Source organism: Nonomuraea sp. NPDC050733, from assembly GCF_040654215.1.
GTDB lineage: Bacteria > Actinomycetota > Actinomycetes > Streptosporangiales > Streptosporangiaceae > Nonomuraea.
The window spans coordinates 171,698-283,526 of record NZ_JBFAHO010000005.1 but is presented as its reverse complement, the minus strand read 5'-3'; the positions used below and the strand labels follow the sequence as shown (position 1 = coordinate 283,526).

The window sequence follows — 111,829 nt, the reverse complement described above, 5'->3', positions numbered from 1 at the left end:
TGCTGGTCGTCGGGGCGCTCCGCCGAGTCCACGCAGGTGATCGCCGGGAAGCTGGCCATCTGCGTCGAGTAGTGACCGCGCTCGTCACGCCCGGTGTAGGAGTCGGCCAGGAACATCAGCGCCTCGCCCCGGCCCTTGATTCCCGCGGCGATCGCCTTCTCCAGGAACGGCCACGACAGCTCCGAGTACAGGGCCGCGGCGACCCCGGTCGAGGCCAGGCCCTGGGTGAGCTGCCGGCCGTTCACGGTGAGCGGCCTGGTCACGAGGCGGTTCATGAGCCGGTTGACGTTGGCGTTCGCCGCCTTGACGGTCTTTCCGAAGTCGCAGCCGCTCTTCACGCAGTCCTTCAGGAACGTCTCGTACTCCCGCTGGAAGCCGCTGGTCTGCGCGAGCGTGCGCTCCCCGAAGGTGATCGCCGGGTCGAGGGGGGCGTCGAGCACCATCCGGCCGACGTTCTTCGGGTACAGGGTGGCGTAGACGGCGCCGAGCTGCGTGCCGTACGACATGCCGAAGTAGTTGAGCTTGGGCTCCTTGAGCGCGGTCCGCAGCCGGTCCATGTCGCGGGCGGCGTTCACCGTGCCCACGTACGGCAGGACCGAGCCCGAGTCGCGCTGGCAGAGCCGGGCGAACTCCCGGTTGGCGGCCTGGCTGGCCAGGCGGGTCCGCTCGTCGATCGGGAGCGTGTTGATCGCCACCCACCGGTCCAGGTCGGCGTCGCTGCCGCAGCGCACGCCCGCGCTGCGCTCGACGCCGCGCGGGTCGAAGCTGATCAGGTCGTAACGGGCGCGCAGCGTGTCGAACGACTTGGCGGCCTGGTCGAGCGTGTCGACGCCGGAGCCGCCGGGGCCGCCGAAGTTGAAGACCAGCGAGCCGAGGCGGCTCTTCTGGCTGGTGGCCGCGACCTTGATCAGGGCGAGCTGGATCGTGTCGCCGCTCGGATTCTCGTAGTCGAGCGGGACGGCCAGCTTGGCGCACCTGACGGAGGGGTCCTGCTGAGCGGGGGTCTGCCCGCCCGGCCGCTTGATGTCCGTGCACGGGCCCCAGGAGATGGGCGGGACCACTCCCTTGGGGTCGGTGTCGGGCTTCGCCGTGCCCGCGCAGGCACTGGTGGACACGGCCAGCGCGGCGGCGACGGCCAGGACATGACGCATGAAACTTCCCCCTCGGCTCTCCGGGGGAAGTAGTGCCCACAATACGTGAGACTCCACCAGGAACGGAGTGAGGCGCCGCGCCCTCGGGACGCGTCGCCTCACTCTCACCTGTGGCCGCCGGGCATGGACGTCGCGGTCAGACGCCCATCGACTGCGTGTCGTTGCTCTCCGCGCCGCCGGCCTCGGTCACGCCGTTCTTGAGGTGGTAGCGGGCGATCGCCTCGCTCAGCACCTCGTCGTCGAGCTCGCCGCGCTTGACCAGGCTCGTGAGCACGGCCAGCGTGATCGACGCCGCGTCGACGTGGAAGTGGCGGCGCAGCGCCGAGCGGGTGTCGGACAGGCCGAACCCGTCGGTGCCGAGCGACGACCAGTCACCCGGGACCCACTGGGCGATCTGGTCCTGGACCGCCTTCATGTAGTCGCTGACGCCCACGAACGGCCCCTGGGCCTGCGACAGCGCCTGCGTCACGTACGGCACGCGCGGCTCGGCCTCCGGGTTGAGCAGGTTGTGCTCCTCGCAGGCGAGCGCGTCGCGGCGCAGCTCGGTCCACGACGTGGCCGACCAGACGTCGGCCGACACGCCCCAGTCCTCGGCCAGCAGCCGCTGCGCCTCAACGGCCCACGGGCCCGCCACGCCGGAGACCAGGATGTTGGCCTTCGGACCCTGCACCTGCGGGCCGTCGGAGAACTTGTACAGGCCCTTGAGCAGGCCGTCCACGTCGAGCCCGGCGGGCTCGGCCGGCTGGAGGTAGGGCTCGTTGTAGACGGTCAGGTAGTAGAAGACGTCCTCGGGCTGGTCGCCGTACATGCGGCGCAGGCCGTCCTTGACGATGTGCGCCACCTCGAACGCCCACGACGGGTCGTAGGAGATCGCGGCCGGGTTGGTCGAGGCGATGAGCGGCGTGTGGCCGTCCTCGTGCTGGAGGCCCTCGCCGTTCAGCGTGGTGCGGCCCGCGGTGGCGCCGAGCAGGAAGCCGCGGCCCATCTGGTCGCCCATCTGCCACATCTGGTCGCCGGTGCGCTGCCACCCGAACATCGAGTAGAAGATGTAGATCGGGATCATGTGCTCGCCGTGCGTGGCGTACGCGGTGCCGGCGGCGATCGCCGAGGCCATCGAGCCCGACTCGCTGATGCCCTCGTGCAGGATCTGGCCCTGCACGGCCTCCTTGTACGACAGCAGCAGCTCCCTGTCGACGGCCTCGTACGTCTGGCCGTGCGGCGAGTAGATCTTCGCCGTGGGGAACATCGCGTCGAGGCCGAACGTGCGCGCCTCGTCGGGGATGATCGGCACGAACCGGTGACCGATCTCCTTGTCGCGCATGAGGTCCTTCAGCAGGCGCACGAACGCCATGGTGGTGGCCACCTGCTGCTTGCCGGAGCCCTTGCCGAACGTCTTGTAGACGTCGTCGCCGGGCAGCTTGACCGGCTTGGCGCGCAGCACGCGCTTGGGCAGCACGCCGCCCAGCGCCGCGCGGCGCTCCTTCATGTACTCGATCTCGGGGTCGTTCTCGCCCGGGTGGAAGTACGGGGGCAGCTCACCCTCCAGGGCCGAGTCCGGGATCGGCAGGTAGAGCCGGTCGCGGAACTCCTTCAGCTCGGCCTTGGTGAGCTTCTTCATCTGGTGGGTGGCGTTGCGCGCCTCGAAGTCCTTGCCCAGGGTCCAGCCCTTGATGGTCTGGGCGAGGATGACGGTCGGCTGGCCGACGTGCTCACGCGCCGCCTTGAACGCCGCGTAGACCTTGCGGTAGTCGTGGCCGCCGCGCGACAGCTTGCGGATGTCGTCGTCGGTCAGGTGCTCGACCATCTTGCGCAGGCGCGGGTCGCCGCCGAAGAAGTTGTCGCGGATGTAGCCGCCCGACTCGACCGAGTAGGTCTGGAACTGGCCGTCGGGGGTGGTGTTCATCTGGTTGACGAGCACGCCGTCGACGTCGGCCGCCAGCAGCGGGTCCCAGTCGCGGCCCCAGACGACCTTGATGACGTTCCAGCCGGCGCCGCGGAAGTAGGACTCCAGCTCCTGGATGATCTTGCCGTTGCCGCGTACGGGGCCGTCGAGGCGCTGCAGGTTGCAGTTGATGACGAACGTGAGGTTGTCGAGCTCCTCGCGGGCCGCCAGGCCGATCGCGCCGAGGGACTCGGGCTCGTCCATCTCGCCGTCGCCGAGGAACGCCCAGACGTGGCTGCGGCTGGTGTCCTTGATCTGGCGGTTCAGCAGGTAGCGGTTGAACCGCGCCTGGTAGATCGCGCCGATCGGGCCCAGACCCATCGACACCGTGGGGAACTCCCAGAAGTCCGGCATCAGGCGCGGGTGGGGGTAGGAGGGCAGGCCGTGGAAGCCGTGCGACAGCTCCTGCCGGAACGCGTCGAGCTGCGCCTCGTTGAGGCGGCCCTCCAGGAAGGCGCGGGCGTAGATGCCGGGGGCGGCGTGGCCCTGGAAGAAGACCTGGTCGCCGGACTCGCCGTGGTCCTTGCCGCGGAAGAAGTGGTTGAAGCCCACCTCGTAGAGGGACGCGGCGGAGGCGTAGGTCGCGATGTGGCCGCCGACGTTGGTGCGGGCGTTGGCCCGGGTGACCATGATCGCGGCGTTCCAGCGGATGTAGGCGCGGATGCGGCGCTCGACGTGCTCGTCACCCGGGAACCAGGGCTCGCGCTCCGGCGGGATCGTGTTGATGTAGTCGGTGCTGCGCAGGCCCGGCACGCCGACCTGGTGCTCGCGGGCCCGCTCCAGCATGCGGAGCATCAGATAGCGGGCCCTGGTGCGGCCCTCGGTCTTGACGACGTTGTCGAGGGACTCGAGCCACTCGTTGGTCTCGCTGGGGTCGACATCAGGCAACTGGCTGGGTAGGCCGTCGCTGATGATCGAGAAACGCTGGCGTCCGGAAGCCACTGGGTCTCGCCTTCCGAGGATGACGGATGTCTGGTCTGGGTCGCCTTCCATCCTGGTCGTTCGCCGTAGAAAGTGCATCTCTACTGGTCGGTAACCAGGACGTCCCTGCTGGCAGGGCGGCTAGTGGTGGCCTAGACCACCGATGGTAGGACGAATCAAGGGCCAAGGTTACATTGGGCGGCCAATTTAACAAGTCGGGAAAAGCTGTGAAATTTCCCCCTCATGTGTGGAGTATCCCCCGCAGGGTGGACACCGTCACCCGCCGGGGCGCGCACGCCGCGCGAGTCTAGCCGGGGGGCCTGGGTACGGCGGCCGGTGGGGCTGACTCGGACGCAGGTCCGGGCTTGTCCTCCGGGTTGTCGGGCGGGCCGTTCAGCGGGCTGGGAGCGGGGCCGGTGGAAGGTTTCCGGTCGGGGCGCGGGTGGGATTCCGGGCGTGTCGCCGTACGTCTTGGTAGCGCGGGGCGGGCGGTCGTACGCGGTCGACGGTGAACCCCGGGGCGGGGTCGTAGGAGGACGACCGCCGGGGGTCGTGGGAGGACGACGGCCGGGGTCCGGAAGGGGCTGCCGTGCGAGGGCTTTCACTTGGACGGTCAGGGCCCGGGACAGGACTCCGTGCGGGCTCGTACGCGGACGGGTGGTGTCGGACGGCGCCGTCGCGGCGTTGGGGCAGCGTAACGGTTCGGTCATGATTTTTCCTGACCCGGTGGCAGGAGACGGACATTCCTCTTCCCGTTTGGACCCCGCCGTACGAACCTGGAGATATGAACGCGACGACAGGCGACCGGCTCCTTGTGCACGGGAACACCGTCGGTGAAAGGGATCGCGCCGGAATCATCATCGAGGTTCAGGGGCCGAACGGCGGGCCCCCGTACATCGTGCGGTTCGACGACGGACACACCGGCCTGGTCTTTCCGGGCCCGGATGCGGTCGTCGTGCCTCAGTAGAATTCTCGTGTGAGATCCCAGATCATCTCCGTGGCCACGGGTTCGAGAGAGACGGTGCACGACATCACCTCCGTCTGCGCGGACTTCGTACGGGAGCAGGGCGAGGACGGTCTGCTGCACGTCTTCGTCCCGCACGCGACCGCGGGCGTGGTCCTGATGGAGCTGGGTTCGGGCAGCGACGACGACCTGATCGCCGCGCTGCGTGACCTGCTGCCGGCCGACGACCGGTGGCGCCACGCCCACGGCTCACGCGGGCACGGCAGGTCTCACGTGATGCCGGCGCTCATCCCGCCGTACGCGACCGTCCCGGTGGTCGGCGGACGGCTGGCGCTCGGCACCTGGCAGTCGATCGCACTCGTCGACCTCAATGTCGACAACCCGCAACGCCAGGTTCGGCTGTCATTTTTGTCCGATTAATTCTGGCCGCCTACGGCCGTACCCGTGGCGACCGTTGACGACTGAGGGTCACAGCGTGTGGACTGTCCCGAAGCGATAACCGCACAAGCGGGGCCACTCAAGCAGGAGGGATAAACGTGAGCGCGACCGCGGGTCAGGCGCAGGGCGAACGCGGCCTGGCCGAACGACTCGGTCTCAAGCCGGGTCAGGTGGTGCAGGAGATCGGTTGGGACGAGGACGTCGACGAGCAGCTTCGCGAGTCCATCGAGAACCTGACCGGCAACGAGCTGCTGGACGAGGACACCGACGACGTCGTCGACGTGGTGCTGCTGTGGTGGCGTGACGGAGACGGAGACCTCTTCGACGTCCTGAGCGACGCCATGCGAGGCCTCGCCGAAGGCGGCCAGATCTGGCTGCTGACTCCCAAGGCCGGACGCGACGGCCACGTGGAGCCGAGCGACATCGGGGAGGATGCCACGACCGCGGGTCTCTCGCAGACCAGCAGCATCTCCGCGGCCTCCGACTGGTCGGGGACCAGGCTCGTCTCGCCCAAGGGCCGACGCTAGGGAGCTCCAGCGCCGGCCGGATACGGCAGGATGAGCTCTGTGACGCAACATCCTGCCGCGGTGGGCGCCGTGGCTCCGGACTTCGAGCTTCAGGACCAGCACGGCACGCCCGTGAGGCTGTCCGATTTCCGGGGCAGGAAGGTCGTGCTGGTCTTCTACCCGCTTGCCTTCAGCGGGATCTGCCAGAGCGAGCTGGCCGCGCTGCGTGACCTCACCGCCGACGCACAGATCCTCACCGTCTCGGTCGACTCCCTGTTCACGCATCGTGCCTGGGCGGACCAGGAGGGTTACGGTTTTCCCCTGCTCTCCGACTTCTGGCCACATGGACAGGTCGCCCGGGCGTACGGTGTGTTCGACGACGCGAAGGGCATCGCGCGGCGCGGCACCTTCGTGATCGACGGCGAGGGCGTGATCCGGTGGTCGGTGGTCAACCCGGCCGGCACCGCGCGCGACGTCGCCGCCTACGTCAAGGCGCTCGCCGACATCTCGTAACGCTCATAAGGCTGGAACGCTCGTAACGGAGGACACGATGCCCTGCTATCGCTGCGGGGCCCGGCAGACGGACCCCGTCCGGGGCGCGAGCCCATGGAAGCGCGGGGTACGCCGGGAGTCCCAGGTGCTCATCTGCCCTGACTGTCAACGGCTGCACGACCTCGACCTCGACTCCTGCCGTACGTGCGGGTCCACGGCGCTGATCTGCCGGTTGGGAGAGGTGGAGTGCCGGGGCTGCGGGGCGGTACGGATGGCACGGGCCAAGGCCTTCATGGGGTCGGGAGCGCCGCCGGGACTGTCGGCCGAGGTGGAGGCGGCACTGAACCGGGTCCTGGGACGGGCCTGAACCGCCTGAGACGGGACTGTGTGCCCCGGCCTGGGCTTGCTCTGTGTCAGGCGTGGCGCGGGACGTGTACCGGCCGCCGGGGGCGAGTCCGAGCGGTTCGCCCGCATGGGAGGCACGTGCGGACGGGCCCTCCGCTGATACGTCCGAGTGCGTCGCCCGCACACGAGGAACGTGCGTCCGGGGACTGTCCGCACACGCGAGGAACGTGCGTCGGGGGACTGTCCGCACACGAGAGGCAGCGCATGCTCAGGTCACTCCGCCTCGTACGAGGCACGTGCGTGTGGGCGCTCTGCGGTGGAGTCGGCGACTCGGCGAGACCACATTCCAGACATTTACTGAGCTGCGCTATCGTCTCCTACCGTGTCCGCATCTAGTAGTTCGTTCGTCGTCGCACTGGACGTCGGCGGCACGTCCATGAAGGGCGGCCTGGTCAGCGAGTCCGGCGCGGTGCTGCTGAGCGAGCGACGCCCGACTCCGGTCGCGGACGGCCCGGAGGCGGTCGTGGGCGCCATCCGCGACTTCATCGGCCACCTGGCGGCCTCGGGCGACGGGAACCCGGCGGGCGTAGGCCTGGCCGTTCCAGGACTGGTGTCGGCGGACACCGCCCTCTACGCCGCGAACCTCGGTTGGAGCGACGTCCCGGCCACCGACTTCACGCCGCTGGACGTACCGATCATGCTCGGTCACGACGTCCGCACGGGCGGCCTCGCGGAGAGCGTCCTTGGCGCGGGGCGTGGCGTCTCCGACTTCCTGTTCCTGCCGATCGGCACCGGTATCGCCGGCGCCATGATCCTGCACGGTGAGCCGTACGGGGGAGCGTCGGGCTGGGGCGGCGAGATCGGGCACATCCCGGTGTTCCCGGACGGGGAGCAGTGCGCGTGCGGCCAGTTCGGCTGCCTGGAGACGTATGCCTCGGCGGCCTCGGTGGGCAGGCGTTACAGCCTGCGCTCGGGCCAGGAGGGGATACGCGCGGAGCAGGTGGTCTCCTCGGACGACCCGGTGGCCATCGAGGTGTGGGACGAGGCGGTCGAGGCCCTGTCGCTCGCCCTGGCCACGTACACGCTGCTGCTGGACCCCTCCATGATCGTCCTCGGCGGCGGCCTCGCCGAGGCGGGCCCGGCCCTCTTCGACCCGGTCCGCACCCGCCTCGTCAAGCGCCTGGCCTTCCGCGCCGCGCCGCCGCTCCACCCGGCCGCCCTGGGAGTGGACGCCGGCATGCTCGGAGCCGCCCTCCTGGGCTGGCGCGCCGCCGGCCGCCCCGAACTGGGACCGGGCTGGGTCATGGATGTGCGATCGCAGCCGCTGGTGTCGTAAGGTGTAGTGCCGATCAGGGGCGGTTAGCTCAGCGGTAGAGCACTCGCCTTACAAGCGAGGGGTCACTGGTTCGAACCCAGTACCGCCCACATTCCCGAGAAGCGCCCACCCGTTGCCCGCTTCCCGGGTGGGCCGTCTGATGCCCGCCCGAGGTCCACGGCCCTCGCTCCGCTCGGACGTCTTTCCCTGGGCCGGGCTTCGCCCGACCGCTCTCGCCCACGGGGACCATCGACGACTCCGGCTTAGTCCTCGACGGGTTCGACCTCGCACGCGTACGCGGTCACCAGGTCGGCCTTACCAGATGCCTCCGGCCGGGGGAGCTCCGTCTCCGGGCGTCCACGATCGTTCCCTGTCCACCTGAGTGGGCTGCCATGGCAGCCTGTTCGCTCCCGTCTGCCACGTCTCATGCGGAGCCCGGCGGGTCAAGGGCCGTTCTTCCAGTGGGGAGCTCCCATCCTTGGCCCGCTGTCTTCCAGGTGGGCGAGGCAGACGGGAAGGTCGTGCGGGTCCGTAGAACAGCTGTCGCCGCAAAGGTGATGTGGGATGCTCATGATCGTGACTGAGCCGGAGGAGCCCGTTTTACGTGCGGGGAAGACCGAACAGCAACGAGATGACGTCGCGTCTGTTCGAGCCTGGGGAACCGGCGCTTTGCTGGCGGGCGGAATGCTTTCCGTCGCAGCTTTCGTCTTCTCGGGAGGCGAGCCGTCATGGCAGGTGCTGGTGTTCTTCATGACGGTGGCGCTGATCGGCCTCGGCCTGCGCTTGGAGTCGGCAATCCGCGAACGCAGCCGATCATGAAGGGTGTTGTGCCAATCGCGTGCCATTCGACGGCCCCGGCGCAATGAGGACGGCCTGATCAGTCAACATGGCGACGTGGGGAAGAGCATGATCGTCGTGCCATTAGCGTGCCATTAGGTCCGGCGCGAGCCTGACGGGTGGGCCATGATCACGTTGCGTCGGCCCAGGTCCGGCGGCGGGAAGGGCCGACCTGACTCCTTGCAACCGAGGGGTCACTGAGTCCAACTCGGTACCGCCCACCAGTGAAAAAGCCCTGTTTCCGATCATGGAAACGGGACTTCATGCCATTAGCTGATGCCGGACTCCTCTGCTGGAGGTGACTAGGTATCTCTGGTGATCTTGGTGTTCACGCGTCGGCGATGCTCCCGTCGGCTTTCGGCCGGGCTGTACAAATAGATCAGCGGAAAGCGTGCGGAGTCGCCTGCCTCACGAATCGGCGGTTGATCGCTCGTGAGCAGCGAGTTCGTCAGGTGTGCCCACGAAGGCAGGGCCACAATCAGGCGGAAGACGTTCCACCACCATCGCGACGGCCTGTGCCGGCGTTGCCGCAGGCCCCACGGTCTCCCCACGGCGAGGGCCCAACACCATGTAGCCGTCTCCCGCGGCCGGTGCGATGTATGGGATATCCCATGTCCATCGAGGACTCGTGCAGCGGCTGAAGTGGAGTTCTCCCATGCCCGTCCAGGGAAACAACTGCCTCAAGCATGGCTCGGCATAGGCTTCGTCCAACAGCTCGGGGCGTAAACGTCCATCAGCGCGAACATCACGCCAACCGGATTCGACGATGTCCGTGCTAGATCGAGGAGCGTTCATGGTCACATGATGCATGTCGCTGTGCCATTAGCCGCGCCGGAGGGGCCACCCGAAGACCCATCGACGATGTGCTGTGCGATCTTGGAGTTCATGACGTCGCAGATATTCCGGTCGGCCTCCGCCGTGCTGTGCTGATAGATCAGGGTGGCACGGACCGAATCATGTCCCATGCGGTCGCGTCGTTGGACCAGCCACAGACGGGCAGCGGGTGTACCTCCTGCCCGCACAGACTCTGCTCGGTGCCCGCTGGAACCGCATGCTGCATCGCCTCGCGGCCTGAGTCCGACAGACCGAGGCGATAGTCGGTGTCGGCGGCGTTTGCGCTGTCTGCCGAGCAGATGAGCAGGTCGTCCCATCGGACTGGCCAACGCCGCACCCCACCCGGCAGATCGGCCCGGTCGGCTTCCAACTCCACCAGCGCCAGCGTGCCGTTGCGCAGGAGCTCCGTCCCCATTCCACGCTGTCCCAGCAGCAGATCGCCAACGGCCCGAGTACGAGCGGGGCCGTTCAGCATGGCCACGATCTCGACCCGACATTCCAGCTTCTCGCGAGCTTCCTTCGCTGAAAGCTCGCTTCCGTGGTCTCCGGGCGCAGATCGCGGATCGTCTCCGAGAGGGGGTGTCGTCGCTGAAGGTCCGCGTAGCGGAAGGCGACTCGTCGCGCCGCTCTCGACGGCTCGATGGCCGGATGGCGGGCGTACAGCACCCGCTTGCACGGTTGTCCCAGCCGGCCCGCCACCAGTACCAATCGCCGTCGCACCAGACGACAAGCCCGACCCACACGGACACCAGGCTCAGACCGTAGCCGTTATGCACGTCTGCGGATACGCCGTGAGCGGCGAGGGCGTCGGCCAGGGCATCGGCGGCGTGCTTCTCTGGTGTGGGGTGTCGGTTCGGCGGTTGCATGAGTGGCCTCCCATCACGTACGGCAGTGACGTAGCGTGACGGTATGTGTCTGCTGAGCTGCGCGAGGAATGACCAGCAATCTGTCCATCGGCCACCGCGTAGCCTGGTGCCGGCGACGGCGTGGGATGTCTCAAGACGTACTGGCCGGGCCTCACACCGACTATCGGCAACTCTCGCCAATGGCCGAGCTCGTGGAGAGTGCGGACCCCTCCGGTCAGGCCGATCTGCGACGGGCTCTTGCCGAGGTGTGGCGGGCGTACCAGGGAGCCCGATACAGCTACGTGATACGGACTCTGCCGACTCCTGGGGGAGGCGCGTCATGCTGCACGCGCTGCGGACGGTGACGCGCGCATGGCGGCATCGGGAATTCTCGGGCAGGTCTACCACGCCGCTGCCAGCATCCTGACCAAGGTGGGTGAGGCTGATCTCGCGTGGATCGCCGCTGAGCGGGGGCTGTCCTTCGCGCGGCAATCCGGTGATCAGCTCGTGACAGCCTCATTGCTTCGCTCCGTGACTCACGCCCTTCTGTCCAACGGCCGTTACGTGGCCGCCAAGCAGCTCACGATGGACGCCGCCGACCTGCTGTCTCCTGACCTCCCGCATGCCACAGCTGAGCTGATATCTGTGTACGGCACGCTGTACCTTGCCGGGTCGATGGCGGCGGCGAGAGATGATGATCGCAGCACGACACGCGCATTCATCGCCGAGCCACAGGAAGCGGCGGTGCGGCTCGGCAGTGACGCCAACCATGTCTGGACCGCGTTCGGGCCGACGAACGTCCGCATCCATCAGGTGGCCACGGCAATCGAGCTGGGAGACATCCAGGTGGCTGTGGAGCTCGGGCCGAAGCTGGATACCAGCGGGCTTCCGATCGAACGTCGCGCCCGTCATGGCCTGGCCGTGGCGCATGCCTTGAGCCTGTGGAACCGTACCGACGACGCGATGGCCGCGCTGTTGGAGGCCGAGACCATCGCTCCCGAGCAGGTACGCCATCACTACCTCAGCCGCCAGCTCACGATGTCGTGGATCAGAAGGCAGAAGGGCAAGCCCAGTTTCCAGCTCGCAGCTCTCGCCCGGCGACTGCACATCGTGTGAAGGCAGTCCTCGTGGCGTAAGGTCGGGGCTGTGAACGATCAGGAGGCTCCGCCGTTCGCCCAGGCCCGTGCCGCCGCTGGCGCGCTGTTCTTTGATGACAGGTCGTGTGCTACTCGTCCGTCCTACGTACAAGCCCTCTATGGACATCCCGGGCGGGTACTGGGCTTCCCCTTCTAGCGTGGAGATCTGACCTAAGGAGAAGGTTGGGTCGTGGGAGAGACCAGACGCAGGTTCGATCCGGAGTTCCGCGCGGGCGCGGTGCGCATCGTGCGGGAGACAGGAAAACCAATCGCGCAGGTCGCCAAGGATCTGGGCATCAATGCGGGCACGCTGGCCAACTGGGTGCAGATGGACCGGCTGGCCCGCGAGCAGGACACCAACGGTGGTGAGCTGGCCGAGTCCGAGCGGGAGGAACTCGCCAGGCTGCGCAGGCAGCGGGCTGAGTGGGCCAAGGAACGCGCCGAGCTGGAGATGGAGCGCGATGTCCTCAAACGCTCGGTGGTCTTGTGGGTTCGAGAGGCGATGGGCCGGTAGGCGTGGCGGCCTTCATCAGCTCCCAGAAGACCGATCATGGCGTGCCCCACGCGTTGACCTGCCGGGCCTTGGGCGTCTCTCCGTCCTGGTACTACAAGTGGCGCGACCGGGCGCCGACGGCCCGCCAGCGGCGACGCGCGGACCTGGACGCGCATATCGAGGCCAGGTTCTCTGCCTCGGGCGGCACCTTCGGCAGCCCGCGCATCACCCGTGACCTGCATGAGGCGGGATGGCGGGTATCGGAGAACACCGTCGCCGGCCGCATGGCCGAGCTCGGGTTAGCCGGCCGTGCGGCCAGCAGACGCCGGTCGCTGACCCGTCAGGGCAAACGGCCCGCTGCGCCCGACCTGGTCCGGCGCACGTTCACCGCGGTCGCGCCGGACGTGTTGTGGTGCGGCGACGTCACCGAGATCGTCACCGGCGAGGGCAAGCTCTACCTCGCCACCGTGGAAGATCTGTTCTCCCGCCGGTTGCTCGGCTATGCCATGTCCGAGCATCACGACGCGGCGCTGACCATCGCCTCGCTGCAGATGGCCGCTGTCACCCGCGGCGGCACCGTCGACGGGGTGATCTTCCACACCGACCGCGGTAGTGAATACACCGCCGCCCGCTTCCAGGCCGCTTGCCGGCACTGGGGCGTCGTCCAGTCGATGGGCCGGGTCGGCTGCGCCCTGGACAATGCCGCCGCCGAATCGTTCAACTCCATCCTCAAAGTCGAATACGTCCACCGGCACCGCTTCGCAACGCGGGCCGAAGCCCGCCTGAGGATCGCCACCTGGATCGCCGACTTCTACAACACCCGCCGCCGACACAGCGCCGCTGACGGGCTGCCCCCGATCGTCTACGAGCGGCAGATCACGACCGCCCGAACAGCCACCAAGGCGAAGTCTCAGGAGACCATCGCCGCATAACCGAGTCTCCACGCTTTCAGGGGATGGACAGTACGTCGAGCCGGGGGAGACCCCGTACGAGGCGTGCATTCGAGAGGTGCAAGAGGAGCTGGGCATTCAGCCGGCCATCGGTCGCCTCCTCGTGGTCGATTGGGCGCCTCTCCCGAAGGAGGGCGACAAGGTCCTGTTCGTGTTCGACGGCGGCACCTTGGACGGCGAGTTGCTCAAGCAGATCAGGTTCGTGGACAACGAGCTGAGCGCCTACGAGTTTCATCCCGTCGAGGAACTGGCCGGGCTGTTGATCGAGCGGCTTGCTCGTCGCGTCAAGGCCGCCGCCACTGCACGCGAGCTTGGCAAGACCGTCTATCTGGAGCACGGCCAGGCCATTCCCAAGAGTGACTATCTGCGTGACAACGGCCCAAGACGGGCGTGGACGGGCGAGGGCCAGGGCGGAACGTTCGCCGAGGTGGGAACCGAATCACCCGAGGGCCCACCTTCTTGCGGCGAGCCTTACAAGCGAGGGGCCACTGGTTCGAACCCAGTACCGCCCACATTCCCGAGAAGCGCCCACCCGTTGCCCGATTCTCGGGTGGGCCGTCTGATGCCCGCCCGAGGTCCACGGCCCTCGCTCCGCTCGGACGTCTTTCCCTGGGCCGGGCTTCGCCCGACCGCTGTCGCCCACGGGGACCATCGACGACCCCGGCTCTACGTCAAAGTGCGATAGGACGGTAGGCCAACGCCTCATCAACGACTTGTTCCGCGGTGAGCTCGGCTTCGTCGGGCCAGAAGATCAGGTCGGAGACATACCCCGACGGACACACGAGCGAGCGGTCCATTGCCTCAAGCCAGCCCTCGAGTTCCCCGCTCGTCTGCGTACTCCCCGTCCATGATCCGCTGTACCAAGGAGATGGCTTCCGCACGATTCAGATGCACGCTCATCAGTACCCTTCCTCCTGGTTCATTACGGTCGGCCACGAGCGGTCCCGCCTGGGTGTGGGCTCGCCCGATGCGCAGAGCGCTGCGCTCGATTTGAACCGATCACCACATGCGATCATCGAATGGGTATGGGCAAGCTGACATGGTTTCCACTGCCGTTTGGGCTCGTCGTGGTCGTCGTCAACTTCTTCGCGGTCCGCGAAGTGAACGTGCGCCTTCCCACCGCCCCCATCGAGATGAACGAGCAGGTGGCGCCCCAGGCGATCGATGCGTTTATCCCCTTCGCCCAGGAACGCATCGCCCTGCTCGGGGCCTTCTTTATCGCCGCCGCCCTCCTGTTCGGCGTCGTCGAGCTCGGACTGAGCCGCCGGCCCGCGGGCCTCGTGCTCGGGACGGGCTTCCTGAGCGCCACCTACGTAGCCGCGATGCCGGTCGTCTACGTCCTGAACCCGGTCACCGGCTACGACGAGCGGTTTCCTCACTCGCCGGGCGGATACCTCACGGTGCCCTTCGACATGGGCACGCTTTCGCCGCCGTGGTATCTGCCGTTGCTTGGCTGGATCCTCGCCACCGCCGCGATCGCCCAGCTCTTCGCGGTGCGGGGCGTCGTGCGCCGGGACGCTGTCCTTCCGCCTTCCTCTGGACGCGCGTGGCTCCTCCTGCTCCCGTTGGCATTCCTCCTGGCCTTCGCCGCGACCAATTTCGTGTCCGACCGGATCGCCCGCGCCACAGCCCCTCCCGGGTCCTTCTGGGAGGCCGACTACGCGCTAGAGCTCATGGTGCAGGTGTGCGCCTTCGCCGCCGTGCCCGCCGCCGCTCTGGCCCTGTACGGGATCCTCCTGCGCAGGAGCGGAGTTCGCGCGCGCTCTCTTCTGCTCGTCGGCGTCCTCACGGTCATCTACCTGTTGACGCTGCTGCTCGTGGCTGGGGGCAACCTGCTGATGTACGCGGACGAGCAGTCAGGCTTCTCCGAGCACCTGCCCGGCTGGCGGGATCAGGTCACCACCGGCATCCTCGGCGGCGCCGCCCTCATGCAACTCGCCGCCCTCCCCCTGCTGGCCCGGTGCGGGAAGATCCAGAGGACCAGCGCCGAGCCCGGCGGGTAGAGCCTGCAGGGCCGGACGGTGTGATCGAGTTGGACCTGCCCGGCTGTGAACTGACGTGCGGATCAGGCCGCCATCGAGATCAGATTCGCGGTGTCTGGTCACGGTAGGACTCGGTGCCGGTCTCGATGATGTTGCCGCCGTAGGTTGCCTCGGCTCCGGGATGATCACGCCTGCCAGGCTGGAGGGCTGTGGGTGACTGGCGTGGGCCCGATCTTCCCGTCTGTCTCGTCCCAAGGGGCTTAAGGCATGTGGGTCACGTCAGAGGCACTTGATCAGTACTACCGAGCTGAGCGGGCAGTGGCCGCCGCCGTGGGGAGTGTGAAATGGCACTTTTAGTCTTTATCATCAAGACCGCCGAAACCGAGGAGACCGTGACCTACGGGTATGGCGAAGGCCCCGACGACCTCGTGGGCGTGGTGAGCATTCATAAGGCGACCGGCGCCCCAGTGAATGCATATGCCCTGCCGGGGCAGGCCCAGATCGCTCTGCGGGCCATCTTCAGGGGAAAGTCGAAGACCGGCGATTGGCCACACCACTACACCTACGCGGCCTGACCACCGCGAATGACAAAGTGAGTGATATCCGGGATGCCCGCGACTGCCGCGCTAGCAACCGGCGATCCGTTCCAGTGCCGCAATGAGCTCATCCGCGGACGAGACCCGAACTCCTTCCTGGGCGAGTGACAAGTCGTCCCAGTTGACCCGGGTCACGTTCAGAATGCCGTCCCGGAAGACGGCGAAGTCGATCTCCATCGGCGGCTGCTCCAACCGGATGATGTAGACGGGGTCCATACCGGGTGCCTCGAACGGTCCTTCCACCGTCAGGGTTGTGTCTGCCGCTTCCAGCGCCCCAGCACGATCATGCCGCCACCGCTCTACCGCAGCGATGATCGACTCGTTGTCGTCATGAGGATGAAGACCACCCATGATCCGCCATCCTGGCATCTCTCGGCATAACCATGCCTCCGGCGGGGGCCTCGGCTCCGGGTTGATCGTGACAAGCGCTCAGGTGGTCAGTGGCCCCGGGGCCGATCTTCCCGTCCGCCTGCGACGAGGCGGACGAGACGATCGGGTGGGGGAGGTGTGTGCGTCCGTACGAGGTCGTGCCATAAGCGTGCCATTCGCTGGCCCCGACGTGACGGGGAAGACCTGATCAGGCGGCATGGTGACGTGGGGAGCCGCATGATCGTCGTGTTCTTCGCGTGCATCACCGTCACCATCACCGACGCCGGACGCGCGCTGCTCGCCGAGGTGCTGCCCAGTCACATCGAAGTCGTCAGCGGCCTGCTGTTCGAGCCGCTCTCGCGGGACGACGTCCAGGCTCTCGCCGGCCTGCTGGCGCCGGTGCGCGACCACATGCGCTCGACGCCGCCCCGCTCCGCCGCGCCGCCGCAAAGGCGGTGCATGAGGACTCGGCTCAGCCGACGCAGAGAGGCAGACGGGACGTACGAACTCGGTCACTCTGGTGCCGACGGTCGGCTCGCTGCCGCTGCGTTCTCCGGCCGCCCTCCCGCACCTTGCGTGACGCCTTCGCGATCTCATCCCCCGGCGAGGGCCTGTCCAGGCAGGTAACGGTGTAAGTCGATTTGCCCAAGATCGCTCGGATCTGCTGTGACATCGGTGCGGTATCACAGTGGCAGGTCAGAGCCGCGAGGCCGTTCGGATCAGCCCGGCCAGCGCGCGGGAGCGGCTGTGCGCGGGCCAGGCGATGTGGGTGGCGACCAGGGGGCGTCGCTCAGGGGGACGGCGGCGTGCTCGTCCCACAGCCACGTGCGGGCTGACTCGGGAAGACCGTCATGGTGCGGCCGAGGGCGATCAGCTGGGCCAGCTGCGTCTGGTCGTGGACCTCGGGGCCTGGGCCGGGCGGGTGGGTGCCGTGGCGGGGCCAGCGGGCGAGCGGAAGGTCGGGGATGTCCGAGATCTCGGCCAGGGACAACGTCTTGCGCGCGGCCAAGGGGTGCCTCGCGGACAGGATCGCCACCTGCCCTTCCGTCATCAGTTCGACGCTGTCGAACCCGGCGAGGGAGTTGAACGGCGAGTGCATGAGCGCCACGTCGGCGCGGCCGTCGCGCAGCATCCCTTCCTGTTCGCACGTTGGGTCGCGGGCGCGGGAATCCGGCTCTCCGATGACGACCTGGCGGCCGAGCTGGACAAGATCGGCCCAACGCATGGCGCTGCCGGGTGACCTGCGGCAACCATTCCGGTTCGCGGGAGGGTGGCCGGAAAACCCGCTGAGTTCAGCCGAACAGTGGGCTACGCTGACGCTGGCTCAGGTGCGAAAGCTCCGGTTCCTTCATCTGCAGAATGAAACCGACCCGGCGCTGTCGCCGACCTCTGAGCCCGCACAACTGGATATGCACCTTCCCGGTGCGAAGGCAACGGTTACTTCCTCTCTCAAAGGAGCAACGCGGGTTCGAATCCCGCCGCCCATCTCGATGGGTGTCGTCCAGTGGCCCAGGACGCTTACGTCTCCGTCGCCGACCTTGATCTCGGGAGGGGTACAACTTCAGAGCGCGCGCCCGGTGCGCAGGTGTGGGTTACTTCCTTTGGGAGGGTGATGTCGCAGGTTCGAGTCCTGCCACCCCGGTCCTGCCGGGGTGTAGCTCAGTTGGTAGAGCGCACGAACAGTCACCTACGCCGACTCTGATCTCGGGCGCGACCTCGTGAACGAGGCCCCCTCTCGACAACCACGAGCAGGGGGTCTCGTCGCGTCATGGCGAAGTTCAACAGCACGGCCACCAAGGCCGCCGTGTCCAGCCCGGTCAAGTCGGAGGAGACGCCGTCCGGCCGTACCCACGAGGGCGCTCCCGGATATGCGCGGGACGCCAAGAGCGAGCTGTTCCTTCTCGCGATCGCCAACATGGTGCGGGAGAACACCTTCTACGAGAAGGCCGGCGACAGGGACAACAGGTTCCGGGCGTTGGTTCACCAGGTGGCGGTCGAGGATGGCGAATGGCTGGCCCGTTTCCTGCCGTGGCTGCGCTCCGAGGCGAACCTGCGGTCGGTTCCGGTCGTCGCTGCGCTGGAGGCGGTCAAGGCGCGGCTCGGCGCAGGCCTGCAGGGTCTGAACCGTCAACTCGTCGCCTCGGTGCTCCAGCGCCCGGACGAGCCGGGCGAGGCACTCGCCTACTGGACGTCCACCTACGGCCGGGCCATCCCCAAGCCGGTGAAGCGGGGCATCGCCGACGCCGTGCGGCGGCTGTACACCGAGCGGAGCCTGCTCAAGTACGACACCGACTCCAAGGGCTACCGGTTCGGCGATGTGATCGACGTCGTCCACCCGAGCCCCGATCCGGCTCGGTGTTGGCAGGGCGACCTGTTCCGGCACGCCCTCGACCGCCGCCACAAGCGGGACAACGACATCCCCGCGTCGTTGAGCACGCTGATCGAGCGGGAGAAGCTGATGGCGCTCCCGGTCGAGCAGCGGAAGGAGGTCCTGTCGCGGCCGGACGTACGGGAGCGGCTCACCATGGCGGGGATGACGTGGGAGGCGCTCGCCGGCTGGCTCCAGGGCCCGATGGACGCCGCGGCGTGGGAGGCGGTCATCCCCTCGATGGGGCTGATGGCGCTCACCCGCAACCTGCGAAACTTCGACCAGGTCGGCGTCTCCGACAAGGTGGCCGCAACCGTGGCTGCGCGGCTGGCTGACGCCGATGAGGTGCGCCGGTCCAAGCAGTTCCCGTTCCGGTTCCTCGCCGCGTACAAGCACGCCCCGTCGTTGCGGTGGGCTTACCCGCTGGAGCAGGCTCTCGGTCACTCGCTGGCCAGCGTGCCCGCTCTGGAGGGACGCACACTGGTCCTGGTGGACCGGTCGGGGTCGATGTTCGGCACGATCTCGGAGAGGTCCGGGCTCAACCGTGCAGACTCGGCGGCCGTGTTCGGCTCCGCGCTGGCGATGCGTGCCGAGTCGGCGGACCTGGTCGAGTTCGGCACCAGTTCGCACTTGGTCGCCTTCGGCGCCGGCGAGTCGGTGCTGAGGGTCGTGGACCGGTTCGGCAACCTCGGAGGCACCAACACCGCCGAGGCGGTACGCGCCCACTACCGCGGCCACGACCGGATCGTCATCGTCACCGACGAGCAGGCATGGGGCGGCCACCACGGCGAGGATCCGACCGGTCAGGTGCCGGCCGACGTCCCGGTCTACACGTGGAACCTCGCCGGCTACCAGTACGGTCACGGCCCGTCGGGTGAGCGGGCCCGTCACACCTTCGGCGGACTCTCCGACGCCGCGTTCCGGATGATCCCTCTGCTCGAAGCCGGCAAGAACGCCGACTGGCCGTTCTGACGCCCGCCCGAAGGCTCAGGGCCGCAGGTCACCGAGGCCGGTGGCCCTTCTTCTTGCGGCCGGCCGGCACGGCCCGGCGGCCGGAGCCGGCCTGTGCGGGTTTCGGTGCCTGCCGCTGTGCCTGCCCCTGTGCCTGCCGCTGTGCCGGTTTCTTGGCAGGGGAGGCAGGGGTACGGCCCCGCGAGCTGTTCACTGTCCGGCCGCGGACGATGCCGATGAAATCTTCCACCAGGTCAGTGGTCGCTTCCGTGAGCCAGGCCAGCGCGACCTGGGACTGCGGCGCGTCCGACACCGGTCGGTAGGTGAGATCCCTGCGGTGGTGGAAGCGTGCCAGCGACTGCGGAACCAGGAGAAGCCCTGTGCCGGCCGCGACCATCTCGACCGCGTTCGCCGTTGTGGCCGGGCGGGTGAACGCGGGCAGCCCGGGCCGGACCGTCCACTCGATGGTGTCGTCCAGAGGATGGAACACCTCGTCGTCGGCCAGGTCGGCGATGGCCACCTCGTCGGCGGCGGCCACCGCGTGATCCTTGGGCACCACGACCACCGTGGTCTCCACGTAGAGAGGAATCACGCTGAGCCCGTCCCGATCGACCGGCAGCCTGACGAATCCGGCGTCGGCCCCGCCATCCCGCAGAAGCCCCACCACCTCGTCGGCGGGAGCCGCGACCAGGGCAACCGGCACGCCGGGCATCCTCTCGGTCCAGACGTTGACCCATTTCGCGGGTGTCACCCCGGGCGCGTACGCCAGCCGGAACACCTTGCCGGTCTCCCCATCAGTCACTTCCTCAGGGTACCGATGTCCGGGGAACCCGTTCCGACTGACTACGCTTGGCGCCATGACCTCGTCCAAACCGAAGACCATCCAGACGATGAAGCCCGAGACCGCGGCCAAGAAGCTGGGTGTCCTCCTCTCGGCCACTCCCGCCGAGTTCCAGGCGGGTGTCGTTTCCAGGGACGAGCTGAACGAGTTGCAGTCGAAGCCCCCAGCCTGGCTCGCTGACCTGCGCCGCAACGGCCCGCACCCCAAGCAGGTCGTCGCCGCGAAGCTCGGGGTCTCCATTTCCGGCCTGACGAGAGGCGGGATCACCGGCCCGCTCACCACCGCTGAGATCGACGAGCTGAAGGCGGAGAACCCAGCGTGGCTGGAGCGCGAGCGGTCCATCCAGGCCGAGGCCCGCAAGGAAGCGCTCCGCCTCAAGCAACGCTAGACAGCTGAACCTCTGCACCTCTCCGACCCGAGACGAGCCGTCGAAAAGCGCCCACACGTTGCCAGATTCGCGGGTGGGCCGTCTGATTCCCGCCCGGAATGCACGGCCCTCGCTACGCTCGGACGTTCTCCTCGGGGTCGGGCTGCGCCCGACGCTGTCGCCCACGGGATACGCTTTCGCGCATCGAGCTCGACCGGAGGCGACACCTTGGTGCAGATCCCCTTGGGGGCACCCGACGAGATGCGGCACCGCCACGAATCCGTAACCTGACGCGCTTTCGGCGCTGTGCGCGTCAAATGTAACCACGGCGCGGTTACATTTGCTCGACTTGCGTTCATATTTCATTTCTGCTGCCCGTGCTGACTTTATCGCCAACGCGTTAGTGATCTTGCCCTTGCCTTCGCGCGCTCTCTTGGCGGGTCACTGTGGTCCGTGCGGGGTCGCGCCTCGGTCGCAGGCACGCCAATTGCGCGAAGGCGTCCGCATCGTTCTTTTATGAATCAGGCGGCGCTCCGTCCAGCCTGCGCGCGGCCGCATGCCGCCTGGAGTCCGTCCTCGCTCGGGCTACACCGGGCATGGGTGTTCCGGCTGATTCTCGCAGCAGGTAGCTTCGCAGGGTGGACGATGATCTCTCAGTCTCGCCGTTGACCGACGTGGAGGTCGCTCTTGGAGTTGGGCTCATGGTGCTGCTGCTTCTCCTGCCCACCATCATCTGGCTTGCCATGGTGTTGTCGCGCCACCGCAGATAGAGCTTCCGGCGGGGGCATGGGCTCCAGATGATCGTGACAGGCGCCCAGGAGGCCAGCGCCTGCCGTTGGCTGATCCTCCCGTCTCTGCCTCGTCCCAGGCCGGAGCCTGGCAGCCCAGAGGAACGGGTCCGGAGGCCGTTCCTCAGGGCTTCACCCTTGACCTTTGGCCCTTGCCCCGCCAGATCGGGTCGAAAGACGTCCGTACGGGGTGCGTGTCATTCATGTGCCAATCGCCGCCCTGTACGACGAGGAAGCACTGATCTGGCCGCATGGTGACATGGGTCCGGCATGACCGCCGTCCCATTCGCGGCCACCGATAATGGCGCTGCTGACCGATTCACTCTCGTGGTCGAGCACTGTTGTCACTGATATCGGCGCTCTAAGATCAGCAGGCGTGAATCCATTGAAGATCCGTCCTGTAGGTGGCGTCATCGTCTTCTGCTTCAGCCTCATCTACATGGTGACGACGCTTCCCGGCCCGACGGCATCCACAGCGGCAGCAATCCGCTGGGCAGGCCTCGGACTGGCATTCATGCTCGGAGGCATCCTTGTGATGCTGTCCGGCATCCTGGCTGTGCTCATCGAGCGCTCCAGCAATGCAACCCCTGTCTCCGGAGGGGATACCCGACTCCAGGAAGACCGACGGCACGAGGTGATAGAGCCGTAAGCGGGCCGTCATGATGTCCCAACAGGGGACGTGAGGGCGCTACATGTTCGCGAACAACGAGAACATCACGTACGCGACTGTTCCGAGAAGCAGGCACACGGTACCGAGGGCCGCGCCGGTCGAGACCGCGAAAGCCCGCACGTCACGCACTCGTCCACCGTCACCGCTCGCCTCAGCAGAATGCCGGGCGCAGGTAGAAACAGGCGCGACGCGGTCTGGTCCGCGAGCGGAGAAGCCGGGGAGGAGGATCGGCTTGCCGGGGGGGTGACGGACGGGAAGGTCTCGGTGGCGCGCGTGCTGTGTCCTACGATGTCCATCATCCTTGGGGTCAGCACGTCAAGGGCAGGACGGCGCCCGCCTGGCCGGGGTTCCTGGCGTGAAGGAGCGTTGCGGAGCAGAGGGGTGCGTTGAGCAGGTACGTCATCGGGCCGGACGTGGCCCTTCGGTTGGCTCACGACCAGGCCGTGGTCCCCGCTGAGCACCGGCTCCTGGCTCCCACGCTCATCCGCTCCCAGCTGCTGGCGCACCTCTACCAGGCTGTCCGCTCCGGTGAGATGGGCAAGCAGGACGCCGATCGCCTGCTCGGCCACGTGCGAGGGCTGCGGATCCGGCTGCTCGGCGACCGCGTCCTTCAGAACCTCGCGTGGAAGATCGCCGACCGGCTCGGGTGGCCCGACACGTACACCGCCGAGTATCTCGCCCTGACCCAGCTCCAGGCCGACGCGTTCATCACGCTTGACGCGGAGCTCGCCGAGGCCGTTGAGGGCCTGGTCGCGACGGCGCCCATCGAGGCCCTGTCCTGATCGGACGGTGCTCGCTACGGGGGCGTGGCGCAGACGCATGAGGCGCTGCTCATGGTGCCGGCCTCCTTGTCCACGTGGGTGACGCGGCGGGCGCCGAGGCAGTAGCGGCAGCAGAGCTGCGCGGAGATGTACGGCTCGGACCACACCTTGTGCTCCCAGGCGGGCGGCGGACCGTCCGGCGGCGGCTCCTTGCCGCGTTCGGCGGGCTCGTGCTCGCCTCCCACCCAGCCGAGGCCGCCGCAGAATTGGCAGGCGAGGAACAGGTGGCCGAGGCGCTCGCCTTTCTGTCCCTGGCACTCCGGGCAGGTGATGGGGTCGGTCACCCGACCCGCCCGGTGCCGTCGCACGTCCTGCAGGACACCCACGTCGACTGCTTGCTGCCGGTGCCGTTCCGGTCGAACCATTCGCCGCCGGCTCCCAGGCAGGTGCCGCAGATCGGGCTCTCCGGCTGCTGATCGTCGCTCACGTCTCTCACCGTAGCCTCATCGCTGCCCTTTGTATGTGACCCGGGCGGGCCATTGAGATGGCCGTTCCCTCGGTCGATGTCGGCAGCCGGGGCGTCAGTGCGCTCGGAGGGTGAACGCGCGGGTGCGGGTCAGCTTGACCCGGGTTCCTGCCTCGTCCCAGGCCTCGGCCTTGAGGCTCACCGCGCCCCCGGTATCTCCTCGCTGATCTTCGGACGTCGCCGGATGCGCCGTGCGTCCCGGGGATCGCCCCGGGCGCCTACGCCTGGGCCGCCGACCACACCTCGCGGATGCGGTCGGCGGCTTCGGCGGCCTGCCGTACCCCTGCCTGGTAGGCGGGGAGCCAGGAGGTGACCTCGCCGAGGTCGGAGCCGAAGACCTGGATGGTCTCGGCGTCGGGCGTGATGCGGACGACCGTGTCGCCGGGCGGGGTCTCAGCGGGGAACAGGTGGGCGAGCGGCTCGATGAGGACCAGCACGTCGGCGCCGGCCGCCAGGGAAGCGTGGCTTCCGCCGCCGAAGGCGCCGTCCAGGTAGCGATGTCCGTTGACGGCGACCGGCGGGGTGGTGCCCGGCGCGGCCGAGCTGGCCGCGATTGCCGCGATCAGCGGCACCCCGCTGGTGCGATCCCATACCTGCGGTTCGCCGGTTTCGATGTTGACCGTGGTGATGAGCAGCGGTCGCTCGGGCCAGGCGCGGGCGGTGACCAGGCGGCCCATCCGCGCGAGGTGCTCCTCCTCGGTGATGGTCGCCGCGTCGAACGCCAGCTGCCCCACCCGCCGCAACGCCTCGGCGGGGGTCAGTGCGGGGTCGCCCAGCACGGCGAACACATCGGCCTGCCCTACGGCGGGCGCCGGACGCGGCACGGAGGTGGAAGCGGCGGCGGAGGCCGAAGCGGGGACGGAGGTGTCGGGGCGGGGAGCGGCGAAGCGGGTCAGGTCCTCGCCGGTGGCCAGCATGGCGCCCACGATCGCGCCCGCCGACGTGCCGACGATCAGATCCGCCGGCGCCAGGTCCATGTCCCGGCGGCGGAGTTCGGCCGCCAGACCGGCCATCCAGGCCGTGCCGACGAGGCCGCCCGGACCGAGCACGACAGCCGTTCCAACAGCAGGATCGACGTGTGATGTCATGGCTGGCAGCCTGGTACCTCAAGACCGCTTGAGGTCAAGTCGGCCGGTGCCCCTCCGGCTCGTCAGGTCTTGTCGGCCCGACGACGTGGTCGCGCGGGGTGGTCGATGCTCGTCGACGGCCTGGCATCGCGGCCACGACCGCCCCGGCCGGGCTCGCGCCGATGGACCTGGCGGCCCCGGGCTGAGTCGTAGTTGGCCATTTCCTGGCCAGGGGCTCAGCAGGATGAGGTCGTCCTGCCGTGCAGCTCTTCTGCTACTCTATGATGTCAATTGATTACTTTAAGTCACGATGGGAGCTCGGTGTGAAGGTCGCCTGTGTCGGCGGGGGACCCGCCAGTCTGTACTTCTCGATCCTGATGAAGCGGATGGACCCCTCCCATGACATCACCGTCTACGAGCGCAACTCGGCCGGGTCGACGTACGGCTGGGGCGTGACCTACTGGGACGAGCTGCTCAAGAATCTCCAGGGCGCCGACCACGAGTCCGCGCTCGCCATCCGCGAGAGCTCCGTCCGGTGGGACAGCTTCGTCGCGCACGTGCACGACCGGTGGACGGTCACGGTGGAGAACGGGGACGAGGGCTTCGGCGTCGGCCGGCACCGGCTGCTCGACATCCTCACCGAGCGGGCCCGCTCTCTCGGCGTGCACGTCGAGTTCAATCACGAGGTCACCGGTGAGGAGGAGCTGGCCGACGCGGACCTCGTCATCGCCGGCGACGGCGTCAACAGCGCGCTGCGCGAGCGCCACGCCGACCACTTCGGGCCCGAGGTCGCGGTCGGGCGCAACATCTACACCTGGCTCGGCACCACCAAGGTCTTCGACGCCTTCACCTTCGCCTTCGCGGAGACCGAGCACGGCTGGATCTGGTGCTACGGCTACGGGTTCAGCGAGACCCACAGCACCTGCGTCGTCGAGTGCTCGCCCGAGACCTGGGAAGGACTCGGTTTCCACCAGGCGAACGAGGCCGACAGCCTGGCCCTGCTGGAGAAGCTCTTCGCCGACATCCTGGACGGGCACCCGCTGATCGGCCGGGCGCACACCGACGGCAGCGCGCGCTGGCTCAACTTCCGCACCCTGACCAACCGGACGTGGCACCACGGCAACCTGGTCCTCATCGGCGACGCCGCGCACACCACGCACTACTCCATCGGCGCGGGCACCGCCCTCGCGCTCGCCGACGCCGCCGTCCTGGCCAGGGCGATCTACGAGGAGCCGGACCTCCAGCCCGCCCTCGCCCGTTACGAGCGGGAGCGCAAGGCCGCGCTCGTGTCCGCCCAGCGGGCGGCCCGCAACAGCGCCCGGTGGTACGAGAACCTCCCGCGCTACGTCGACCTCCCGCCGGAGCGGATGATCGCGCTGCTCGGCCAGCGGCACTCGCGGGTCCTCCCGCACGTCCCGCCGGGGCTGTACTACCGGATGGACCAGCTGGTCGTGCGGCTGAAGTCACTGCGCCGGTCCGGGCGCTGACGCGCGCCGAAGGGCCCCGTCCCGCGGCAGGCTCGCGTCAGCCGATCTGTTCGGCCAGGGCGACGATGATGCCTGCGGGGCCGCGGTCCACCGTGGCGAGCGGCGACGGGCACAGCCAGAGGCGCGTGCCTGGGCACGGTGCGACCAGGATCAACCGGCCCGCGCCCGCGACGCTGTGCCGGCGTCCGCTGGTCGGCGGCCTGGAGGTGGCCTACGAGACCCTGCGCCTGCCGGACGGCCCCGGACTGGCCCGGGTCATTACGGTGCTCCGTACCCCGAACGTCTAGATCTCCGATCCATATCGAGAGCAGTGCTCTTGACGGCCGTGCGCCTCAGTGAGAGCATTGCTCTCGTTGAGGAACATCGCTCTGGAGGAATGTCATGAAGGTTCTCTACACCGGCCCGTCGATCGAGCGCCTGCACGAGGAGTACGCCAGCAAGGGGCGGCTCGATGAGGACGCGCCCGTCAAGTCCTCGTCCTCGATCGTCATCGACGCCCCCGCCGGCAAGGTGTGGAAGCTGCTCGTCGACATGAAGAACTGGCCGGAGTGGCGTTCGGACGCGTATGTGGTCGAGCTCGGCGAGGTGAAGCCTCAGGCGACCTTCCGCTGGAACATCCGGGGATCGGCGATCAGATCGACCTTCGCCGTGGTGGAGCCGGAGCGGGAGCTCGCCTGGACGGGTGTCGCGATGGGCTGCTTCAAGGCCATCGACCGGATGCGGCTGGACCCGACCGAGAACGGGCAGACCCGGGTGACCATCGAGGAGTCCATGTCCGGCCCCCTGCTGACGCTCTTCTACAGCAGCGCGAAGCTTCGCGAGGGCCACGAAGACATGCTCCGCATGCTGAAGACGGCGGCCGAAGGCTAGCGCGCCGTTGCCGTGGGTGGTCACCCGCGGCAACGGCGCGGAGCCTGCCGCGGGTGTGGATCAGCAGAGCAGCCGGGATCGGCGGCCTGCCGGCACGGGCGACGCCCTGGCCCCGTCACGTGCTGACGACGTTCGCACGCAGAGCGAGGGCTCAGCCCTCCACCGGGAAGTTGGAGCGGAAGACGTTGTGCGGGTCGTGGTGGCGCTTGACGGCGCGCAGCCGGGCGAGGGCGGCGGGGGTGAAGGCGTCGGCCGCCGTCTCGCCGGGGTTGAGGAAGGTGTACGGCTTGCGGCCGCTGACGGGGAGGGACCCGGCGAGGCCGCGTTGCCTGGCGGTGACGGCTGCGGCCGTGGCGGGGTCGGCGGGGATGCCGAACAGGTAGAGCGCGTAGGGCTCGGTCAGCGGGCCGTGCGGGCTGTCGGAGGGGCGGGCCAGCGCGCCGCCCAAGTGCCGGATCTGCACGCTGAGCAGCGGGGCGATGGGGTCCGCCAGCAGTGTCTTGACCGCGGTGTCGTCCAGGTCGGTCAGCAGCTCGCCGCGCGAGGCGCCCGCGCCCGGGTCGGTGGGCTCGGCCGTGATGGATCCCAGCTCCGCGACCGACATGACGCGTCGGGAATCCGACAGCGGCTGGGGGATACGGTCCAGCGGGGCCAGCAGGTCGCGCGCCTCGCTCTCGTCGCCGAGGTAGGTGGCGTCCACGGCGACCATGGGCGCGGAGCCGGGGAAATGGAGCAGGTCCAGCCAGACGGTGAGCGTGTCGGGGGCGGCGGCGGTGATCTGCCGGTAGGCGTCGATGACGGCGGGGGCCTGCTCGGCGTCCCACAGCGTCCGCCCGCCGTACAGATGCGGTGCGGGGTGCAGAGCCAGCTCGAGGGCGGTGACGACGGCGAAGTCGCCGCCCCCGCCGCGCAGCGCCCAGAACAGGTCGGGGTCGGACTCGGCGGTGAGATGCCGCGGGCGCCCTTCGGCGTCGATGACGTCGAAGGCGGTGACGCTGTCGGCGACCCAGCCGTGGGCGCGGCCGAACCAGCTCAGCCCGCCGCCGAGGGCCACGCCGGTGACGCTGACGACGGGGGAGCTGCCGGGCAGGCCGGTCAGGCCGTGCGGTGCGGCGGCCGCCTGCAGACGGCCCGAGGGCACACCCGCGCCGATGCGGGCCCGGCGGGCCGCCGGGTCGAGGTGCAGGGCGTCCAGCCGGCGGGTGCGCAGCAGGATGGTGCCGTCGGTACGGCCGGTGGCGCCGTGCCCGTTCGGCTGGGTGGCGATGCCCAGCCCGGCGGCGCGGGCGTGCCGGACGAGCGCGGCGACGTCGTCGGCGTCCGTGGCCTCGACGACGGCCGCCGCCGGTTGCTCCACGGCCAGGTTCCAGGGGCTGCGGGCGGCGTCGAAGCCGGGCTCGCCGGGCAGCCAAACTCGGCCGCGGACGACGGAGCGCAGGGTGGTCAGGGCGTTCATGGTCTTCTCTCTGGTGATGGGTGGGAGTCAGCCGGCGAAGATGGCCGCGGGGTCGCCGACGTACCAGGTGTTGTCGATGCGCATGCGGCGGATGACCCAGCGCTCGCCGTCCCGGATCAGCCCCACGTCGTAAGGGTTCTTCAGCAGGGCGAAAGTGTCGTGGTCGGCGGACAGCAGATGCTGGGCCTCCACCAGCGCGGTCAGGCGCGCGGTGTCGCCATCCACGACGACACGGGCATTGGTGATCTGGTGGGTGGTGTCCACCCGGCCGGTGAACATGGCCAGAATCGTGGTGACGATCGTGTCCCGCCCGGACATCAGCGGCGGCTGCGCGCCCCATTTGGCGGCCGCCGGGCGGAAGTCCAGCTCGGCGTCGGCGGCGAAGGCCGAAGCGAACAGCTCCTTGTCCTTCAGGTCCTGGCCCAGACCGAACCGGTACAGCGCGTCCACGATCTCGGCGCGGTCCCGCAGCTCCGCGACGACCGCCTCCTTGTCGGCGGCCGGAGCGGACAGGGCGTGGTCGTCAGTAACGTACATCGCATGCTCCCGTACAGGTCAGAGGGATGTGGAGTGGTCCCACTCTCGGCCGGGACGAGTGGCGGATCAACGCGACGCTGTGCAACGATCGTGAAGCCTGTGTTAACGATGGAGGAGTCGCATGCTGGAGCGGCACGAGCTGGAGGCGTTCCTCACCCTCGCCGAGGAGCTGCACTTCGGCCGCTCCGCCGAGCGACTGCGTGTGTCCACCTCCCGCATCAGCCAGACCATCGCCAAGCTGGAGCGCCGCATCGGCGTCCCGCTGTTCAACCGGACCAGCCGCCGCGTGCGGCTGACCGCGGTGGGTCAGCAGCTGTACGAGGAGACGCGCCCCGCCTGGGACCAGATCGGCGCCGCGCTCCTGCGTGCCATCGACACCGGGCGTGGCCTCACCGGCACGCTCCGGGTCGCCTTCGTCGGCGCGGCCGGCGGTCAGCTGCTCGTCGGGGCCACCGAGCTGTTCCGGCAACGCCGGCCCGACTGTGAGGTCCGGCTTCGCGAGGCGCAGATGGGCGACCTCATGCCGTGGCTGCGCAGCGGCGAGGTCGACCTCGCCCTGGGCACCTTCCCGATCCACGAATCCGACATCGTCACCGGCCCGGTGCTGGTGTCCGAAGCGCGGATGCTCGCCGTGCCCGCTCAGCATCCCTTCGCCCGCCGCGCATCGGTGTCCCTGGAGGACCTGGCCAGGGTGAGGCTGCTGCAACTGCCGGACACGCTGCCCGACTCCCTGCGCGAGGACCGGACCCCGCGGACCACCCCGGCCGGGCGGCCGATCGAGCCAGGCCCCTCCGCCTCCACCTTCAACGAGATGCTCACCCTCATCGGCGCCGGGCACGGCGTCTTTCCCGTCGGCGCGCAGGCCAGGCGCTACTACGCCCGCCCCGACGTCGCCTACGTCCCCTTCAGCGACGCCCAGCCACTGCGATGGGGACTGCTCTGGCGAGCCGAGGGCGCGACCGCCCGCGTCCGCGCCTTCGCCGAGGCCGCCCACGACCTGGTCCACGCCGGTGCCTGACGACGCACCCGCGCTCCACAGGGTGACGAACGCCGTACTGGCTCAGCTTCGCGCCGGATCGTGCCTGCTGACCCAGACCGCGACCTGGGTACGGGAGTCGAGCCCGAGCTTGTCCAGAATGTGCTCGACATGGCCCTCGGCGGTGCGCCGGGCGATCATCAGGGACATCCCGATCTCCTTGTTGCTGAGCCCCTGGGCGATCAGCCGGGCGATCTGCGTCTCCCGCTCCGTGAGCGGCGGCAGCAGGTCGCGCCCGCGTGATGAGTCGAGGCCGGCCGATTCCTCCTGCTCGTCCAGGGCGTACGCCAGCGCCTCGCCGTAACGCAGTCCGGCGCCCTGGACGAACTCCGCCTGGAACGTCGACTCGCCCATGGCGTGTCGTGCGTGGGATCTCGACTGTTCACCGTGCGCGGCGGAATGCAGGTATCCGGAAGGCGGGCGGCTGCCGATCCTCGCCCAGAGCGTTTCCAGAATCCCGTACAACCGGGCCGCTCGCCGGAGCCGGCCTTGCGTCGTGGCGATCCAGGCCAGGATCTCCAGGTCCAGGCCGACGCCCCGCTGATCGCGCAGCGAGCGGTTGAACCGCAGAGCCTCCGACACGAGCGCGGCCGCGTGCCGGGTGTCCCCCTGCTGGCAGACCGCGACGCCCAGCACACCCAGCGTGTACGCCTTGTGCCAGCCCAGCCCGTGCCGGTCGCAGACGTCCAGTGTCTCCTTCCCGATGGAGACGGCGAGCGCGTGTTCTCCCGTGGAGCAACGGGCGACGCAGAGGCGGATGAGCGCCTCCACGACGCCCACCGGGTCGTCCACGGCGCGGAAACGGCGCACCGCGTCCTCGAGGAGGGGGATCGCGGAGACCGGGTCCTCCCGGCCCAGGATCAGCAGCCCCTCGCCCAGGGCGACATAGGCGAGGGCCATCAGGTCCCGACGGTCGTCCGCCAGCGCCCGGCATTCCCGCAGCACCGCCTGGGCGGAGGGGATGTCCGCCTGGATGATGGCCAGGACGCCGTCGGTCCACAATGCCCGGACCCGGACGTCGCCGGGCTCGGTCTCGGCCGCCAGCCCCCGTTCGAGCCAGGCGCGTCCTTCCCCCAGGTAGACGCCGTTGACCCAGTGGTACATCAGGTCGGCGGCCATGGCCAGGCCGGCCCTTGTCTGCCCGGGTTCGGTGTAGCAGCACTCCAGGGCGAGCCGCAGGTTCGCGTGGTCGGCGCCGAGGCGGGCGAGCCAGGATGTCTGTTCCGGGCTGGATACCCGGGCCCGGGTCTCGCTCGCCAGCCGGCGGTAATGATCTCGATGTCGCCGGCGCAGGACCGCCGCCTGCCCGGACTCCTCCAGCTTCTCCCGCCCGTAGTCGCGGATCGTCTCGAGGACCCGGTACCGGACGCCCTCCCGATCGTGCTCGGAGATCAGGATCGACTTGTCGACCAGGCTGCTCAGCAGGTCGACGACGTCCTGGCGAGCGATCCCGTCGCCGCCGCACACGGCCTCCGCCGCTTCCAGGTCAAGGCTCCCCGCGAAGGTCGACATCCGGGACCAGAGCAGCCGTTCCTCGTCCGTGCACAGCCCGTGGCTCCAGTCGATCAACGCCCGCAGCGTCCGATGATGATCGGGCACGGCTCCGGGAGCGGGGAGCAGCCCGAACCGATCGTCCAGCTGAGCGAGCAGTTGCCCGAGCGAGAGGGCCCGTAGCTGTGCGGCCGCCAGTTCGATGGCGAGCGGGATGCCGTCGAGGCGGCGGCAGATCTCCACCACTGCGTCGCCGTCGGCCTCCGTGACGGCGAAACCCGGCGCGGCGGCTTCGGCCCGCTCGGCGAACAACCGCGGCGCGTCGAACCGGGTGAGCAGTCCGGCCCGCGGCCGCGCGCCGCTGGGCAGTCCGAGGGGCGGCACTTCCAGCAACTGTTCACCGGGGACCCGCAGCGACTGCCGGCTGGTCGTGATGATCCGCAGATCCGGTGCCGACCGCAGGACCGTCCGCGCCACGACGGCGCACTCGGCCACCATGTGCTCGCAGTTGTCGAGGATCATCAGTAGCCGCTTGTCCTTCAGGTGGCCGGTGAGCACCTCCAGCGGCGGGCGAGCCGTGTCATCGCGGATCCGGAGCGCCTCGACGATCGCTGGAGCCAGAAGCTCCGGGCTGCGTAGCGCGGCGAGGTCGACCATCCACACGCCGTCTGGGAACGCACTGCTCAGAGCCGCCGCGGCTCGTGCGGCGAGTCTCGTCTTGCCCACGCCGCCCGGACCCGTCAGCGTCACGATGGGTGTGGCCGACAGTATCCGCCTGATCTGGGCAATCTCCCGTCGGCGCCCGACGAAGCTCGTTCTCTCCGCCGGGAGGCCGTGTGTCCGCCCCCGTGTGCCGGTGTCCCTTGTCCCCATCCCCCACGCCATGCTCGGTGTCACCGAGCCGTCCGTACCCTGACGCCCCGGAATTACCCGACATGTCACCTATGCGGCTCTTTGGCAGCGTCTGGCGATCGGACCACTGCGACCGGGGCGCTGCCGGCCGGGCCGAGGATCATCCGTGGACGCCGGCGCCGGAGCGCCCCCGGCTGGTCATCGGGTGAGCTGGATCTGGCGGGTGATGCTCGGGTCGGTGATGGCGGTGTCGGCGGCCAGCAGGAACGCCTTGGACAGGATGACCGACAGCATGCCCCCGTCCTCCTCGAAGGGCAGGAAGACCCGGTCGCCGGTGCCGCGGGGGACGATGCAGAGGTAGGCGTCGTCGGGCTCCATGAGGATGTTGCCCGAGCCGAGGTGGATCTTGTAGGTGCGCAGGTCGCCCCGGACCACCAGGAACCGGTCGGTCAGCGCGCACCGGTCGGCGATGCTCGTACGGGAGATCAGCCGGGACAGCGCGTCCCGCCGGACCTCGGCGGAGGGCGGCAGCTGCCCGAACGAGCTCGTCCGCCAGTAGTCCCGCAGCCCGTCCACGCCCCGGTCGGTCCACTCCGGGTCGGCCGCGATCGAGGTGACCGCGACGAACAGGTCCACGTCGCGCATCGCCTCGCTGAACACCAGCGGCGGCACCTCCGCCAGCGGTGCCAGGCGCCAGCCGCCGTCGGCCAGCCGGTGGAAGCGGACCTGGTCGGTGGCGGCGTAACCGTGGTCGTGCCAGGCGTACTCGTGGGAGAACGACGCCCGCCACCGGCCCCCGGCCAGAATCCGGCGGGCCTCGCCGGAGCCGCCGCCGTCCCACGGCCCGAGGTGGTCCGCGGCCCAGCCGCGCTGTCTGAACAGCGCGTACAGCTTGTGGTAGCTCACGACGTGGCCGGCGAACCGGTTGGAGTAGACCTCCGTCGCCTCCTCGGCGGGCGTCAGCAGGTACACCTCGCGGAACGCCTGCTTGAACGGCTGCCGCAGCTCCTTGCCCTGCACCACCTCCCGCCAGGCGGTCACCTCCTCCACCGAGGCGCGCGCCGGGTGCCACAGCCGCACCGGCACGTCGGGCACGCTCAGCCCCAGCTCGCTGCGCCATTCGCCGGGGGAGACCTCGAACTCCCAGATCAGCCGGTCCGCGACCGGCTGTCCCTCCAGCCGCCGGTACGGCGGCGTGACGTCGCTCGGATATCCGGCCTCCAGCGCCCTGACCAGGGTCGCCTGCTGCTGCTTCACCCGCTTGGCCAGCTCGCGCAGCCGTCTGACCTCGTCACCGTGCTCGCGTCTGACCGCCGCCGGGACCGACTTGAGCTTCTTGTCCCCGTGCCACCACGACAGCTCGACCGCTCCCTCGGTCGAGATCACCGCCGTGTGCTCGCCGACCGCCTGCCGCACCCGCCCGTCGGGCAGCCGGAACGCCACCTCCACCCGCTCGGCCAGGGCGGGCTCGATCCGCTTGAGCATGCGGTCGAGCTGCTTGGGAACCCCGGCGTGCCTGGTCGCCCCCCGGGCGGCGCGCAGCGCCGAGATCGCCTCGGGGGTCGGGTGGTCCTCCACGGCGCGGGCGATCTCGAACAGCACCCCCTGCGAGGGGAGCGTCCTGGCCTGCGTGGGCGCCACCGCCACGCCCGGCAGCAGCCGCTCCAGCACCCCGGGCAGCCACGGCTCGTCCCGGAACAGCGCCATCCGCGCGGCCCGCCCGATGGCGTCCCTCTCCCCGGCCTCGAACGCCTTGTCCGCCTTGTAGGGGATGTCCCCGGCGTGGATGGCGGCGACCCGAGCTTCGGCGGTCTCCAGGGTGGCCCGGACGAGGTCGAGGTAGCCGGGCAGGCCGGCGAGCCGTTCCCGGGCGTCGGGCAGCGGCGGCCAGGCGTTGTACGAGCGTGCCTGGACGGTCTCGGCGAACAGCGCCCGCCGCTCCGCGTCCCAGCCGAGCACCAGCTCCACCTCTGCGACGGCGATCGGCCCGCGCCCCGCGGTGAGCCGCTCCGCCACCTCCGCGTCCATCCCGGCGAGCCCGGCGACGGCCAGCAGCGCGAAGGGGTTGTCCAGCCGGTCCTCGGCCAGCAGGAAGCCGACCAGCGCGCGGGCGGGCCGGGCCAGCCGCTCCAGCGGCGGCCCGGCCGGGCAGCGCACCAGCGCGCCGGCGGCGAAGCACATGTCGGCCCACTTGCGGCGAGGCAGTCCCTCCACCAGCGCGTCGAACAGATCCGCGCACGTCTCGGTCGTGAACAGCGGCTGGCGCTCCTTGGCCTCCCCCTCCACGGCGAAGCGGGCGGGCATGGCGCCTGGGGACCGGTCCACGACCCGGTAGGCCGCGGGCAGCAGCGCGCCGAGCTCGAACGCGCTGAGCCGGGTGGCGTCGGGCCACTGCGAGGTGCGCTCCGTGGCTCCGGTCATCAGGTCCAGCAGGTGGAGTGCCGGGGGAGATAGCCGCATGCGGAAGATCCTGCCGGACGCCGCCGACAGAATCCCCAGGAGGTCGGGTCAGCCCCCGACCAGGGGCACCAGTTTCACGAAGGAGATCACCGGGTCGGCGGTCAGATCGATCACCTCGGCCAGGTCCTCGATCTGCCGGTCGCCGACGAGCAGCAGGAAGCCGTTGCGCGCGAACGCGGCCTCGGCGGCCTCGGCCTGCCGCTCCCAGTCCAGCCGCCGGGAGGCGCGCATCCGGTAGCCGTTCAGCTCCGCCTCGGCGTCCGTCGGCTTCACCAGGCCGCGGAAACGAGCGGAGGGCGCGGCGTTGTGGCGGGCCACCTCCTCGCGGACGCGGAGCCGTACCAGCTCCCGAGCCGAGATCCGCTCGGGCACGTCCGGGAGGGAGAACTCCTCCAGGGCCCGGCCTGTCGCCGTCTCATCGCGAAAGATCACTGATGCCATCGAGCGCCCCGTTCCTATGAAAAACCATGAAATGTCGGACGGTGGGCTAGCTATAGCAGCGACGGGCGACAGAACGACGGGCCCGGCGCGGACGGCTGAGCGGAGCGGTGGCCGGCGCCTACCCGAGTCGTGCTCGTACCAGCAGGTCGTGCAGCGCGTCGTGCGCCGTCGGCGCCCCGGGCAGCGACGAGGACTCCTGGGCCTCGGTCAGCTCGGCGGTCAGGCGGTTCACGTCCTCGGCCGCGGCCGGCACGGGGGGTGCCGCGCCGTGCTCGGCCTCGCGCTTGGCGGCGACCAGGTCGGGCAGGTACGGCGGGCCGTACCCGTACAGGCGCGTCAGATCGGCCTCGATCTCGCCCGCCCGCATGAGGTGCAGGCCGGTCAGGAGCACCCGGAACGTGTACAGCAGCGGCTTGAGCCGGTCCGTCTTCTCGAACAGCCGCCACTGCGTCCGGGCGAACCCGAGGTAGTGGTGGGCGTGGTGCCGGGTCAGGCAGGCCGGCGCGAGCGCGACGAGCTCCTCGTGCAGCGGCGACGCGGCCACGACCAGCGGCGACAGGAGCTGCTCCAGCACGTAGCCGTTGCGGTTGAGCAGCAGCCGGCAGAACTTGGCCAGGTCGTGCGTGACGAGGTCGACCTCCACGCCCTCCCTGGTCCACGTCCGGTCCAGCGTCTCCGGGCCGGTGCGCAGGCCGACGACCTGCTCGGCGGGCAGCACGTGCACGCCGCGCAGGTCCACGTCCGAGTCGGCCGACGGGAAGCCGTACAGGTGCGCGCCGCTGATCGTGGCGAACGCCAGGGGGTATGGCTGCTCGCCGGGGATCTCCGGCAGCCAGGCGGGCAGGCTCACAGATGCCCCCTGCGCACGTCCATCAGGAACTCCTCCACCCGGTCCCGGTCCGGTACGGCCGGCAGGACGCTGCGCCCGGCGTCCAGCTCGGCGGTGAGCTCGGCGTTCAGCGCGGCCCGCCAGGCGTCGACCTCCGCCCACGGCACCGCGCCTCGCCGGACGCCCAGCAGCCGGTCCCGGAAGGCGTCCATCCGCACCAGCGGCTCACCGTGCCGGATCAGGTGCAGCCCGCTCAGCAGCAGCCTGATCATGTGCATGGCCTGCTTCCAGTTCGGCGCCGCGGGGTCGAGGCGGCGGAACTGGGCGTCGGCGTACCCGGCGAACGTCTCGTGCGCCCGCTGCGACAGGAACGCCCCGCGCAACTCCAGCAGCCGCTCCCCGTACGGGGTGACGACCTCCACGAGCGGCGACCACAGGCACTCCAGCACCGTCGGGTTGGCGGCGAGGCAGAGCGCGCAGAACCGCTCCACCTCCCAGGAGAACTGCTCCGGCAACGGCCCGTCGCGGTGCGTGGGCGGCTTGTCCAGCCGCCAGAAGTCCGCGGTGGGCGCCGCGAACACCCCGCGCCGGTCGGTGTCGGAGCCGCTGGAGTCGAGGCCGTACGCGCGCGAACCCGTGACCACGGACAGGATGAGGTCGTCGCCCAGACGGGCGCCGGTCAGGGGAGGCGGCGTCGTCGGGTCGCTCAGGAGCTCACCGGGACCGTTCACGGGTCACCCTTCCGTGGGGACGGGACGAGGAGGAGGCCGCAGAGCGGTCGTGATCGACCACCGTATCGGGATATATCGGCGGATGTCCTCTGCGATTTCCGGGCGCGTCACGGCGGCGAGGCTGCACGGGATCTCGACGCTCTCCCCGCGGGAACGCCACACCGGTGTGCTTGGCTCGGACCATGATCCAGAACCGAGGCACGATGACGCCCGACCCGATCTCCTACCTCGACCAGGTGGCCGCGAGCGTCCCGGGCCGCGCCTACAAGCGGCGGGTGCTCCGCCTGCTCGACCTCCGGCCGGGCCAGACGGTGGTGGACATGGGCTGCGGGCCCGGGACCGATCTGGGGACGATGGCGGCGGCGGTCGCGCCGGGCGGCCGGGTCGTCGGCGTCGACCGCGACCCCGCCATGGTGGCCGAGGCCGCCGTCCGGGTGGAGGGACGGCCCGGCGTCGAGGTCCGCTCCGGTGACCTGCACGCTCTGCCGGTGAGCGACGGCAGCGTCGATCGGGCCCGCACCGACCGGGTGCTCCAGCACGTCGAGGACCCCGCCAGGGTGCTGGCCGAGTTCCGGCGGGTGGCCCGCCCCGGGGCACGGATCGTCATGGCCGAACCCGACTGGGAGGGCCTGCTGATCGACTCCCGGGATCCGGACATGGGCCGCGGCCTCACCCGGTTCATCACCACGGAGATCGTCCGCAACGCGACCATCGGCCGCGGCCTCGCGCGGCTGTGCGCCGAGGCGGGGCTGACCGTGCGCTCCGTGGTCGCCGTGGCGCCGGTGCTCCGCGACTTCGACACGGCCGACCGGCTGCTGGGACTGCGCCGCAACGTGCTCAGGGCCGTGGCGGCGGGCCGTCTGGGCACGGCCGCGGAGGAATGGGTGGAGGAGCTGCGGGGACGGCCGTTCCTGGCGTCGTTCCTGATGTTCCTGGTGACGGCCGAGGCCGGCGCCTGAGGGAGGGACCCCGGGCGAGGAGGCGGGCGGTGATCGGCTGGCCGAGGAGGATGCCGGCGAAGACCAGGGCGAGGCCGAGGAGCTGCTGTGCCGTGAGCGTCTCGCCGGCCACCACCGTGCCGAGCAGGACGCCGGTCAGCGGGTTGAGCAGGCCGATGAGCCCGACCGTTCCCGCGCTCAGGTGCCGCAGCCCCGTGAACCAGGCCGCGAAGGCCAGCGCGGTCGCCACGATCGTCACGTACCCGAACCCGAGCACCGCGGGCCCGTCCAGCGGCGGCGGCGCGCCCTCCACCGCGACGGCCACCGGAACCAGCACGACGCCCCCGGCGATGAGCTGCCACGACGTCAGCGAGAACACGTCGACCGTCGCGCTCCACTTCTTGGCCAGCACGTAACCGAACGACGACATGGTCATCGCCAGGACGGAGGCCAGCACCCCGGTCGCGTTCACGGTGGCCGCGCCCCTCAGCAGCAGGAGGCAGACGCCGGCGATCCCGATGGCCGCGCCGGCCACGTGCGCCGCCCGGGGACGCTCCGCCAGCGCGGCCCAGGCGAACAGCATCATCACCACGGGCGAGGTGGCCATGATCGTCGAGGCGATGCTCGTCGGCAGCGTCTGGGCCGCGAGGTAGACCAGGGCGAAGAACGCGCCCATGTTCAGGGTGCCGAGCACCAGCGACCTCCACCACCACGACCCTCGCGGAAGCCGCCTGCGGACGAGGAGGAGGAGCAGCCCGGCGGGCAGCGCCCGGATCGCGGCGCCGTACAGGGGGCTGTCGGCCGGCAGGAACCGGTGCGTGACGAGATACGTGGCGCCCCATGCCACCGGGGCGATCGCGGTGACCGGCGCCCACCGCAATGTAGCTTCCATGGAAGACAATGTAGCTTCCTTGGAAGCTATTGTGGAGCCATGAGCGACTCTGTGAGCGGACCGGATCACGCGGATCATGTGGCGCGCATCCTGCAGGCGTGGGCCCGCGAGCGACCCGACCTGGACGTGCGTCCGCTGGGCGTGATCGGGCGGCTGCACCGCCTGGCGGGCCACCTGACCGACCGGCTGCTGGTCGTCTACCGGCGCTACGGGCTGGGGGAGGGGGACTTCGACGTGCTCGCCGCCCTCCGGCGGGCCGGGGAGCCGTTCGAGCGGGCTCCCGGCGAGCTGGCCGCGTACACGATGGTGACCACGGGCGCCATGACCAAGCGGATCGACCGGCTGGAACGCGCCGGCCTGGTCACCCGCCGGCCCAGCGCGGACGACGGCCGCGCCCGCGTCGTCGCGCTCACCGACGCCGGCCGGGAGCTGTTCGACGAGGCGTTCACCGAGCACATGCGCAACGAGCGCGGCCTCCTCGACCTCCTGACGCCCGAGGAGGCCGACCAGCTGGAGAGGCTGCTGATCAGGTGGCTGGCCGGCTTCGAGGGCCCCCGCCCGCCACGAGAGGAGTCGTGACCGCCGGGAAGCCGCCTCAGGCGCCGCCGAGCCGCAGCTCGAACACCATCCGGTCGGTGGACGGCCCGTCGTGGTCGGGAACGGGACCCCGCACCGCGAACCCCATCGCCGTGTGGAACGCGATGGAGCCGTGGTTGATCGGCGCGGTGATCGCCTGCACCCGCGTGCGCCCGCCCGCCGCCGCCAGGTCGAAGAAGCTCCGGTACAGCCGGCGCGCCAGCCCGTCTCCCCGCCGGTCCGGGTGGACGCCCACGAAATGGATGTACGCGGCGTCGGGCACCGAGGGCGACAGGAAACCGACGAGGAACCCCGTCAGGGCGTCGCCGTCCTCCGCCACGAGGCTGGTGCGGTGGAAATGGTCGAGGAACAACCGCGGCAGGCTGCCCTGGAGGGGGCGTCCCCACCAGTCGTCCACCACCGGGGCGATGCGGTCGTAGTCGCCCGGCTCGGCCGTCCGCAGCCGCACGCCGTCATCCGTCATGGTCGTCACATCCCGTCCTGAACACCGGAGGACATCGTCCCAGAGGCGGTCAGGACGGGGGCGTCCGGGGCGGCGCGGTGCGGCGTGTCGGCGCGGACGCCGCCCGCAGGGGAAAGTGTCGTCTACGCTCGGCCCATAGGTACCGAGGTGAGAGGGGACCCTCGTGGCTGACGACATGACGGGACTGACGGGCCTGCTCTACGAGATGGGGCTGCTCAAGCGTTACAAGCGCACCGGCTGGCTGGTGGCCGGCGTGCGGGATCCGGAGAGCATCGCCGACCACTCGTTCCGTACGGCGGTCATCGCGGGGGTGGTCGCGGTGCTGGAGGGGGGAGACCCGCAGCGGGCGTCGTTCATGAGCCTGTTCCACGACAGCCAGGAGACCCGCATCACCGACATCCCGTACGTCGCCAAGCGCTACCTCAAGGCGCCCGCCAACGAGGACGTCACCGCCGACCAGACGAGCGACGTGCCCGAGGCCGTGGCCTCCATGCTGCGTGGTGCGATCGCCGAGTACGAGGAGAAGGTCAGCCTGGAGGCGGTCTGCGCCCGCGACGCCGACAAGCTCGAATGCCTGCTCCAGGCCGTCGAGTACCGGGAGCAGGGCCACCAGAACGTGCAGCCGTGGATCGACAGCTCGCTGGCCGCGCTCAAGACGGCCACGGCGAAACGGCTCGCGGACGAGGCGCTGCGCACGGGCACCCTCGACTGGCTGACCCGCGTCCTCGAAGGCGCCTGAGACCGGACCCGGCGGCAGGTCCCCTACGCTGGGGGGATGATTCGCCGCGCCACCCCTGACGACGTGCCCGCCATCCTCGGACTGATCCACGACCTCGCCACGTACGAGAAGGCCGCGCACGAGGTGCGGGTCACCGAGGAGCAGCTGCGCGCCGCGCTCTTCGGCGCCGCTCCGGCGGTGTTCGCGCACGTCGCGACCGAGGACGAGGGGAACGAGGAGGGTCACAGGGCCGGCGAGGTCGTCGGGTTCGCGATGTGGTTCCTCAACTTCTCCACCTGGCGCGGCACGCACGGCGTCTACCTGGAGGACCTGTACGTGCGGCCGGACCGCAGGGGCGGCGGCCACGGCCGGGCGCTGCTGGCGGAGCTGGCGCGCATCTGCGCCGAGCGGGGTTACCAGCGGCTCGAATGGTCGGTGCTCGACTGGAACGAGCCGGCGATCGGGTTCTACCGCGCTCTGGGCGCGGTGCCGCAGGACGAGTGGACGACGTTCAGGCTGACGGACGAGCCGCTCCGGCTCCTGGCGGAGCGCGCCACCGCCTGACCGGTGCCCGCACGCCCCCCGGACAAGGATCGCCGCGGGCTCCCCCAGAGTGCCCGCGGCGATCCGGAACGCCTGGTGCGGCCCGCCTACATCCCCGTGGGGGCGCGGTGCGACATGCCGCTGGACGCGCGGTCGAACACGTCCGTGTCCGCCTCCTGCCCGCGTCCCATCTCCTGCATGGGGCCGCCCATGCCCTCCACGGACTCGCGGCCGCCCTCCTCCAGGCGGAGCGCGACGCCGAGGGCGAAGAACGTGGGAGCCCATTCGCCCACGAAGATGCCCCACCGGTCGGCACGGTCGAGTCCGGCCGCCTCGGCCTTGGTGGACAGTGCCCACGTCGCGAACGAGAGCCCGATGGACATCGCCCCGGCCATGTAGGCGTGATGGGATCGGATTCCCATCTTGTGCAGCATTTTGATCATGATTCTCCCCCTTGCTGTGGTGTGCTGCTACCCGCCCGATATGCGCAGATAACGCATACATGTCGCACTTTGCCCGGTCTTGAGGGCGTCGGGTGGGTCAGGCGGCGGGGCCGGGGTCCGGGGCGCTGGCGGCCTGGAAGCCCGCCGCCCGGTGCGAGCCGTCGCAGAACGGTTTCGTGGACGACAGCCCGCACCGGCACAGCGCCACCGTCGCCCGCCCGGGGTCGATCTGCCGCCCGTCCTGGGTCACCAGCCGGAACCTCCCGCGCACGAGGAGCGGCCCGTCCTCGCAGGGAGTCACCGTCACCTCGCCGTCACCGTCGGTACGCATCCCGCACACCTGCCCAGGCCGGAATCGCGGAAACTCACTCACCGTGACGCTTCACCGCTGTGGCGAGACCGTTCAGAGGTCGGATCGTGATAATCGCGCGACCAACCCTCCGGGGCCTCACCGTAACGTCCACCGGGTGTCCGGAACGGAGCCGAACGTCACCAACGCCCCAGCCCCTCTGCCGCAGCGTGACAGTGCCGATCGCTGCGCCAGTGCCGACTCGGGACGGCGCTGCGTCCTGCCGCCGGGCCACCAGGGCCCACACGTCTACCCACCGTCGGAGATCCTGCCCTGACGGGCCGCCCGGCATGCCGCGGGGGCGCCCCGGAAGGCCACGCGGCCTGCTCCCCCCGCCCGCCGGGCATGATCCCTGCGAACCGTAAAAGGCGGGTTCGGACTGGACAAGCGGGCATTCGATCACGAGTGGCATGGGCATCAAGCCGCCATGCACAAGATTCTTCAGGGCAGGTCACTCCTGCTGGCGACGCTTGTCCCTGCTCTGCTCGTCACGGGCTGCGCGTCCGGTGGCGGCACGGAGGCCATGGGCGGCAGCGCGGCGAGTCCCGGCGCGCCGTCCTCGGACATGAGCTCGATGCCGACCGAGAGCGCCTCGCCGTCGGAGAGCATGGCGGCCAAGAACACGCCCAAGGGCATCGTCCAGAGCTACTTCGGCGCCATCAAGGCGGGCAAGGTGGACGACGTCGTGGCCCTGTTCGCCGGTGACGCGGTGACCGCCCTCGAGGGCACGGCGACCGCCGAGGGGACCGACGCCATCCGCAAGGCCTACGAGGGGATGATGACCGGGCCGATGTCCGGCACGTACACGATCGAGGACACGGAGAAGCTCGGCGACACCTACGCGCTCGTCCGGGCGACCAGCCAGCAGGACAACCAGAACTTCCGGGAGTTCTTCATCCTGGAGAAGTCGAGCAACGGCTGGAAGATCGACCGTCTGATGAGCAACCAGTCCTCCTGACCTCACGCCCCGCGCGGTGACGGCGCGGTGGTCACCCGTCCGGCGGCCACCGCGCCGTGCGGCCCGGGAACCCCGGAGCGCCGCCCGGTGTACCAGCACCATGAAGACGATCGTGAGAGCCCTGACCGGCCTGTTCGGCCTCGCGCTGCTCGCGGCCGCGGCGCCGGCCTGGGCGGCGGGGAACTGGGCGGTGACCTACCTGGACCCGGCGCCGGCGCGCTTCGCCGCCGCCACGCCGTACACGCTGGGGTTCTGGGTGCTCCAGCACGGCAACCACCCGTACCAGGGCGACCTCGGGCGGACGGGGCTGCGGCTGACCGGGCAGGACGGCGAGGTGCTGATGTTCGCCGGCTCGCGGCTGCCGGAGGCCGGCCACTACGCGACGGCCCTCGTCGTGCCCCGGGGGACCTGGCGGGTCGAGGGCGTCCAGGGGCGGTTCCAGCCGCATCCGCTGGGCACGCTCACCGTGCCCGGCGGGCTGGCGGTGAACCCCGTGCCCCATGACGCGATCCCGGCGGCCGTGGCTCCCGGGGCGGACTACTGGGGGCAGATCCGGCCGCCCGGCTTCCCGGCGGGCAAGGGGACGACCGTGCTGTCCTCGCCGGCGCCGGCCGCACCGGCTCCCGTCGCGGCTCCCGCGGCGACTCCGGAGGACGTGCCCGGCTCGGGTGGGCGCGGTGTCCCGCCGTACACGCTGGCGATCGCCGCGGCGGCGGGGGCGCTCCTCACGGTGGCCCTCCTGCGCGGTCCCACCCGCCGCCGGTCCCGTCCGGACGCCCCGGACGACACCGTCGTCCTTCCCGGCTGAGCGTGCGCGAGACCGTCAGGCCCGGGGCGGCGACAGGAGCGCGTCCAGCGTGCGGACCAGCGTCTCGCCCGCCTCCTCGCGCGCCAGCCGTCCCGCCTCCACCTCGCCCGCCGCCGTGTGCAGGATCGCCAGGAACGTACTGACCAGCCACGTCACCGGCAGGTCCGTCCGGAACGCCCCCTCGTCGCGGCCCCGGACGATCAGCCGCTCCACCCGGTCGAGCGGCTCGGCGTGGCGCTCGCGGAGCCCCTCCGCCGGCAGCGCCGCGTCGGCCGCCAGGAACAGCCGGCTGTGCTGGCTCAGCACGTCCCAGGACGAGCGCACCAGCTCGGCCAGCGCCTCACGGGCGGGCCGCGCGTCGAGGTCGAGGGCCGCCAGCGTCGTGCCGGCCAGCTCGACCGCGTGGGTCACGACCGCCCCGACCAGGGCCTCCCTGGAGGGGAAGTGGCCGTAGAGCGTCACCCGGCCGACGCCCGCCTCCTTGGCGACCTGCATCACGCTCGCGCCCGGGTCGGCGCTCAGCACCCGCCGCCCCGCCTCGAGGATCGCGGCGATGTTGCGCTCGGCGTCGGCACGTCTGGTCCCCATACGGGGAGCCTAGCCGCGTGCCTGGTCAGTCCCGGCCGGCGGTGCCGGCCGCAGCTCGCGTTCGTGCGTGTCGAGGATGGCCATGGACACCTCCACGGCTCCGGAGGCGTCGCCCGACTCGATGGCGCGCAGCAGGGCCCAGTGCGAGGTGTCCGGCTCGTGCGAGGTCCGCCGCACGTCCCGGACGCTGTCGCGGACGGCCTCGCCCATGCTGTGGTAGAGGTCGGCGAGCAGTGGGTTGCGGGCGGTGTCCGCCACCCGCAGGTGGAAGGCGACGTCCGCGTCGGCGAACCCGTCGAGGTCCCCGGCCTCCCCGGCCGCGTCCCGGCGCTCCAGCGTCTCCCGCAGCGCCGCGAGGTCGTCCTCGGTGCGCCGGACCGCCGCCAGCCGGGCGGCGACCAGGTCGAGCCCGCGCCGTACGTCGATGATGTCCATGGCGGCGGCGCGGTCGAGCCGGCGGCGCAGCGCGATCCTGGACTCGTCCGTCGCGGTCACGTACGTGCCGTCGCCCTGACGCGTGGTCAGCAGGCCGGCGTGCGCGAGGACCCGTACGGCCTCGCGCACCGACAGGCGGCTCATGCCGAGGCTCGCGGCGAGCTGCGCCTCCGACGGGATCTTCGTGCCGACCGGCCACGCCCCGCCGGTGATCTCCTTGCGGAGCTGCTCGATGGCGGCGTCCACGAGCGAGGTCCGGGAGACGTTCCGCATGCGCCCTCTCTCCTCCAGACCGGGTGTCGTCAAGGTCGATGTCCTCAGGTCGGTTTCCCGGGCGCTCTCGCCCGGTGGGGCCTCCCAGCCTAGACGCGCCGGGCCGCCGGAACCGGCCGGACAGGCGTCTCCACACGTACGGACGGGATCCTGTCAGGTCCGCGGGCGGGTGAGAGATCGCCCGAGGGACTTTCCCGCTTTTGCCGCGTTTTGTCACCTGCCCCCCGTTGCCACGGAGGACACGCCGGGTGCGCCCCTGGACCTCGGCTCCACGGGCCGTCTCGGGGTCACCGCCTGGGAGGAGTCCCCGCCACGGCCCGCCGGCGAGGCGGCCCGAGGCGGGGGCGGGTCCTAGTACCTGACGCAGTTGGTCCAGTGGCCGTTGCCCTCGCCGTCCAGGACGTACGCGCCCGGGTCCTTGGCGACGGTCCACGAGACCCGCAGCCGCAGCGTCCCGCCGGCGCTCGTCGTGCCGGACGTCCTGCGGCCGTCGCCGCGCGCCACGCCGACCCAGCGGACGACGATCGTGCCGGTCTGCGTGACCGGACGGCCCTGGCAGCCGGGCCGGGCCGCGGGCACCTTCACCCTGAACGACCTGCCCGACACCGCGATGCCGCCGGTGCCGCCGGCCGACGCGACGCGGCACGTCCCGCCCTTGCAGGCGAGCGCGAACGTGCCGGTACGGCGGGCGCCCAGCCTGATCGACACCGGTGACAGGAACGCGACCGGAGCGTGCGGCCGTGGCAGCGCCACCGGCTGCGGGGGTGTCACCGCGGGCTTCCTGGCCGGCCGCTCGGCCGGTTGCCTGGCCGCGCGTCCCGCGGGCCGGTCGGCCGGCCTCATCGTGCCGGCCACGACCGGGCCCTCTCGCCGGCCGTCGTCCGCCGCGCCGGTGTCGGCCGTGCGGCTCGCCGGGGACCCCGCCGTGGGGGTCACGGCGGGGGCCCCGCTGGAGGCCGCGGTCGCGGCCGGCGGGACGGCGGCGGGCTCGGGCGGGGGCACCGGGACCGCGGGGCCGGGGGACGGGCGGCCGTCCGGCGACGGCGTCAGGGCCGGGCCGTCGGAGCCCGTCTCGGTGATCACGGTCATGCGCTGGCGGGCGTTGAGACCGGACCAGGCCAGTCCCGCCACGAGCAGGCCGACGCCCACGAGCAGGCCGACGCGGGCCACGTTTCGCACCGTCAGCCCAGACTCGCCGTCGGCCGCGTCGGGGCGGTCGAGCCAGAACTCGTCGGGGCCGCCGGCGTGCAGCTCCACCACGTGGGCGTCGTGCGGCGGCGCGGGCTCGTACCGGAGCGGTGCGGTGAACGGCGGGGAGCCGACGGCCGGGCCCTCTCCGGGACCGTCGGCGCCACGTCCGCGAGCCCACCCCGGCACGCCGTCGGCGCCCCGGCCGTCCCTCGGGCGGCGGGTGGTCTCCTCGGGGGGCCGGCGGGGCCCCGGGATGGTGATCACCCCGTGCACGCGGGCGGAGGAGGGGGGCGGCTGGTGAGCGGTACCCGGACGCCCACCGGCGACCGGCCGGGGGGCCTGGGCGGGGGCGTCGGCCGGGTGGGTGGGGGAGGAGGCGCGGCCGGAGGCTCCGTCCGGGGTCTGGCGGGGCTGGGAGGGGGCGCCGCTCGGTGATCCGGTCCTGGGGCGGGCGGCGGGCGGGGCGTCGGCCATGACGGGGGCGCTCAGGGGGACGGTCCGCTTCGGCCTGGGGGAGCCGGCCACCATGCGGTCCGTCGGCAGGCTCGTGGGAGCCACCCGAGCCCCCGCCGCCGGGGCGGGCGCGGACGCAGGTGTGGGCGCAGGCGCGGGGACGCGCATCTGCGGCACGACGGGACGGGGCGGCTCCGGCTGGGCCGTCTCGCGGCGTGGCGCCGCCGGGACCGGGGGCGCCGCCGGGACGGGCTGGGAGGTGGGTGGGCCATCGTCCGGGTGGTGCTCCCAGGGCGGGCCACCTTCGGCCCGGCGTGAGGGGGCCCGCTCCTGACCGGCCGGGCCGCTACTGCTGATCCGGTCATGAGCGGACGCCGCTGGAAGGTTCCGGTACGGCACGCCTCCGCGGTTGCGGCGGACGATGGCCCAGTCTGCGTCCCGGTCCGGGGACCAGCCGGGAGACTGGTCGGCCGGGTCCGGGGTCCAGGCGGCGGTCCGGGCGGCCCCGCCTGGAGTCTCGGCGACCGGCGCGGAAGGCCGGCCGGACGGAGAGCCGGCACGGGCCGCGACGGCGCCCGGCGCGCCCGCACGGTTCGGGACGACGCCCGGCCGCCCCGCCCGAGCCGGCACACCTTCGCGGCCGGGCACGACGCCTGGTTGAGCCGGTGCGCCTTCGCGGCCGGGGACGGCGCCCGGCTGAGCCGGTGCCGGCTCCCGGCGCGGGAGGATGTCCGGTGGGCCGGGGCGGGCGTGTTTGCTGGGTGGGCGGTGCGCGGCCGGGTCAGGTGTGTGCTCCGGGCCGGCGGCGGCCGCGCCCGCCGCCGGCCCGGAGCTTTCCCAGGTCCCCGCCGTGGGGCCGGGGACCGGAGCGATGGGCGGAGGCGCGGGCTCGGCCAGCCCGCGCGCCTGCGCCGGGAAGCCGTCCTCCCGCCACAGTCCCGCCTCGTCCGGCAGCGGCAGCGCCCAGGCGAGCTGCTCGTGCAGCGTGCCGGGCGCCGATGAGATCGGCATCTGCCGCAGCAGCGTGTCGGCCACCATGACGCGCGGCGCGCCCTGGCAGACGTCGCAGTGCGCGATGTGGCGGCTGATCCGCGCGCGGGTGCGCCGCCCGGGCGCCGAGGCCCAGTCCGTCACCCGCGACTCCAGCGCCGCGCACCCGTGGCGGGTCCTGGCGGCGATGACGGCGGCGAACCACTCCTCCAGCCCGTCGGCCGCCTCCAGGATGATCGTCTCCACCTCGTCGGAGTCCGCGTCGAAGATGGTGGCGATCTCGTCGGTCGTCAGCCCGTGCCGTACCGACAGGTCGAGCAGCTCCCTGTGCGGCGGGGCGAGCGCGCGCAGCGCCTCCGGCAGCAGGTCGGCCATCCGGCCGGGCCGCGACCAGGAGCCGACGCTGGTGGGGGTGGAGATGTACGAGCGGTGCGCGCGGGCCAGCGCGTACAGCCAGGGCCGCAGCGGCGACGACTGGTCGACCCGGTCGGCCCAGGCGTGCGCGGACAGCAGGGTGCCCGCGACGGCCAGCTCGGCGTCGCTCGACGACAGCTCCGTCCGGCAGTAGTCGTACAGGTGCGGCCCGTAGCCGTCGCACAGTTCGAGGATGGCCTCACGTGCGTCCTCCGACAGGGTGCGCCACATCCGGGTCGCATCTCCTCTCCGCGGTTCGGGCTTGGGGTCCGGCATCGGGGCCGCTCCGGGGGTCAGCGGGGCAGCCGTTCGGCGATCTCGGTGGCCCAGTACGTGATCACGCTGCCCGCGCCCGCCCGGCGGATCGCGGTGAGGCTTTCGAGGATCGCGCGGTCGCGGGTGAGCCAGCCGTTGGCGGCGGCGGCCTCGATCGCGGCGTACTCGCCGGAGACCTGATAGGCGGCCACCGGAACGTTGACGGTGTCGGCGACGCGGCGGACCACGTCGAGGTAGAGGCCGGCCGGTTTGACCATCACCATGTCGGCGCCCTCGTCCACGTCGAGCAGCACCTCGCGCAGCGACTCGCGCAGGTTGGCCGGGTCCTGCTGGTGGGTGGAGCGGGTGCCGGTGAGCCGCGACTCGACCGCGTCGCGGAACGGGCCGTAGAAGGCGGAGTCGTACTTGGCGGCGTAGGCCATGATCGGCAGGTTGTGGTGGCCGGCGGCGTCGAGGGCGCGGCGGATGGCGCCGACCTGGCCGTCCATCATGCCGCTGGGCGCGACCATGTGGGCGCCGGCCGCGGCCTGGGCGAGGGCGACGCGGGCGTAGGCGCTCAGGGTGGCGTCGTTGTCGACGTCGCCGCGGGCGTCGAGGATGCCGACGTGCCCGTGCTCGGTGTACTCGTCCAGGTTGATGTCGCCGATGACGACGGTGGCGTCGCCGACCTCGGCGGCGACGTCGGCGAGGGCGAGCTGGGTGATGCCGTGCTCGTCCCAGGCGCCGCGCCCGTCGTGGTCCTTGCGCTCGGGGATGCCGAACAGCAGCAGCCCGCCCACGCCGGCCCGCACGGCGGCCGCGGCGGCCTTGCGGACGCTCTCGCGGGTGTGCTGGACCTGGCCGGGCATGCACGCGATGGGACGGGGCTCGTCCAGGCCCTCGCGGACGAACAGCGGCTGGATCAGGTCGGCGGGGTGCAGGCGGGTCTCGGCCACCAGCCCGCGCAGGGCGGGGGTGCGCCGCAGGCGGCGGGGACGCTCGGCGGGGTAACTCATGGTCAGTCTCCGATCACCTTGCCGAGCAGCACCCGCTCGGCGTGTTCGACGGCGGCCTGGGGCGGGCGCCGCATCCAGTAGCCGGCGGTGCTGCGCGCGGTGATGTTGAGCGCGCGCAGCTCGCACAAGTGCTCGGCCGTCTTGATCGCCAGGCCGCCGGGGTCGATGACGGGAAGGCCGTGCAGTTCGTGGACGCGCAGGTGGACGAGGATCACGTTCGGGATGCCCTCGGCCGGGACCAGCCACTGGGCGCCGGCCTTGGCGGCCTGGCGCGCGGCCTCGGTGTAGGCCTCCAGGAACGGCTCGAAGTCCTGCGCGAGCGCCCGCTGCACGACGTCCGCGCCGCGCTCGACGATCTGGTACGAGGCCAGGTCGGCGCCGGCGGCCCGGATGTTCTCGGTGATGGGCTCGGCCAGGTGCGGGATGAAGCCGAGCACGCCGAGGCGGTGGCGCTCCATCCGGGCGGCCTGCCAGACCGCGTCGCCGTAGCCGACGACGGGGATCGACACCCTGGTGCGGGCCGCGGCCAGCCCCGGGTCCTGGCCGGCGCCGCTGATCCAGGCGGCGCAGCCGTCGCGCTCGGCGGTCACCGCGGTCTGCGCGAAGTAGTGGCCGAACAGCAGGCCGATCTCGCCGTAGCCCACCAGGTGCTCGGGCAGCGCCGTGCCGTACGTCTCGGGCGGCAGCGTGTGGATCTCCACGGTCGTGCCGGGGGCTGACACCAGGGCCAGATGCTCGGCGTACAGCTTGTCCAGAAGCGGCGTGCGGCCCTCGACGGTGTGTTTCTGGAACCAGATGCGCATGTCAGCTCTGCCTCACGGAATGGGGAACGGGGTCCAGCACGCGGTCGGGGGCGCGTCCGGGCGGACGGCCGGGCAGGGTGTCGGCCCCGCCGGTCGGCATGCCGCCCGGGATGGTGTCGAGCATCGACGCCTGCGCCAGGTAGACGCGGGTGGCGTCCGGGTCGCCGGCGATGGCCCGCAGCCCCGCCATCGCGGCCGCCAGCCGGGAGGTGTCGCGGTCCTGCACGCCGGCGACGCGCGCCTCGCTGCGCGGGATCACGTGGTCGAGCAGGACGCCGCGCCGCCGCCACGCCCACGCGTCCAGCGCGGACGGCCCGGCCTCCCCGCCGATGACGTCGGCGAGGACGGCGCCGAGCTCGACGGCGTCGTGGATGCCGGCGTTCATGTTGAGCCCGCCGGCCGTGGAGGTCAGGTGCGCCGCGTCGCCCGCGAACAGCACCCGGCCACACCGGAAGGAGCCGAGCACCCCGCGGGCCAGGCCGTACCGGTCGGCGCCGATGACCCGCACCGGGCGGCTGACCCCGGGCAGCGCCCGCCGCACCAGCGCGGCCACGGTGGAGGTGGCCAGCGGGTTGCGGGCGTCGCACGGGATGCGCACCACGATCCGCCAGTGGTCGGGCAGGGCGAGCAGGCTGCACGACTGGCCGACGTCGCGCACGTACGTCAGCGGCGCCAGCCGCGGCAGCAGCTCGTCCAGCGGCGAGTCGGTGAAGACCCGCAGCGCCTGCGTCGGGTAGCTGGAGCGGGGGAACGGCAGGCCGAGCGAGCCGCGCACGGTGCTGTGCGCGCCGTCGGCCGCCACCACGTACTTGGCCCGCGCCCAGCTGCGCCCGATGCGCAGCCGCACGCCGGTGCCGCCCTCGGCCACCCCGTCCACGGCCGTGCCGAACCGCACGTCCGCGTCCGGCTCGGCGGACAGCGCCGCCAGCAGCAGCGGGGTGAGCGACGACTGCTCCGCGTGCAGCCGGTACGGGTGCCGGGTCAGCCCGTCGAGGCTGCCCATCGCCATCTCGGCCAGGACCTCGCCGGCCCGATCGCGCCACTGCACGCGGCTCACCACGCGCCCGCGGGAGATGAGCGGCTCGGCGACGCCGAGGTGGTCCAGCAGGTCGAGCGTGGCCGGATGGAAGGTGGAGGCCCGCGACTGCCGGGCCAGGCCCGCCTCCCGCTCGAACACGGTCACCGGCACGCCCGCCCTGGCCAGGGTGAGCGCCGCCGTCAGCCCGACCGGGCCGGCGCCGACCACGGCGACGCCGCTCATGTCCGCTGCCCCTGCGCGGCCGGGCGGTGCGGCACCCGGCCGAGCGTGATCGGCATGCCCGTCGCCCGCGACAGCGCCCACCAGGAGCTGCACAGGTTCGAGGTGAGCAGGACCCGGTCGTTGCCGGCGCCGATGGACAGCAGCGCGGGCAGCGTCGACATGCCGGTGCCGCTGAACAGCACCACCGCGTCGTCCGGCAGCCCCGCCTCCGTCACCTGCTCGACCAGCTCGGCCGGGGTCACGTTGTACGGCGAGAACCGGCCCCGCGCCCGCACCTCGACCACCCTGGTGACGTGCATGCCGGCGGCCTTCCAGAACCGCTCGGCCAGCTCCGTCAGCCACGGCTCGTACGGCGAGACCAGCACGAGGTCCTCGGCGCCGATGTGGTCGAGCGCGTCCAGCGTGGCCACCGTCGCCGTGGCGAACGGCACACCGAAGCGCCTGCTCAGCTCGTCGCACCGCAGCCGGTCCTCGTCCGGGCCGAGCAGGTACCGTGAGCCGCTGCACAGCATGACGATCGCGTCCAGCGGCAGGTCGCCGAACGAGCAGATCATCGCGGGCAGCGCCTCGTTGTACGTCTCCAGCCGCTCCGGCAGGGTCAGCCCCGGCCGTACCGGGAGCCGGGTGACGTGCATGTCGGCCCGGGAGCCCAGGAGGCGCGCCAGCTCGGGCTCCGCCGCCGGGTTCGCCGGAGGCACGATCACGCCCACTCTGCCCCGCTTCATGTGACCCTCCCGGTGTCCAGGCCGAACAACGTCAGCAGCGCGTCGGCGTACCGCTCACCCGCGGGGGACCCCGAGTGGCGGGTCAGGCGCGTCAGCGGCCCCTCCAGGAAGGCGTCCACCACCCGCTGGACGGCGTCGCGCACCTCGTCGTGGGCCGAGGCGTCCAGCCCCGGCGCGCGGGAGGCCAGCCGGCCCAGCTCGGCGTCCGCGACGGCGCCCGCCTTCCTCCGCAGCGCCACCGCCACCGTGCCCGCCACCGTGCCCGCCCCCGTGCCCGCGCTCGACTCCTCCGAAGGGGCCACGGATGAAGGGGTCACGGATGAAGGGGTCGCGGACGGGGAGGCGGGCACCGGCACCGTGGTGATCCACGGCCGCGCGCCACCGGCCCGGCGGGCGGGGATCGCGCCGCCGATCCCACGGCGGACGAGCCGCTCCGGCAGCACCGGAGGCCGCTCCGGCAGGACGGGCGAAGGAGCGAGTCCGGTCGTCATCAGCAACCCGACCAAGCCGCGGCCCAGAAGGCCGCCTCACGCCGCTCCCGGGCCTCGTCAACCTCGCGCCGGGCCCGCGCCTGCTCCTCATCACGGCGGGTCCGCGCGTCTTCCATCTCGCGCCGGGTCCGCGCGTCCTCAACGTCGGCCGTGACGTCCAGCCGCACCCCGGCGCGCTCGGCGCCGAGCAGGTGCACCGCGGCCCCGATCACGGTGTCGGCGAACTCCCGTTGCCGCTCCGCGGCGACCTCCGCCGGGCATTCGACCTTGATGGTGACCATGGTTTCCTCCTGCGGGGGGTGGTGAGGGGTTCAGGACGCGTGCTCGAGCGCCTGGTCGATGACGCTGATGGCCAGGTCGGACACCTGCCTGATGTGGTGCAGCCGGTGCACGGTGCGCTCGGCCGCCGCGGTGGTGACGCGGTCGTCCTCCGCCGCGCGGGGAGGCGGCGGGGCCGGCCTCTCACCACGGGCGGGAGCCCCGTAGGGGTGCTGGTACGGCCTGCGGATCTCGTCGGTGAGCATGGTCCACTCCTGTCAGCGCGGCTTCACGGGCGGATACACGGGACTGGTCTCGGGCTCAGAGCCGCTCGGCGGCTCGGTGGGCGGACGGGTCGCGGGCGCCGAAGCGGGCCAGCTCCTCCTCCGCCTCGTCGCGCACCTGGACGAAGCTGTCGCGCAGCTCGGCCAGCAGCCGGCGCAGCATGATCAGCTCTGCCTCGGCCTCACGCCTGGACAGGCGAGCGGCCCGGCGGCGCGGCGTTCCGGCGACGCGGGCGAGGGCCACGGTGCCGACGACCACGGCCACGATCAGGCAGCCGACCATCGCGGAGGCGAAGCCCGGCATCGGCCCGTCCAGCACCGGCTGGTCCACCAGGGCCGAGGCGCCGGCCACGCCGATCGCGCCGCCCAGCATGCGGGCCGTGTTCACGGCGCCGACCGCGGAGGCGTACTGGGTGGGATGGGCGGCCATCGTGCCGACCGTGAACGTGCCGGTGGACAGGGCGCCGAAGCCGCTGCCCAGCATGAGCGCGGCCACCAGCGTCAGGGCGTTCGGGTACGGATTGGCCAGCATGAGGGCGCAGCCGCCGCCGAGGAGCAGGGCCCCGGCGTAGATGACCGCGTTGAGGCCGATGCGGCGCCCGGCCAGCATGGCCAGCGGGCTGCCCGCGATCATCGCGAGCGAGATGGGCGTCAGCCACAGGCCGATCGTCACAGGGTCGAACCCGGAGCTCTTCAGGTACAGCGGGCCGAGGGCCAGCACCACGAACGAGGCGGCGCCGTACAGCAGGGACGCCCCGCCCGACCACAGGAAGCCGGGCCGCCGCCACAGCCGCATGTCGATGGCGCCGGCCGCGTGGCGCCACGACGTGGCGACGGCCCCGGCCAGCAGGAGCCCGGCAGCCGCCGCGCAGCCCAGGATGCGCGGGGAGGTCCATCCCCACGTGCCGCCCTGGGAGACGGCGAGCACGGCCGCGGCGATCGCGCCGATGAGCAGCAGCGTGCCGAACACGTCGGGCACGCGGCGCACCTGCCCGAAGGAGCGGGGCAGCGCGGGGGTCAGCATGAGCAGGGCCGCGGCCAGGCCGGCGCTCGGCAGGAACAGGCCGCGCCAGCCGTACTCGGCCACCAGCAGGCCGCCGCCGGCCTGGAGCGTGAGCGCGCCGATCCCGGAGGAGGCGCTCCACAGCGCCACCGCGCCGGCGCGCCGGTTGGCCGGCAGCTCGCCCAGCAGCAGGCCGAGCGAGGCGGGGAACATCAGCGCGGCGCCGACGCCCTGCGCCAGCCGCCCGCCGAGGAGCAGCGGGAAGGACGTGGTCGCGATGACCGCCGCGGCGCCCAGCCCGTACAGGGCCAGGCCGACCGCGAGGACGCTGCGCCTGCCCAGCAGGTCGGCGAAGCGGCCCGCCGTGGCCAGCAGCGCGGCCACCGCGGCGAAGTTGATCGTGCTGACCCACGTGATCTCCGCCATCGGCAGGGACGCCGTGATGGGGTCGCGGCTCAGCACGGGGATCGCCAGCGTCGTCGCCGTGCTGTCGGCCATGATCGCGATGACGACACCGCAGGCGATCAGCCGCAGGACGACGAAGCGCCCCCGGACCAGGAGCCGGGGTCGCGCCACCGGCCCGACGAACGGGCCGGCGACGTGCTCGCGAACGGGCGTCAGGGTCATCGCGGCGTCTCCGCCAGGTCCCTGCGGGCGACGGTGACGGTCTCAGGCCGGGGCACCTCGGGACGGTTCGGCACGCTGGCCGCGACCATCCGCTCGGTGATCCCGACCAGCCGCCCGGGCGCCCGGGTCCACGGGCGCGCCGAACGGCCGGCGTCCGGGCCGAGCAGCGACATGACCACCTGCGAGGCCAGCGTCAGGTGCTCGGCGCAGCGGCGGCTCACCTTGGCCTCCAGGCCGGTGACCTGCGCCAGCCGCAGCCGCAGCGGCTCCAGCGACGCGGTGCGCTCCAGACCGTCCAGCTCGGCGAGCCGGTCGGGCCAGCGCAGCTCGCGGCCGACGTGGTCGCGGACCCTCATGGCGATCTCGTCGGCGGGCACCTTCTGCTCGCGCAGCCGGGTGCCGAGCGTGAAGGCCGCGCGGGCGGTGCGGGTGTAGTCGGACAGCCGGCCCGCGAGGGCGGCGTCGAGCATCCGGACCCGGTGGACCAGGCACTCGGCGCTCCAGCCGAGCACCATCAGCCGCTCGGCGGCGACCTCGGTGTGCCAGCCGGCCAGCCGCAGCTCGCGGGCCATCCGGTGGTAGTGGACCCAGCGGTCGCCGTTGCCGTCCACCCAGACCTCCACGCCGCCGAGCGGCATGTTGGCGACGTGGACGCGCTTGTCGGGGGGTACCACGCGGGCGCAGATGCGCAGGATCACCCGATCGGGCGCCTGCGGAGCCCTCGGCCGCCTGGCGAACCAGGAACCGTGCTGCGGTTCGGCGGTCACTCCGGCCACCTCCTCGCCGGCGACTCTCCAGAACCGTCCGGCTGTCAAGTCTCACTTTCCAGGTGTCGGTCCGATAGTGGCGTTCTGTGGGAAGATGTGTCAACTGACACTTTCCAGTTGGGTATGGATGGCCCGCTGGAGGTTTACGGGCGGCCGAAGGCGCGCATGATCCCCGGATTCCCCTACGCTGAGGGTCCCCCGGGCGGCAGGAGGTGCGGAGTGGCGAACATCGCCGAGCGGCTGGACCTGGCGCTGAGGGAGCGGGGCCTGAGCGGCGCGCAGGTGGCCGCCGAGCTGACCGAGGCGGGCATCCCCATCACGCGGGCCTACGTCAGCCAGCTCCGCACCGGCAAGCAGGCCAACCCGACCCTCCAGGTGCTGCGCGCGCTCGCCTCCTGCCTCCAGGTCAGCGTCGGCTGGCTGGTGGGGGAGGAGTCCCTCGACTCCGGCGCGGTGGAGGACCTCCAGTTGCGGGCCGCCGCCATCGGCGCCTCCGCCTCCGGGCTGTCCGACGGCTCGCTGGCCGTGCTGCGCGGCGTCATCGACCTGGCCCGCCGGGCCGAGGGACTGCCCGACCACTCCGGGCCCGCGCCGGAGGCCCCGGCCGTCCCGGCGGTGCCCGCGGCCAGGACGGCGCCGCCCGAGCCGGTCCGCGTGGCGCTCGGTGAGCGGCTGCGCGGCCTGCGCGAGGCGGCCGGCCTGGCGGCCGAGCAGGTCGAGAGCGCGCTGGGCCGCGGCGCGATCCGCGTCGAGGCCGCGGAGACGGGCCGCGCGGCCCCCGCCCCGGCCATGGTGGAGCGGCTGCTCGACCTGTACGGGGTGACCGCGCTGCCGGCGCGCGAGCACGTGCTGTCCCTGGCCCGCGGCGAGCGCGAGCCCGCCTGGTGGGACACGAGCGCGGTGCCCGTCTGGCTCGCCACCGCCTTCGCCCTGGAGCAGCGGGCCTCGGTGATCCGCGTGTACGACCCGCGGACGGTCCCGCCGCTGCTCCAGACCGAGGCGTACGCCCGCGCCGCGATCGGCGCGGCCGGGCCCGCCACGCTCGGGCAGACCTCCGTCGAGGCGGCGGTGCGGCTGGTCCTGGCCCGCCAGGAGATGGTCTTCACCGGCCACGGGGCCGGGCAGGGCGCCGGGCACGGGCCTGTCGTGTGGGCGATCATGGACGAGGGCGTGCTGCTGCGCTCCATCGCCGAGCCGCCCGTCCATCTGGCTCAGCTCGACTCCCTCATCGATCTCGCCAAGCGCCCCGGTGTCTCCCTGCACCTCGTGCCTCTGCACGACCCGGCCTATCTGCCGCGCACGGGGCCGTTCACGCTCTGGCGTTACGCCGAGGCGTTCGAGCCCGACATCGCCTGCGCGCACACCGTCGAACGCGACGAGCTGATCACCGAGCCGGGGGCCGTCGAGGCCTACCACCAGGCGTTCGCCAAACTCTCGGTCACCACGACCACCCGCGAGGAGACGTTCGACCTGCTGAACACCCACCGTGACCGCATCGCCCGAGGATGATCGATAATTACCCGGGAAACGTATATTTCCCGATTATTTCGCTCCAATAGGTTGTATTGTTGGGACATTTGGAGCATTTTCAACTTGGTCCTCGAGTGGGGTCGTAGGCCGCGGAACTTTCCCGTACGGCAAGGCGAGGGGAAAGGGGCGATACGTCAAATGCGTCAACGTGCCATCCGTAATCTGGCCAGGCTCGACACGGCCCAGGCGCGTGTCACCCGAATGCTCGACGCCGCCGCCGGGGGAAAGAACAACTTCGTGGCCGACCGCGACGCCGTGCGCCGCTATGACGAGGCCGCCCCCGTGACCACCGCCGCCGCCCGCGCGGTGCTCGCCTTCCTGGCCCGCGTGGTCCGCCACCTGGCGGCCGGCGGGATCGACCAGTTCGTGATCGTCGGCAGCGGGGTGCCCAGCGGGTTACCCCCCGGCCGCCAGCTGCACGATCTGGCCCGCGAGGCGCTGGGCCGCTCCGACGCCCGGGTCCTGTACGTGGAGAACGACCCGATGGTCCTGGCCTACGCCCAGGCCACCATCGAGCCCGTCACGGACCTGGTGCGCGTGGTGGAGGGCGACGTGCGGCAGGTGGAGGACCTGCTCGGCGACCGGGTGGTCAAGACGTTCATCGACTGGGACCGGCCGGTGGGCGTGCTGCTGGTCTCGGTCGCGGGCGCCGGCGACGAGGACGCCCGCCACGCGATCAAGTGCCTGTGCCACGCCGCCGCCCGGGGCAGCTACCTGGCCCTGCTGCAGACCACCTTCGACGCGATCCCCGAGGAGCTGCTGCCCGCCGTCGGCGAGCTGCTCGCCATGACGCTGCCGGGGCACGTCGTCCGCACCCGCGCGGAGGTGGTGGCGCTGCTGGAGGGGCTGGAGCTGGTCGAGCCGGGGCTGGTGTGGGTGCCCGAGTGGCGGCCCGACGGCCGCGACGAGGCGTGCGCGGCCCTGCCCAGCGCCTCGGGCAACTACGGCGCCGTGGCCCGCGTCCTTTGACCCCTCTGCGGGGCGGTCAGTCCCACCAGAACGACCAGGCGTGCCTGCCGATGATCTGCTCGGCGTAACCGTGCAGGTCGCCCGGCCCCTGCACCACGTTGTCGGGACAGAACGCCCAGTGCTCGGCCGCCACGTGCAGCGCGTGCTCGGCGTCCACCGGAGGCGCCGCGACGCTCAGCTCCAGCGTGTTGAACCCCACGCACACCACCCGCGCCCCGAACCGCTCCTCCCAGCTGCGGACCACCGCCGCGAGCGGCACCATCCACTCGTTGTGGTGCAGCGCTCCCTGCCAGCCCATCACGGCCAGCGCGTCGGCGCCGCGGCGGGCGGCGACCAGGCCCAGCGGCATCCCGCGCGGGGCGAGCTGGTCGGCGTACCAATCGGCCACCTCGCCCGGATCGGCCTTGGGCGCCCCGGGCGCGGCCGGGCCGGGACACAGCGCGCCGTAGGGGTCGAGCTCGGTGAGGGCGTCGGGCGGCATCTGCGCCACCCACTCCTGCCACACCTCATGCATGAACCCCTCGGCCGTGAAGTGGTCGATCATCGCCGGCTCGTCCGGCACGACCTGCCCGATCGACCACGGCTGGGCGGACTCGTCCAGCAGCACCGGCCACAGCCCGCTCGCGGCGTGCTCGTCGCGTAAGCGGGCCCACTCGCGGCCGGACACGGGCTCGTCGCTCATCCAGAACGCCGGTCTGGCCGCCTCCCCCTGCCCGGTGTAGCCCGGGTCGGGCCAGACGAGGTCACCCGGCGGCAGAGCGGACCGCAGCGTGCGGCCCCTGCCGGCGTCGGCGAACAGCCGGCCCAGCTCGCGTGGCAGCCGATGATCTGTCATGCCCTACCGTCTCCGTACGGACCCGTCGGGGAGATGGTAGTGCCGCCCACCGACACGGCCTGGGGGTGGCGGCGGGAATTGTCGGAGGCGGCGGGAATTACTTGAGCCGGCGGTGCGGCCGGTCGTCGGGGCAGGGGCGCGCAGGGCCCGGAGGTGTTTCCGGCACGGCCGCGCCGACCGTGCCGGAAACGTCAGCGGCCGGTCAGTAACCTCCGTACGAGTGGTTCGAGTGCTGCGAGGACGTGGAGGTGGGCGCCGGGGTCGCCGTCGAGGTGGGGGTGGTGGCCGTCGAGCCGCCGGAGCCCGCGGGCCGGATGACGCCGAGCAGGCCGTGCTGGCCGCCGTCGATGCCGGCGGAGAACCACAGGGCGTTCTCGCCGCCGTTGGCCGCGGTGCCGACCTCCAGGTCCCACAGGCCGGGCAGCTGGATCGGCTTGCCGTCGGCGGTGCGCAGCGCGCCGAGGTGACGGCTGTTGCGGTAGGCGTGGACGGTGCCGTCGCCGAAGTTGCCGACGAGCAGCGACCCGGCGTAGGCGCCGCGCGGGGCCGCGGTGATCGCCCACGGCGCGTTCAGCCCGGTGCGCGCGATGCGGCCGGTCAGGCGGCCCTCGGCGTTGAAGCGGCTGACGAAGCCCTTGCCCGCGCCGGCGACGGACTTGCCGGTCGCCGGGTCGCGCAGCGCGTACGCCACCCAGATGTTGCCGTTGGCGACCGCCACGTTGAACGGGGAGTAGTTCGAGGGAACGGCCGGATCCCTGAACTGCCAGCCCCGGAGCCTGATCTTCTCGAAGTCGGAGTTCCAGGCGGCGACGCGCCCGTGGGCGAAGTCGGCGGCGAGCAGGAAGTCGCCGTCGTCGGTCTGCGCGAGCGCGAGGCCCTTGTAGTCGGCGCCGCGGGTGAACGCGGCGATGAGGGCGTTCTTCGGGTCCGCCTCGGCGTTCCAGCCGCTGATCGCGCCGCTGGGGCTGGCGAAGATGAACGTGGCGGGCTTGCCCTTCACGGTGAACCCGTCGGTCGGGTTGAACACCTGGCCCGTCGGGGCCCCGCCTGGGATGGCGACCTCGGTCTGCTCCTTCTTGCCGGCGCCCGAATAGACGGTGGCGCTGCCGGTGCCCGTGTCGGAGACCCACAGGGTCTTGCCCATGGCCAGACCCCAGGGGTTGACCAGCTTGGGGTCGGTGAGGGCGGCCTTGCCCTTGACGTCCGAGACGAGGTTGACGACGTCGAACCGCGCGCGGGGAGTGGCGTTGGCGTGCGCGGGAGTGGCGAGAGTGCTGCCCAGGCCGACCGCGACAGCGCAGAGTGTGATGATGCGTGACCGCATCCGTGCCTCCTTGTTAGCGCTTGTGACGCGAGATACGCGGGGGCCCCGGGGAAGGGTTCAGTATGGTCCGGAAATATCCGGCGAGGCGTTTCTTGCCGTCTGTTGGGGAGAAGGGTTGATATGGAAGTTTTGGGGATTGATATCGGTGGCTCGGGCATCAAGGGCGCACCCGTGGACGTCTCGGCGGGCAAGCTCGCCCAGGAGCGCCTGCGCATTCCCACCCCGCAGCCGTCCAAGCCGGAGCCCGTCGCCGAGGTGGTACGACAGATCGCCGACCATTTCAGCTGGTCGGGGCCCATCGGAGTGACGTTCCCCGGCGTGGTCAGGGACGGGGTGGTCCGCACCGCCGCGAACGTCCACCATTCGTGGATCGGCGTCGACGCGGCCGAGCTGTTCGGCGGCGCCACCGTGCTCAACGACGCCGACGCGGCCGGCATCGCGGAGATGACCTTCGGTGAGGGCCGGGACCGGCGCGGGACCGTGCTCATGCTGACCTTCGGCACGGGCATCGGCAGCGCCCTGTTCGTCGACGGCGTGCTCGTGCCCAACACCGAGCTCGGCCATCTGGAGCTGCACGGCAAGGACGCCGAGCGCCGCGCCTCCGACAAGGCCCGCGAGGACGACGACCTGAGCTGGGACAAGTGGGCCGAGCGGGTCGAGGAGTACCTGCGGCACGTGGAGATGCTGTTCTCCCCGGCGCTCATCCTGGTGGGCGGCGGCGTGAGCAAGAAGGCCCACAAATGGCTGCCGCACGTCCACATCGACACGCCGATCGTGCCGGCCGCCCTGCAGAACGAGGCGGGCATCATCGGCGCCGCCCAGATGGCGGGCAGCCGGGCGGGCTGATCCACGCGCCGTCCGGTCCGCCGATCAAGATAATGAGCTCCGGGACGCAACCGGAACCGCGTTTCGGGAGTCTCATTGATGGGCGTGGCCGTTCACGACGCAACTCTGGGGAGAGTGGGCCCGCCGTGGACGGCCACGGCCATGCCCGCAAGAGCGCCCGCGACGACGCGCGCGGGCCGCGGCACGGGCGGTCAGGGCGCGGGCGGTCCGGGCGCGGGCCGGTTATTGGGATGCGCGGCGGCGTCGGGGTCCGGCAGCATGGACCGTTGGCTCCCGGTGCACGGGGCTCAAATATCCTGGAAGCAGTATGGGAACCTCCGCGTTGTCCTCTCCGCTCACCGACATCCAGTCCCGCCTGCCCGAGCTCATGCCGCGCGACCAGCGGCGGCTGCGGCGCAGGCTCGACGGCGCGCGCCGGGTGCGCTCCCGCGAGGCCCGCGACAAGATCGCCGCGGAGATCCTCGCCGACGTCGAGCGCGCCGAGCAGCGGCTGGCCCGCCGCCGCGAGGCCGTGCCCGCGATCACCTACCCCGAGAACCTGCCGGTCTCCCAGCGCAGGGACGACCTCCTCGCGGCCATCCGCGACCACCAGGTCGTGATCATCGCCGGTGAGACCGGGTCCGGCAAGACCACCCAGATCCCCAAGATCTGCCTCGAACTCGGGCGCGGCGTCCGCGGCCTCATCGGCCACACCCAGCCGCGCCGCATCGCCGCCCGCACCGTGGCCGAGCGCGTCGCCGAGGAGCTCGGCACCGAGCTGGGCCAGGTCGTCGGCTACAAGGTGCGCTTCACCGACCAGGGCAGCGACCGCACGCTCGTCAAGCTGATGACCGACGGCATCCTGCTGGCCGAGCTCCAGCACGACCGGCTGCTGGAGCAGTACGACACGCTCATCATCGACGAGGCCCACGAGCGCAGCCTCAACATCGACTTCATCCTCGGCTACGTCAAGCAGCTCCTGCCCCGGCGCCCCGACCTCAAGGTCATCATCACCAGCGCCACCATCGACCCCGAGCGGTTCTCCCGCCACTTCGGCGACGCGCCCATCGTCGAGGTCTCCGGCCGCACGTACCCGGTCGAGGTCCGCTACCGGCCGCTCGCCGAGGACGACGACCAGACGCAGGGCATCGTCGACGCCTGCCGCGAGCTGGTCACCGAGGGGCCGGGCGACATCCTCGTCTTCCTCAGCGGCGAGCGGGAGATCCGCGACGCCGCCGACGCGCTGGGCAAGGCCGACTTCCGCAACACCGAGGTGCTCCCGCTGTACGCGCGGCTGAGCGCCGCCGAGCAGCACCGCGTCTTCCAGCGCCACACCGGCCGCCGCATCGTGCTGGCCACCAACGTGGCCGAGACGTCGCTGACGGTCCCCGGCATCAAGTACGTCGTCGACCCCGGCTACGCCCGCATCTCCCGCTACAGCCACCGCACCAAGGTGCAGCGGCTGCCCATCGAGGCCATCTCGCAGGCCAGCGCCAACCAGCGCAAGGGCCGCTCCGGCCGCACCTCCGACGGCATCTGCGTCCGGCTGTACGAGGAGGAGGACTTCCTCAGCCGGCCCGAGTTCACCGACCCGGAGATCCTGCGCACCAACCTCGCCTCCGTCATCCTGCAGATGACCTCGATCGGGCTGGGCGACATCGAGGCGTTCCCCTTCGTCGAGCCGCCGGACCGCCGCCAGGTCAAGGACGGCGTCAACCTGCTGCACGAGCTCGGCGCGTTCGACGCCGAGGGGCGGCTCACCCCGGTCGGCCGCAAGCTGGCGACCCTGCCGGTCGACCCCCGCCTCGGCCGCATGGTGCTGGAGGCCGAGAAGCACGGCTGCCTGCGCGAGGTCATGGTGATCGCCGCCGCGCTGTCCATCCAGGACCCGCGCGAGCGCCCCGCCGACAAGCAGCAGCAGGCCGACGAGAAGCACCGCCGCTTCGCCGACCCCGAGTCCGACTTCCTCGCCTACCTCAACCTCTGGCACTACCTCCAGGACAAGCAGAAGGAGCTGTCCTCCAGCGCCTTCCGCCGGCTGTGCAGGGCCGAGTTCCTCAACTACCTGCGCGTACGCGAGTGGCAGGACATCTACAGCCAGCTCCGCCAGGCGCTCGGCGTCCAGCCCAACAGCCATCCCGGCGACCCGCACAGCGTCCACGTGTCGCTGCTGGCCGGCCTGCTGTCGCACATCGGCGTCAAGGACGTCATGGACAAGCAGCGCCCCGCCGACGGCCGCCGCCCCATCCAGGAGTACCTCGGCGCCCGCAACGCCCGCTTCGCCATCTTCCCCGGCTCCGCCCTGGCGAAGAAGCAGCCGCAGTGGGTCATGTCCGCCGAGCTCGTCGAGACCTCCCGGCTGTGGGCCCGGGTCAACGCCAGGATCGAGCCCGGCTGGGTCGAGCCGCTCGCCCAGCACCTCGTCAAACGCACCTACTCCGAGCCCCACTGGGAGAAGGACCAGGGCGCGGTCATCGCGCTGGAGAAGGTCACCCTGTACGGGGTGCCGCTGGTCACCGGACGCAAGGTCAACTACGGGCGCATCGACCCGGAGCTGTCGCGCGAGCTGTTCATCCGGCACGCCCTCGTCCAGGGCGAGTGGGACAGCCACCACGAGTTCCTGCGCGCCAACCGGCGGCTGCTCCAGGAGGTCGAGGAGCTGGAGAACCGCGCCCGCCGCCGCGACATCATGGTCGACGACGAGGCGCTGTTCGACTTCTACGACCGGCGGGTGCCCGCCGACGTGGTCTCGGCCCGTCACTTCGACGCCTGGTGGAAGAAGGCCCGGACCACCGACGCCGAACTGCTCACGTTCACGCCCGAGATGCTGGTCAACGAGGGCGCCGACGTCAGCACCCAGGACTACCCCGACACCTGGCGGCAGCTCGGCCAGCGGATGAAGCTGACCTACCAGTTCGAGCCGGGCGCCGACGCCGACGGCGTGACCGTCCACGTGCCGCTCCAGGTGCTCAACCAGATCGGCTCCGACGGCTTCGACTGGCAGATCCCCGGCCTGCGCGAGGAGCTCGTCACCGAGCTGATCAGGTCGCTGCCCAAGCCGCTGCGCCGCAACTTCGTGCCCGCCCCCAACTACGCCAAGCAGGTGCTGGCCAACGCCAGGCCGGGCGGCGAGCCGCTGCTGGAGGCCGTGGAGCGGGAGCTGCTGCGCCTCACCGGGGTACGCGTGCCGCACGACGCCTGGCAGCTCGACCAGCTCCCCGACCACCTGCGGGTCACGTACCGGGTGATCGACGAGCGCAAGCGGACCATCGCCGAGGACAAGGACCTCGACGCGCTCAAGCGGCGTCTCGCGCCGCGCCTGCGCCAGACGCTGTCGGCGGCGGCCGACGACCTGGAGCGGACCGGGCTGCGCACGTGGAGTTTCGGCACGCTGCCCAAGGTGTTCGAGCAGGGCCGCATGAAGGGCTACCCGGCCCTGGTGGACGACCGCGACTCGGTCTCCGTCAAGATCTTCGAGACGGAGGCGGAGCAGCGCCGCTCCCACTGGCCCGGCACGCGCCGCCTGCTGCTCCTCAACGTCACCAACCCGGCCAAGTCGCTGCTCGCCGGCCTGTCCAACCAGGCCAAGCTGGCCCTGTCACGCAGCCCGCACGGCGGCGCCGTGGCGCTGTTCGACGACGTGGTCAACGCGGCGGCCGACAAGCTCATGCTGGAGCGGGGCGGCCCCGCCTGGGACCCGGTCTCCTTCGACCGCCTCTACCAGCACGTACGGGCCGAGCTGCACGACACGGCGGCGGACGTGCTGGCCAAGGTGGAGCAGATCCTGAGCGTGTGGCACGCGATCGGCACCCGGCTGGACTCGCTGCCGTCGAGCGGGTCCACGGAGGACGTCCGCGAGCAGCTCGGCGGGCTCGTGTACGCGGGATTCGTCACCGCGACCGGCAACCGGCGGCTGTCCGACGTGCTGCGCTACCTGCGGGCCATCGATCGGCGGCTGACCAAGCTGCCGGAGGAGCCCTGGCGCGACGAGGAGTGGATGGCGCGGGTGCACAAGGTCGAGGACGACTACCACGACCTGCTGGACAAGCTCCACCCGGCCCGGCGCTCGGACCCGGACGTGGTGGAGATCAGATGGATGATCGAGGAGCTGCGGGTCAGCTTCTTCGCCCAGACGCTCGGGACCCCCACCCCGGTGTCGGAGAAGCGCATCGCCAAGGCGATGGAGAAGCTCAGCCCTTGAAGATCGACGTGTCGAGCTCCAGGCCGATGGGGTCGGGCAGGCGGACGGTCGAGCCGATCGGAACAGTGGCGACCGCGATGTAGGCGCCGTTGTCGATGGCGCTGTGGACAGTGACCGTCTGAGGGGTGGCGACGATGTCGATCAGGAGATAGATCGGCACGCCGGCCGCCGCGTAGAGGCGCGGCTTCTCCGTGCGATCGCGAACGATGCTTCCCTTGGAGACAACCTCGGCAACCATGATCAAGCCAGAGGAGCGCAGCTCACGCTCTCCCCAGCGAGGGCAGTCGGAGGGCGCCAGCACGAAGTCTGGCTCTACGGGCTCCCGAGAGCCGTCGAGGCACACGTCGACGTTGCCGGTGTACCCCCACCAGCCATGCTCATCCATGACCGGGATAAGCGCGCGATAGAGCAGCATGGCATGGTTGGCGTGCTCGGGAGTGCCGACGGGGGTCAAGACCACACTTCCTTCTATGACTTCAGCGCGGAAGCCCGGCAACTCTGGAAGTGAGTCGAACAGCTCACGGCAGGTCTCGGGCACGCCTTGGTCCTTGTCGAGCCACATCTTCGGGCGCTTATGGGCTCTCTTCGGCAACACCGCACTCATCGGCCGTCCCTCCGTAGTCGAACGGGCACGCTAAGTATTGCATGCCCTGACCCCGCCGCTGAAGCGCTTTCCACCTCCGCCGTACAGTTGGGCGGACGAGAAAGGACTGGGATGATCAAGGCAGTGGTGTTCGACGTCGGCGAGACGCTCATCGACGAGACGCGCATCTGGTCACGCTGGGCCGACCGGCTGGGCGTGAGCAGGTTCGTGATGATGGGCGCGCTGGGCGGCATGGCGGCCCTGGACCGCTCGCACCGCGAGGCGTTCGAGCTCGTCCGGCCCGGCATCGACATCGACGCCGAGCTGGCCGCGTGGGAGCGGGACGAGCCGGGGAGCCTGCGCAACCACTTCGACGCCGACGACCTCTACCCGGACGTGCGCGAGGCCCTGGCCGCGCTGCGCGGCGCCGGTCTCCAGGTGGTCGTCGCGGGCAACCAGCCGGCCCGCGCCTACGACGCGCTGGTGGCCATGGAGCTGCCGGCCGACTCCGTCCACACCTCCGAGGGGTGGGGCGTGTCCAAGCCCGATCCCGGGTTCTTCGCCAAGGTCGCCGCCGTCGCGGGGCGCGAGCCGTCCGAGATCCTCTACGTGGGTGACCGGCTGGACAACGACGTGCTGCCGGCCGGGCGGGCGGGCATGCGCACCGCGCTGCTGCGGCGCGGGCCGTGGGGGTACCTGCACGCCGAGCGGCCGCAGGCCGGGGCCGCCGACGTGGTCGTCGACGACCTGCACGCCCTGCTCCCGGCCCTGTCGCGCCTCACCTGAGCCGGCCGGTCCCACCGTCGGGTCCGCCCGGGTCGCCGGTGTCCTGGTCGCCCGAGTAGAGGTCGTCGGGGTCCAGCGTGTCGGGGTCGACGCGGACCGCGCGCTCCTCGGCCGACAGGTCCCCGGAGTCCCCGCCCCAGTCCTCGCCGACCTCGTCACTCTCGACGTCCGGCGCGAGGCCCTCGTCGGGCTGGGTGAGCCGGTGCTCCTCCCGGCTCGCCCGCTCCCGGTCCGGCTTCTCCCGCCGCAGCCGCTCGTCCAGGGTGTCCTCGTGCTGGGGGTCGTCCTCGTCGATGCGGTGATCGAGGCCGAGGTCGTCGGTCCACTCCTCGACCTCGATCTCCTGCTCGTCGGCGAGCCCGAACCTGTCCGGAGGTAGTTCGCTCATACGGCACCCATACCCCTGGGCGCGACCGGAACCCTAGGATCCGGCCTTCCGCAGAGCCTGCTCCAGCTCCTCCTTGTCCATCTGCGAGCGGCCGGGGACGTCGGCCTTCCGCGCCTGCTTGTACAGCTCCGCCTTGGTCGGCTCGCCGCCGTCCTTCGAGGAGTTCCTGGAGCCGCCCTTGGAACCGTTCGAGGAGGAGGAGCCCGTGGCCCCGGTGAGGGCGGTCAGCTCCTCCTTGCGGCGCTGCAGGAAGGCGGCGCCGAGCTGCTCCAGCTTCCTGGCGTCGGCCGTCCTGGCCAGGGTCGGCAGGATCGTGCTCTCCTCTTCCTGCACGTGGTGGGTGACGGACTCGACCAGCTTGTCGAGGGTCTCCTCGAAGTCGGCGCCGTCCGGGTCGGCCCGCTTGAGCGCGTCGAGCAGCACCTCCGTCTCCTTGTGCTCCTCCACGCCGTGGTGCGCGTCGAGGCCGGGGTAGACGCGGTCCTCCTCGGCGCGGGCGTGCGCGGTGAGGAGGGCGTGCAGCTCGGCGACGGTGGCCCGCCGGTCGCCCTGCTTCTTCTTGAGCCGCTCGAAGAGCGCCTCGACCTCGCGGTGGTCACTGGTGATGAGTGTGATGACATCGTTCGCCATGGCGGCACGTGCTACCCGCGCGACGGGCCTCCAATCGCGAGCCTCCCGTCGCGAGCCTCCCGTCGCGAGCCTCCCGTCGCGAGCCTCCCGTCGCGGGCCTCCCATCGCGGTGTTCTCAGCGGCCGATCGCCGCGCCGATGAGCGCGCGCGGGTCGGCCGCGCCCGCCAGCACGCGGTCCGGCCGTACGTCGATGAGGTGCGCGTGGCCGAACGTGCTCCCGTACGGGCGGGCGGTCACCGGGTGGCCGAGCGCGGCCAGCCCGTCCGACCAGGGCGAGCCCTCCTCCAGGTCCAGAACGGTGTCGTCGGGCGCGTACCACGTGTCGAACCCCGTGCCGGCCGCGCCGATCCGCCAGCGCGGCGCCGAGACGGCCTCGCCCGGGAGCTCGCCGTGGCGCAGCAGCCGGGCGATGACCTGGAGCAGGATCTGCGGCTGCGCGTCGCCGCCCATGGTGCCCACGACGGAGCGCAGCGTGCCGTCCGGCCGGGTGACCAGCGCGGGCGCGAGCGTGTGCGGCGGCCGGCGGCCGGGGCCGTACTCGGCCGGGTGGCCGGGCGTGAGCGAGAAACCGATGCCGCGGTTGTGGAGGTTGATCCCGGTACGGGGCTCGAAGAGCATGCTGCCGAAACCGGCGGCGTTCGACTGGATGAGGGAGACGCCCATGCCGTCGCCGTCCACCGCGCACAGGTACGTGGTGTCGCCCCGCTCGGCCGGAGCGGTGAGGCGCAGTCTCCGGTCCGGGTCGACCAGCGCCCGGCGCCGCTCGATCTCCCCGGACGACAGGAGGTCCTTGGCGTCCTCGTGCAGGAGGGCGAGGCGGTCGTGGCCGCTCACCCGGGCGGCCTCGGCCAGCAGGTGTGCCCAGAGCGGATCGCCGGGGGAGGCGGGCAGGTCGAGCCCGTCGGCGATGCCGAGCGCCATGAGCAGCAGGTAGCCCTGGGAGTTGGGCGGCATCGACCAGACGTCGTGGCCGAACGCCCGCACGGACAGGGGGGTGACCCAGTCGGCGTTCGGCCGGGCGAGGTCGGCGCGGTCGTACTCGCCGCCGCCGAGCTCCAGCAGGCCATCGCCGAACTCGCCGAGGTAGAAGCCGTCGCGCCCGTCCGCGGCGACGGCGCTCAGCGCCCTGGCCACGCCCGGCCGCGTCATCCGGTCGCCGGCCGTGTGGACGGCGGCGAAGTCGCCGCCGCCGGGCCGTCCCGCCGCGACGCGGGCGCCGGCGAGCATCAGCGGCGAGGCGGCGAAGCCCTGGCTCGCCAGCCTGATCGCGGGTTCGAGCAGGGCGGCCAGGGGGAGCCGGCCGTACCGCTCGTGCAGCGCCAGCCACCCGTCCACGCAGCCGGGCACGGGGACCGACCGGATGTCGTGCAGGTGCGGCATGCGCTCGTGCCCCTCGGCGCGCAGCCGGTCGGGGTCGGCTCCCGCCCCGGCGCGCCCGGAGGCGTTGAGCGCGGTCACCTGACCGGGGGAGCCGTCGTGGACCAGGGCGAACAGGTCGCCGCCCAGCCCGCACATGTGGGGGGCGGTGACGGCGAGGACGGCGTTCGTGGCGATGGCGGCGTCGGCGGCCGAGCCGCCCCGGTCGAGCGCCGCGACTCCCGCCGCGGAGGCGAGGTGGTCGACGCTGCACACCATGCCGGATGTCGCGTATCTGGTGTCATGCACCTTCACGACCTTACGGTGGCCCGCGGTGCGGGCAGGGCCGCGGGCGGGATTCCAAGCGAGTTCGCAGGTGGCGGGGCCGCGGGGAGGGCCGGTCAGACGGGTTCGAGGGGCCGGTCGCGGCTCACCAGGGCGGCGTAGTGGCCGTCGAGGGCCAGCAGGTCCTCGTGCCCGCCGCGCTCCACGACCCGGCCCCCGTCCAGCACCACGATCTGGTCGGCGTCCCGCACGGTGGACAGCCGGTGCGCGATGGTGATCGTGGTACGGCCCTCCGCCAGCGTGTCCAGCGCCTCCTGCACGGCCCGCTCGGTCTGCGTGTCCAGGGCGCTCGTCGCCTCGTCCAGCACCAGCACCGGCGGGTTGCGCAGCAGCGTGCGGGCGATCGCGAGGCGCTGCTTCTCTCCCCCGGAGAAGCGGTAGCCGCGCTCGCCGACCATCGTGTCGTAGCCGTCGGGCAGCGCGGCGATGTGGTCGTGGATGCGGGCGGCCTCGGCGGCGGCCCGCAGCTCCTCGTCCGTCGCGTCGGGCTTGGCGAAGCGCAGGTTGTCGGCGATGGAGGCGTGGAAGAGGTACGTCTCCTGCGACACCACGCCGACGGTGTCGGCCAGCGTCTCGAAGGTGAGGTCCCGGACGTCCACGCCGTCGATGGTGACCCGGCCGGCGGTGACGTCGTACAGCCTGGGCAGCAGGTAACCGAGCGTGGTCTTGCCCGAGCCGGTCTCGCCGACGACGGCCAGGCTGGTGCCCGCGGGCACGGTGATGTCCACGCCGGTCAGCGCCGGCGCCTCGCCGTACGAGAAGGAGGCGTCCTCGTAGCGCACCTCGCCGCGCACGGACGGGAGCGTACGGGTGCCCGGGTGGATGTCCACGGGCAGGTCGAGGTACTCGAAGATGCGGCCGAACAGCGCGAGGGAGCTCTGCACCTCCACGCCGAGCCGCAGCAGCGACACGGAGGGCCGGAACAGGCTCACCTGGAGCGTCGTGAACGCCACGAGCGTGCCCACGGAGATCGCGCCGGTGTAGCCGACCGCCCAGTAGATGACGGCGGGCATGGCGGCCATGACGATCTGGATGGACGCCTGCCGCCACCGCCCGGCCATGCTGGAGCGCACGCCGAGGTCGGCCAGCTCGTCGGAGGCGCCGGAGAAGCGCTGGGTGAGCTCGGCCGAGCGGCCCATGGTGCGGCCCAGCAGGATGCCGCTGATCGACAGCGACTCCTGGACCATGGAGGAGATGACCGCGAGCGTGCGCTGGCGCTCGGAGGTGATGCGCCTGCGCTCGGCGCCGACGTGGCGGCTGATCCAGACGAACACCGGCAGCAGCACGAGTGAGATCGCGGTCAGCCGCCAGTCGAGCGCGACCATGGCCACGATCGTGGCGATCACGGTGGTGAGGTTGGAGACGATCGAGGTGGCCGTGCTGGTGACCACGGACTGCATGCCGCCGATGTCGTTGGCGATGCGGGACTGCACCTCGCCGGTCCGCGTCCGGGTGAAGAAGGCCAGCGACATGCGCTGGAGGTGGGTGTACACGGAGGTGCGCAGGTCGTGCATGACGCGCTGGCCGACCGTGGTGGACACCAGCGTCTGCACGACGTCGAAGACGCTGGTGGTCACGGCGACGACGATCATCCCGAGCGCGAGCAGCGTCAGCAGCATCGGGTCGCGCCGGGGGATCGCGACGTCCAGCACCTCGCGCAGCAGGAACGGCGAGGCGAGCGACACCAGCGAGGACAGCAGGATCAGGGCGCCTACCAGGGCCAGGCGGCCGCGGTAGGCGCGGAAGAGCGTGATGACGCGCCGCAGCGGCGCGCGTGGTTCGTCTGCCAAGAAGACCCCTTTCGGATGTTCCCTCAAACAGAGGTTAACTCATATTTGTTCCCGACTCTAAGCTTGGGCCATGGACGACGTGGAGCTGTCCGAGCTCTTGCACCTGGTCACCCGCCGGTTGCGGCACGGCTACCTCAACCGGCTGGAGCCCCTCGGGCTTACCCCCGGGCAGGCGCGGGCGCTGCGCGCGCTCATCGACGCGGGCCGGCCGCTTCGCATGGTGCAGCTCGCCGACCAGCTCCGGATCGTGCCGCGCTCCGTGACCCCCGTCATCGACGCTCTGGAGGAGGCGGGGCTGGTGCGCAGGGAGGTGGACCCCGCCAACCGGCGCTCGACGCTGGTGGTCATCACGGACGCCGGCCAGGAGGTGTACGAGCGCGCCCGCGAGGCGCGCAGGCAGGCGGGGCAGGACCTGTTCGCGGTGCTCACGGGAGAGCAGCGCGACCAGCTCAAGGAGCTGCTCGGCGTGGTGGAGGCCCAGTTCAGGTAGCGCCGTCCCGGGTCGCCCGGTTCGGGCGGCCCGGTCCGGGAGCCGGCTCAGGGCCGGCGTGGCCCGGTCCGGCCGCCGGTGACCGTGGCCAGGCACGGCGGGCATGTCAGGAGGGCGGAGTACGGATAGCGTCCGCGCGCGTCGAACACCGCGAAGTCGGCGCGGCCGCCCGGCCCGAGCGACCCGATCCGGCCCACGCCGCCGTCCATGCCGAGTGCCCCGGCCCCGCCCAGCGTGAGCGCCTCCACGAGCCTGCGGTCGAGCCCCCGTGTCCGGGCGCCGGTGGCACGGACGCGCTCCCGCACGGCGCGCGCCTGTTCGAGCAGGCCGGGGCCCGACGGGGCGGGGCCCGTGCCGAACGCCACGCGGTCGCCCTCGTCCAGCAGCGCCGGCACGTCGTCGAGCGCCTCACCGGGTGCGGGGCAGATCGTCACCGGTGTGCCGCGCAGGCGCAGCAGCTTGCGCTCGCCGGGGTCCAGCGGGCGGGCGCGGGCCACGTGGCAGTGCGGTCCGAGGGCGCCCGCCTCGTCCAGCGCGGCGGGGGAGTGGTAGCCGAGGTCGGCCAGCAGGCGCAGCCCGAACGTCCGGGCCAGCACCGCCACGTCCTCCAGCACCTGTGGGTCGGGCGTGCGCGGCGCGACGCCGACCGGCCGGTCGAGCTCCCTCATGGCGGTGATGACCGCGTCGCGTCCGGTCCGCTCCCACTCCTCCTCCGACGCGCACGCCACCTCGACGTACGAGACACCCGCCAGCGCGTGCTGGCCGGCGGGGGCGGTGACGATCTCGGCCCGTGCCGTCACGCCCGGAGCGGGGGCGCCGGGGCCGGAGCAGGCGTCCACCAGGCCGGCCACGATCATCCCGGGCCAGCGCCGCTCCTCGGAGATCGGGAAGTACGCGAGCAGCTCGGCACGCGGGCCGACCTGGAGCACGCGGTCGCCGCGGACGGCCACGCCGCCGTCGCGGATCGGCTCCGTGGTGATCGGCAGCACCAGGGGAGCGGAGTGCAGGATGATCGGGACGGGTGCGCGCCTGCCGAGGAGCGGTCCGGCACGCTTCCCACGCGGCATCTCGGCTCCCGTCAAATCTCCCCTTTTGGTATTAAACGTGACCGTGGCCGGGGGCGCAATCAGCCGCCGGGATGCGAGCCTCTCGGGCGGTAGCGGCCCGACAGCCGGGCCAGCTTGAGGCTCAGGTGCAGGGCCAGCCGCTCGCCGCCGTCCTTCAGGTCGGTGCCGGCCAGCTCCTCCACGCGCTGCAGCCGGTAGTAGAGGGAGGTGCGGTGCAGGCGAAGCGCCCGCGACGTGGCCACCGCGCTGCCCGCCAGGTCGAGGTACGCCTCCAGGGTCTCCAGCAGGGGGAGGTGCTGGTCGTCGCCCAGGAGGGGTTCTAGGCCGGGGTGCAGGTCGTGGCCCGGCAGGTGGGTGAGCATCCGGTAGACGCCGAGCCGGGTCCACTCCGCCGTCCGGCCGGTGGCGGGCACCCGGGCGGCCACCTCGGCGGCGTGCCGGGCCTCGGCGTACGAGGCGGCGGCCCCGTCCAGGGCGGGCCGGGGCCGTCCGACGCCGACGGTGACCGGGACGGGCATGGCCGCGTGCAGCTCCTCGGCCGTGGCGAGCGCCGCCGGCGCCCCGGACTCGCCAGGACCGCCCGAGACCCCGCCGCCCGAGACCCCACTGCTCGAGACCCCGCTGCTCGAGACCCCGCCGCCCGCGGGGCCGCCGGCGGCGATCAGCAGGACGACGTGGTCGTGGCGGACCAGGTGCAGCGGGTGGTGGCCGGTCAGGCGCCGCCGCAGCGTCAGGGCGCCCTGCTCCAGCGCCGCCCCGGCCTCCCCGCCGGACGGCGCGCCCCCGTCAGTCGGCGCTCCCCCGGCGGCGGGGCGCGGAAGGGGGCGGGCGACCAGGGCCGTCACCGGCTGGGCGCGGGGGAAGGCGCCCGCCTCGACGAGGCGGCGGGCGGCGTCGTGCTCCCCGAGCATCAGCCCCGCCACCGCCTCCAGCTCCCGGTGCGCGGGCAGTCCCGCGGCCAGGCTCTCGTGCAGCAGCGTCAGGCCCAGCGCGGGGGCCGCCGCCGCGGCCTCGGCCACCTGCGCCTCCGTCAGGGCCGGCTCGGCGTCGATGAACCACAGGAAACCCAGCAGCCCGCCGTCGTGCCGTACCGGGACGCACACCCGCGGCAGCAGCCCGAGGCCGGGCGCGCCCGGGACCCGCAGGGGGCCGGGCGCGTCGTGGATCCCGGCGGCGGCCAGCCAGCGGCGGGCCTCAGGCGCGGCGCGGCGGCGCAGGATCGAGTCGCGGCGGACGTCGTCCATGGCGCCGGTCTGCTCGCTGTGCGCGAGCACCCGGTGCAGCCGGTCCTCCACCAGCAGGGGATGTCCGAGGCGCGCGGCGAGGTCGTCCACGCTCTGCTGCAGGGCCGCCACGTCTCACCTGGGCATTTCAACATATGTCGGAAGACTTGCTACAGGTCTTCCCTACAACTGCGCGATGATCTCTGTCAACATCGCCTATAGCGTCCCATCCGTGAACGCCCCGAAGAAGCTGTTACGAGGTCTCCTGACCGCCCTGGTGCTCGTACCGGTGAGCCTGATGGCGACCCCCGCTTCCGCCGCGCCCCCCACCGACGACCCCGACCTCCCCTGGCGCCGGGCCCAGTGGCCCCAGACGCAGCCGTGGCAGCAGGACGGCCCCGACGCGCAGGAGCTGCGCGCCCGGCCCACCGCCGACATCGCGCCGATCGACCCGCAGAACTGGGAGAACCCCGACCACATGACGTGGGCGGACTACAAGAAGGCGCCCGGCACGAGCTGGAACGACCCGGCGGTCAAGGGCTCCAAGCGCACCTTCAAGGGCGCCCTGGTGCTGCTGGACTACCCCCACCAGCCGTTCGTGGTCACCCAGCCCAAGGGCTCGACCATCTTCCAGAACCCGAGCGCCGAGGCCCACGACGTCCCCCGCGACCAGGTCGCCAAGTTCTACCAGGACTTCCTCAACACCCCGAACGACCTCAACAAGGGTCACACCATCCACGAGTACTGGATGGAGGACTCCGGAGGCCGCGTCGGCGTCGAGCTGACCGGCTTCGGCCCGTACACGATGCCCGGCAAGGACCACGAGTACGCCATGGAGTACCAGGCGGACGCGTGCCCGGCCGGCGACACCTGCAACCGCAACCTGCGCGCCGACGGCAACGCCGCCTGGCTGGCCGCGGTCGGCGAGGAGACCGCCAAGCAGTTCGACTTCGTCTTCTACCTGAGCGCCGGTCAGGACGAGTCGTCCACCTGGCAGGAGTTCGGGATGATGAAGTTCCCGACCAAGGAGTCCGTGCCGGACGAGTGGGGCCCGCCGGACCCGGCCCTGCCCAACTCGTCCAGGACCCGCTACGTCGACTGGACGTCCTGGCAGGCCGGCTCGACGTTCTGGCCGAACGCCCGTTTCGGCGTCGACTCGGTCCAGGCCGAGAGCTCCGGCATGTCCGTCTACGCCCACGAGCTGAGCCACATCATGGGCGTCGCCGACAACTACAACAACCCGTACGGCACGCCGCTGCGCCGCTCGTACTCCGGCATCTGGGAGATGCTGAGCCGCGGCACGTTCAACGGCCCCGGCGGCCCGCACAGCCGCTGGCTGATCCCGCCCACGTCCGGCTCCTCCATGGGCGCCCAGCACATGCTGCGCAACAAGATCAAGCTGGAGATGGTCGACGACCGCAACGTGCTGAGCCTGTCCCGCGACGCGCTCGCCGAGTCGGGCCTCGTGACCGCCCGGGTGACGGCCCGCGCCGTGCGGCCCGGCCAGGACGGGCTCATGGGCCTGAACATCGCGTTCGGCAGCGGCGACAAGAGCCCCGCCTGCGACGCCAGGACCGACCCGCTGTGCGACGGCGGCGGCTACGACAACTACACCGTCGAGGTCGTCGACCGGATGGGCACCGACTCCTTCACCCCCGACTCCGGCGTGCTGCTGGCCAAGACCAAGGACCAGGACCGGGCGCCGTTCATCTGGGTGGTCGACGCCAACCCGCAGGACATCGGGATGACCGACTACGTGCTGCCCGACGGCACCAAGGTGCCGATCACCATGGGCGACTACCGGCAGCTTTCCGACGCGCTGTTCCACGCGGGCACCGGCTCGGGCAGCGAGTACGAGTTCGCCGACCAGGCCAACCGCCTGCACTTCTACGTCACCGACGTCAAGCGCGACCGCCAGGGCGTGCTGTCGTACACGGTGGCGGTGCGCTCGCTCGACGGCGCCGGCCCGCAGAGGCGCGGCGTCCGCGTGCTGCCGGGCGCCGGGGTCCCGGCCGGCAAGAACGTGTCCCGGTGCTCCTTCCCGCTGCTCAACACCGGCAGGGCCGCGCCGGCGCGGGGACAGCATCCCGAGGACGTCAGCGCCTACCTCGGCTCCGACGTCTACCGGCTCAAGGCCGAGGTCAAGGGCAAGGGCTGGACCGCCCAGCTCCCGAACGAGCTGGCGTCGGTCGCGTTCGGCAAGCAGGCCGGTGTGACCGTCAACGCGGTGCGCGCCTCCGGCGGCGACCGGCTGGCCACCGTCACGCTCACCGCCACCTCGGAGAGCGACCCGGCCAGGACGGCCACGGCCACCTGCCACGTGATCGGTCTCTGACCCCGTCGCGGGGTACGGCCGGCGCCCGGCCGTACCCCGTTCCACCCGAAGCCACGAACCCTTGCGAGAAGGCACGGAAAGAGAGGTCTCCTTGACAGGGCAGCCGCCGGACAAGCCGGAGCCGCGGCGCCGCCGGATCCCCTTGGCCGCGCCCGTCGCGGCGGGCCTGGCCGCGGCCGCCGCCAGCATCCTGGCCGCCTCCCTGGAGTGGGAGATCCCGTCGGTCGCCAAGATCGGCGTGACGGCCGGCGCCGCGCTCCTCGTCGGCCTGACGACCTGGGCCACCACCGAGTCCAAACCCAAGGCGCTGCCGAGGGGCGACGCCGCCGCCACCCGCGCGCCCGACCAGTGGCCGCCCGTGCCCGAGCACTTCACCGGCCGCGCCGAGGCGCTGGCCGAGCTGCGCGACGTCTTCGCCGCCCGCCGCAGGGCCAGTGACGTCACACCGCCGCTCGTCGTGTCCGTGTACGGCAGGGGCGGCGTCGGCAAGTCCGCGCTCATGTCCCGGTTCGGCCAGGAGGTCGCCGGCTGGTTCCCCGACGGGCGGCTGCACGCCGACCTGCGCGGCGGCGTGGACGCCCCGGTGCGCCCGGAGGAGGTGCTGATCGGGTTCCTGCGCGCGCTCGGCGTCCGGCTCACCACCGACCCCGGCGGCCTGGACGAGCTGCGGCGGCTCTGGCTCACCTGGACCAAGGGCCGCCGCATCCTCATCGGTCTCGACAACGCGCACAGCCCCGACCAGGTCAAGCCGCTCATCCCGGCCGAGCCCGGCTGCGCGGTGCTGGTCACCTCGCGCCGGCCGCTGTTCCTCAACGGCACGTACGACACGCGGCTCGGCGTGTTCAGCGAGGCGCAGGGGGTGGAGCTGCTGGCCCGGCTGGCCGGCAGCGCCCGCGTGGTCGACGACCTGGACGCCGCCAAGGAGATCGTCCGGCTGTGCGACCGCCTGCCGCTGGCCATCGGCATCTGCGGAGGCCGGCTGGCCACCCGCGAGCAGTGGACGCTGCGCGAGATGGCGAACCGGCTGGACGACGAGCGCCGCATCCTCGACCAGCTGGAGCTCGCCCCGACCGTGGACAAGAGCGTCCGCGCCTCCGTCCAGCTCAGCTACGACCACTGCACCGGCATGCAGCGCCGCCTGCTGCGCCTGCTGTCCGAGCTCACCTCGCCCGACGTGCCCGGCTGGGTGGCGGGCGAGCTGCTCGACATCTCCGTGCTCGACGGCGCCGACCAGCTGGAGGCGCTCATCGACGCCCAGCTCGCCGAGTGCTCGGGAACCGACCAGACCGGCACCATGCGCTACCGGCTGCACGACCTGGTCCGCGTCTTCGCCGCCGAGCCGGCCGCCGAGGAGGACGAGGGCCGGCGGCGCGACGCCGTCGAGCGGGTCCTGTCGGGCTACCGCCGCCGCGCCGAGGCCGCCGCCCAGGACCGCTGGCCGCAGGACTGGAGCAAGGGCGGCCGCCGCTCCAGCGCCGGGGGCCAGGTCCACGCCGGCGACTGGCTGAACGCCGAGCGGCTCAGCCTCGTCGCCCTGGCCGAGCTGGCCCGGCGGCACGAGCTGTGGGAGCTGACCTGGGGCCTGGCCCGGGCGTTCTGCTCGCTGTGCCACTCGCTGCGCGCCTACTGGTCCGACTGGCGGGAGGTCGCCGAGCTGGGCTGCGAGGCCGCGCTGCGCACCGGTGACCGGCGCGCGCTCGGTATCTCCCTGCTGGACCGCGCCGCCGTGCAGGGCGGGCTGGGCGCCCACGAGGCGGGCCGTGTGGACGCCGAGCGGGCGCTGGAGATCTTCGTGGAGCTCGGCGAGACGTGGTGGGCGGCGCGCGCCAGCCGGGCCATCGGCATGTCGCTGTTCTCCGACGGCCACCTCGACCGCGCCCAGGAGCACCTGGCGGGGGCGATAGCCGCGTTCCGGGCGGAGGACGACCAGTGGTGGATGGCCCGCACCCAGCGCAACCTGGCCGAGCTGCGGCTGGCCGAGCGGCGGCCGGAGGAGGCCAGGGAGCTGCTGGAGGACTCGCTGGCCGTGTTCGAGCGCTCGGGCCACCGGTACTCCGAGGCGCAGACGCTGCGCGCCTACGGGGAGGTGCTCGCCGCCCAGGCGCGCGGTCTGCGCAGGGAGGGCGAGCACCGGGCCGCGCTCGACGGCTTCACCCGGGCCGGGCACAGCCTGAGCCGGGCCGCGGAGATGTTCCGGCAGCGAGGGGAGCTGTGGGAGGAGGCGCGCTGCCTGCGCGCCGCGGGCGAGGTGGGCGATCCCGCCAACGGGCTGCGCGAGCTGGAGTACGTCCGGCGCGCGGAGGACATCCTCGCGGCGCTCGGCGACTCGTGGGGGGTGGCCCGCACCGCCCTGTCCGCCGGGCGGGCGCTGGCCCGGCTGGGCCGTGTCGAGGAGTCGGAGCGGGAGCTGCGCCGCGCCGTGGAGGCGTTCGAGGAGCTGGACGACCGGTGGTGGATGGCGCTCAGCCTGCGCCACCTCGGCGAGGCGCACCTCGACGCGGGCGGCGCGGCGTCGGCGGTCGGCCCGCTGCGCGAGGCGCGGGAGATCTACCGCAGCCTCGGCAACGAGGCCGGCATGCGCCGCACCCTGGAGCTCCTGCGCCGCGCGGAAGGCTGACCCAGGCCGAGGCCGCGGGGAAGGCCGGGCGGCCGCGTGGTTCCCGGGAGCGCTTCAGGTGAGCGGGGTCCTGAGGAGCTCGCCCGCGGTGCGGCGCGCCTGCAGGATGCTCTCCTCGAACAGCCGGCGCACCTGCCGCGCCTGCTCCTCCAGTTCCCTGATGTGCCGGCGCGCCAGGTCGTCGCGCACGGTGTCGGCGATGAGGCGCTGGTAGTCGGGGGTGCGGGCGGCCAGCGTCTCCAGCTTCCGGTGCGCGTGGAACACCTGGTCGGCGTGGGTCACCTGCCGGGCGTACTGCTCCAGGTGCCGTACCCGCTTCGACAGCGACGTCCACGCCGCGTCGAGGGCCGTCGAGTACGGCCGGAACGCGTCCTCCAGACCGGAGGGCAGGACGCGGGGGACGAGCTTGCGGTGCTCGGCGTGCATGGCCGAGAGCCGCGACAGCCGGTGGGCGATCTGCCACACCTCCTCGGGCAGCGTCACCTGGTTGTCGATGGTGTCGATCAGTCCTGCCCGGTGCACCGCGGAGCACAGGACGGCGTCCACGGCGTCCTGCGCGCGGCGCAGCAGCCGCTGGCACGGGTAGTCGAGGTCCTCCGGCAGCACGTAGTGGGCGGCGTACTGGCGGGCCAGGAGCACCCGCTGCCGCACGTCCCGCCGGTCCGCCGCCACGGTGAGCTCGCGGGTCAGCGCGATCATGCCGAGGCTGGCCGCGCCGCCCGCGGCGGCGAACGTCGCGGCGGAGACGCCGGCGACGAGCAGGACCAGCAAGACCAGCAGGCCGACGCCGGGGAGCAGGTAGGGCAGCACATTGCGGCGCGCGGGCGCGGGCTCGGTGCCGGTCCTGGCCATGCGGAGGAGGTGAGGAGCCGACCACAGCCGGGCCCAGACGTCCCGGGGCAGTGATGGATCGATCACCAGCCGGGGAGGCAGAGCGCGTTGATCCATACGTTCATGTTGCGTTATGAACGTTGAATCCGCTGAGGATCGGCAGACATATAGGGTCTAAGCGATGAACGCGATGACGAGATGGATCGACCTGGAAGGCGCCGTCAACGTCCGCGACCTGGGCGGTCTGCCCACCGTCGACGGAGGCGTCACCCGTTACGGCCGGATCTTGCGGTCGGACAACCTCCAGGGGCTCACACACCGCGACGTGTCGCACCTGGTCGGCGAGCTCAAGCTGCGCCACGTCGTGGACCTCCGCTCGACGGCCGAGGTCACCCTGGAGGGCCCCGGCCCGCTCGCCCGGATGCCCGAGGTGACCCACCACCACCTGACGCTGTTCGCCGAGGGCGGCACGCACACGGACGTCGAGGCGGACACCATCGACGCCGACAAGGTGCTGCCCTGGCAGGAGCGCCAGCTCGACGAGGACCTGCGGATGACCGGGTTCTACTACGGCTATCTGCGCGACCGGCCCGACTCGGTGGTGGCCGCGCTGCGGGCCATGATGCTGGACGACGGCGCGGCCGTGGTGCACTGCGCGGCCGGCAAGGACCGCACCGGCGTGCTGTCGGCGCTGGCCCTGGAGACGGCCGGCGTCACCCGGCAGGCGATCGTGGAGGACTACGCGGCGACGGGAGAGCGGCTGGAGCTGGTGCTGCGGCGGCTGCGCTCCAGCGCCACGTACCGCGACGACCTCGACTCGCGGCCGGCCGACGACCACATGCCGAGGCCCCGCTACATCCAGCAGTTCCTGTCGGTGCTGGACGAGCGCTTCGGCGGGCCGATGGGGTGGCTGGCGGCGCACGGCTGGACGGACGAGGACACCCGGGCCATGCGCGCCCGCCTGCGTGACTGACCCGGTCGCCACCCGGCCGTTCCCGGCGTGGTCCGGACGGCTTCCTCAGGCGAGGGTGACGACCGTGCGCCCGGCCGCCGAGCGGCGGGCCGCCTCCAGGACGGCCAGCGCCTCCGTCACGCTCTCCGGCGTGACCGGCGGCGGCGCCCCGTCGCGCAGGCAGGCGGCCACGCCCCGGTAGAAGTCGAGGTAGGCGCCGGGCAGCGTGGGCACCAGGCCCTGTCGCTCGTCGGTGCCGAGGGTGCCCCAGCGCTCCTCGGGCTCCTCGCCGAACCCCGCCGAGCCGGGCGCCAGCCCGGCTCGCAGCCGCTCCTCCTGCACGTCCAGGCCGTCCTTCACGTACGCGGCCAGCGAGCCGAGCACCCGGAACCGGGGGCCGGGCCGGGCGGCCAGCGCGCTCGCCCACAGGTGGGACCGGGCGCCGCCGGCATGGGTGAGGGCCAGGAAGGTGTCGTCGTCGCCGGAGACGCCCGCGCGCCGCACGTCGCTCTCGGCGTAGACCTCGCGCACCGGGCCGAGGAGCTGGACGGCCTGGTCGACGAGGTGGCTGCCGAGGTCGTAGAGCAGGCCGCCGATCTCCTCCTCGCCGCCCGTCTCGCGCCAGCCGCCCTTGGGCCGTGGCCGCCAGCGCTCGAAGCGCGACTCGAACCGGTGGACCTCGCCCAGCGCGCCGCCCTTCACCAGCTCCCGCACGGTGAGGTAGTCGCCGTCCCAGCGGCGGTTCTGGAACACGGTGAGCATGAGGCCGCGCCGGGCGGCCAGCTCGGCGAGCTCCCGGGCCTCGGCGGCGGTGCGCGCGAGCGGCTTGTCCACGACGACCGGCTTGCCGCGCGTGAGCGCCTCGGTGGCGAGCGGCACGTGGGTGCGGTTGGGCGAGGCCACGACGACGAGGTCGCACAGCTCCCAGAGCCGGTCGGTGCCGGGCACGGCTGTCGCGCCGTAGCGGGCGGAGGCGTCGGCGGCGCGATCGGCGTCGCGGGTCACCACTGCCGACAACGTCAGGCCCTCGGCGGCGTGGATCAGCGGCGCGTGGAAGTACGCGCCCGCCGTGCCGTATCCGACCAGGCCGACCCGGATGTCGCTCATCGAGCCAGCCTAACCGGTGCCGGCCGGCCCCCCTGTCCCTCCGCCGCCGGTCGTCGCGCTACTCGTCGTCGCGCTCGGCCAGGAAGCGCTCGAACTGGGCGGCCAGCTCGTCGCCGGTGGGCATCTGCGCCGCCTCGGCGATGAGGTTCTCCCGGTCCGCGCCGCCGGCGAACGCGTCGTACTGCTGCTCCAGCCCCGCGATGGCGGTCGACAGCTCGGTCGACGCCTGGATCTGCTCCTCGATCTCGGCCGTGGTGCGCCGCGCCGCCTCGCGCAGCGCGTCCATGGGGAACACCAGCCCGGTGCTCCGGGTGACCGCCTCCAGCGCCGTCACGGCGGCCTGGGGGTACTCCGCCTGCGCCAGGTAGTGCGGCACGTGCACCGCGTACCCGAGCGCGTCGCGGCCCTCGGCGCCCAGGCGGTACTCGATGAGCGCGGCGGCGCTGCCGGGCACCTGCACCCGGCCGAACGAGCTGGTCTGGTCGGCGTTGAGCAGCTCCGGACGGCTGGCGTGCGGGGTGACGCCGAGGGGACGGGTGTGCGGCACGGCCATCGGGATGCCGTGGACGGTGATCAACCTGCTGACGCCCAGCCGCTCGGCCAGCGTGCCCACGGCCCGGGCGAACAGCTCCCACTCGCGGTCCGGCTCGGGCCCGCTCATCACCAGGAACGGCGCGCCGGTGGAGTCCTTCACCGCGTACAGGGCCAGCTCGGGGGTCTCGTAGGACACCCACCGGTCGGTGTCGAACGTCATGACGGGCCGGCGGGAGCGGTAGTCGAGCAGGCGGTCGACGTCGAACCTGGCCACCACCTCGTGCTCCAGCTCGGCGAGCACGTGGGCCAGCGCGAGCCGCCCGGCGCCGCCGGCGTCCACGAAGCCCTCGAAGTGGTAGAGCAGCACCGGATCGGCCGGCTCCGGCACGTCGTCGGCCAGCTTGTAGAGATCCGTCGGGTCGAACACGTTTGGACAGCCTTTCCCTAGCTACTCTCTCCTGAAACCCACGGCGAGCCGGAACGATTCCGTCCACGGCACCCTATCGAGGCAGAATGGGACACATGGACGGGGATCCGGAGCTCGACGAGCTCACGGCCAAGCTGTTCGACCTGGCCAGGAGGGGTGAGACGGAAACTCTGCGCGCCTACGTGGAAGCCGGGGTGCCCGCCGACCTCACCAACGGCAAAGGTGACACTTTGCTGATGCTGGCGGCCTGTCATGGTCACGCCGAGACCGTGCGCATGCTCGCCGGGCACGGCGCCGATCCGGACCGGGCCGACGAGCGTGGCCGGACGCCGCTGGCGGACGCCGTGTTCAGGAAGGAGTCGGCCGTGGTCAGGGCACTGCTCGACGCGGGGGCTGATCCGAGGGCCGGGCGCCCGTCCGCGGAGGACACGGCCCGTATGCTCCCTAATGGCGAATTTCTCGAATGGCTCCGTCAAATGGGCGAATAGTGCTAAATGGGAAAAATACGCTGAAATGGCATTGAAGTAATCTACTGTGGTCTTTCGGACTGTCCCTCGTCATGCTGTAGGCGTGGCTACTTCTGCGCGTCCCTTCACGAGGCGACCCCTTCGCATCCCTCCGCTGCCATGCCCGTTCCCCAGCGAGATCAACGTGCACGCCACGGAGGTCGACGCGGAGAGCCACGCCTGGCTGGCCGCCTCCGGCATGCTCGCCGGCACCGACACGATCGAGCACTTCCGGCGCTCCCAGATCGGCCTGTTGGCCGCGCGGACCAACCCGGCCGTCCCCCGCGACAGCCTCCGGCTGATCAACGACTGGTACAACTGGCTGTTCGCGTTCGACGACGCCTTCTGCGAGGGCGAGCTGATGGGCTCCCGCGCCTCGGCGCTGGCCCGGGCCCTGCCGCCGATGCTGGAGATCGTCGACTGCCGCAGGAAGCCCGACCCCGCCGACCCGTTCGGGGTCGCCCTCGACGAGCTCCTCCACCGCATCTCCGAGTACGCCACGCCGGCGCAGGTGGACCGGTGGCGCATCACGGTGAAGGAGTACCTGTTCGCCCAGATCTGGGAGGCGGCCAACCGCGAGGTCGACCTGATCCCCACCCCGGACGACTACATCCTGATGCGCCGCATCACCGGAGCCACCTTCACCTGCTTCGCGCTCATCGACGTGGGCGGCGGCTACCGGCTCGAAGCGGAGGAGTGGCACCATCCGGACGTGCGCGCCCTGTCCGACCTCGCGTGCGACCTCATCGGCTGGGACAACGACCTGCTCTCGTACGCCAAGGAGCGCGACCGGGACAAGGCCCGGCACAACCTCGTCACGGTGCTGGCCACCCATCGGGACCTCACCCTGCAGGCGGCGCTGGAGGAGGTGGCGCGCATGCACGAGGCGGCGATCACCGCGTTCGTCGCGCGGCGCGCGGCCCTGGAGCAGTGGGCGTCGCAGCCCGTCCGCAGGTACGTGCGCGGCCTGGAGAACTGGGTGCGGGGACACATCGCGTTCTCGCTGGGCAGCGCCCGTTACGTGCACGCCTGGCCCGCGGACACCCGCTGGCCGCACACCGGCTGACGCGGCGGACGGGTCCTCGCGCGGCGTTCGGGGGGCCGCGTCAGCCGTCGAGGCCGTCCAGCTCGCCCAGCGCGAGCGCGGACACCTCGTCGAGGTCGAGCCGTGAGCCCTCGTCGAAGGCGGCGCGGTAGGCGGCCTCGCCCAAGGCCTTCTGGCACTCCTTCACACACTGCTCGTGGTCGCTGGTCAGGAACGGGGCGCCGAGCATCGGCAGGCCGGCCGTCCGCCAGTTCTGGTGGAGCGCGCCCAGCAGCTTCGCCGCCATCGTCGTCTGCTCCGCGGCGGCGAAGATCCGGGCCATGGTCTCCAGCCCCAGCAGCGTGCCCAGCGTGTCGTGGAAGTGGCGCTTGATCCGCACGCCCTCGCGTGAGCTCTCCAGCGCCTCGGTCGTCCGCCTGGTCGCCAGCCGGGTGATCGACAGCGCCCACTGCGCGTAGGAGCTGACCCAGAGCTCGCCCCGCTCACGGCACACCTGCAGGCAGTCGAGCAGCAGGGACTCCGCCTCGAACAGCTCGCCCTGCGACGACAGGACCAGCGACAGCTCGACGATCGCGGGCAGCAGACCCGGGTTGAGCTCCTTGTTGTCGGTGTTGAACTCGATGGCCACGCCCAGCAGCGCGCTCGCCTTCTGCAGGTCGCCCTGGAGCAGCGCGGCGGTGCCCTGCATCTTGGAGGCCAGGATCACCGCCCTGGAGTCGCCCACCCGGACCGCCTCGGCGCTGCACTTCTCGGCCGCCTCCAGCGCGCCCGCGCTGTCGCCCTGGGCGCTGCGCACGTACGACAGCACCCACAGCGCCTTGCAGCGCTCCTTGCTCACGCCCGGGTTGGCGTGCAGAGCGCGCTCCAGGTACAGGCGGCCCTCACGGGCGAAGCCGCAGCACACCCACAAGAACCACAGCGACGACAGCAACGTCAGCGCGTGCACCGACGAGCCGGGCGTGCGCAGTGCGTGCTCCAGGGCGACGCGGACGTTGTCGTGCTCCTGGCGCATCCGGACGAACCAGTAGATCTGCCGGGGACCGGACCAGGCGTCCTCGCCGCGCTGGGCCAGGCTCAGGTAGTACTCCAGGTGGCGCTGGCGCATCCGCTCGCGCTCGCCCAGCTTCTCCAGCCACTCCTCGCCGTACTCGGCGAGCGTGTCGATCAGCTTGTAGCGCACGCCGGCGTGGTTGCTCCGGATCATCAGCACGGACTTCTCCACCAGGCCGGTCACCAGGTCGGTGATCCGCCCGGCGGGCAGCCGCTCGTCCGCGCACACGAACCTGGCCGCGTCCAGCTCGAAGTCGCCGGCGAACACCGACAGCCGCGCCCACAGCAGCCGCTCCGCCGGGTCGCACAGCTCATGGCTCCAGCCGATCGCCGCGCGCAGCGTCTGGTGGCGCGGCAGCGCGGTACGGCTCGCCCCCGCCAGCAGGCTGAAGCGGTCGGCCAGCAGCTCCACGATCTGCTCCACCGACAGGGCGCGCAGGCGCACGGCCGCCAGCTCGATGGCCAGCGGGATGCCGTCCAGCCGCCGGCACAGCTCGGCCACGGCCCCGATGTTGCGCTCGTCCAGCAGGAAGTCGGGCATCACCGCCCCGGCCCGCGCCGCGAACAGCTGCACCGACTCGTTGGTGAACAGGCTCTCCGTCGGGTCGTCGCCGGGCACCTGCAGCGGCGGCACCGGCACCACATGCTCGTACGGCAGCTGGAGTGACTGGCGGCTGGTCGCCAGCACCTTCAGGCGGGGATTGCTCTCCAGGAGCTCCTCGGCCAGCTCGGCGCAGCTCTGCACGAGGTGCTCGCAAGTGTCGATGATGAGCAGCATGTCGCGGTCGGCCACCCACTCCGACAGCGACTCCGAGGCGGCCCGCGACGACTGGTCGGCGATGCCCAGCGCGGAGGCGATCGTGTGCCTGACCATGCCCGCGTCCTGCAGCCGGGCCAGGTCGGCGAACCAGACGCCGTCCTGGAACTGGGTGCGCACCTGGTGGGCCAGCCGCAGCACCGTCCGTGACTTGCCGACCCCGCCGATCCCCGTCACGGTGACCAGCCGCGACTCGCCGAGATGCCGCTTGAGGTTGGCGAGAAGGCGGGTGCGTCCCACGAAGCTCGTGAGCTCCGCCGGCAGATTGCCCTCTCGCCGCCAGCCGGTCGGGGTGGCCATGGGCAGCCTCACGTGGGGGTAGGCGACAACCTGCCCTGGCATCGTACCCTCGCCGTCCGCGGATGTCCGGCCGCTCGGGCGTCCTTGTGGGTCAGGTTTGTACGCCTCGATAGCATGTATGCCGTGAGTGAACTTCTCCCGGAGCAGACGTCCGACGACACCGACCGCGGCTGGGGCGACGAGCGCGACGACGACCCGGACGCCTTCTACCTCGACAACAAGCCCCCGCACTGGGCCTGACCCTCCCGCGCCGGACGAGAGGGCCCGGCGAGAGGGCCCGGCGAGAGGGCCCGTCAGCTGACCACGTCCTTGTGGCGGAAGCGGCGGAAGGCCACCGCGACGAGGACCGCCGCGTAGGTGACCGACACCGACGCGCCCCTCACCATGCCGCTCAGGTCCGGCTCGGGCGCCAGCGCGTCCAGCCACGCGGTGTTCCAGAACGTCGGCAGGAACTCCCGCACCGGCCCCAGCGCCTCCACGGCCTGCAGGATGGTGCTGACGATCCACAGCCCCACGGCCCCGCCCACCGCGCCGAGCGGCGAGTCGGTGACCGTCGAGATCAGGAAGGCCAGCGCCGCGACCACGAGCTGGCTGACGAGCGCGTACGCGATGACGATGCCGAAGCGCGGCAGCACGTCGAGCGCGGCGATCGTCTCACCCGTGCCGGGCACCTGGATGTCGTGCCAGCCGAACGCGAGCGTGCCCGCGAGCAGCGCCATCAGCGGCAGGCACACGACGGCCGTGGCCGAGTAGCCGAGCGCCACGATCAGTTTCTGCCGCAGCAGCCGGTCGCGCGGCACCGGCGCGGCCAGCAGGTAGCGCAGCGACGACCAGCTCGCCTCGCTGGACACCGTGTCGCCGCAGAACAGCGCGACCGCCACCACGAGCAGGAAGTTGGCCGACACCGACAGCACGAACGCCGCGAAGTTCAGCCCGCCGGCGGTCGCCAGGTCGGAGATGCGCAGCGCCGCCTGCTGCTGGCCCCCTCCTCCCTGGGGGCCGAGCTGGAAGGCCAGCACGAGGACCCAGGGCAGCGCCAGCAGCAGCGCGAACATGGCCAGCGTGCGCCGCCGCTTGAACTGCCGGACGATCTCGACGCGCAGCGGCAGCGTGCGGCGCGGCGCGTAGCCGGGGGCGTGGGACGGCGCGACGCGGCTGGCTGGGCCGCCGGCCGGGCTGGGGGAGGCGGTCATGACTTGTCTCCGATGAGGTCGAGGAACACGTCTTCGAGGCGGGGCCCGTGACCGTTGGTCCGCACGGCTCCTTCGAGGAGCACGGACACCGGCCCGGCCGACACCAGGCGGCCCCGGTGCATGACCACGACGTGGCTGCAGCTCTGCTCCACCTCCGCCAGCAGGTGGCTGGAGACGATGACCGTGCGGCCGTCGCGGGCGTAGCGCTTGAGCACCTCGCGCATCTCCCGGATCTGGGGCGGGTCGAGCCCGTTGGTGGGCTCGTCGAGCACGAGCAGGTCGGGCAGGCCGAGCATCGCCTGGGCGATGGCCAGCCGCTGCCGCATGCCCTGCGAGTACGTGCGCACGGCCCGCTCCAGGGCCTTGCCCAGGCCCGCGATCTCCAGCGCCTCCTCGAAGTGCGCGTCGGCGACGGGCCGGCCGGTCGCCGCCCAGTAGAGCTCCAGGTTGTCCCGTCCGGACAGGTGGGGCAGGAATCCGGGCCCCTCCACGAACGAGCCCAGCCGCGACAGCACCGGCGCGCCCGGCGTGACCGGGTCGCCGAAGATGCGGATCTCACCGCCGTCGGGCCGGATGAGGCCCATCATCATCCGCATCGTGGTGGTCTTGCCCGCGCCGTTGGGGCCGAGCAGGCCGAGCACCTGGCCGCGCTCCACCCGGAACGACAGCCCGTCCACGGCCTTCTCGCCGTTGCGGTACGCCTTGGTGAGTCCGCTGATCTCCAGCGGCACCTCCGCCCCCGAGGCGGGGTCGGAGGCGGCCCGCGGCGCGGACCTGGGGCGGGCGCGCCCCGTCGCCAGCAGCACCACGGCCACGGCGACGCCGGCCAGCGGCATGGCCCACACCCACCAGGCGACGCCGGTCGCGGGCGTCTCCAGCGCGGCGACCGTCGGCACGGCCAGGGCGGGCGAGGCCAGCCCCACCTGGTAGGAGGCCGCCTCGGCCGGCGTGGCGTAGCCCATGTCGGTGGTCGCCACCGTCAGCCGCAGCCGGTGGCCGGCGGCGAACAGATGGTCGACGGCCGGCAGCGTGACCGTCGCCTCGGCGCCGGTGGCGCCCTCCGGGATCGTCACCCGGAACGGCGCGACCAGCCCGGCGGGCAGCGTGGGCGGCTGGACGCCGTCGGCCACGTCGAGGAGCTTGGCGAACAGCGTCACCTGCCCCTTGCCCGACACCTTGAGCCGCACGGACGGGCTGCCGGTGAGCTGGAGGGGCGCGGTGAGAGGGGCGGAGTCGAAGGAGGCGCTCTGGCCCGGCATGTCGAGCGACACGCTCACGTTGGTCTGGCCGCCGCCGCCCAGCAGGCCGTTGACGCCCGGCACCGTGGAGATCGCGGCGGGCGCGCCGCCGGGCGGGTTGACGACGTTCTGGTCGGGGCCGCTCAGCGTGACGGTGGTGGCCGCGGTGCCGCCGAGGCCGGGGTAGGCGCCGGTCTCGGGGTGCAGCCGGACGCGCTGGCGGGTGCCCGGGTCGCGCCCGGCGTCGCGGGTCACGGTGAACGGCTGCGCGACGGGGGAGCCGTCCTCCTTGAGGTGGCGGCCGAACCAGGCGGACGTCTGCTCGTACAGCCAGTCCTCCTCGCCGTTGCCGCCGTCGTGGCCCCCGTCGAACCAGGCGACGCTCACCGGCGTGCCGGCGGCGGCGATGGCCCTGGCGTTGGCGTCGGCCTGGCCGAGCGGGAACAGCGAGTCCCGCTGGCCCTGCAGGAGCAGCGTCGGCGCCTTGATGCGGCCGGCCACGGTGACGGGGCTGGAGGCGCGCAGCACGGCGATCGCCTCGGGCGTGGCCCGTCCGGTCTGGGCGACCTGCTGGTAGACGCCGCAGATCTCGGGCGTGAAGCGGCCGCAGCGCGCCTCCTCGGCCGTCAGCGGCCGGGCGCTGCGCCGGCTCAGCGCGCCCAGGCCCTGGATCTCGCCGCCGCCCCGGCCGAAGAAGAAACCCGCCCACATGCGCTTGAACACGCCGTTCTCCGGCCCCTTGCCGGTGGCGTCGGGGAACAGCGCGTCGGCCAGGTCGGCCCAGGTGATCTGCGGGACGATCGCGTCGACGCGGGTGTCGTAGGCGGCCGTCATCAACGCGATGGACCCGCCGTACGAGCCGCCGGCGATGCCCACCCGCGGGTCGCCCGGCCCGTCGAGCCGTACCTCCGGCCGCTTGGCCAGCCAGTCGACGAGCTGCTTGACGTCCTTGACCTCGTAGTCGGGGGAGTTGAGCGCGATCTGCCCGGTGGAGCGGCCGAAGCCGCGCGCCGACCAGGTGAGCACGGCGTAGCCGTCGCGGGCCAGCCGCGCGGCCTGGTCGCGCATGCCGTCCTTGCTGCCGCCGAAGCCGTGGGCGAGCAGCACGGCGGGGGCCTTCCCGCCGCCGGCCGGCGCGTAGAAGGTCGTGTCGAGCTCCACGCGCTGGTCGCCGGAGGGGCCGTCGAGCACGGCTATCCGCTGTTCGCTGTGGCGCACGTCGGGCGCCGACGGCCACGCCAGCCACGCCCCCACTCCGGCCAGGATGAGCGCCACGAGGAGGGCGACCGCACGTTTCATGGTCGAGAGCCTACTTTCCGCACCTGAGAGGACCCTGAGATCTCGTCCTGGCCGCATCACTTCCGCCCGGCGTGGACGGCGGGCGCGATCGCCGTAAGATGCAGCCCGTGAACGCACCAGCAATCGTCAAAAAGGCCGCCGCCTGGGCGGTTCCCTACTGGACGCGGGGACCGGCGGGCCGCGAGACGCCCGAGGACCTGTTCCGGGTCCTCTACTACGGGTGGCTGGTGGCGCTCACCCTCAAGCTGCTCGGCTCGGCGTGGGACGTCTCGTGGCACTTCAAGTGGCTGCGCGACGACCTGGCCCCGCCCCACATGCTCAACTCCGCCGGCACCGCCCTGGCCCTCGTGCTGACCATCGTGCACGGCTACACCGGCTACGGCGTCGACCGGGCCGCGCTGCGGCTCATCCAGTGGGGCACGGGCATCTTCCTGGTGGCGGTGCCGCTCGACCTGATCAACCACCGCGTCAACGGGCTCGACATCACCTCGTGGAGCCCGTCGCACATCATGCTCTACCTTGGAACGTTCTTCATGATCGCCGGCGTCATCCGGGGCTGGTACACCGGCGCGCCGCCGGGCCGGGAGCGCACGGTGATGCTGGGCGCGTTCTTCGCGTTCTTCCTGGAGAACGTGCACTTCCCCGAGCAGCACCAGGAGTACGGCGTGCTGTCGATCGGCGCGTGGGACAACCACGCGACCTACGCCGAGCCGATCCTGCTGCGGTTCGCGGCCGACCAGATGGGCCGGCCCGTCGACCGGGAGATGATGACCGCGTTCGCGCTGCCCGTGCCGGACGCCCTCTACCCCGTCTACGCGGTGGTCGCCGGGCTCAGCGTGCTCGTCGTGGCGCGCATGCTGATCGGCAGGTTCGGCGCGGCGACGCTGGTGGCGGCGGGCTATGTCGGGTTCCGGACGCTGATCTGGCCGCTGCTCACCTTCACCGGCTTCCCGCCGTCGGCGGTGCCGTTCTTCCTCGTCGTCGGCGGGCTGTGCGTGGACCTCGCGTTCGCGGTGCGGATGGCGCCGGTCCGGGCGCTGCTCGGCGCCGTGGGCGTCACCGCCGCCGTCTACGGCGCGCTCGCGGCGCAGAGCGCGCTCATGGGTCAGGTGTACGGCGCGGTCAAGGGCCAGACGGGGCTGCTGGGCGCGCCGCCCCTGGCCGCCGGCACGGCCGTCTGGGCCGGGGCGGGGCTGCTGGCCGCCTGGCTGGCCTTCGAGTGGTGGAGCGGCCGGGCCGGCCGTCAGCCGATCGAGGCCCGGGTGATCGCCACCGCCACCCCGTAGGCCAGGCCCATGACGGCCAGCTCGGCCGTCGCCCACGCCACCACGGCCGTGGCCGCGCCCCTCCGGATCGCCGGCAGCAGCCGGTAGCGGATGTGCGCGGCCAGTGGCACCAGCAGTGCCACCAGGGTCAGCTTGGCCAGCACCAGCAGGCCGTACTCACTGGTGAGCAGCGCGCCCGGCAGCTCGACGCCGGGCGTGAGCGCCATCGTGCCGAGCCCCGTCACCAGGCCGGACAGGCCCACCAGCAGCAGGCAGACCGTGGCGATCCTGGAGAAGCGGGGCAGCACGACCGCCAGCAGCTCGCGCCGCGGCGCGACGAACACCGTCACCGCGGCCAGACCGCCCGCCCACGCCGCCGCCCCCATCACATGGGTCTCCATCGAGATCATGATGGGGTCGTGCCAGACCGAGTTCACCGCGTGGCCGGTCACCGGGATCGGCAGCAGCCCGAACAGCGCCACCACGATCCGCAGCTCGGCCGGCACCTTCTCGCCGAAGCGCACCGCCATGAGCCCGATGCCGGCCGCGGCCAGCGCGCACGCGGCGCTGAACAGCAGCCCTTGCCCGGTGCCGACGCTGTCGACGTAACCGGCGATCATCGCGGGGGTGGGCACGACGCCGGGGTTCAGCTCGGCCGTCTGGAAGACGATCGTGAGCAGCGCGCTCGCCGCCCACACCCACGCGGCGGTGACGGTCAGCGGCCGTACGCGGCGCATGACCGGCTCCGTGAGCTCGGGGGCGTCGAAGCCGAGCAGCTTGGGCACCAGGCTGGTGCCGACGACGGCCACGGCGGCCAGGTCGAGCACCACCCGCACGACCGGCAGCCCGTACGCCACGAGGGGGCCCGGCATGGGGATGCCGGGCACGGCCTCCTGCGCGGTCAGGCCGGAGGCGACGACGGCGGAGACGACGGCGCAGGCCAGGAACACGCCGGCCACCACGCCGCCGCCGACGGCGACGCCACGCCGCGGGGGAGCTTCGACGCTCACGCGCGCCCCTCCTCGCCGGTGCCGCCGTCCGCGGGCTCACCCGGTGCGGGGCGGGCGCGGCGCAGGGCGACGGCGGTGCCGGCCGCCAGCAGCAGGAGCGCGGCCACGATCCACACCACGGCCATGCCCGCCCCGCCGTTGGCCGCCGCCTCGGCCGCCCGCGCGCTGTCCGCCTCGCCGGTCGCGGCGCTCTCGGCGGGAGCCGGAGAGCCCGCCGGGGACGCCGCCGCGGCCCCGGCCGTGAGGCGGAAGGAGATCTTCCCCGTCACCGGGTGCCCGTCGGACGACAGGATCCGGTAGCCCACCATGTAAGCGCCCGCCGCCGTCAGCGGCCGGACCTTGACCGTCACCTTCTCGCCGGCCACGGACGCCGCCCCGTCGGCCATCGCCGCCCCGTCCGGGCCCGTAACCCCGATCTGCGCGTATCCCTGGCGCACGGCCTGGTCGAACACCAGCGTGATCTGCGCGGGGGACGCCGCCAGCGCCGCCCCGTCCTTGGGGTCGCTGCTGACGAGCACGTTGTGCGCGCGGGCCGGGAGCGAGATCCCCACCGCGGCCGACGCGAGCAGCAGGACCGTGAGTAGCCGCCTCACCGATCGAGAACCTTCCCTTGAACGCGTTCCAAACCCGTCTATGCTCCCACCCGTGACGGACGTGCTCGCCAGGCGGGCCTGAGCCGGACCGCCGCGGGGTGCGGCCGGCGGCGGTCACAGGTCGGCGGCGGTCACAGGCCGGTGGCGGTCACAGGTCGGCGGGGGTCAGGCCCAGCTCGGTCGCGGCGGCGGTCCGGATGAGCTGGTTGGCACGGCGGCGTGACAGCGCCTTGGGGTGGACCTGGATCTGGATGGCGAGCCCGTCGATGAGCGCGAAGATGCGCCAGCTCGCCCCCTCCGGGTCCTCGCAGTCGAACTGGCCGCGCCGCACCCCGTCCTCGATGATGCCCTGCAGCACCTGCCGGCCCTGCTGGTCCAGCCTGCGCGTGGTCTCCTCCAGGTCGGCGCTGCGGATCGACTCCGCCCAGGCGTCGATCCACAGTCGCCAGCCGTCGGCCGACCCGGCCGGGGAGCAGCGCCTGAGCAGCGTGCGCAGCCGTTCCAGCGGGGGCCGTTGCAGGCGCTCGATGCTCTCCAGCGTGTCGCGGTGCAGGCGGGCCGCGTAGGCGAACGCCTGGGCGAACAGCCGGTCCTTGGTCTCGAAGTGGTAGAAGAGCAGCGCCTGGCTCACGCCGGCGGCCCGGGCGATGTCGAGGGTCCTGGTGTGCCCGAACCCCTGCGAGGAGATCACCTCGCAGGCCGTCTTGAGCAAGTCCTCACGTCGTAATCGGCTGAAACCTGGTGTCACAGCGGGCCACTCTAACTAGTGATCAGAGCGAGATATAGGACAAACCAGGCATGGGTATGGGAGCGTGACCAGCAGGTGCGGTCATACCGCCCTGAGCGGTAGCCGCAGGACAAACCGGGCCCCGGCGTCGGAGTCCTCCAGCGTGAGCGTGCCGCGGTGGGCGTGGGCGATGTCCCGGGCGATGGACAGGCCGAGCCCGGTGCCGCCGGCGTCGCGGTTGCGGGAGGCGTCGAGCCTGGTGAAGCGCTGGAAGACGAGCTCGCGCTGGTCCGGAGCGATGCCGCCGCCGTCGTCCAGGACCTCCAGCGTGGCGTGGCCGTCGGCCTTGCGCACGGCGACGGTGACCGTGGACTCGGCGTGGCGCTCGGCGTTGTCGAGCAGGTTCGTCAGCAGCCGGGCGAGTTGCAGCCGGTCGCCGGTCACCACCACGCCCTGCTCGAGCGTGGTGGCGAGCTTCTTCGCGCGCGGCCGGGCCGTCTCCGCGCCCACCAGCTCCGCGAGGTCGACCGGCTCCCGGGCCATGGGCGACCCCGCGTCCAGCCTGGCCAGCGTCAGCAGGTCGGTCACGATGGCCTGGAGCCGGTCGAGGCTGGACAGCAGGGCGCGGCAGATCTCCTGCCAGTCGGCGTCCTCGGGGTGCAGCATCGCCTCCTCGACCTGGGCGCGCATCGCGGTGATCGGGCTGCGCAGGTCGTGGGAGGCGTCGGAGGCGAACCTGCGCTGCTGCTCCACCGCCGCCTCCAGCCGGTCGAGCGTCTGGTTGGCGGTCTGGGCCAGCGACCGGATCTCGTCCGCCCGGCCGGGCACGGGCACGCGTTTGCCCAGGTCGCTGCTGGTGATTTCGGCGAGTTTGTCGCGGATCTCCTCCACGGGGGCCAGTGTCCCGGCCACCACCCTGGACACGCCGAACCAGGCCAGGGCCACCATGGCCACCGAGATGCCGATGAGGAACGCCAGCACGGCCGGATGGACGTACCAGGGCACCAGGCTCCCGACGGCGTACACCATCCAGTCGCCGCTCTGCTGGTAGACCCGGAAGACGGACATGAACTGGCAGCGGCCCCGCCAGTAGGGCAGGTCGCAGGTCACCAGCATGCGGGTGGCGCTGTACACGTCGGGCACGACGGAGCTCATGCGCGGCTTGCCGACGAGGTTGTCGGTGGAGGAGATCACCCGTTCCTGGGCGTCGACCACCTGGATGCCGTCCAGGTCGCTGGAGATCACGGTGGGCAGGGCGCCGCGTTTGACCAGGTGGACCACCTGCAGGCCGGAGGTCAGCACCTCTGTCCTGCGGTAGTCCTCCGCGGTGCTGTGAACGGCCCAGAGCACGAACGCGTTGACCACGACGCTGAGCAGCACCATGGCGATCCCCGCGAACAGCGTCAGGCGTGTCCGAATGGACCTGCCGAACCGTGTGACCAATCCTTTCCCCCCGGTGATCAGATGATCACACTAAGTCGCTCTCGTCCTAATCAACGGAGATTCACCGGCAAATCCGGATAAAAGGTGCACAAGTCGGCGCTCTATGCCGGTCCGGCGGGGCTGGTTAGAGTAAGTGAACACTGATGCCGGAGGAGAGAACGTGAATCTCGACGAGTACCGGCGGGCCGCCAGGGCATGGCTGCTCGAGAACGCGCCCACCGGCGACACTGTCGGCGAGGACGCGGTTTCCCACGCCAAGGACTTCATGGCCAGGCTGTACGACGCCGGCTACTCCGGCATCACCTGGCCCGAGCGATGGGGCGGCCAGGGGCTGACGCAGGCCGAGGAGCGCGCGTTCGCCGCCGAGGCCCGCCACTTCTCCCTGCCCACCTACGTCTTCTCCATCGGGCTGGGCATGACCGGGCCCACCCTGGTGGACCGGGGCACCGACGAGCAGCGCGAGCGATTCGTCCGGCCGTTGCTGCGCGGCGAGGAGATCTGGTGCCAGCTCTTCTCCGAGCCGGGCGCCGGCAGCGACGTGGCCGCCCTGCAGACCCGCGCCGTCCGCGACGGCGATCGCTGGATCGTCAACGGGCAGAAGGTGTGGACGTCGGTCGCCCAGCACGCCGACTGGGGCCTGCTGCTCACCCGCACCGACCCGGAGGCGCCCAAGCACCGGGGCCTGACCATGCTCGTCGTCGGCATGCGCGACCCCGGCGTGACGGTCCGGCCGCTCAAGGACATGACGGGGCGCGCCCACTTCAACGAGGTGTTCTTCGACGACGTGGCGGTGCCCGACGCGCGCCGGGTCGGCGACGTCGACGACGGCTGGGGCGTCGCCGTGACGACTCTCCTGCACGAGCGGCTGTCGATCTCCTCCGGCGTCGGCATGGGCCGCGCCAAGGACGACCCCACCTCCCTGGAGGCCCTGCGCCGCACCGCCGACACCAGCGATCCGCTGGTCCTCGACGAGCTGGTCGAGCTGCACATCCGCAGCCGGGCGCTGGCCCTGTTCAACCAGCGGCTGGCCCAGGAGGCCGAGGCGGGCCTGTTCCCCGGCGCCCGCGGCAGCGCAGCCAAGCTGCTGCTGGCCGAGCTGACCCTGTTCGAGGCCGACCTCGCCACCCGGCTGGCCGGTCCCTCCGCCGTCGCGGGTCCCGGCGACGCGGGCCCGCTCGCGCACGCGATCTCCCTGGCCCCCGCCATGTCGCTGGGCGGCGGCACCAACGAGATCATGCGCAACATCATCGGCGAGCGCGTGCTCGGCCTGCCGCCCGGGCCGCGGGTGGACAAGACCGTGCCGTTCAAAAACCTGAAGGTGGGAACGCAGGGATGAGGCTCGTGCTCACGCCGGAGCAGCGGGAGCTCCGGGAGGCGGTCCGCTCGTTCCTGGCCGCCGCCTCGCCGCTGCCCAAGGTCCGCGACGGCTACGACCCCGCGGTCCACGCCCGCCTCAACGGCGAGCTGGGCCTGTCCGGGCTGATCGTCCCCGAGGAGTACGGCGGAGCGGGCGCGGGCATGGCGGAGCTGGCCGTGGCGCTGGAGGAGACGGGCGCGGCGCTGCTGCCGGGGCCGTTCCTGGCGACCGCGTTCGCCGCCCTCGCGCTCACCCGCGTACCGGACAAGGAGCTGCTGACCGGGATCGCCGAAGGCCGGACCGCCGCCACGCTCGCACTGCCTGTCACGCCCGTGGACCTGACGATGCGGGCCGCGGGCGCCGGGGTGGCGGGGGGTGGGGTCACCGTGCGGGGGACGCTGCCGCAGGTCCTGAGCGGGGCGGAGGCGGACGTGCTGCTGGCCGCCCTTCCCGGAACCCCGGCCGGACCGGGCGCGTCCGCCGCGGACGGTCCGGGGGAGCCGGGCGACGGGGCCGTCCTGGTCGCCGTGGATCTCGGGGGCCCCGGCGTCACCCGTGTCCCGCTGGAGACCCTCGACCTCACCCGAGGCCAGGCCCGCGTGGAGCTCGCCGACGCGCCCGCCCGGGTGCTCGGCCCGCTCGGCCCGGACGGAGCCGCCGCCGTGGGCGACCTGGTGGCCGTCGCGCTCGCCGCCGAGCAGCTCGGCGTGCTGCGCGCCGCGCTGGACGCCATCGTCGCCTACGCCAAGATCCGCGTCACGTTCGGCCGCTGCATCGGCTCCTACCAGGGCGTCAAGCACAAGCTGGCCGACATGCACTGCAAGCTCGAACAGGCCGAGTCCATCGTCCGCTACGCCGCCTGGGCCGCCGCCGAGGCGCCCGCCGAGCTGCCGCAGGCCGCCGCGCTCGCCCAGGCGTACGTCGGCCGCGCCTGCTTCGAGGTGGCCCGCGACCACCTGCTGCTGCACGGCGGCGTCGGCTTCACCTGGGAGCACGACGCGCACCTGTTCTACAAGCGGGCCAAGGCCGACGAGGTGCTGCTCGGGCCGCCCCGCGTCCACCGCGCCCGCCTCGCCGCCCTGATGGAGGCCTGATGGCCGGGGCCGACCCGGACACGACGCCGGGCGGGCCGCCGCCCGGCTTCTACGCGCTGGCCGCCGCCGACCCCGGCCGCCTCGCGGTGATCGACGCCGACGGCACGCGAACCACGTACGGCGAGCTGCTCGCCCGCGTCAACCAGGTCTCCCACGGCCTGCGCGCCCGCGGGCTCGGCACCGGCGACGTGGTCGCGGGCGTGCTGCCCAACGGCCTCGACGCCGTCGTCATGCTCATGGCCACCGGGCAGATCGGCCTGTTCTACGTGCCGGTCAACTGGCATCTCACCGAGCCGGAGATCGCCTACATCCTCGGCGACTGCGCCGCGGGCCTCGTCGTCACCGGCGAGGAGTACGCGGACAAGGTGCCGGCCGGCGCCGAGATCGGCACGGCCGGGCTGGCGCGGGGACACCCGGACACCGCGCCCGGAGACCGCACCGCGGGCGCGGTCATGTGGTACACCTCGGGCACGACCGGCTTCCCCAAGGGTGTGCAGCGCCGGCTGCCCGGCGCGGAGCCGGAGGCGGTCGCCCCCCTGCTCACCTGGTTCCTGGGCGAGGTGGTGGACCTGACGCCGGGGGACGGCGTGCACCTGGTGACCTCGCCGATGTACCACTCCGCGCCGTGCGCGCACACGCAGTTCGCCCTGCAGCTCGGGCACACGGTGGTGATCACGGCCGGGTTCGAGCCGGTGCACGTGCTGGAGCTGATCCAGCGGCACCGGGTGACGAACGCCATGATGGTGCCGACCATGCTGCACCGCATGCTCCAGCTCCCGCGCGAGGTCCGGGAGTCGTACGACGTGTCCAGCCTGCGGCAGGTGATCCACACGGCCGCCGCCTGCCCGGTGTCGGTCAAGCGGGAGATCATGGAGTGGTGGGGGCCGGTGCTCTACGAGTACTACGGCTCGACGGAGTCCACGATCGCGTTCGCGGTCAAGCCGCGCGAGTGGCTGGCCAGGCCCGGCACCGTCGGCCGTCCCGCGCCGACGTTCGAGGCGAGGATCCTCGACGAGGACGGCCGCGAGCTGCCGCCCGGCGAGCCGGGCATGGTGTACGTCAAGTCGAGCCTCGGCCGGTTCGAGTACCGCAACGACCCGGCGAAGACGGCCGCCAGCATGCGCGGCGAGTGGTACGCCCCCGGCGACATCGGCTATCTCGACAAGGACGGCTACCTGTTCCTGTGCGACCGGCGCACCGACCTCATCGTCTCGGGCGGCGTCAACATCTACCCGGCCGAGGTCGAGGCCGCGCTGCTGGAGCACCCGGCGGTCACCGACGTGGCGGTCATCGGGGCTCCGGACGAGGAGTGGGGGCACCGCGTGGTCGCGCTCGTGCAGCCCGCAGACGGGGCCACACCGGGGCCGGAGCTGACGGCCGAGCTGCTGGAGCACTGCGCGCCGCGGCTGGCCCGGTTCAAGCACCCCCGGGTGATCGAGTACCGGCAGAGCCTGCCGCGCACGCCGACGGGCAAGCTGTCGCGCTCCAAGGTGCGGGAGGCGTACCTGTCGCGGCTCACGGAGTCATGACGCCGGCGGGCTCGTGACGACGGCGGGCTCATGACGCCGGCGGGCGGGCCGCCGCCCGCCGGTACCGCTCGCCGAGCGCCGCCACCGCCTCCACCAGCTCCGGCGGGTCCAGCACCTCGAAGTCCACGCCCAGGAACCCGAGCCACGCGGCCATCCCGCCCAGGTCGTCGCCGCCCACCCGCAGCAGGCAGGACGCCTCGTCCACCGGCTCCGGCTCCAGCCCGGGAGGCAGGTGGCCCACCTGCCCGGCCGGGGCACGCAGGAGGACCGTCGCCCGGTAGCGCCACATCGCGGTGTTGACGCCCTTCTCGACGTACGTGGCCACGTCGCCGTCGCCGGGCAGCTCCCGCGGCGTGAACCGCGGCCCGGACGGGACGCGCGGGCGCAGCCGGTCCACCCGGAACGTCCGCCAGTCCCCCCGCGCCACGTCGTAGCCCAGCAGGTACCACCGGCCGCGCCGGTGCACCAGCCGGTACGGCTCCACGTCGCGGACCGTCGCGTCACCCTCGTGGCCGGTGTAGTCGAAGCGCAGCCGCTCCCGGTCGCGGGCGGCGTTGGCGATCGTCGTCAGCACCTCCGGAGCGACGGACGGGGCGACGGAGGGGGCGCTGCCGGGGATCTGCACGGTGTAGGCGTTCAGGGCGCTGACCCGGTGCCGCAGCCGCGACGGCAGCACCTGCTCCAGCTTGGCCAGGGCGCGCACCGAGGTCTCCTCGATGCCCTCGACGCCGCCCCCCGCGGCCCGGCCCAGCCCGACGGCCACCGCGACGGCCTCCTCGTCGTCCAGCAGCAGCGGCGGCAGCGCGGCGCCCGCCCCCAGCCGGTAGCCGCCCGCGACACCGGGCGTGGCGTGGACCGGGTAGCCGAGGCTGCGCAGGCGCTCGACGTCGTTGCGGATGGTCCGGGTCGACACCCCGAGCCGCCCGGCCAGCTCGGGGCCCGACCACTCCCGGTGCGCCTGGAGCAGGGACAGCAGCTTCAGCAGGCGCGCGGACGTTTCCAGCATGCGCCCAGTCTGCCCCCTATCGCGGAAGCTCTGCTTCCGCGTTGAGGTCGCCCGCCACGGCCACGACGAGCTTGCCGAGGTAGTGGCCCTCCTCGCTGCGTCGATGCGCGTCGGCGGCCCGCTCCAGCGGGAACACCTCGGCGATCGGCAGCTTCAGCGCCCCGTCGCGGACCAGTGGCAGCACCTCGGCGAACACCTCCTCCAGCGGCGCCCCCGGCGACCCGGTGGAGAAGACGACGCCGTGCCGCGCGGCGCCCGCCGGGTCGGCGATGGTGACCACCCGGGCCGGATCGCCGGTGAGCCGCACCGAGAGCCCGAGCACGTCCCGGCCGGAGGCGTCCAGCACCAGGTCCACCGGGCCGGGCAGCCGCTCCTCCAGCCCGTCGCCGTAGGTCACCGGGTGGACGCCGATCTCGCGCAGGAAGGCGTGGTGCCGCTCGCCGGCCGTGCCGACGACCGTGGCGCCCCGGGCCACGGCGAACTGGGCGGCGACCAGGCCGACGCCGCCCGCCACGGCGTGGATCAGCAGCGTGCGGCCCGCCGGATCGCCGAGCAGGCCGAGCGCGCGGTAGGCGGTCTCGGCCGCCACGGGCAGCGCGGCGGCCCGCTCGTACGCCAGCCACTCGGGCTTGGCCAGCAGGTCGCCCGCCGAGGCGAGCGCGTGCGTGGCGAGCGCCCCCGAGGCGCGGCCGAACACCGGCCGGCCCACCTCCCAGCACGTGACGCCCGGTCCGACGGCGTCGACCGTGCCCGCCAGCTCGACGCCGGTGCCCGCCGGGCCGTCCGGCGGCGCCCCCATCAGGCCGGAGCGGATCTTCCAGTCGACGGGGTTCACCCCGGCCGCCCGGACCGCCACCCGCACCTGTCCGGGCCCCGGCTCGGGCGGCGCCACCTCCTCCAGCTCCAGCACCTCGGCCCCGCCGTGCCGGCGGTAGCGCACGGCCTCGGCCGTGACCAGCAGCACCGCCTTGCCCACCAGCTCGCGGCCGGCCAGGGCGGCGTGGGCCTCCGCCGCCTCCCGCAGCGGCACCGCCTTGCCGACGACCGTGGACAGGCGGCCCGCCGCCGCCTCGCCCAGCGCCCGCCCGGCGAGCGTCCGGAACTCCTCGGGCGCGAACTGGACCTGCTCCATGCCGACCAGCCGCACCCCCCGGCGCTCGGCCTCCGCCGGGTCCACGGGGGCCGGGGAGCCGCCCGTGGCGCCGTAGGCGAAGAACACGCCGCCCGGCGCCAACCGCCCGAACGCCGCCACGCCCACCTCGCCGCCCACGCCGTCCAGCACCACGTCGTACTCGCCGGTGAGCTCGTCGTAGCCGGTCGTCTCCGAGGCGCCGAGCCCCGCGGCCGCCGCCCGCTTGGCGGTCCCGCGCGCCGCCGCGGTCACGCGGGCGCCCGCAGCGGCGGCCAGCCGTACCAGGGGCAGGCCGAGGGCGCCGCCCGCGCCGGTCACCAGCACGCGGGAGTCCGGCTTGAGCTCGGCGGCGTCGGTCAGGCTGAGCGCCGCCGGGCCCACCTGGATGAGCGCGGCGGCGTCGCGCAGCCGCACCTCGGCGGGCACCGGCACGACCGTCGCCACGTCCGCCACCGCCAGCTCGGCGTACCCGCCGCCGGAGGGGAGGAACGCGGCGACCCGCCGCCCGGTCCACGACGGATCGACCCCCTCGCCGGTCGCCAGCACGCGCCCGGCCACGCCGGTGCCGGGCACGTAGGGCGGCTCGTGGGAGAACCACTCGCGCCCCCACCCCGACCGCAACTGCGCGTCCAGCGACATGACGTCCACGACCGCCACGCCGATCAGCACCTGTCCCGGCCCCGCGACGGGGTCCGGAGCCTCACGCGGCTCCAGCACCTCGGGCCCGCCGAACCTCGTCACCTCGATAGTCCTCATGCCACCGAGCATGCAACCTCAAGCAGGGTTGAGGTCAAATACTCAGCCGCCGAGCAGCTTCTGCGCCTGCTGGACGACGGTCAGCACGGTCAGCGTGCCGAAGAAGGCGATCGACCAGACCAGCGCGGCCAGCCGGTACGACCGGACCTTGATCGCGGCCGGCAGGGCGCGGCGGTTCAGCACGATGAGCAGGATCGAGTACACGAACATCATCACGGCCGCGAAGCTCGCCGACAGCACCAGCAGGATCAGCGGCTGGTCGAAGCCGAGCAGCAGGATCGCGATGCCGATCAGCGTCATGGCCCACACCACGATGAAGTAGACCCGGTTGACCGAGACGGGCCGGTCCCGCAGGTAGACGGTCTTGATCGTGTCGGACGCCAGCCGCGAGGTGTAGTCGACGATGCCCATCGCCGAGGCGAACAGCGCCAGCGCCCCGATCACCCAGAACAGGACCCCGAACCACGTGCCGACCTCGCTCTGCAGCGTCTCGCCCTCCACCTTGAGGAAACCGATGCCGTTGGCCAGCCCCGGCTTCCCGTACACGGTCGAGTAGGCCAGCATCGACATGAAGGCGATCGTCAGGAACGACACCAGCGCGAACGTCGTGGCCTGCTCGACGTTGGCGAAGCGCCACCAGGCCCGCCACCGGGCCAGGTTCGCCTTGGTGGGCGCGAACTGGAAGCCCGTCGAGGAGGCCGCCTCCTCCTGCCCGGTGACCGGGCTGACCAGGCGCGGCACGTACAGGCCCATGCCGAAGCCCTTGTCGCGGATCCAGTTGCTCTGGCACAGGTTCTGCCCGCCGCCCGCACCCGCGTAGGCGATGGCGCCCATGAGCAGTGCGAAGTCCAGCGGCGGCACCGGGACGCGGGCGCCCACCGTCAGCCCCTTGCCCAGCTCCACCCAGCTCTGGGCGGTGATGGCCAGCACGATCGCCACCACGACCAGGATCGTCACCAGAGCGATCTTCACGAAGATCACCCGTTCCAGCGCGACGTAGATGACCGGCGCCAGCGTCAGCCCCAGCGCGATGACCAGCAGCATGCCGATCGCGATCCAGCGGACGCTGCCCTGACCCGAGCCGGTCAGGTAGGTGACCATGGTGGCCGACGTGGTCACCCAGCCCGGCCACAGGTTCGACGCGAGGGTCATCACGACGAACACGAGGCCCCAGTGCCGCCACATCCGGCTGAACCCGGTCAGCGCGGTCTCCCCGGTGGCCAGCGTGTAGCGCTCGATCTCCATGTTGAGGAACCACTGCGTGATGATGCCGATCGCCGCACCCCAGATGAACACCAGCCCGACCTGGGAGGCGATGTACGGCCAGAGGATGAACTCGCCCGAGGCGAGCCCCACGCCCGCGCCCACCAGCCCCGGGCCGATGATGCGCCAGGGGGAGCGCGGCGGCTCGGGCAGGTCGCGGACCGTGACGGACGGCAGGACTCGTGCGGGGACGGTCGGAGTGAACTCCGTCATCGCGGATCTCCTTGTTCGGCTCCCGGCGGGAGCTCAAACCAGCGGAAACCCGTTTATTTCCTGGTTTTCACCGACATATTCACATGTGCACAAAAACTGCGGTCAAGCTCCGAGAGCCGATCCGCCCTCGCCTCCTGCCGCCACCACGTACTCGCCGGCGTCCGTGAACCCCACCACCCGGCCGCCCTCCCGCATCAGGCCGCCCAGCACGTCGCGCACGGCCAGCCGCCACGCCTTGCCCGCGCCCGGGTCCCGCCGCCGCAGCGTCTCGATGTCGTGCGGCGTCGCCACCAGCACCACCGGCCCGTCCGCGCTCCCCCTCACCGGCCGCTCGTCCTCCACACCCAGCCCCACCGTGTACGGCGGGGGCGGCGTGTCGGCGGGCGGCCCGGCCAGGTCCCAGACGGTGACCAGCCTGTCGGACTCGTCGCCCTGGTTGATCGCGTCGGACATCGTGCCGTAGAAGCTCTCCACGTACGCCTCCGGCCGGGCGCCGAGCTTGGCCAGGTTGAAACGGGCGTTGCGCCGCACCAGCGGATCGAAGGTCCAGCTGATCCGGTCCAGTCCGTGCTCCCGGCACCAGGCGCGCTGGTGCAGCTTGAGCGCGTAACCGATGCCGCGTCCGGCTCGCGCGCCGGTCACGTGCGAGTGCAGCGTGCGCTCCGCCGCCCGGAACCCGACCGACGCGCCTGCCATGACGTCGTCCTGGTAGGCGGCGGCCACGTAGCCGCCCGCGTGCGCGAACGTGATCATCAGTTCGAGGGTGACGGGGGGATCGCCCGGACTGAAGTGCCAGATGTCGTCGAAGAGCCGGTAGACCTGCTGGAAGTCGCCGATCGCGTGCAGCTCCCGGACCACCACCCCGACCCGCGCCGCGGCCTCTTTCGCGGCCCGTCCGGCGGCGTCGCCCCCGGTCGCCGCCCGCTGCTCACCCATCAACGCCCGCCCTTTCCCGTCATGCCCCTGTGCCTGATGCCCCTGTGCTTGATGTCGCTGTGCCTGATGCCCCTGTGCTTGATGTCGCTGTGCTTGACGCCGATGGGCTGATGTCGCCGTGCCTCATGCCGCCGGCCCCCATGCTCCTGCGCCTGGGTTCCCGCTCCTGGCCGTCGTGCTCCGGCTCCCGGCGTCACCCGCGAGCTCGGAGGCCAGGGCGAATCCGGCTCCCCGGCCGTCGGCCCGCCGTACCAGCCGCCCCGCCGAGATCCGTACGGCGCTCTCCGTCTCGTCGCGCACGGACGGCTGCCCGGCCGCCGCGGCGACGCGCCCGCTCTCGTCGCACACGACCCGCACCCCCGGCCACGCGCCCGGGGGCACGGCCGCCCGCAGGTGCGCGCCCATGCGGGCCAGCGCGAACCGCGCCAGCGGTCCCAGCTCACCCGGGTCGCCCGTCACCACGACCAGGGTGACCGGCAGTCCGGCGGGCGCGGCCCGTACGGCGTCCTCCAGCGCCGACAGCCGGCGCAACCCCAGGAACAGCAGCAGCCCGTCGCCCCCCAGGTCGACGGGCGTCCCCAGCAACGCGTCCGTGGCCGCCGGAGGCGCCCACGGGCCGTCCAGTGAGTACGGCTCCAGCGCCAGAACGGGCGGCAGCGGGGCGGGACCGGGATCAAGCCCGGCGAGCCGCTCGCACGCACGCACGAGATCCTCCCGTGCGTCTCCCGGCTCTCCCCACCCGTGATCGTGTCCGGGATCGCGCCCGTGACCGGTGCTGCGGTCGCCGGCATGGCCGGAGGCGAGGGCGGCACGCTGGGACGCTCCCTGGAGCATGGTCAGCGCCGCCGTCGCCAGCCGCACCAGCCGCCGCCCAGGCGGCGCGTCCAGCCGCTCCATGGCCAGCCCGAGCAGCGTCGCGTACAGGGTCATGAGCTGCGCGAACGCCGACCGGCTCGCCTGGTCGGCCTGCACCTGCGGCACCAGCTCCCGCCACACGGCCATCGCGCTCCCCGGCACGGGGTCGTCCAGCCACACCCGCGCGACCGCCCCGAGCACCCCGGCCACGTCCCCGCCCGCTCCGGCCACCTCCCCGCCCGAGTCCCCGTCCGGTCGGTAGGCGTCGGCGAGGACGGAGAAGAACAGGGCCCGTTTGCCGGGAAAGTTCGAGTAGACCGCGCCCCGCGTGAGCCCCGCCCGCTCCGCTATGTCGTCGATCTTGGCGTCGCGGAAGCCCCGCCCGGCGAACTCGTCACGCGCCGCGGCCAGGACGCGCGCCCGGTTGCGCTCCTGCGACTCCGCCCTCGTGATCCTCCCCATCCGCCCACGATATCGCCCTGGCCGGCGCCCGGATCGGGCTCCCGATCAGGCCAGCCGCTCACCGAGGAACCGGCGCAGGTTCTCCCCGATGATCTTGCTGACGTCCTTCTCCTGCAGGCCGCGCCGGAGCAGTCCCTCGGTCACCAGAGGCAGCCCCCGGGGTCCCTCCAGACCCGGTACGGCCGCCTTCGCGTCCACACCTCGCGGGTCCACGTCCTCGCAGCAGGGCGGGGTCAGGTCGTCCATGACCTCGCGGATGAAGTCGGGGCCGAGGCCGACGTGGTCGACGCCGGCCACGCCCACCACGTGTTCGATGTGGTCGAGCACGTGGTCGAGCGTCGCCGCCCGGGCGTCCTCGGTGAGGAAGGGGGCGAAGAAGTTCACGCAGATGACGCCGCCGGTGGCGGCCACGCCGCGGATCTGGTCGTCGGTGAGGTTGCGGTGGTGGTCGCGAAGAGCGCGGGCCGCCGAGTGCGTGGCCATGACCGGCTCGGTGGCCAGTTCCAGTACGTGGGCCACTCCCGACGCGCCCAGGTGCGAAACGTCGAACACCATGCCGAGCCGTTCCATCTCCTTCAGCGCGGCGACGCCGTGCGTGGTCAGGCCGCTGCCGGTCGCGTCCTCACCGCTGCCGTCGGCCAGCGGCGTGCGGCCGAAGTGCGCGATCGAGGCGATCCGGACGCCGAGCCGGTACGCGGTCGAGATGAGTTCCACGCTCGCGTCCAGCCCCGGCATGCTCTCCAGCGCCAGGACCAGTGCGATCCGGCCCGACTCCAGAGCCTCCTCCATGTCGGCGGCCGTAAGGCAGAGCCGTACCTCCCCGGGGTTGCCCTCGGCGATCGCGTGCGCGCACTCGATCATGCGCAGCGTCTGCCGCAGCGCCCCCTCGGGGCGGTACTGGTCGTCCACGAACACCGGCAGCACCTGGAGCCCGACCCCGCCCTCCCGGAGCTGCGGCAGCCACTGCTCGCGGAAGAACGCGGCCCACCGCTCGGGCGGGCGGGCCGAGACGGCCATGAGGAGGTCGTTGTGGGCGTCCGCCACGACGGAACGGCGGTGGAGGGATGAGGCCATGCACCGGACGTTACCGCCCACACCACCCCTGATCCACGCATCCCCGCACGGCCGGGAAGGTGCCGGGTCCGCGTCCGTCCGGGGTGGCCTCAGCAGGCGGGCCGCACGTGCCCGGTACGCGCTCCGCCGCCGGCGGGACCGGAGATGTGGGGACCAGCTCACGGTACGCCCGGAGGTCGGGACAGCTCACGGCACATCCGGAGGTCGGGACGAGCTCACGGCACGCCCGGCCGGTCCCGTACGACAGCCTGGCCAGTCCCGGGACGGCCGGGCCACGACAGCGGTGCGGCGGGCGCGACATCAGGGAGACGTCCGTTCCGGGACCGGGCCGTCAGGGACGGTCCGCCCCGCCGTTCCCGATAGTCTGCCCAGGTGGCTGCAGTGACGCTGGCAGAGGTGATCGAGGTGCTCGAGGCGGCCTACCCGCCCGCCCGGGCCGAGTCGTGGGACGCGGTGGGCCTGGTCTGCGGAGACCCCGCCCAGCCGGTGCGGCGGGTGCTGTTCGCGGTGGACCCGGTGACGGCCGTGGTGGACGAGGCCGTCGAGTGGGGCGCCGATCTGATCGTCGTCCATCACCCGCTCTATCTGCGCGGCACCACCACCGTCGCCGCGAACACGCCCAAGGGCCGCCTCCTCCACACCCTGATCAAGCGCGACATCGCCCTCTACACCGCCCACACCAACGCCGACGTCGCCAACCCCGGCGTCTCCGACGCCCTGGCCCGCGCCGTCGGCCTGGTGGGCGACCTGGTGCCGCTGCGGCCGTTCCCGGACGACCCGTGGCGCGGCCTGGGGCGCGTCGGCGAGCTGCCGGAGCCGGTGACGCTGGAGGAGTTCGCGGTCGCGGTGGCCGGCGGCCTGCCGAAGACGTCGTGGGGCATCCGCGTCGCGGGCGACCCGTCCCGCCGCGTGGCCCGCGTGGCCGTCAGCGGGGGAGCGGGCGACTCGCTGCTGGAGACGGCCCGCGCGGCGGGCGTCGACGCCTTCCTGACCGCCGACCTGCGGCACCATCCGGCCAGCGAGTTCGCCGAGGCGGGCGGACCGGCGCTGATCGACGCCGCCCACTGGGCCACCGAGTGGCCCTGGCTGGACGGAGCAGCGTCCATCCTGCGCGGCGGTGGCGTTACCGTTGAGACGCGCGTCTCCGCCGCGGTCACCGATGCTTGGACAAGAGGATATTGATCATGAAAGCAGCCCCTGACGCCCAGAAGCGACTCCTCGACCTGGCAGAGCTGGACGCCGTCGTCGACCGGCTCGCCCACCGTCGCCGCACGCTGCCCGAGCTGGCCGAGATCGACGAGCAGTCCAAGCGCTACGCCAAGCTCGCCACCGAGGTGATCGAGGCCGAGACCGAGGCCGGCGACCTCGCCCGCGACCAGACCAAGGCCGAGGGCGACGTCGACACCGTCCGCGCCCGCGCCGAGCGCGACCAGAAGCGGCTCGACTCCGGCGCCGTGACCTCGCCTAAGGACCTCGCCAGCCTCCAGTCCGAGATCGCCTCCCTGCACCGGCGGCAGGGCGACCTCGAGGAGGTCGTACTGGAGATCATGGAGCGGCGCGAGGCCGCCGACAGCAAGGTCACCGACCTGCGCGCCAAGCTCGACGAGCTGGCCGCCGCCCGCGCCGCCTCCGAGGACCGCCGCGACGCCGCGCTCGTCGAGATCGACAAGGAGGCGGGGGAGGCCCAGGGCCGCCGCGCCGCCGTCGCCGGCGACATCCCCGCCGACCTGCTCGCCCTGTACGAGAAGCTCAGGGAGCAGTACGGCGTGGGCGCCGCCATGCTGCGCGGCGGCCGTTGCCAGGGCTGCAAGGTGGCCCTGTCCATCGCCGAGATGAACCGCATCAAGGCCGCCCCGCACGACGACGTGGTGCGCTGCGACGAGTGCCGCCGCATCCTCGTCCGGACCGCAGAGTCGGGCCTGTGACGTCGTACGTCATCGAGGCCGACGGCGGCTCACGCGGCAATCCCGGGCCGGCCGGTTACGGCGCCGTGGTCCGCGACGCCTCCGACGGCCAGGTGCTGGCGGAGGCGGCCGAGGCCATCGGCGTCACGACCAACAACGTCGCCGAGTACCGCGGCTTGATCGCCGGCCTGCGCGCCGTCCTGGGCGTGGCCGGTGAGGGCGCGGCCGTCGCGGTGCGGATGGACTCCAAGCTGGTCGTCGAGCAGATGGCCGGCCGCTGGAAGATCAAGAACGAAGGGCTGCGCCCGCTCGCCGTCGAGGCGGCCGAGCTGGCGCGGCGGCTGCGCGTGACGGAGTGGACGTGGATCCCCCGCGCCCGCAACACCCACGCCGACCGCCTGGCCAACGAGGCCATGGACGCCGCCGCCAAGGGCCTCCCCTGGAGACGCTCGGCCTCCGCCGACACCGAGACCCCAGCGGCGCCGCGCCCCGGGGCTTCGGGAGGAGAGGGCCGTGGGGGAGGAGGCCCGAGGCAGGGCGACCAGACGGATCTGCTCGACCCGCCCACCACCTCTCCCGGCCGTTCCGCCCCGGCCGCCTCCGACGACCTCTCGGCGCCCACGGCCTCCGTCGCCGCCGCGCAGGAGCGGCAGGGCGGCGTGCGGTCCCAGGGCACCGGCTGGGGTCCGCCCACCCGCGTGGCCACCTCCCTGCTGCTCCTGCGGCACGGCGAGACGCCGCTCTCGGTCGAGCGCCGGTTCTCCGGCCTCGGCGACGCCGAGCTGACCGAGCACGGCCTCGCCCAGGCCGGGGCGGCGGCCGAGCGGCTGTCCCGGCCGCCGTACAAGCTGGACGTCATCGTCAGCTCCCCGCTCGCGCGCGCCCGGCGCACCGCGCAGGCGGTGGCCGAGCGGACCGGCCTGACCGTCGAGGTGGACGACGACCTCAGGGAGACCGACTTCGGGGCGTGGGAGGGTCACACGTTCACCGAGGTGCAGCGGCGGTGGCCGGAGGAGCTGACCCGCTGGCTGGCCGACCCTGGCACGGCCCCGCCCGGCGGCGAGAGCTTCACCCAGGTGGCCGGGCGCGTCCAGCGGGCCTCGGACCGGCTGCTCGAACGCTACGAGGGCCGTACGGTGCTGGTCGTCTCACACGTGACGCCCATCAAGACGCTGCTGCGGCTGGCCCTGATGGCCCCGCCGGAGGCGCTGTACCGGATGCACCTCGACGTGGCCTGCCTGTCGCTGGTCGAGCACTACGCCGACGGCCGCTGCGTGGTGAAGTCGTTCAACGACACCGCCCACCTGCGATAGTCTCACGGTGACGAGCCGGCCGGGCGACCGCGTCGGGCCCCTTCACGGGGCTCGCCGAGGAAGGTCCGGGCTCCACAGGGCAGGGTGGTCGGTAACACCGACCCGGGGTGACCCGCGGGACAGTGCCACAGAGAACAGACCGCCTCCCGTCCGCGGGAGGTAAGGGTGAAACGGTGGTGTAAGAGACCACCAGCGCCCACGGTGACGTGGGCGGCTCGGTAAACCCCACCCGGAGCAAGGTCAAGAAGGGACGCTCTTCGGAGCGTCCCGCGCGCGACGTTCGAGGGCTGCCCGCCCGAGCCGCGCGGGTAGACCGCTTGAGGCCGCCGGCAACGACGGCCCTAGATGGATGGTCGCCCCTTCGGCAACGAAGGACAAAACCCGGCCTACAGGCCGGCTCGTCACTTTCACCCCTCTGACCAGGGGGCGAGGGTTGATGCTTCCTTCTTGTTCCGGCTCTGTTCCGCCAGGTCTTTCTCGATCTTGGCGTCGATCGCAGGCGACTTCCGGCTGGTCACCCGGCTCCTGGAACAAGCCGAGCGGGTGATGAAACTCAACGACGGCGTCGACCGGATCACCGCCGAGGTCATCGACGCCGTCCGCGACGCCCTTGTCATCGGAATCAGCTGACCACCCGCTGCTGTCCGTGAGATCGGCAGGATCACTTGCCAGGACGGGGACGAGCACCAGGTCTGGTTCCTCGATACTCAGACCGGGATCCAGTTGCCGTGGAAGCCCGTGGGGATGCGCACCGGGACGTGTACCTCGGCGAGCGGGGGCGCGGCCAGGTCGGCGGCGTCCAGGATGGCCAGGTAGCTCGTACCGGCGCCGCGGTCGTGGGCGAACGTCATCAGGAAGCCCTCGTTCTCACCGGTCCCGGCCCGGGGTACGAAGACGGCCTCACCGCAGGTGTGGCCTGGAGGGAGGCGGTGCACCGCCCGTTCACCGCCGCCGGTGAGGTCGTAGGCGTAGATCTCCGACCGCTCAGGCTCGGCGTCCAAGGAGAAGCTCGTCGTGTAGCCGTAACGGTGGGGCAGCCCGAGCATCGAGTCGGCCACACGGGGGTATTCGCTGGGCGCGTCGTCGAGCGGTTCCTCGGCGACCACGCCCGGCCTCAGGTCCAGCGTCCAGCGGTACACGACCGGAAGCCCGCCCTCCAGGTCGTCGGCGCCGCCGCGCCACAGCGTGGGGACGCGAGTACCGGTGACGGTGATGGTGTCGCCCTGCGGGTCCTCGAAGGCATTCATGGTGTGCCACACGTAGCACGGGGCGACGTCGAACCAGCGTACGGGCGCGTCGTCGCCGGCCGTACGCGCCAGCACGCCGAACCGGGCGCGGTGCGCGTCATCCCAGCGCCACGGCGGCCCGCCCGCCGCGGCCTGGACGTAGTCGAAGACGACCGGCAGATCCATGAAGATCACGTGGTTACGGGTGATGGCGAAGTCGTGCATCATCGTCGCGCGCGGCACGTCCACGACCCGCGTCTGCACCACCTCGCCGACGGCCGAGACGCGGTAGCAGGTCAGGTACGGCGGACGCAGCTGATAGCCGAAGAACAACAGCTCACCCGTGATCGGGCAGGTCTTCGGGTGCGCGGTCATCGGGGTCTGCAGGACCCCGTCGTAGGTGTGCACCCCGATCGTGGCGAGGTCCGGCGTCACCTCGTACGGGAAGCCGCCCTCTTCCAGGGCGAACAGCCGGCCCGCGTGCGCGATCAGGTGGGTGTTGGCCGTGGTCACCCGGTAGTCGATCCGGCCTGTCTCCTGGTCGAAGGCGAGGGCGAAGCGGGACTGGTCGGGGTGCTCGTACAGCGGCGTGCGCACGTACCGGTTGCGGTACCAGCGCGCCCTGCCGCCCTCCAGCGCGATGGTGTGGATCATACCGTCGCCCGCAAAGGAGTGCGGCGACCAGCCGGTACGCGGGTTGGGCCCGTTGCGGAAGAACTGCCCGCTCAGCTCGGCCGGGATCTCGCCGACGACCTTGGACGGCTCCAGGGTCACCTCCTCGGCGACCGGCGCGTTGTTGCCCGCGAGGTGCAAAGGCACGGTTTCGGACATGCTGGAACTCCTATCGGCATGGGTGGAGACGCCGACAACCGTGCACGAAAAAATCCGC

At 72.1% G+C, this 111,829-nt stretch carries 105 protein-coding genes, 2 tRNA genes, 1 other RNA gene and 1 pseudogene (1 of these 109 only partly in view); 50 read left to right on the top strand and 59 right to left on the bottom strand.

Features of this window, described 5'->3' with window-relative positions:
• Both AB0H64_RS13065 and aceE read right to left on the bottom strand, forming a co-directional pair.
• Window positions 1-1,151 carry the 5' portion of an alpha/beta hydrolase gene (locus AB0H64_RS13065; protein WP_357623407.1) on the bottom strand. It extends 349 nt beyond the left edge of the window, so the window shows 1,151 of its 1,500 coding nt (coding positions 1-1,151); its start codon is at window positions 1,149-1,151; its stop codon lies off the left edge, out of view.
• 136 nt (window positions 1,152-1,287) lie between these two features.
• A complete protein-coding gene (gene aceE, locus AB0H64_RS13060; protein WP_357623405.1) occupies window positions 1,288-4,035 on the bottom strand; it encodes a pyruvate dehydrogenase (acetyl-transferring), homodimeric type in 2,748 nt (915 codons plus the stop codon).
• A gap of 763 nt (window positions 4,036-4,798) precedes the next feature.
• Here aceE and AB0H64_RS13055 point away from each other — a divergent pair.
• The 8 genes from AB0H64_RS13055 (at window position 4,799) to AB0H64_RS13020 (ending at window position 8,893) form a co-directional block, all read left to right on the top strand.
• Complete coding sequence (locus AB0H64_RS13055; RefSeq protein ID WP_310710807.1) at window positions 4,799-4,981, top strand: DUF1918 domain-containing protein; 183 nt, start codon at window positions 4,799-4,801, stop codon at window positions 4,979-4,981.
• A 9-nt stretch (window positions 4,982-4,990) separates the two neighbouring features.
• Window positions 4,991-5,398: a secondary thiamine-phosphate synthase enzyme YjbQ gene (locus tag AB0H64_RS13050; RefSeq protein ID WP_357623402.1), complete on the top strand. Its 408-nt coding sequence runs from the start codon at window positions 4,991-4,993 to the stop codon at window positions 5,396-5,398.
• 116 nt (window positions 5,399-5,514) lie between these two features.
• On the top strand, window positions 5,515-5,943 hold the full coding sequence (locus AB0H64_RS13045) for a DUF3052 domain-containing protein (RefSeq protein ID WP_310710809.1): 429 nt from the start codon (window positions 5,515-5,517) through the stop codon (window positions 5,941-5,943).
• A gap of 39 nt (window positions 5,944-5,982) precedes the next feature.
• Entirely contained in the window at window positions 5,983-6,435 is a 453-nt protein-coding gene (locus AB0H64_RS13040; RefSeq protein ID WP_357623400.1) for a peroxiredoxin, read from the top strand.
• A 124-nt stretch (window positions 6,436-6,559) separates the two neighbouring features.
• Window positions 6,560-6,781 carry a hypothetical protein gene (locus AB0H64_RS13035; RefSeq protein WP_357623399.1) on the top strand — a complete coding sequence of 74 codons (222 nt, stop codon included), beginning with the start codon at window positions 6,560-6,562 and terminating at the stop codon, window positions 6,779-6,781.
• A gap of 360 nt (window positions 6,782-7,141) precedes the next feature.
• Window positions 7,142-8,095, top strand: coding sequence for an ROK family protein (locus AB0H64_RS13030; protein WP_357623397.1), 954 nt, complete (start codon window positions 7,142-7,144; stop codon window positions 8,093-8,095).
• A 17-nt stretch (window positions 8,096-8,112) separates the two neighbouring features.
• Window positions 8,113-8,184 (top strand) — tRNA-Val (locus AB0H64_RS13025).
• 454 nt (window positions 8,185-8,638) lie between these two features.
• Window positions 8,639-8,893: a hypothetical protein gene (locus AB0H64_RS13020; RefSeq protein WP_357623395.1), complete on the top strand. Its 255-nt coding sequence runs from the start codon at window positions 8,639-8,641 to the stop codon at window positions 8,891-8,893.
• Between the two features lie 426 nt (window positions 8,894-9,319).
• Here the strand turns inward: AB0H64_RS13020 and AB0H64_RS13015 are convergent, their stop codons facing one another.
• Entirely contained in the window at window positions 9,320-9,706 is a 387-nt protein-coding gene (locus tag AB0H64_RS13015; RefSeq protein ID WP_357623393.1) for a DUF6193 family natural product biosynthesis protein, read from the bottom strand.
• A gap of 139 nt (window positions 9,707-9,845) precedes the next feature.
• On the bottom strand, window positions 9,846-10,226 hold the full coding sequence (locus tag AB0H64_RS13010; RefSeq protein WP_357623392.1) for a hypothetical protein: 381 nt from the start codon (window positions 10,224-10,226) through the stop codon (window positions 9,846-9,848).
• A gap of 736 nt (window positions 10,227-10,962) precedes the next feature.
• On the opposite strand from AB0H64_RS13010, the gene AB0H64_RS13005 reads away from it, so the two are divergent.
• The 6 genes from AB0H64_RS13005 (at window position 10,963) to AB0H64_RS12980 (ending at window position 15,726) form a co-directional block, all read left to right on the top strand.
• Window positions 10,963-11,706: a hypothetical protein gene (locus AB0H64_RS13005; protein WP_357623390.1), complete on the top strand. Its 744-nt coding sequence runs from the start codon at window positions 10,963-10,965 to the stop codon at window positions 11,704-11,706.
• A 210-nt stretch (window positions 11,707-11,916) separates the two neighbouring features.
• A complete protein-coding gene (locus tag AB0H64_RS13000; RefSeq protein ID WP_090774306.1) occupies window positions 11,917-12,240 on the top strand; it encodes a transposase in 324 nt (107 codons plus the stop codon).
• A gap of 2 nt (window positions 12,241-12,242) precedes the next feature.
• Window positions 12,243-13,151 carry an IS3 family transposase gene (locus AB0H64_RS12995; RefSeq protein WP_357623388.1) on the top strand — a complete coding sequence of 303 codons (909 nt, stop codon included), beginning with the start codon at window positions 12,243-12,245 and terminating at the stop codon, window positions 13,149-13,151.
• A complete protein-coding gene (locus tag AB0H64_RS12990; RefSeq protein WP_357623561.1) occupies window positions 13,060-13,854 on the top strand; it encodes an NUDIX hydrolase in 795 nt (264 codons plus the stop codon). Before AB0H64_RS12995 ends, AB0H64_RS12990 begins: the two co-directional genes overlap by 92 nt.
• A gap of 340 nt (window positions 13,855-14,194) precedes the next feature.
• Window positions 14,195-15,172 (top strand): hypothetical protein, encoded by a 978-nt coding sequence (locus AB0H64_RS12985; RefSeq protein WP_357623386.1) that lies wholly within the window; start codon window positions 14,195-14,197, stop codon window positions 15,170-15,172.
• Between the two features lie 323 nt (window positions 15,173-15,495).
• A complete protein-coding gene (locus tag AB0H64_RS12980; RefSeq protein ID WP_357623384.1) occupies window positions 15,496-15,726 on the top strand; it encodes a hypothetical protein in 231 nt (76 codons plus the stop codon).
• A 51-nt stretch (window positions 15,727-15,777) separates the two neighbouring features.
• On the opposite strand, the gene AB0H64_RS12975 is transcribed toward AB0H64_RS12980, so the two are convergent.
• On the bottom strand, window positions 15,778-16,098 hold the full coding sequence (locus tag AB0H64_RS12975; RefSeq protein WP_357623382.1) for a hypothetical protein: 321 nt from the start codon (window positions 16,096-16,098) through the stop codon (window positions 15,778-15,780).
• A 255-nt stretch (window positions 16,099-16,353) separates the two neighbouring features.
• Here AB0H64_RS12975 and AB0H64_RS12970 point away from each other — a divergent pair, with 255 nt between their 5' ends.
• Entirely contained in the window at window positions 16,354-16,743 is a 390-nt protein-coding gene (locus tag AB0H64_RS12970) for a hypothetical protein (RefSeq protein ID WP_357623380.1), read from the top strand.
• 163 nt (window positions 16,744-16,906) lie between these two features.
• On the opposite strand, the gene AB0H64_RS12965 is transcribed toward AB0H64_RS12970, so the two are convergent.
• Window positions 16,907-17,248 (bottom strand): LysR family transcriptional regulator substrate-binding protein, encoded by a 342-nt coding sequence (locus AB0H64_RS12965; RefSeq protein WP_357623379.1) that lies wholly within the window; start codon window positions 17,246-17,248, stop codon window positions 16,907-16,909.
• 290 nt (window positions 17,249-17,538) lie between these two features.
• Here AB0H64_RS12965 and AB0H64_RS12960 point away from each other — a divergent pair.
• Together AB0H64_RS12960 and AB0H64_RS12955 are read left to right on the top strand one after the other, a co-directional pair.
• A tRNA-Ser gene (locus AB0H64_RS12960) sits at window positions 17,539-17,601 on the top strand.
• 283 nt (window positions 17,602-17,884) lie between these two features.
• Window positions 17,885-19,456 carry a TROVE domain-containing protein gene (locus AB0H64_RS12955; protein WP_357623377.1) on the top strand — a complete coding sequence of 524 codons (1,572 nt, stop codon included), beginning with the start codon at window positions 17,885-17,887 and terminating at the stop codon, window positions 19,454-19,456.
• Between the two features lie 28 nt (window positions 19,457-19,484).
• Here AB0H64_RS12955 and AB0H64_RS12950 read toward each other — a convergent pair whose 3' ends face one another.
• Window positions 19,485-20,237: a LysR family substrate-binding domain-containing protein gene (locus AB0H64_RS12950; protein WP_357623376.1), complete on the bottom strand. Its 753-nt coding sequence runs from the start codon at window positions 20,235-20,237 to the stop codon at window positions 19,485-19,487.
• A 55-nt stretch (window positions 20,238-20,292) separates the two neighbouring features.
• On the opposite strand from AB0H64_RS12950, the gene AB0H64_RS12945 reads away from it, so the two are divergent.
• From AB0H64_RS12945 to AB0H64_RS12935, 3 genes are all read left to right on the top strand, one after another.
• Window positions 20,293-20,664 carry a DUF5997 family protein gene (locus AB0H64_RS12945; RefSeq protein WP_357623375.1) on the top strand — a complete coding sequence of 124 codons (372 nt, stop codon included), beginning with the start codon at window positions 20,293-20,295 and terminating at the stop codon, window positions 20,662-20,664.
• 1,143 nt (window positions 20,665-21,807) lie between these two features.
• Window positions 21,808-22,080: a hypothetical protein gene (locus AB0H64_RS12940; RefSeq protein WP_357623373.1), complete on the top strand. Its 273-nt coding sequence runs from the start codon at window positions 21,808-21,810 to the stop codon at window positions 22,078-22,080.
• A 407-nt stretch (window positions 22,081-22,487) separates the two neighbouring features.
• Window positions 22,488-22,883 carry a type II toxin-antitoxin system VapC family toxin gene (locus tag AB0H64_RS12935; protein ID WP_357623372.1) on the top strand — a complete coding sequence of 132 codons (396 nt, stop codon included), beginning with the start codon at window positions 22,488-22,490 and terminating at the stop codon, window positions 22,881-22,883.
• A 14-nt stretch (window positions 22,884-22,897) separates the two neighbouring features.
• On the opposite strand, the gene AB0H64_RS12930 is transcribed toward AB0H64_RS12935, so the two are convergent.
• From AB0H64_RS12930 to AB0H64_RS12920, 3 genes are all read right to left on the bottom strand, one after another.
• Window positions 22,898-23,206: a hypothetical protein gene (locus AB0H64_RS12930; RefSeq protein ID WP_357623370.1), complete on the bottom strand. Its 309-nt coding sequence runs from the start codon at window positions 23,204-23,206 to the stop codon at window positions 22,898-22,900.
• Complete coding sequence (locus tag AB0H64_RS12925) at window positions 23,203-23,349, bottom strand: hypothetical protein (protein WP_357623369.1); 147 nt, start codon at window positions 23,347-23,349, stop codon at window positions 23,203-23,205. The genes AB0H64_RS12930 and AB0H64_RS12925 overlap by 4 nt, the downstream gene beginning before the upstream one ends.
• A gap of 257 nt (window positions 23,350-23,606) precedes the next feature.
• On the bottom strand, window positions 23,607-24,476 hold the full coding sequence (locus tag AB0H64_RS12920) for a patatin-like phospholipase family protein (protein WP_357623367.1): 870 nt from the start codon (window positions 24,474-24,476) through the stop codon (window positions 23,607-23,609).
• Window positions 24,477-24,778: 302 nt separating this feature from the next.
• On the opposite strand from AB0H64_RS12920, the gene AB0H64_RS12915 reads away from it, so the two are divergent.
• From AB0H64_RS12915 to AB0H64_RS12905, 3 genes are all read left to right on the top strand, one after another.
• The gene (locus tag AB0H64_RS12915; RefSeq protein ID WP_357623365.1) at window positions 24,779-25,942 is read left to right on the top strand and encodes an FAD-dependent monooxygenase; all 1,164 of its coding nucleotides are present in this window, start codon (window positions 24,779-24,781) and stop codon (window positions 25,940-25,942) included.
• 125 nt (window positions 25,943-26,067) lie between these two features.
• On the top strand, window positions 26,068-26,229 hold the full coding sequence (locus AB0H64_RS12910; protein ID WP_357623363.1) for a hypothetical protein: 162 nt from the start codon (window positions 26,068-26,070) through the stop codon (window positions 26,227-26,229).
• Between the two features lie 94 nt (window positions 26,230-26,323).
• Window positions 26,324-26,812 (top strand): SRPBCC domain-containing protein, encoded by a 489-nt coding sequence (locus AB0H64_RS12905; RefSeq protein ID WP_357623362.1) that lies wholly within the window; start codon window positions 26,324-26,326, stop codon window positions 26,810-26,812.
• Window positions 26,813-26,963: 151 nt separating this feature from the next.
• Here the strand turns inward: AB0H64_RS12905 and AB0H64_RS12900 are convergent, their stop codons facing one another.
• Together AB0H64_RS12900 and AB0H64_RS12895 are read right to left on the bottom strand one after the other, a co-directional pair.
• A complete protein-coding gene (locus tag AB0H64_RS12900; RefSeq protein ID WP_357623361.1) occupies window positions 26,964-28,268 on the bottom strand; it encodes an FAD-binding oxidoreductase in 1,305 nt (434 codons plus the stop codon).
• Between the two features lie 27 nt (window positions 28,269-28,295).
• The gene (locus tag AB0H64_RS12895; protein WP_357623359.1) at window positions 28,296-28,805 is read right to left on the bottom strand and encodes a nuclear transport factor 2 family protein; all 510 of its coding nucleotides are present in this window, start codon (window positions 28,803-28,805) and stop codon (window positions 28,296-28,298) included.
• A gap of 121 nt (window positions 28,806-28,926) precedes the next feature.
• On the opposite strand from AB0H64_RS12895, the gene AB0H64_RS12890 reads away from it, so the two are divergent.
• The gene (locus tag AB0H64_RS12890; RefSeq protein ID WP_357623357.1) at window positions 28,927-29,823 is read left to right on the top strand and encodes a LysR family transcriptional regulator; all 897 of its coding nucleotides are present in this window, start codon (window positions 28,927-28,929) and stop codon (window positions 29,821-29,823) included.
• A gap of 42 nt (window positions 29,824-29,865) precedes the next feature.
• On the opposite strand, the gene AB0H64_RS12885 is transcribed toward AB0H64_RS12890, so the two are convergent.
• The 5 genes from AB0H64_RS12885 to AB0H64_RS12865 all read right to left on the bottom strand — a co-directional run bounded on the left by AB0H64_RS12885 (window position 29,866) and on the right by AB0H64_RS12865 (window position 36,645).
• Window positions 29,866-32,205, bottom strand: a complete 2,340-nt coding sequence (locus AB0H64_RS12885) for a LuxR C-terminal-related transcriptional regulator (RefSeq protein WP_357623355.1) — start codon at window positions 32,203-32,205, stop codon at window positions 29,866-29,868.
• A gap of 177 nt (window positions 32,206-32,382) precedes the next feature.
• Window positions 32,383-34,644, bottom strand: a complete 2,262-nt coding sequence (locus tag AB0H64_RS12880) for a DUF4132 domain-containing protein (protein WP_357623353.1) — start codon at window positions 34,642-34,644, stop codon at window positions 32,383-32,385.
• Between the two features lie 48 nt (window positions 34,645-34,692).
• On the bottom strand, window positions 34,693-35,085 hold the full coding sequence (locus tag AB0H64_RS12875) for a hypothetical protein (protein ID WP_357623351.1): 393 nt from the start codon (window positions 35,083-35,085) through the stop codon (window positions 34,693-34,695).
• A 118-nt stretch (window positions 35,086-35,203) separates the two neighbouring features.
• On the bottom strand, window positions 35,204-35,935 hold the full coding sequence (locus AB0H64_RS12870; protein WP_357623349.1) for a nucleotidyltransferase domain-containing protein: 732 nt from the start codon (window positions 35,933-35,935) through the stop codon (window positions 35,204-35,206).
• Window positions 35,932-36,645 (bottom strand): nucleotidyltransferase domain-containing protein, encoded by a 714-nt coding sequence (locus AB0H64_RS12865; protein ID WP_357623347.1) that lies wholly within the window; start codon window positions 36,643-36,645, stop codon window positions 35,932-35,934. The genes AB0H64_RS12870 and AB0H64_RS12865 overlap by 4 nt, the downstream gene beginning before the upstream one ends.
• A 182-nt stretch (window positions 36,646-36,827) precedes the next feature.
• Here AB0H64_RS12865 and AB0H64_RS12860 point away from each other — a divergent pair.
• Window positions 36,828-37,397, top strand: a pseudogene (locus AB0H64_RS12860) (methyltransferase domain-containing protein); the annotation flags it as partial.
• 85 nt (window positions 37,398-37,482) lie between these two features.
• Here the strand turns inward: AB0H64_RS12860 and AB0H64_RS12855 are convergent.
• The gene (locus AB0H64_RS12855) at window positions 37,483-38,475 is read right to left on the bottom strand and encodes a DMT family transporter (protein WP_357623345.1); all 993 of its coding nucleotides are present in this window, start codon (window positions 38,473-38,475) and stop codon (window positions 37,483-37,485) included.
• 39 nt (window positions 38,476-38,514) lie between these two features.
• Between AB0H64_RS12855 and AB0H64_RS12850 the strand changes: the two genes are divergently transcribed.
• Window positions 38,515-39,054 carry a MarR family transcriptional regulator gene (locus AB0H64_RS12850; protein WP_357623344.1) on the top strand — a complete coding sequence of 180 codons (540 nt, stop codon included), beginning with the start codon at window positions 38,515-38,517 and terminating at the stop codon, window positions 39,052-39,054.
• 16 nt (window positions 39,055-39,070) lie between these two features.
• On the opposite strand, the gene AB0H64_RS12845 is transcribed toward AB0H64_RS12850, so the two are convergent.
• Window positions 39,071-39,535 carry a GNAT family N-acetyltransferase gene (locus AB0H64_RS12845; protein ID WP_357623343.1) on the bottom strand — a complete coding sequence of 155 codons (465 nt, stop codon included), beginning with the start codon at window positions 39,533-39,535 and terminating at the stop codon, window positions 39,071-39,073.
• Between the two features lie 163 nt (window positions 39,536-39,698).
• On the opposite strand from AB0H64_RS12845, the gene AB0H64_RS12840 reads away from it, so the two are divergent.
• Window positions 39,699-40,274, top strand: coding sequence for an HD domain-containing protein (locus AB0H64_RS12840; protein WP_357623342.1), 576 nt, complete (start codon window positions 39,699-39,701; stop codon window positions 40,272-40,274).
• A gap of 36 nt (window positions 40,275-40,310) precedes the next feature.
• Window positions 40,311-40,817 (top strand): GNAT family N-acetyltransferase, encoded by a 507-nt coding sequence (locus AB0H64_RS12835; RefSeq protein WP_357623340.1) that lies wholly within the window; start codon window positions 40,311-40,313, stop codon window positions 40,815-40,817.
• An 86-nt stretch (window positions 40,818-40,903) separates the two neighbouring features.
• Here AB0H64_RS12835 and AB0H64_RS12830 read toward each other — a convergent pair whose 3' ends face one another.
• A complete protein-coding gene (locus tag AB0H64_RS12830; protein WP_357623338.1) occupies window positions 40,904-41,239 on the bottom strand; it encodes a hypothetical protein in 336 nt (111 codons plus the stop codon).
• 97 nt (window positions 41,240-41,336) lie between these two features.
• Window positions 41,337-41,570, bottom strand: coding sequence for a CDGSH iron-sulfur domain-containing protein (locus AB0H64_RS12825; protein ID WP_357623337.1), 234 nt, complete (start codon window positions 41,568-41,570; stop codon window positions 41,337-41,339).
• Window positions 41,571-42,015: 445 nt separating this feature from the next.
• Between AB0H64_RS12825 and AB0H64_RS12820 the strand changes: the two genes are divergently transcribed.
• Both AB0H64_RS12820 and AB0H64_RS12815 read left to right on the top strand, forming a co-directional pair.
• Complete coding sequence (locus AB0H64_RS12820) at window positions 42,016-42,546, top strand: nuclear transport factor 2 family protein (protein ID WP_357623335.1); 531 nt, start codon at window positions 42,016-42,018, stop codon at window positions 42,544-42,546.
• Window positions 42,547-42,646: 100 nt separating this feature from the next.
• Entirely contained in the window at window positions 42,647-43,354 is a 708-nt protein-coding gene (locus AB0H64_RS12815; protein WP_357623334.1) for a hypothetical protein, read from the top strand.
• A gap of 15 nt (window positions 43,355-43,369) precedes the next feature.
• Here the strand turns inward: AB0H64_RS12815 and AB0H64_RS12810 are convergent, their stop codons facing one another.
• The 12 genes from AB0H64_RS12810 to AB0H64_RS12755 all read right to left on the bottom strand — a co-directional run bounded on the left by AB0H64_RS12810 (window position 43,370) and on the right by AB0H64_RS12755 (window position 55,188).
• The gene (locus AB0H64_RS12810) at window positions 43,370-43,942 is read right to left on the bottom strand and encodes a TetR/AcrR family transcriptional regulator (RefSeq protein ID WP_357623332.1); all 573 of its coding nucleotides are present in this window, start codon (window positions 43,940-43,942) and stop codon (window positions 43,370-43,372) included.
• 9 nt (window positions 43,943-43,951) lie between these two features.
• The gene (locus AB0H64_RS12805) at window positions 43,952-44,650 is read right to left on the bottom strand and encodes a FadR/GntR family transcriptional regulator (RefSeq protein ID WP_357623331.1); all 699 of its coding nucleotides are present in this window, start codon (window positions 44,648-44,650) and stop codon (window positions 43,952-43,954) included.
• Window positions 44,651-45,001: 351 nt separating this feature from the next.
• Entirely contained in the window at window positions 45,002-47,929 is a 2,928-nt protein-coding gene (locus AB0H64_RS12800) for a hypothetical protein (RefSeq protein WP_357623330.1), read from the bottom strand.
• A 62-nt stretch (window positions 47,930-47,991) separates the two neighbouring features.
• Complete coding sequence (gene hemB / locus AB0H64_RS12795) at window positions 47,992-48,975, bottom strand: porphobilinogen synthase (RefSeq protein ID WP_357623559.1); 984 nt, start codon at window positions 48,973-48,975, stop codon at window positions 47,992-47,994.
• A complete protein-coding gene (locus tag AB0H64_RS12790) occupies window positions 48,972-49,772 on the bottom strand; it encodes an aspartate/glutamate racemase family protein (protein ID WP_357623328.1) in 801 nt (266 codons plus the stop codon). The genes hemB and AB0H64_RS12790 overlap by 4 nt, the downstream gene beginning before the upstream one ends.
• A 1-nt stretch (window position 49,773) precedes the next feature.
• A complete protein-coding gene (locus AB0H64_RS12785; RefSeq protein WP_357623327.1) occupies window positions 49,774-51,033 on the bottom strand; it encodes an FAD-dependent oxidoreductase in 1,260 nt (419 codons plus the stop codon).
• Complete coding sequence (locus tag AB0H64_RS12780) at window positions 51,030-51,758, bottom strand: hypothetical protein (protein ID WP_357623325.1); 729 nt, start codon at window positions 51,756-51,758, stop codon at window positions 51,030-51,032. Before AB0H64_RS12780 ends, AB0H64_RS12785 begins: the two co-directional genes overlap by 4 nt.
• Window positions 51,755-52,249: a hypothetical protein gene (locus AB0H64_RS12775; protein WP_357623323.1), complete on the bottom strand. Its 495-nt coding sequence runs from the start codon at window positions 52,247-52,249 to the stop codon at window positions 51,755-51,757. The genes AB0H64_RS12780 and AB0H64_RS12775 overlap by 4 nt, the downstream gene beginning before the upstream one ends.
• Window positions 52,249-52,530, bottom strand: a complete 282-nt coding sequence (locus tag AB0H64_RS12770; protein WP_357623321.1) for a hypothetical protein — start codon at window positions 52,528-52,530, stop codon at window positions 52,249-52,251. The genes AB0H64_RS12775 and AB0H64_RS12770 overlap by 1 nt, the downstream gene beginning before the upstream one ends.
• Before the next feature lie 30 nt (window positions 52,531-52,560).
• Complete coding sequence (locus tag AB0H64_RS12765; protein ID WP_357623319.1) at window positions 52,561-52,773, bottom strand: hypothetical protein; 213 nt, start codon at window positions 52,771-52,773, stop codon at window positions 52,561-52,563.
• A 55-nt stretch (window positions 52,774-52,828) separates the two neighbouring features.
• Window positions 52,829-54,421 (bottom strand): MFS transporter, encoded by a 1,593-nt coding sequence (locus AB0H64_RS12760; protein ID WP_357623318.1) that lies wholly within the window; start codon window positions 54,419-54,421, stop codon window positions 52,829-52,831.
• Window positions 54,418-55,188 carry a hypothetical protein gene (locus tag AB0H64_RS12755; RefSeq protein ID WP_357623316.1) on the bottom strand — a complete coding sequence of 257 codons (771 nt, stop codon included), beginning with the start codon at window positions 55,186-55,188 and terminating at the stop codon, window positions 54,418-54,420. Before AB0H64_RS12755 ends, AB0H64_RS12760 begins: the two co-directional genes overlap by 4 nt.
• Before the next feature lie 219 nt (window positions 55,189-55,407).
• On the opposite strand from AB0H64_RS12755, the gene AB0H64_RS12750 reads away from it, so the two are divergent.
• Complete coding sequence (locus AB0H64_RS12750) at window positions 55,408-56,697, top strand: Scr1 family TA system antitoxin-like transcriptional regulator (protein ID WP_357623314.1); 1,290 nt, start codon at window positions 55,408-55,410, stop codon at window positions 56,695-56,697.
• 159 nt (window positions 56,698-56,856) lie between these two features.
• A complete protein-coding gene (locus AB0H64_RS12745) occupies window positions 56,857-57,687 on the top strand; it encodes an SAM-dependent methyltransferase (RefSeq protein WP_357623312.1) in 831 nt (276 codons plus the stop codon).
• 16 nt (window positions 57,688-57,703) lie between these two features.
• Here AB0H64_RS12745 and AB0H64_RS12740 read toward each other — a convergent pair whose 3' ends face one another.
• Window positions 57,704-58,522 (bottom strand): DUF4253 domain-containing protein, encoded by an 819-nt coding sequence (locus AB0H64_RS12740; protein ID WP_357623310.1) that lies wholly within the window; start codon window positions 58,520-58,522, stop codon window positions 57,704-57,706.
• A 202-nt stretch (window positions 58,523-58,724) separates the two neighbouring features.
• Entirely contained in the window at window positions 58,725-59,846 is a 1,122-nt protein-coding gene (locus AB0H64_RS12735; protein ID WP_357623308.1) for a TIGR03118 family protein, read from the bottom strand.
• Between the two features lie 120 nt (window positions 59,847-59,966).
• On the opposite strand from AB0H64_RS12735, the gene ppgK reads away from it, so the two are divergent.
• Together ppgK and hrpA are read left to right on the top strand one after the other, a co-directional pair.
• Entirely contained in the window at window positions 59,967-60,692 is a 726-nt protein-coding gene (gene ppgK / locus AB0H64_RS12730) for a polyphosphate--glucose phosphotransferase (RefSeq protein WP_357623307.1), read from the top strand.
• Between the two features lie 307 nt (window positions 60,693-60,999).
• Window positions 61,000-64,872, top strand: coding sequence for an ATP-dependent RNA helicase HrpA (gene hrpA / locus AB0H64_RS12725; RefSeq protein WP_357623305.1), 3,873 nt, complete (start codon window positions 61,000-61,002; stop codon window positions 64,870-64,872).
• Here hrpA and AB0H64_RS12720 read toward each other — a convergent pair.
• Window positions 64,862-65,476 carry a Uma2 family endonuclease gene (locus AB0H64_RS12720; protein WP_357623303.1) on the bottom strand — a complete coding sequence of 205 codons (615 nt, stop codon included), beginning with the start codon at window positions 65,474-65,476 and terminating at the stop codon, window positions 64,862-64,864. The genes hrpA and AB0H64_RS12720 overlap by 11 nt on opposite strands.
• Window positions 65,477-65,587: 111 nt before the next feature.
• Between AB0H64_RS12720 and AB0H64_RS12715 the strand changes: the two genes are divergently transcribed.
• Window positions 65,588-66,241, top strand: coding sequence for an HAD family hydrolase (locus tag AB0H64_RS12715; protein ID WP_357623301.1), 654 nt, complete (start codon window positions 65,588-65,590; stop codon window positions 66,239-66,241).
• On the opposite strand, the gene AB0H64_RS12710 is transcribed toward AB0H64_RS12715, so the two are convergent.
• The 4 genes from AB0H64_RS12710 to AB0H64_RS12695 all read right to left on the bottom strand — a co-directional run bounded on the left by AB0H64_RS12710 (window position 66,234) and on the right by AB0H64_RS12695 (window position 70,751).
• Window positions 66,234-66,629, bottom strand: coding sequence for a DUF5709 domain-containing protein (locus tag AB0H64_RS12710; RefSeq protein ID WP_357623299.1), 396 nt, complete (start codon window positions 66,627-66,629; stop codon window positions 66,234-66,236). The genes AB0H64_RS12715 and AB0H64_RS12710 overlap by 8 nt on opposite strands.
• A 33-nt stretch (window positions 66,630-66,662) precedes the next feature.
• On the bottom strand, window positions 66,663-67,259 hold the full coding sequence (locus tag AB0H64_RS12705; protein WP_357623298.1) for a hemerythrin domain-containing protein: 597 nt from the start codon (window positions 67,257-67,259) through the stop codon (window positions 66,663-66,665).
• Window positions 67,260-67,374: 115 nt separating this feature from the next.
• Window positions 67,375-68,925, bottom strand: coding sequence for a gamma-glutamyltransferase (locus tag AB0H64_RS12700; RefSeq protein WP_357623297.1), 1,551 nt, complete (start codon window positions 68,923-68,925; stop codon window positions 67,375-67,377).
• Window positions 68,926-69,017: 92 nt separating this feature from the next.
• A complete protein-coding gene (locus AB0H64_RS12695) occupies window positions 69,018-70,751 on the bottom strand; it encodes an ABC transporter ATP-binding protein (protein ID WP_357623295.1) in 1,734 nt (577 codons plus the stop codon).
• A 70-nt stretch (window positions 70,752-70,821) separates the two neighbouring features.
• Between AB0H64_RS12695 and AB0H64_RS12690 the strand changes: the two genes are divergently transcribed.
• Entirely contained in the window at window positions 70,822-71,241 is a 420-nt protein-coding gene (locus AB0H64_RS12690) for a MarR family transcriptional regulator (RefSeq protein WP_357623293.1), read from the top strand.
• A gap of 47 nt (window positions 71,242-71,288) precedes the next feature.
• Here AB0H64_RS12690 and AB0H64_RS12685 read toward each other — a convergent pair whose 3' ends face one another.
• The gene (locus AB0H64_RS12685) at window positions 71,289-72,308 is read right to left on the bottom strand and encodes an amidohydrolase family protein (protein WP_357623292.1); all 1,020 of its coding nucleotides are present in this window, start codon (window positions 72,306-72,308) and stop codon (window positions 71,289-71,291) included.
• A 59-nt stretch (window positions 72,309-72,367) separates the two neighbouring features.
• Window positions 72,368-73,663: a helix-turn-helix domain-containing protein gene (locus tag AB0H64_RS12680; protein WP_357623290.1), complete on the bottom strand. Its 1,296-nt coding sequence runs from the start codon at window positions 73,661-73,663 to the stop codon at window positions 72,368-72,370.
• Between the two features lie 100 nt (window positions 73,664-73,763).
• Here AB0H64_RS12680 and AB0H64_RS12675 point away from each other — a divergent pair, with 100 nt between their 5' ends.
• Together AB0H64_RS12675 and AB0H64_RS12670 are read left to right on the top strand one after the other, a co-directional pair.
• Window positions 73,764-75,866, top strand: coding sequence for a M6 family metalloprotease domain-containing protein (locus tag AB0H64_RS12675; protein WP_357623289.1), 2,103 nt, complete (start codon window positions 73,764-73,766; stop codon window positions 75,864-75,866).
• Window positions 75,867-75,957: 91 nt separating this feature from the next.
• Entirely contained in the window at window positions 75,958-78,483 is a 2,526-nt protein-coding gene (locus tag AB0H64_RS12670; RefSeq protein WP_357623287.1) for a tetratricopeptide repeat protein, read from the top strand.
• A gap of 54 nt (window positions 78,484-78,537) precedes the next feature.
• Here the strand turns inward: AB0H64_RS12670 and AB0H64_RS12665 are convergent, their stop codons facing one another.
• Complete coding sequence (locus tag AB0H64_RS12665) at window positions 78,538-79,431, bottom strand: hypothetical protein (protein ID WP_357623285.1); 894 nt, start codon at window positions 79,429-79,431, stop codon at window positions 78,538-78,540.
• Between the two features lie 64 nt (window positions 79,432-79,495).
• On the opposite strand from AB0H64_RS12665, the gene AB0H64_RS12660 reads away from it, so the two are divergent.
• On the top strand, window positions 79,496-80,287 hold the full coding sequence (locus AB0H64_RS12660) for a tyrosine-protein phosphatase (protein WP_357623283.1): 792 nt from the start codon (window positions 79,496-79,498) through the stop codon (window positions 80,285-80,287).
• A gap of 45 nt (window positions 80,288-80,332) precedes the next feature.
• Here AB0H64_RS12660 and AB0H64_RS12655 read toward each other — a convergent pair whose 3' ends face one another.
• Window positions 80,333-81,373 (bottom strand): Gfo/Idh/MocA family oxidoreductase, encoded by a 1,041-nt coding sequence (locus tag AB0H64_RS12655; protein ID WP_357623282.1) that lies wholly within the window; start codon window positions 81,371-81,373, stop codon window positions 80,333-80,335.
• Window positions 81,374-81,431: 58 nt separating this feature from the next.
• The gene (locus AB0H64_RS12650) at window positions 81,432-82,334 is read right to left on the bottom strand and encodes a PAC2 family protein (protein WP_357623281.1); all 903 of its coding nucleotides are present in this window, start codon (window positions 82,332-82,334) and stop codon (window positions 81,432-81,434) included.
• A 95-nt stretch (window positions 82,335-82,429) separates the two neighbouring features.
• On the opposite strand from AB0H64_RS12650, the gene AB0H64_RS12645 reads away from it, so the two are divergent.
• Window positions 82,430-82,822 carry an ankyrin repeat domain-containing protein gene (locus tag AB0H64_RS12645; protein ID WP_357623279.1) on the top strand — a complete coding sequence of 131 codons (393 nt, stop codon included), beginning with the start codon at window positions 82,430-82,432 and terminating at the stop codon, window positions 82,820-82,822.
• A gap of 163 nt (window positions 82,823-82,985) precedes the next feature.
• Window positions 82,986-83,906 (top strand): hypothetical protein, encoded by a 921-nt coding sequence (locus tag AB0H64_RS12640; protein WP_357623278.1) that lies wholly within the window; start codon window positions 82,986-82,988, stop codon window positions 83,904-83,906.
• A gap of 40 nt (window positions 83,907-83,946) precedes the next feature.
• On the opposite strand, the gene AB0H64_RS12635 is transcribed toward AB0H64_RS12640, so the two are convergent.
• The 3 genes from AB0H64_RS12635 to AB0H64_RS12625 all read right to left on the bottom strand — a co-directional run bounded on the left by AB0H64_RS12635 (window position 83,947) and on the right by AB0H64_RS12625 (window position 89,782).
• Complete coding sequence (locus tag AB0H64_RS12635; protein WP_357623277.1) at window positions 83,947-86,064, bottom strand: AAA family ATPase; 2,118 nt, start codon at window positions 86,062-86,064, stop codon at window positions 83,947-83,949.
• A gap of 281 nt (window positions 86,065-86,345) precedes the next feature.
• Complete coding sequence (locus tag AB0H64_RS12630; protein ID WP_357623275.1) at window positions 86,346-87,245, bottom strand: ABC transporter permease; 900 nt, start codon at window positions 87,243-87,245, stop codon at window positions 86,346-86,348.
• Window positions 87,242-89,782 (bottom strand): CocE/NonD family hydrolase, encoded by a 2,541-nt coding sequence (locus tag AB0H64_RS12625; protein ID WP_357623273.1) that lies wholly within the window; start codon window positions 89,780-89,782, stop codon window positions 87,242-87,244. Before AB0H64_RS12625 ends, AB0H64_RS12630 begins: the two co-directional genes overlap by 4 nt.
• Window positions 89,783-89,880: 98 nt before the next feature.
• Here AB0H64_RS12625 and AB0H64_RS12620 point away from each other — a divergent pair, with 98 nt between their 5' ends.
• Window positions 89,881-91,068, top strand: a complete 1,188-nt coding sequence (locus tag AB0H64_RS12620; RefSeq protein WP_357623271.1) for a hypothetical protein — start codon at window positions 89,881-89,883, stop codon at window positions 91,066-91,068.
• On the opposite strand, the gene AB0H64_RS12615 is transcribed toward AB0H64_RS12620, so the two are convergent.
• The 4 genes from AB0H64_RS12615 to AB0H64_RS12600 all read right to left on the bottom strand — a co-directional run bounded on the left by AB0H64_RS12615 (window position 91,026) and on the right by AB0H64_RS12600 (window position 94,820).
• Window positions 91,026-92,057 (bottom strand): CopD family protein, encoded by a 1,032-nt coding sequence (locus AB0H64_RS12615; RefSeq protein ID WP_357623269.1) that lies wholly within the window; start codon window positions 92,055-92,057, stop codon window positions 91,026-91,028. The genes AB0H64_RS12620 and AB0H64_RS12615 overlap by 43 nt on opposite strands.
• On the bottom strand, window positions 92,054-92,650 hold the full coding sequence (locus AB0H64_RS12610; protein WP_357623267.1) for a copper resistance CopC family protein: 597 nt from the start codon (window positions 92,648-92,650) through the stop codon (window positions 92,054-92,056). The genes AB0H64_RS12615 and AB0H64_RS12610 overlap by 4 nt, the downstream gene beginning before the upstream one ends.
• 148 nt (window positions 92,651-92,798) lie before the next feature.
• Window positions 92,799-93,362 (bottom strand): TetR family transcriptional regulator C-terminal domain-containing protein, encoded by a 564-nt coding sequence (locus AB0H64_RS12605; RefSeq protein ID WP_357623265.1) that lies wholly within the window; start codon window positions 93,360-93,362, stop codon window positions 92,799-92,801.
• Between the two features lie 117 nt (window positions 93,363-93,479).
• Window positions 93,480-94,820, bottom strand: a complete 1,341-nt coding sequence (locus AB0H64_RS12600) for a HAMP domain-containing sensor histidine kinase (protein WP_357623263.1) — start codon at window positions 94,818-94,820, stop codon at window positions 93,480-93,482.
• Between the two features lie 160 nt (window positions 94,821-94,980).
• Here AB0H64_RS12600 and AB0H64_RS12595 point away from each other — a divergent pair, with 160 nt between their 5' ends.
• Genes AB0H64_RS12595 through AB0H64_RS12585 form a run of 3 tightly spaced genes read left to right on the top strand, consistent with a single transcriptional unit; the run spans window position 94,981 to window position 98,800 of the window.
• Entirely contained in the window at window positions 94,981-96,156 is a 1,176-nt protein-coding gene (locus tag AB0H64_RS12595; protein ID WP_357623261.1) for an acyl-CoA dehydrogenase family protein, read from the top strand.
• Entirely contained in the window at window positions 96,153-97,271 is a 1,119-nt protein-coding gene (locus tag AB0H64_RS12590; protein WP_357623259.1) for an acyl-CoA dehydrogenase family protein, read from the top strand. Before AB0H64_RS12595 ends, AB0H64_RS12590 begins: the two co-directional genes overlap by 4 nt.
• The gene (locus AB0H64_RS12585; RefSeq protein ID WP_357623258.1) at window positions 97,271-98,800 is read left to right on the top strand and encodes an AMP-binding protein; all 1,530 of its coding nucleotides are present in this window, start codon (window positions 97,271-97,273) and stop codon (window positions 98,798-98,800) included. The genes AB0H64_RS12590 and AB0H64_RS12585 overlap by 1 nt, the downstream gene beginning before the upstream one ends.
• A 28-nt stretch (window positions 98,801-98,828) precedes the next feature.
• Here the strand turns inward: AB0H64_RS12585 and AB0H64_RS12580 are convergent, their stop codons facing one another.
• From AB0H64_RS12580 to AB0H64_RS12555, 6 genes are all read right to left on the bottom strand, one after another.
• Window positions 98,829-99,806: a YafY family protein gene (locus AB0H64_RS12580; protein ID WP_357623256.1), complete on the bottom strand. Its 978-nt coding sequence runs from the start codon at window positions 99,804-99,806 to the stop codon at window positions 98,829-98,831.
• 16 nt (window positions 99,807-99,822) lie between these two features.
• Window positions 99,823-101,694 (bottom strand): zinc-binding dehydrogenase, encoded by a 1,872-nt coding sequence (locus AB0H64_RS12575; protein ID WP_357623254.1) that lies wholly within the window; start codon window positions 101,692-101,694, stop codon window positions 99,823-99,825.
• 42 nt (window positions 101,695-101,736) lie between these two features.
• The gene (locus AB0H64_RS12570; protein WP_357623252.1) at window positions 101,737-103,170 is read right to left on the bottom strand and encodes an Nramp family divalent metal transporter; all 1,434 of its coding nucleotides are present in this window, start codon (window positions 103,168-103,170) and stop codon (window positions 101,737-101,739) included.
• Window positions 103,171-103,272: 102 nt separating this feature from the next.
• On the bottom strand, window positions 103,273-104,106 hold the full coding sequence (locus AB0H64_RS12565) for a GNAT family N-acetyltransferase (RefSeq protein WP_357623251.1): 834 nt from the start codon (window positions 104,104-104,106) through the stop codon (window positions 103,273-103,275).
• Between the two features lie 123 nt (window positions 104,107-104,229).
• On the bottom strand, window positions 104,230-105,423 hold the full coding sequence (locus AB0H64_RS12560; RefSeq protein ID WP_357623249.1) for a TetR/AcrR family transcriptional regulator: 1,194 nt from the start codon (window positions 105,421-105,423) through the stop codon (window positions 104,230-104,232).
• A gap of 45 nt (window positions 105,424-105,468) precedes the next feature.
• Complete coding sequence (locus tag AB0H64_RS12555) at window positions 105,469-106,497, bottom strand: dipeptidase (protein ID WP_357623247.1); 1,029 nt, start codon at window positions 106,495-106,497, stop codon at window positions 105,469-105,471.
• Between the two features lie 381 nt (window positions 106,498-106,878).
• On the opposite strand from AB0H64_RS12555, the gene AB0H64_RS12550 reads away from it, so the two are divergent.
• From AB0H64_RS12550 to AB0H64_RS12530, 5 genes are all read left to right on the top strand, one after another.
• A complete protein-coding gene (locus AB0H64_RS12550; RefSeq protein ID WP_357623557.1) occupies window positions 106,879-107,679 on the top strand; it encodes a Nif3-like dinuclear metal center hexameric protein in 801 nt (266 codons plus the stop codon).
• A gap of 2 nt (window positions 107,680-107,681) precedes the next feature.
• Complete coding sequence (locus AB0H64_RS12545; RefSeq protein ID WP_357623245.1) at window positions 107,682-108,422, top strand: C4-type zinc ribbon domain-containing protein; 741 nt, start codon at window positions 107,682-107,684, stop codon at window positions 108,420-108,422.
• On the top strand, window positions 108,419-109,714 hold the full coding sequence (locus AB0H64_RS12540) for a bifunctional RNase H/acid phosphatase (RefSeq protein ID WP_357623243.1): 1,296 nt from the start codon (window positions 108,419-108,421) through the stop codon (window positions 109,712-109,714). Before AB0H64_RS12545 ends, AB0H64_RS12540 begins: the two co-directional genes overlap by 4 nt.
• An 11-nt stretch (window positions 109,715-109,725) precedes the next feature.
• Window positions 109,726-110,119, top strand: an RNA gene (rnpB, locus tag AB0H64_RS12535) — RNase P RNA component class A.
• A gap of 78 nt (window positions 110,120-110,197) precedes the next feature.
• Window positions 110,198-110,344 carry a hypothetical protein gene (locus AB0H64_RS12530; RefSeq protein ID WP_357623241.1) on the top strand — a complete coding sequence of 49 codons (147 nt, stop codon included), beginning with the start codon at window positions 110,198-110,200 and terminating at the stop codon, window positions 110,342-110,344.
• A gap of 77 nt (window positions 110,345-110,421) precedes the next feature.
• Here AB0H64_RS12530 and AB0H64_RS12525 read toward each other — a convergent pair whose 3' ends face one another.
• On the bottom strand, window positions 110,422-111,771 hold the full coding sequence (locus AB0H64_RS12525; protein WP_357623239.1) for a carotenoid oxygenase family protein: 1,350 nt from the start codon (window positions 111,769-111,771) through the stop codon (window positions 110,422-110,424).
• Window positions 111,772-111,829 lie beyond the last annotated feature (58 nt).

What these genes read in the sequence shown, in the direction of transcription:
- AB0H64_RS12775 (WP_357623323.1), bottom strand. Translation starts at nt 52,249, where the DNA reads ATGACGACCGGACTCGCTCCTTCGCCCGTCCTGCCGGAGCGGCCTCCG.
- AB0H64_RS12855 (WP_357623345.1), bottom strand. Translation starts at nt 38,475, where the DNA reads ATGGAAGCTACATTGCGGTGGGCGCCGGTCACCGCGATCGCCCCGGTG.
- AB0H64_RS12800 (WP_357623330.1), bottom strand. Translation starts at nt 47,929, where the DNA reads ATGTGGCGCACCCTGTCGGAGGACGCACGTGAGGCCATCCTCGAACTG.
- AB0H64_RS12715 (WP_357623301.1), top strand. Translation starts at nt 65,588, where the DNA reads ATGATCAAGGCAGTGGTGTTCGACGTCGGCGAGACGCTCATCGACGAG.
- AB0H64_RS12740 (WP_357623310.1), bottom strand. Translation starts at nt 58,522, where the DNA reads ATGACAGATCATCGGCTGCCACGCGAGCTGGGCCGGCTGTTCGCCGAC.
- AB0H64_RS12900 (WP_357623361.1), bottom strand. Translation starts at nt 28,268, where the DNA reads ATGAACGCCCTGACCACCCTGCGCTCCGTCGTCCGCGGCCGAGTTTGG.
- AB0H64_RS12825 (WP_357623337.1), bottom strand. Translation starts at nt 41,570, where the DNA reads ATGCGTACCGACGGTGACGGCGAGGTGACGGTGACTCCCTGCGAGGAC.
- AB0H64_RS12965 (WP_357623379.1), bottom strand. Translation starts at nt 17,248, where the DNA reads ATGCTGCGCGACGGCCGCGCCGACGTGGCGCTCATGCACTCGCCGTTC.
- AB0H64_RS12760 (WP_357623318.1), bottom strand. Translation starts at nt 54,421, where the DNA reads ATGACCCTGACGCCCGTTCGCGAGCACGTCGCCGGCCCGTTCGTCGGG.
- AB0H64_RS12875 (WP_357623351.1), bottom strand. Translation starts at nt 35,085, where the DNA reads ATGGCATCAGTGATCTTTCGCGATGAGACGGCGACAGGCCGGGCCCTG.
- AB0H64_RS13015 (WP_357623393.1), bottom strand. Translation starts at nt 9,706, where the DNA reads ATGAACGCTCCTCGATCTAGCACGGACATCGTCGAATCCGGTTGGCGT.
- AB0H64_RS12685 (WP_357623292.1), bottom strand. Translation starts at nt 72,308, where the DNA reads ATGCCGCGTGGGAAGCGTGCCGGACCGCTCCTCGGCAGGCGCGCACCC.
- AB0H64_RS12660 (WP_357623283.1), top strand. Translation starts at nt 79,496, where the DNA reads ATGAACGCGATGACGAGATGGATCGACCTGGAAGGCGCCGTCAACGTC.
- AB0H64_RS12890 (WP_357623357.1), top strand. Translation starts at nt 28,927, where the DNA reads ATGCTGGAGCGGCACGAGCTGGAGGCGTTCCTCACCCTCGCCGAGGAG.
- AB0H64_RS12555 (WP_357623247.1), bottom strand. Translation starts at nt 106,497, where the DNA reads ATGGCCTCATCCCTCCACCGCCGTTCCGTCGTGGCGGACGCCCACAAC.
- AB0H64_RS12770 (WP_357623321.1), bottom strand. Translation starts at nt 52,530, where the DNA reads ATGGTCACCATCAAGGTCGAATGCCCGGCGGAGGTCGCCGCGGAGCGG.
- AB0H64_RS13055 (WP_310710807.1), top strand. Translation starts at nt 4,799, where the DNA reads ATGAACGCGACGACAGGCGACCGGCTCCTTGTGCACGGGAACACCGTC.
- AB0H64_RS12570 (WP_357623252.1), bottom strand. Translation starts at nt 103,170, where the DNA reads ATGACGGAGTTCACTCCGACCGTCCCCGCACGAGTCCTGCCGTCCGTC.
- AB0H64_RS12955 (WP_357623377.1), top strand. Translation starts at nt 17,885, where the DNA reads ATGGCGAAGTTCAACAGCACGGCCACCAAGGCCGCCGTGTCCAGCCCG.
- ppgK (WP_357623307.1), top strand. Translation starts at nt 59,967, where the DNA reads ATGGAAGTTTTGGGGATTGATATCGGTGGCTCGGGCATCAAGGGCGCA.
- AB0H64_RS12805 (WP_357623331.1), bottom strand. Translation starts at nt 44,650, where the DNA reads ATGCGGAACGTCTCCCGGACCTCGCTCGTGGACGCCGCCATCGAGCAG.
- AB0H64_RS12785 (WP_357623327.1), bottom strand. Translation starts at nt 51,033, where the DNA reads ATGAGCGGCGTCGCCGTGGTCGGCGCCGGCCCGGTCGGGCTGACGGCG.
- AB0H64_RS12815 (WP_357623334.1), top strand. Translation starts at nt 42,647, where the DNA reads ATGAAGACGATCGTGAGAGCCCTGACCGGCCTGTTCGGCCTCGCGCTG.
- AB0H64_RS12790 (WP_357623328.1), bottom strand. Translation starts at nt 49,772, where the DNA reads ATGCGCATCTGGTTCCAGAAACACACCGTCGAGGGCCGCACGCCGCTT.
- AB0H64_RS12580 (WP_357623256.1), bottom strand. Translation starts at nt 99,806, where the DNA reads ATGCTGGAAACGTCCGCGCGCCTGCTGAAGCTGCTGTCCCTGCTCCAG.
- AB0H64_RS12980 (WP_357623384.1), top strand. Translation starts at nt 15,496, where the DNA reads ATGGCACTTTTAGTCTTTATCATCAAGACCGCCGAAACCGAGGAGACC.
- AB0H64_RS12920 (WP_357623367.1), bottom strand. Translation starts at nt 24,476, where the DNA reads ATGACATCACACGTCGATCCTGCTGTTGGAACGGCTGTCGTGCTCGGT.
- AB0H64_RS12705 (WP_357623298.1), bottom strand. Translation starts at nt 67,259, where the DNA reads ATGGCGAACGATGTCATCACACTCATCACCAGTGACCACCGCGAGGTC.
- AB0H64_RS12690 (WP_357623293.1), top strand. Translation starts at nt 70,822, where the DNA reads ATGGACGACGTGGAGCTGTCCGAGCTCTTGCACCTGGTCACCCGCCGG.
- AB0H64_RS12975 (WP_357623382.1), bottom strand. Translation starts at nt 16,098, where the DNA reads ATGGGTGGTCTTCATCCTCATGACGACAACGAGTCGATCATCGCTGCG.
- AB0H64_RS12585 (WP_357623258.1), top strand. Translation starts at nt 97,271, where the DNA reads ATGGCCGGGGCCGACCCGGACACGACGCCGGGCGGGCCGCCGCCCGGC.
- AB0H64_RS12945 (WP_357623375.1), top strand. Translation starts at nt 20,293, where the DNA reads ATGACCTCGTCCAAACCGAAGACCATCCAGACGATGAAGCCCGAGACC.
- AB0H64_RS12850 (WP_357623344.1), top strand. Translation starts at nt 38,515, where the DNA reads ATGAGCGACTCTGTGAGCGGACCGGATCACGCGGATCATGTGGCGCGC.
- AB0H64_RS12630 (WP_357623275.1), bottom strand. Translation starts at nt 87,245, where the DNA reads ATGACCGCCTCCCCCAGCCCGGCCGGCGGCCCAGCCAGCCGCGTCGCG.
- AB0H64_RS12895 (WP_357623359.1), bottom strand. Translation starts at nt 28,805, where the DNA reads ATGTACGTTACTGACGACCACGCCCTGTCCGCTCCGGCCGCCGACAAG.
- AB0H64_RS12625 (WP_357623273.1), bottom strand. Translation starts at nt 89,782, where the DNA reads ATGAAACGTGCGGTCGCCCTCCTCGTGGCGCTCATCCTGGCCGGAGTG.
- AB0H64_RS12525 (WP_357623239.1), bottom strand. Translation starts at nt 111,771, where the DNA reads ATGTCCGAAACCGTGCCTTTGCACCTCGCGGGCAACAACGCGCCGGTC.
- AB0H64_RS12565 (WP_357623251.1), bottom strand. Translation starts at nt 104,106, where the DNA reads ATGGGTGAGCAGCGGGCGGCGACCGGGGGCGACGCCGCCGGACGGGCC.
- AB0H64_RS12765 (WP_357623319.1), bottom strand. Translation starts at nt 52,773, where the DNA reads ATGCTCACCGACGAGATCCGCAGGCCGTACCAGCACCCCTACGGGGCT.
- AB0H64_RS12545 (WP_357623245.1), top strand. Translation starts at nt 107,682, where the DNA reads ATGAAAGCAGCCCCTGACGCCCAGAAGCGACTCCTCGACCTGGCAGAG.
- AB0H64_RS12830 (WP_357623338.1), bottom strand. Translation starts at nt 41,239, where the DNA reads ATGATCAAAATGCTGCACAAGATGGGAATCCGATCCCATCACGCCTAC.
- AB0H64_RS12645 (WP_357623279.1), top strand. Translation starts at nt 82,430, where the DNA reads ATGGACGGGGATCCGGAGCTCGACGAGCTCACGGCCAAGCTGTTCGAC.
- AB0H64_RS13020 (WP_357623395.1), top strand. Translation starts at nt 8,639, where the DNA reads ATGCTCATGATCGTGACTGAGCCGGAGGAGCCCGTTTTACGTGCGGGG.
- AB0H64_RS12590 (WP_357623259.1), top strand. Translation starts at nt 96,153, where the DNA reads ATGAGGCTCGTGCTCACGCCGGAGCAGCGGGAGCTCCGGGAGGCGGTC.
- AB0H64_RS12575 (WP_357623254.1), bottom strand. Translation starts at nt 101,694, where the DNA reads ATGAGGACTATCGAGGTGACGAGGTTCGGCGGGCCCGAGGTGCTGGAG.
- AB0H64_RS12620 (WP_357623271.1), top strand. Translation starts at nt 89,881, where the DNA reads ATGCAGCCCGTGAACGCACCAGCAATCGTCAAAAAGGCCGCCGCCTGG.
- AB0H64_RS12810 (WP_357623332.1), bottom strand. Translation starts at nt 43,942, where the DNA reads ATGGGGACCAGACGTGCCGACGCCGAGCGCAACATCGCCGCGATCCTC.
- AB0H64_RS12845 (WP_357623343.1), bottom strand. Translation starts at nt 39,535, where the DNA reads ATGACGGATGACGGCGTGCGGCTGCGGACGGCCGAGCCGGGCGACTAC.
- AB0H64_RS12970 (WP_357623380.1), top strand. Translation starts at nt 16,354, where the DNA reads ATGATCGTCGTGTTCTTCGCGTGCATCACCGTCACCATCACCGACGCC.
- AB0H64_RS12905 (WP_357623362.1), top strand. Translation starts at nt 26,324, where the DNA reads ATGAAGGTTCTCTACACCGGCCCGTCGATCGAGCGCCTGCACGAGGAG.
- AB0H64_RS12720 (WP_357623303.1), bottom strand. Translation starts at nt 65,476, where the DNA reads ATGAGTGCGGTGTTGCCGAAGAGAGCCCATAAGCGCCCGAAGATGTGG.
- AB0H64_RS12735 (WP_357623308.1), bottom strand. Translation starts at nt 59,846, where the DNA reads ATGCGGTCACGCATCATCACACTCTGCGCTGTCGCGGTCGGCCTGGGC.
- AB0H64_RS12820 (WP_357623335.1), top strand. Translation starts at nt 42,016, where the DNA reads ATGCACAAGATTCTTCAGGGCAGGTCACTCCTGCTGGCGACGCTTGTC.
- AB0H64_RS12560 (WP_357623249.1), bottom strand. Translation starts at nt 105,423, where the DNA reads ATGGGGAGGATCACGAGGGCGGAGTCGCAGGAGCGCAACCGGGCGCGC.
- AB0H64_RS12655 (WP_357623282.1), bottom strand. Translation starts at nt 81,373, where the DNA reads ATGAGCGACATCCGGGTCGGCCTGGTCGGATACGGCACGGCGGGCGCG.
- AB0H64_RS12710 (WP_357623299.1), bottom strand. Translation starts at nt 66,629, where the DNA reads ATGAGCGAACTACCTCCGGACAGGTTCGGGCTCGCCGACGAGCAGGAG.
- AB0H64_RS12780 (WP_357623325.1), bottom strand. Translation starts at nt 51,758, where the DNA reads ATGAAGCGGGGCAGAGTGGGCGTGATCGTGCCTCCGGCGAACCCGGCG.
- AB0H64_RS12885 (WP_357623355.1), bottom strand. Translation starts at nt 32,205, where the DNA reads ATGGGGACAAGGGACACCGGCACACGGGGGCGGACACACGGCCTCCCG.
- AB0H64_RS12835 (WP_357623340.1), top strand. Translation starts at nt 40,311, where the DNA reads ATGATTCGCCGCGCCACCCCTGACGACGTGCCCGCCATCCTCGGACTG.
- AB0H64_RS12665 (WP_357623285.1), bottom strand. Translation starts at nt 79,431, where the DNA reads ATGGATCAACGCGCTCTGCCTCCCCGGCTGGTGATCGATCCATCACTG.
- AB0H64_RS12880 (WP_357623353.1), bottom strand. Translation starts at nt 34,644, where the DNA reads ATGCGGCTATCTCCCCCGGCACTCCACCTGCTGGACCTGATGACCGGA.
- AB0H64_RS12985 (WP_357623386.1), top strand. Translation starts at nt 14,195, where the DNA reads ATGGGCAAGCTGACATGGTTTCCACTGCCGTTTGGGCTCGTCGTGGTC.
- hrpA (WP_357623305.1), top strand. Translation starts at nt 61,000, where the DNA reads ATGGGAACCTCCGCGTTGTCCTCTCCGCTCACCGACATCCAGTCCCGC.
- AB0H64_RS13005 (WP_357623390.1), top strand. Translation starts at nt 10,963, where the DNA reads ATGGCGGCATCGGGAATTCTCGGGCAGGTCTACCACGCCGCTGCCAGC.
- AB0H64_RS12745 (WP_357623312.1), top strand. Translation starts at nt 56,857, where the DNA reads ATGCGTCAACGTGCCATCCGTAATCTGGCCAGGCTCGACACGGCCCAG.